The organism is Arthrobacter sp. C152 (assembly GCF_054890965.1).
Window position 1 is genome coordinate 109586 of sequence record NZ_JBTZSU010000002.1, and the last position, 113470, is coordinate 223055.

Genomic DNA, 113470 nt, shown 5'->3' on the forward strand with positions numbered 1-113470 from the left:
GGGGCGATGACGTTCACCAGCTGGGCCAGGCTGGCCGAGTGGACCCGGTCGGTGTTGCGCAGCAGGGTGATCAGCAGGTCCCCGACGACGACGGCGTCCGCCACCGTGTAGGTGTCCTCCAGCAGGACCGGGGCCACCGGCCAGTCTTTGCCGGTGGGCACCTTGGACTCGTCGCGGCCCATGTGCCAGACGTTCCATTCGTCGAAGGAGATGTTCACCTGCCTGGTGGATTTCCTGACAGACTTCACGTGGTCGATGTGGCTCACGATGTCCCGGATGAAGGCTTCCATCTTGTGTCCGGCGGCCAGGTGCTCCTGCAGGTCGCCGAAGTCCTCGAAGTACTGGTGGGCCGAGATCAGGTCCACCAGGTCATAGGTTTCGGACAGCACGACGCGTTCCCATTCACCGAAAGTTCCCATGGTGGGTCCGGAGCTGCCGCAGGCCACGAGCTCCAGGTCGGGGTCGATCATCCGCATGGCGCGGGCCGTGTCGGCGGCGAGGCGGCCGTATTCCAGTGCGTTCTTGTGGCCGATCTGCCAGGGCCCGTCCATCTCGTTTCCCAGGCACCACATCCTGATGCCGTAGCCGGTGTCCGCGCCGTTGGCGCGGCGCTCCTCGGAGAGGGCGGTGCCGCCGTCGATGTTGCAGTACTCCAGGAGGTCAATGGCCTCCTGGAGGCCGCGGGTGCCCAGGTTGACCGCCATCATCGGTTCGACGCCGGCCTTCGCGGACCACTTCGCAAACTCGTCAACGCCCACAAGGTTCGGGTCGGTGGAGTGCCAGGCCAGGTCCAGGCGCACCGGCCGGCGGTCCACGGGGCCCACGCCGTCCTCCCAGCGGTACCCGGACACGAAGTTGCCGCCCGGATACCTCACGGTTGACACGCCCAGTTCGCGGGTCAGCTCGAGCACGTCGGTGCGGAACCCGTCCCCGTCCGCCGCGGGGTGCTCCGGTTCGAAGATGCCGGTGTAGACGCACCGGCCCAGATGCTCCACGAATGCTCCGAAGGTGCGCCGGCGCACCGGTCCTACGGTGAAGGCGGGATCGATGGTGATGGATGCACTGGGGGCCGCTGCTTGTTCTGTGGGGGTCACGAAAACATCCTTGCCTAGTTTTTATAACGTTATAGAAAACATTGTTGGGGATGGTGTGGAGTGAGTCAAGGGTCCCGCCCAGGGCCTGCGGCGCGGCCCGCGCGCGCTGGCCGCGCGGCCGCTTGGCGGGCCCACCTGCGGCAACACTGGACGGGCCCGGCGGGCGCGGTTCCAAGTACCCCCTATTCAAAAAAACAGGTACCGCCTACGCATTCACCGGAGCCCCCGCTGCCAATAAGTTCTTCTCAGAGGCAAGACCAGTTTCGGCCCGCGGTACTTGGCTCACTAGGGGGTGTGAGACTGGCAATGCACGCATCACACGCAAATTCAGGCTTCCCGGTCCAGCGGACCCGGGTAGTGAGCGGGGCCGGCGACGAGGAGTCCTTTGAGACCAAGGACTCTCCCCCAGCCGTCGCCGGCCCTCTAACACCCACCAAGGCCAGCAGGGGCCGCGCGTCCTACGCGGCTGAGCCGGCTGCAGAGGACGGCCCGCAGCGCACACGCGCCGGCACGCCCCCTATCCTGATTGACCTGGTGACCGGTGCGGACACGCTTGACGCATCCCTGGACCTGCTCGCGGCCGCCGCTTTGGACCATGTGGTGCGGACCGCCGGGTCCGACGTCGGCTGCGGCGTGGTGCTGCGCCTGCACAAGCGGAGCCCCGCCGTCACCGGCACCAGTGCCGAGGTTGTGGCCCTGCTGCAGTGGGAGCAGGAAACGGCGGAAGGGCCCGTAGCGGACGTACTGGCCGGCGGACACCCCGTGGCAGTGCTCCAGCGGAACGGAGACTTCCGGTGGCAGCAGTACTCCCGCCAGCTGCAGGTGGCAGGTTTCGGCAGCGCGCTGGCAATGAGGCTCCGGATGGACGCCGGCCCGGCAGGAGTCGGACTGGGCAGCGAGGCCGGCCAGGCGAGCGCGGCCCTGGCGTTCTTTGCCCAGGATGAGAAAGCCTTTCCGCTCCAGGTCATCGCGGAGGCACGCTCCTTCGCTATCCTTGCTGCCAGGAGCCTCCAGATGGCGATCAGCATGCATGCCGCCCGCTCACTCGCCGTCGACCTCCGTTCAGCCCTGGACAGCCGCACCTCCATCAACGTGGCCTGCGGCGTCATCATGGCGCAGAACCGGTGCTCCTACCAGGAGGCATTCGCCATCCTGGCCAAAGCCTCAAGCCACCGCAACATCAAAGTGCGGCTGGTCGCCGAGGACATCCTGGCCGGACTGCCGGACGGGGCACCCAACCCGCACTTCAGCCGCTAGATTCCGGCGCCCCGCCGGGTTTGCCGGGCACGCTACCGCTGAGGATAAGGGTGCGGTAAGGGACTTCCGTGAGGGCAAGAAAACCGGCGCGCTCCATGCGCGCCGGTTCACGATGGGTGGGCCCTGTGGGGCTCGAACCCACGACCCACGGATTAAAAGTCCGATGCTCTACCAACTGAGCTAAAGGCCCCTGCCGGTGGTCAGACACGCTGTATCCGCCCGTCCCGGCCCAATCCATTTCTGGACGTTAATACTCTAACCCATGGTCCCGGCGTCTTTGCACCCGGCCGGGACCCCGCCGTCGGACGTTCCCCCAAGGCCAAATGGCCCTTCCTCCGCGGGCAATGCAGCCTGTACGGATGCTCGATAACGCCACAGCACAGGAGTAGCGTGGGGGCATGAGCGAGCAAGCAGGCACCAGCCACTATGGCGGCAGCAACCGGCACCACAAGCCCAAGCCCTTCGCGCCGCTGGACTTCGAGCCGTTCGCCGGCGGCGCTGATCCCGCCCGCGTCTCGGAGGCTGCCCACCTTGCCGCCCAGGCGTTGGTGCGGCACGGCCGCGACAGCGACGACCCCCTGGTCACCGAACGGCTGGTGAAGCTCGCGGATGAGCAGGGCCTGGAGGCGATTGCCGAGATGTGGGCCGAGAGCCCCGCGCGCTCCCTCCCCGGCGCTCTCTGGCGCCTCTACGCTTTGCGGGCCGCCACCGTGCAGGACCCGGAGCGCATCTCAGTCTACTTCCGCGCGGGCAAGGACACTGCACAGGTTTCCAACGTGGTGGCCGGCGCGGCCGAGCCGCCGGGCGCCGACGAGATGCGGAGCATGGCCGATGCCATCCTGTCCGGAGCGTTCGACGGCGAGTTCGACGTCGCGCTGGAACGCTCCGCCGCGTTCTGCCGTGTGGTGGCGCTCGGCCAGGCAACCCTCGCCGACGGCGCCGAGCACGCCAACGAGGCACACGCCAGCAAACTGACCCGCAATTCCCACCAACTGGTGAAGACCGCCGAAGACCTGGAGCACGCGGCAAACGCGTGGCGCCTCGGTGAACTGGACTGACCAAGCCCCTGCCTGCGGCCCGTTCCCGGACCCTGCAGGCCCCCGCTGTCAAGATTGACTTGCACGGGGCGAAGTAGAAGACTGAAACCGGTGCCGAGCCGCGAAACCCCCGGGCTTCAACAATTAGCCGCCTAGAGCGGCCTACCGCCGAGAGGCGTATCCGGTTCGGCACCATTTTTGTGCCCTCTTCCGGCGGGTGTTTTCGGTGGCGCAGTGACGGCCCGGTAGAGTAAGCGTCAGTTGCACGCCCAGGTCAAGTCACACGGCGGCAATCCCCGCCCTGTTATGTCCCCGGAGACCGGTAAACACGTGAAGCTGCGCCTTTTTCCCCAGGAGCCCGCAGGGCTGAACCTCCTCTCGCAGATGGCACAACAGATCGTGCTGGCCTGCGGCACCCTGGCCGAGATCCTTGGCGTTCCCGCGGACGAGCACGGCAAACTCGTCGAGGACATGCACAACCATGAGGCAAAGTCCGCCGAACTGCACTTCGCGCTGCTGACCCACATGCGCACCAGCTTCGTCAATCCACTTCCCCGCGAGGACATGTATGCCTTGTCCCGCTACCTCAACGAGGCCATGGAGAAGATGGACGCCGCGGCGGAACTGGTGGCCCTGTACCGGCTGGACCGCTTGCCGCGGCGCGCTGCCGACCAGTTGGAGGTCATCAGCAGGCAGGCCGAACTGACGGTGGACGCGATGCGCCGGCTGAATGACCTTGATGACCTTGAGGACTACTGGATCGAGATCCTGCGGCTTGCCAAGCGGGCCGAACGGACGCACCGGGTGTGGGTCGCCGACATGATCGCGGACATGAAATGGCCGCAGTATTCACGGAACCGGGACATCGCCAACCAGCTCGTAGAGGTCACCAAGGACATGCGCCGGGTGGCCACCCAAGTGGGCAGCATCATCGTCAAGGAATCCTGATTATGGCGGTGGTCATTTTCGGGGCCGTGGTCCTGCTGGCCGCGGCGTTCGCTTTCCTGAACGGCTTCCGCGACGCCTCCACCTCCGTCGCCCTGGCGGTCCGGAACAGGGCCCTCACCCCCAGCGTGGGCGTCCTGCTCGCCGCCTTCTTCAACTTTGTGGGCGCCCTGCTCAGCGCCCTGCTCGCCGTCGCGGTCAGCCAGACGTGGATCCACCTGCCGCCGGGGGGCGGCGGCCTGGTCATCCTGGCTGCCGGGCTGGCCAGCGCCTGCGGCTGGGGCCTCCTGATGTGGTGGCGCGGCATCCCGGCGTCCTCCACGCACGCGCTGGTGGGCGGCCTTGCCGGAGCCGGTCTGGCCAGCCTTGCCGTGGGCGGTTCCGGTGTGGCGGGGGTGGACCAGTCGCTGCTGTTCCAGGTGGTGCTGCCGCTGGTGCTTTCTCCGCTGGTGGCCTACAGCGGCTCGTTCCTCCTGGTCTATCCGGCTACCTGGGCCGCCCGCTACACCCAGCCCAACGTGGTCAACCAGCGTTTCCGCAGGGCACAGGCCATCGCCGCCGGTGCGGTGGCCTTCGGCCACGGCCTGCAGGACGGACAGCGCGTCAGCGCGGTGCTCCTGCTGGCACTTCTGGCCGCGGGCTATTACGACGGCGGGATCCCCGTCTGGGTTGCCTTGCTTTCGGCGGTGATGATGACGGCCGGGACGCTGTTCGGGGGCTGGCGGATCTCGCACACCATCGGCTACAAGATCACCAGGATTGATCCGCTGCGTGGCTCCGTGGCGCAGACTTTCAGTGCGCTGATGCTTTTCGTCGGCGCCATCGCCCTGCACTGGCCGATCTCCACCACGCACACCGTGACGGCCGGAGCGCTGGGAGCGGGCGAAAACCAGCACTTTTCGGTGACCAGCCGCCTGCTGGTGATCCGCATCCTCTGGATGTGGGCCCTCACGCCGGTGGCAACGTGCGCCCTGGCTTTCGTCCTGGCACTGGCCCTCTCCCCCGCCGCAGGATAGCTCCCCTTTTTGCCCGTCCCGGCACCCCTACGGGACCGAATTCCCTATACAGCCGAATGCCGGTGACGTAGATTCGAAAGTACATCCCCGGGCGCCGGCGCCCCGGGACGTGCGTCCGCCGCCGGGTGCAGGGCCGCGGACTGCGCCGCTGCAGAATCACGGCGGCCCGGCTGCACAACGCGGAAAAGAGCAGGCGCCATGTCTTTCTCGCCTTTCCGGCGCCCCCTGCCCCGGCCCCGTCAGCTGCAGTGCGGGACCTGCGGGACCGGGCACCATCTGACCATCCACGCCGTCACGGCCATCGGAAGGGCCGGCGGCGACCTGGTCAGCGTGTCCTACACGTGCAACGCCTGCCACCTCTTCCAGGAGCACGTGGCCTACGCGTCGGATGTGGCCGCGGCGCTCCACCAGATCCACTGGATGCCCAACGTCATGGTCTTCGGCGACGATTACATCCACTGCGGCTTCCCCATGGAAGACGCCGGGTTCGAAGTCGAAAAGCTCTGCTACCGCATCAGCAACGGCGGATCCAACGCCGTATTCCTGCCCACCCGGGTACTGCGCTGCCACTGCGGGTTCCAGCTCGAGGTGCCGCAGTGACGGGCGCGGACCCGGGGACCTGGAGTTGCTAGGACTCGATGGCGTAAAGACCGGCGGGTGTTTCCGCGAGCGCGGCCGCGAGCTCCTCACCGGTCAGGTTCGCCGCAGCGCAGAGTTCATCATGGGCCACTCCCGCGGCGGCGGCCTTGCGGACAGCCTGCAGCAAGGACTCCTGGGCCGAGTCCAGCTCCCACTGCACGGTCTCCAGGTAGGAACTGGTCCGCCACACGGCAGACAGGACGTCGCCCGCCCCCGATTCAGGGACGGTGACGGGAACTGCCGACACATCCTCGAGGCGGGCAGCCAGCCCTGCGCCCGCGAAGCCCGGCACGGGAAGGTCCGGGTGCGGGAACCTGATGGCCGGCCCGTGCCCCGCAACCGTAAGCTGGTGGCTCCTGGGGCTGCTGGCTGTCTGCGTCATTGGCAAAGCTCCTAAGCTGGCTTACTACTAGTTAATAAAGTATCTAGTTCAGCGTACTAAATGCCCGGAGCAAAGACCAGCAGGAAATCCTCCCTACCCGAACCGGCCCGAGACGTAGTCTTCGGTGGCCTTCTGTACCGGGTTGCTGAAGATGGTGTGGGTGTCGCCGTACTCGATCAGCTTGCCCGGCTTGCCCGTGCCGGCAATGTTGAAGAATGCCGTCTTGTCAGAGACGCGCGCGGCCTGCTGCATGTTGTGGGTCACGATCACCACGGTGTACTGGTCCTTGAGCTCATTGATGAGGTCCTCAATGGCCAGCGTGGAAATGGGGTCCAGGGCGGAGCACGGCTCGTCCATCAGGATGACCTGCGGCTCCACGGCAATGGCCCGCGCGATGCAGAGCCGCTGCTGCTGGCCGCCGGAGAGCCCGGAGCCGGGCTTCTCCAGCCGGTCCTTGACCTCGTTCCACAGGTTGGCGCCCTTCAGCGAGCGCTCCACCAGAACGTCCGCCTCGCCCTTGGAGATCTTCTTGTTGTTCAGCTTGACGCCGGCCAGCACGTTGTCCCGGATGGACATGGTGGGGAACGGGTTGGGGCGCTGGAACACCATGCCGATCTGCGAGCGGACGGTGACCGGGTCCACGCCGGGACCGTAGAGGTTGTCGCCATCGAGCAGGACCTCACCCTCGACGCGGGCGCCGGGGATCACCTCGTGCATCCGGTTCAGGGTGCGCAGGAAGGTGGACTTGCCGCAGCCGGAGGGGCCGATGAAAGCGGTGACGGACTTGGCCTCGATGTGGATGCTGACGTCTTCGACGGCGAGGAAATCGCCGTAGTAGACGTTCAGGTCCTTGACGTCGATGCGCTTAGACATGGTGTTCCTTCACTTACTGGATAGAGATTTTGGGTCGGGCCGGAGCGTGAACCGCTCAGCGGCCGGTCTTGGGGGCGAAGATCCGGGCGATCAGGCGCGCCACAAGGTTCAGGACCATCACCAGGATGATCAGCACCAGTGCCGCACCCCAGGCCCGCTGCGAGGACGGGTCCGGGTTGGATGGCGAGGTGGGGTTGAGGATCTGGGTGTAGATAAACGTGGGCAGCGAGGCCATCCAGCCGCCGAACACGTTGGAGTTGATGCTGGTGGCAAAGCCGGCGGTGACCAGGATGGGCGCCGTCTCGCCGATGACCCTGGCGATCGCCAGGGTGACGCCGGACGCGATGCCGGAGATCGCCGTCGGAATGACCACCTTGAGGATGGTCCGCCATTTGCGGACGCCCAGGGCGTACGCGGCCTCGCGGAGTTCGTTGGGGACGATCTTGAGCATTTCCTCGCTGGAGCGGACCACCACGGGGATCATCAGGACGGACAGCGCGACGGCGGCCACCGCGCCGGTCTTGGTGCCCGGGCCCACCACCACGAAGAAGAACGCGGCGGCGAAGAGGCCGGCCACGATGGAGGGGATGCCGGTCATGACGTCGACGAAGAACGTGATGGCCTTCGCCAGCCGGCCGTCGTGGCCGTACTCCACCAGGTAGATGGCGGTGAGCAGCCCCACGGGAACGGAGATCACGGTGGCCAGCAGCGTGATCTGCACCGTGCCCAGGAGCGCGTGGTAGATGCCGCCCATCACCGGCCCGCCGCTTTCCACGGCCTTGTTGTCGAAAGCGCCTGTGACGCCGTTCATTGAGGTAGTGAGGAACCCGGGGTCGATGAGCCCAGGGATGCCGTTCACCAGCACGGTCCAGATGACCGAGACGAGGGGCAGGAGCGCCACCAGGAAGGAACCAACCACCAGGCAGGTGGCCAGCTTGTCCTTGGCCTTGCGGGAGCCTTCCACGGCTGCGCTCCAGGACACCAGGCCGACGGCGAACAGCAACGCGGAGACCACGCCCCAGCCGAAGGGGTTGAAACCAGCCAGGGCCAGGATGGCCGCGCCGACGATCAGCGCTGCCGCGAGGACCGCGTAGGGGGCGTACTTGGGCAACTGGCCCTTGGTGAGCGCCGACCGCTTGCTGCGGACCGGGGTGAGCGTGGAGGTCATTTAGTTGGCTCCCGAGAATTCTTTGTGCCGGGTGATGACCCAGCGGGCGATCATGTTCACGGCCAGGGTGATGACGAACAGGACCAGGCCGGCGGCGATCAGGGTGCTGACCTTGATGCCGCTGGCTTCCGGGAAGTTCAGGGCGATCTCGGCGGCAATGGTCTGGTTTCCTGACTGGATCAGGCTGGCGGTCAAGGCGCCGGAGGAGAGCACCAGGGCCACGGCCATGGTCTCGCCCAGCGCGCGGCCGAGGCCCAGCATGACGGCGCTGATGATGCCTGGGCGGGCGAAGGGCAGCACGGCCATTTTGATCATCTCCCAGCGGGTGGCACCGAGGGCCAGCGCCGCCTCTTCATGCAGCTTGGGGGTCTGAAGGAAGATTTCGCGGGACAGGGAGGTGATGATGGGCAGGACCATGACGGACAGGACGATGCCCGCGGTGAGGATGGTCTTGCCGGTGGTGGAGGCCGGGCCCTGGAAGATGGGGAGCCAGCCCATGTTGACTGCGAGCCAGCCGTACGCCGGCGAGATCTCCCTGGCCAGGAACGCCGCACCCCAGGCGCCGTACACCACGGAGGGGATGGCGGCGAGCAGGTCCACGACGTAGCCGAGCCCGGAGGCCAGCCGGCGGGGGGCGAAGTGCGAGATGAACAGCGCCACGCCAATGGCGATGGGGGTGGCGATCACCAGAGCGATGACGGCCGCGATCAGCGTGCCGACCACGATCGGCCAGATGTAGGCGAAGAAGCCCTGGCCGCCCTGGATCTTGTCGGCGGGAACGGTCAGCGCAGGGATGGCCTGGACCACCAGGAAGAGTGCGACGCCGAACAGAACGGCGAGGATCAGGCAGCCTGCGGCCAGCGCGGCGCCGGAGAAGACTTTGTCACCGGCGCGCCCGGCGCCCTGGGTGCTGGTCAGGGGGGTGGCGGTCATTCGACGGCCCTTCGATCGATTACTGGTGTGACGGTTGCGGGGTGCAATGCCAAGTTCCCCGCACTGCCGTCCGGCAGGCGGGGAACCCGGTTTCGCAGCGTGGCTAGGACTTGACCTTGATCGAGTCGATGGCCTTGACAGCCTTGGCCGCGAGGTCGGAGGACAGCGGGGCAGACTTGGCGGAGTCTGCGGCAGCCTTCTGGCCCTCCTCGGAAACTACGTAGTGCTCGAAGGCCTTGACCAGGTCAACGGTCTCCTGCTTGTCGTAGGTGGTGCAGAGAACGTGGAAGGACACCAGGACGATCGGGTAGGCGCCTTCGATGGTGGTCTTGCGGTCCAGCTTGATGGACAGGTCGTTCGCGGAGCGGCCTTCCACCGGCTTGCCGGCGTCCACTGCCTTGGCGGCGGCTTCGGCGGAGATCTTGGTGAAGGACGAGCCCACCTTGATCTGGGCAACGCCGAGCTTGCCGCTGACGGCGGAGTCGTCGGCGTAGGTCACGGCGCCGGGGGTGTCGGTGACGGTCTTGACCACACCGGAAGTGCCCTTGGCGTTCTCACCCTGGAGGCTGGCGGGCCACACGCCGGCGGCCTTGTCGGTCCAGACGTCGGATGCCGCGGCGGACAGGTAGTCCGTGAAGTTCTGCGTGGTGCCCGAGTCGTCGGAGCGGTTCACCGGGGTGACCTTCAGGTCGGGCAGGGAAACGCCCTCGTTCAGCGCGGCGATCGCGGGGTCGTTCCACTTGGCGATCTGGCCGCGGAAGATCTTGGCCACGGTGGTGGCGTCCAGCTTCAGGTCGGTGACGCCGGGGACGTTGAAGGCGACGGCGATCGGGGAGATGTAGACCGGGACGTTGATGGCACCGTCGGGGCCGCAGACCGACTTGGAGGAGGCGTATTCGTCATCCTTCAGGTAGGCGTCGGAGCCGGCGAACTGGGCCGAGCCGTCGAGGATTGCCTTGCGGCCTGCACCGGAACCATCCGGGGAGTACTGCACGCTGGCGCCGGAGTTGGCGGAGGCGAAGTTGGTCTTCCAAGCGTCCATGGCCGCGCCCTGCGCGGAGGAGCCGATACCGGTCAGCGTGCCGGTGACCTTGGTGCCGCCAGCGGATTGGGTGCCGGCAGGGGCGGTGCCCGTGGCGTTGTCTGAACCGCAGGCGGTGAGCGCGAGTGCGCCGGCTGCGATAACAGCGATAGCCGCGTGGCGGCCGAAGCGGAGTGCCTTCACTAGATGTACCCCTTCCAGGGTTATTCAGGTGCGGGACAGGGACGGAGAACCCTGCTGCGCGATGCGTACGTTGTGTACCTTCAAGAAAGTTATGGGCCGCAGGTAACGGGATGGCCTGTCCAAAGTGAACGGAGGATTAACGGCCGCGGGATATTCGTTGACAAATACCGGGTCCCCATTGCGCGGATCACATCTCCGGCCGTAGTGGCGGCCCTGGCACTGCATGGCCACTGAATAGACTTGGACCCATGGCCATAGCAGCAGGATTCTCGGCAACCAGGCGGTTCCTGCGCAGCCGTGTACGCACCGGACTGATCCGGAGCCGCAACTCGTTCATCCCCGCCATCCAGATGACCGTCTGCGCGGTGGGGGCCTATGCGTTCGCCGAGTACGTCCTTGGCCATACGGGGCCCTTGTTCGCTGCCACGTCGTCGCTGATTGCCCTCGGCTTCTCCCGGGAACCACGGCTGCGCCGGGTGATGGAAGTGGGCCTGGGCTGCACCCTCGGCATCGTGGTGGGTGACCTGCTCCTGCACTGGCTGGGCGGCGACATCTGGGTGGCCGCCGTCGTGCTTCTCACCTCCATCCTGCTGGCCCGGTTCCTGGACAGCGGAAACATCTTCACCACCCAGCTGGCGCTGCAGTCGCTGCTGGTGGTGCTGCTGCCGGCGCCGTCCGGCGGTCCATTCACCCGCAGCATCGATGCGGTGGTGGGCGGGCTGTTCGCGCTGCTGGTGACCATCCTCATGCCCAAGGACCCGCGCCGGGAGCCGCGCCGGGACGTCCAGAAGCTGCTGCATGAACTGGCAGAGGTGCTGCGGGAATGCGCCGGCGCGCTCGTGTCCAGCGACTCCACCCAGGCCTGGCACGCGCTGATCCGCGGCAGGAACTGCCAGCCGCTGGTGGACGCCATGCGCCAGTCGCTGCGCGCGTCCGGCGAGGTGGCCACGCTGGCGCCTGCCTACCGCCGGCACCGTGACGAGCTGGACCGGCTGAAGCAGTCCCTGGACTTCATCGACCTGGCACTGCGCAACAGCCGCGTGTTCGCGCGGCGGCTGACCAGCGCCATCAACCACACAGCGCTCTCGGACGAGGCCACCGACAGCATCGCCGAGGTGCTGCAGGAGACCGCTGCCGCCATTGACGAATTGTCGCTGGGCCTTGGCGAAACGCACGACGGCGTCCGGCGCGCCCACCTGCGCACGGCCCGCCGCGACCTGAGCGAAATCGCCCTGCGGCTGCACCCCAAGCTGCTGGAGGTGCAGCGGCTGGAGGGCGAAACGGTGGTGATGCTGTTCCGGCCGCTGATGGTGGACCTGCTGGAGGCCACGGGCATGGACGCCCGCGAGGCCCGGGACGTGCTCCCCGCGCTGTAGTGTCGGTGCCCGCCGCTAGGGTTGGACGCATGGCAACAAAGACTTCCCGGGCCTCCAAGGCGCCCGGCTACAAATGCGCCGAATGCGGCTGGACCACCGTCAAGTGGGTGGGCCGCTGCGGCGAATGCCAGGCGTGGGGCACGGTCGAGGAGACAGGGGCCTCGGTGGCCCGGACGACGGCGGCCACAACAGTGGTGGAGCCTGCGCGCCGGATCGCGGAGGTGGACGCCACCACGGCGGCTTTCCTGCCCACCGGGGTGGACGAACTGGACCGGGTGCTGGGCGGCGGCCTGGTTCCCGGCGCAGTGATCCTGCTGGCCGGCGAACCGGGGGTGGGCAAATCCACCCTGCTGCTGGATGTGGCCGCCAAGTTCGCCCGGACAGCACAGGATGTCCTCTATGTCACCGGCGAGGAGTCGGCCGCCCAGGTGAAGCTTCGCGCCGAACGGATCGACGCCGTCGCCGAATCCCTCTACCTGTCCGCGGAGACGGACCTGGGCCAGGCGCTGGGGCAGGTGGAGAAGATCGAGCCGCGCCTGCTGATCGTGGACTCCGTCCAGACCCTCAGTAGCGCAGACGTGGACGGCAGCGCCGGCGGCGTGTCCCAGGTCCGCGAAGTGGCGGCCTCCATCATCGCCGCGGCCAAGCGGCGCAACATGACCACCCTGCTGGTGGGCCACGTGACCAAGGACGGGTCCATCGCAGGTCCGCGGCTGCTGGAGCACCTGGTGGATGTGGTGTGCCAGTTCGAGGGCGAGCGGCACTCGCGGCTGCGGCTCCTGCGTGCGGTGAAGAACCGGTACGGGCCCACGGACGACGTCGGCTGCTTCGACCTGAACGAGAACGGCATCGAAGGCCTCACCGATCCCAGCGGGCTGTTCGTCAGCCGCACCAAGGACCCGGTCTCGGGAACCTGCATCACCGTCACCATGGAGGGGCGCCGTCCCCTGCTGGCCGAAGTGCAGTCGCTGCTGGCCGAGAGCCCCAACTCGCAGCCGCGGCGCGCCACCAGCGGCCTGGACGGTTCACGGGTGTCCATGCTCCTGGCCGTCCTGCAGCAGCGGGCCGGTACGCTGCTCCACAAGGACGATTCCTATGTGGCCACGGTGGGCGGGGTGAAACTCAGCGAACCGGCCACCGACCTCGCCGTAGCCCTGGCGGTGGCCTCGGCCAAGGCCCGCAAGCCCCTGCCCATCCGGCTGATCGCCTTTGGTGAAGTCGGACTGGCTGGTGAAGTCCGGCCCGTGCCCGGCATCAACCAGCGCATCCAGGAGGCCCACCGGCTCGGATTTACCCATGCCGTGGTCCCGGCCAGCCACACCGGGCCGGGACCCATCCCCGCCGGCTTCTCGGTCCGCGAGGTGGAGCACCTGACCGAGGCGCTCAGCCTCCTGATTGGCTAAGGACTTTCGCGCTCCCCGCCCTTGGCCGAGGTGGCCAATCGACTTCCGCGTGAAAATTCGCTTGCCACGGGTACTGTGATGTCAACACCTTCTTGCAGTGGGAGGGTTATCCAAATCGGCGCTGGGGGCCAACTTGGTAATCCGGGAACATCAGGGCAACGCGGACGCGCCCGGCCGGGCGCGCGATTCGTCGGTGGGTTCCGTCATGTCCCACCGTCTTGACGGGCTGTACGGCAGGGCGGGGAACCGCACGTGGGTAGCGCTCAGCCAACTGCCCCTGACCGTCACCATGGGGCTGATGGTTGTTGCGGCCGCCATCTTCAGCCCGGAGGCGTTCGACGACACCCTGTTCAAGGCAGCATTGCTGGCCCACCTGGCCATCTTTGCCATCTGCCTGGCGGTGCCCTGGGGCAGGCTGCCGGAGCATGCATTTGCTGTTATCGCGGTGCTGGACTGCCTCGCCGTCGGTTTCACCCGGGAGGCGGGCGGCCCTTCCTTCAGTGTCCTGAGCCTCCTGATGGTGTTCCCGGTGATTTGGCTGTCGGCGCAGCGGGCCCTGTACCTGCCTGTCCTGGCCGTGCTGTCGGCGATTTTGGGCACGGTCGTTCCACCCATAACCATGGGCTCCCCACCCGCCGGCGGCTCGATGATCCGTACCATCATCCTGCCCCTGGTCATGTCGGCCATTGCAGTGACTGCCTATGCCGTGTCAGGGACCCTGCGCCGGCAGCGGACCAAGCTGGTGGAAAACGAGCATGACCTCGCCCGGACACTGAATGAAAGCATGCGGCGCCAGGGGCTCCTGGATGCCGTGCTAAAGGCGGTGGGAGTCGGTGTCTGGGTGGTGGATAGCCACGGCAACACTGTGCTGACCAACAGGGCGATGCAGACGGACCCGGCGCTGGCAGGGCTCCGTGAGCCAGGTTCAGGACGCAGGCACCTGCTGGCGGCAGACCAGTCAACCCCGGTTCCGGACACGATGTCCCCGCCGGTCCGGGCGGCCAGCGGGGAGGCGTTCACGGACGAGCTCTACTGGGCCGGCCCGGAAGACGGCCAGCGCGCCTACTCCGTCAGCGCCCACGGCTTTCCCGCCGCCGGCGGCCAGGAAGGCGGCGCGGTCATCACGTTCGTGGACGTGACCACGCTGATCGGGGCCCTGGCCGCGAAGGACAACTTCGTTGCCACTGTCTCGCACGAACTCAGGACTCCGCTCACGTCCATCATTGGCTACCTGGAGCTGGTGCTGGAAGAGCCCGGGCATGAGGACATCCGGGAAGAGCTCCTCGTGGTGCGGCGGAATGCCGAGCACCTTTTGAACCTGGTCAATGACCTCATCGCGGTGGCGTCCGAGCGGGTGGAGCTTTCCCTGGAGGACGCGGACCTGGCCCGGCTTGTCAGCGAGGCGGTGGACTCGGCATTACCCAGGGCGGCGGGCGCCGGCCTGGAGCTGAAGCTCAAGGTGGAGCGGCCCCTCCCGGCCCGGGTGGACCCGGCAAGGATCAGCCAGGTGATCCACAACCTGCTCTCGAACGCCATCAAATACTCGCCCCACGGCGGCAGCATCACCGCCACCGCGCGCAGGACCGAGGACGGTCTGGTGTGCTCCATCAGCGACACCGGGTTGGGCATGAGCGAGGAGGAGCAGGAGCAGGCCTTCACCAAGTTCTTCAGGTCGGCGCGGTCCCGTGAAACAGCGATACCGGGCGCGGGCCTGGGGCTGCCGGTCAGCAAGACCATCGTGGAAGGCCACGGCGGATCCATCAGCCTGAGCAGTGAGCCCGGCCGGGGCACCAGCGCGACATTCATCCTGCCTGCGTCCTGAGGAGGGCTCCGTTGTCAGGAGCCCGGCGCCGGGAACCCGGACGTCAGGAACCCGTACTGCCCAGCAGCCAGCCGGCGACGTCGCTGCGGAGCACCAGCAGCGGACCTCCGGTGGCGTTCACGTTGCCGTTTGGCACGTAGTAGCCGCGGCCCGATCCTGTTCCGCCGGCTGCACGGTCCAGGGCATCAACCAGGTGCCGCGGCAGGTGGCCCTGGGGGCCGAGGCCGCGGAGCTCATCACGTTCTTCCGGCGTAAGCCGTCCCAAGACATCAGCAATGTTGGCCATGACGGGTCCCGTCCCTTCCGAGCAGAGTGCCAAGCTAGGTGCCTGAAGGAATAACCTAAAGCAGTGCCGTGAACTCCACGTTAACGGCAGACTGCAATTGCGGATTTTCGAACGGGACCGGGAGGGCCAATGCCAGTTCTCAGCGCAGGCCTGCTGCTGTACCGGCAGGACCCGGTCAGCGGCCCCGCACCCGGGGACGGTTTGCGGGTCTGGATAGCCCACATGGGCGGCCCCTTCTGGGCGCGCAAGGACGCCCACGCCTGGTCCATCCCCAAAGGAGAGTACGCCGAGGGCGAGGATCCGTTGGCCGCCGCCCTGCGCGAATTCGCCGAGGAGATGGGCACCCCGGCACCGGAAGCCGGGTACCGGCTGCTGGGCCGGTTCCGCCAGCCGTCGGGAAAGCTCATCATGGTATTCGCCGCGGAAGCCGATTTCCAGCCGGACACCATCAGCAGCAATACCTTCCCGCTGGAATGGCCCAAGGGGTCCGGCCGGATCCAGGACTTCCCCGAGATCGACGACGCCCGCTGGTTCCCGGAGCAGGAAGCCCGCCTGAAACTCGTCAAAGGCCAACTGCCCATCCTTGACGCGCTGGCCGCCCACGTCCGGACAGCCCCGGCGCAAGATAGCCAGGCAGAGGGGCGGCAGGCAGAAGGCCGGTGACCCAGCGGCTCACCGGCCTTTGCATTAAGGCAGCGTCAGCCCAAGGAGCTGCTGCTGCCGGCTTTGACCGCCAGCACCGGCCGGTCCGCCTGCATGAGGATCTGCTGGGCGTGGCTGCCCAGGATGAACTTGCCCACCTGGGTGCGGTGCCGGAGGCCGATCACGATCAGGGATGCGTCCACTTCCCGGGCCACGTCCAGGAATTCGTCCGCGAGGTCGTTCTCGTAGGGCGGCTGGATGACGGTGGCGTCGACCCCTGCATCGGCGGCCTGCTTCGCGGCCTTCGCCAGGACGTCCTCCGGCGCCACGGACTTGTCCACCAGCGCTCCCTGCCGCGCCGAGTTCACGATGAAGAGGGGCTTCTGCCGGAGCTGCGCCTCGGCGATGCCGGCGGCAAGGGCCGCCTCGCCGGCCGGCGTGGGAACGAACCCGACAATGATGCTCATACCTTCTCCTTGATGTTCTGGTTGGTGCCGTTCCCGGCGGAGGCGGCTGCCGCCGTCGTGCCTTTACGGGCGGCGATCATGCTGCGGACGCCCGGCAGCACGGCCACCAGGACGAAGACCGCCAACAGGGTTGCCGAGATGGGGCGGGTGAAGAAGCCGGTGGGGTCGCCGCCGAAGACCAGCAGCGAACGCCGCAGCGAGCTTTCGAGCAGCTCACCGAGGACGAAGGCCAGGACCAGGGGCCCGGGTTCGAAGCCGAATTTCTTCATCAGGTAGCCCAGCACCCCGAAGAAGACCACGAGGGTCACGTCGAACATGCTGTTGTTGATGGTGTAGGCACCCAGCAGGGTGATCAGCGCCGTGATCGGGGCGAGGATCGCGGCGCGGACGCGCAGGATCCGGACGAAGATGCCCACCAGGGGAAGGCTCATGATCAGCAGCAGGATGTTGCCGATGTACATGGAGTTCACCACGCCCCAGAACAGGTCCGGGTTCTGTTCCACCAGCTGCGGACCCGGCGTCACGCCCTGGATCAGCAGCGCACCGAACATCAGTGCCATGGTTGCGTTCGCGGGAATGCCAAGGGTCAGCAGCGGGATGAACGACGACGTTGCTGCCGCGTTGTTCGCCGTCTCCGGCCCGGCCACGCCCTCGGGGGCGCCCTTGCCGAACCGCTCCGGCTGCTTGGCCCGCTTCTTTTCCATGGCGTAGGAGGCCATGGAGGCGATGGTGGCACCGCCGCCGGGCAGGATGCCGAGGAAGAAGCCGAGGACCGAACCGCGGCTGATGGCACCGGAGGCGTACTTAAGGTCCGACTTCGAGGGCCAGACGTTGGAGACTTTCGACGGCGCCTTGGCGGCCCGGTGCCGTTCCTCGAGGTTGTAGAGGATCTCGCCGAGGCCGAAGAGGCCCATGGCGATGGGCACGAAGTCGATGCCGTCCGCCAGCTGCAGGCTGCCGAAGGTGAAGCGGCTTTCGCCGGTGAAGACGTCGCGGCCCACGGTGGCGAGCAGGAGTCCGACGGCAGCCGCGATCAGGGCCTTGGCCTTGGAACCGCCGCTGATGGTCGCCACCAGCAGGATGCCCAGCATCGCCAGGGCTGAGTACTCCGCGGGCCCGAAGTCGAGGGCGAATCCCGCCACGACCGGGGCCAGGAAGGTCAGGCCGATGATGGCGGCGGTCCCGCCGATGAAGGAACCGATCGCGGCCAGTCCGAGGGCGGTTCCGGCCTTGCCTTGCCTGGCCATCTGATACCCGTCGAAGACCGTGACCACCGACGACGCCTCGCCGGGGAGCCGGAGCAGGACGGAGGTGATGGTGCCGCCGTACTGGGCGCCGTAGAAGATGCCGGCGAGCATGATGATCGCGGTGACGGGCTCCACGCTGTAGGTCAGCGGGAGGAGGATGGCGATGGTGGCTGCCGGCCCCAGCCCGGGCAGCACGCCGATCAGCATGCCGATCACCACGCCGATGAGGCAGTACAGCAGGTTCATCGGTTCCAGGACGACCGAGAAACCGTTGAGGACGGGATTAAGGAAATCCACGGTGGTCTCCTAGAAGAGGTGGGGAATGGAGGTGCCGAGCGCCAGGACGAAAATCCCGTAGAACGCTGCGACGACGATGGCGCTGACCAGCAGGGTGGAGCGCCAGGTTTCGCTGCCGAGGAACTTCATCCAGATGATGCACAGGATGAGGGACGGGATCTCGAAGCCGATGGCGGGCATCAGGGCCACCATCGCCGCGAGCGTGGCCAGGCCGGTGAGCGGGGCGAAGGACATCCGCGTGAATTTCTCCGCGTCCCGGTTATGCCGGCCCCACACCAGCTGGAAGATCGCCAGGGCCACCATCACGCAGCTGGTCAGGAAGGGCCAGAGCCCCGGTTCCGGCTTCTCCGGGGTGCCAAGTCCCATGGCGACGGACAGCGCCAAGGCCCCGATTCCGACGGCGAGTACCACCAGGGAGGAGGCCGCGTTGGCGAGCGGCCCGGCAGCAGGAGGCTTCTCTTCCTCCCACTGCGCGGCAAGTTCTTCCGGGGTCAGGGCTTCAGGGAGTTCGGCCACGGCTGGAGTCGTCTCCATGGGTTATTTGTTCCCGCCGAGGCTGATGCCGTACTTCTCCACCAGGGACTTGTACTTCGCGGCGTAGTCCTTCCACTGCGTAACAACTTCCTCGCCGGAGATCTCCTTGGGGGTCAGGAGGTTCTTCTTGTTGAACTCCTGGTAGGCATCGGTCTTGAAGGTGTCCTTGAAGGCGGCAGCGAGCTTGTCCTTGACGTCCTGGGGAGTTCCCTTGGGAGCCGCGACGGCGCGGTACTGTGCCACCGGCACGTCGTAGCCCGCTTCCTTGGCGGACGGAACATCAGGCAGGAAGCTGTTGCGATCTTCGGAGAAGACCAGCAGCGGCGCCACCTTCCCGGCCTGGATCTGGGCCATGGCCTCACCGAGCTGGATGGTGGCCAGCTCAACCTGGTTGCCCAGGACGGCGGTCAGGGCGGGCTTGCCGCTGTCGAAGGGCACGTCGGTTCCCTGCACGTTGGCCTGCTTGAACAGGACGGTCTGCGCGAGCTGGCTGCCCGTGCCCACGCCGGTGGTGCCGAACGTGACGTTCCGGCCGGCGGAGGTGACGTCCTTGAAGCTCTTGAACCCCGAACCCTGGCTGGCCACCAACACGTAGTCGTCCTGGGAGAGGCCGGTGATGATATCCAGGTCATCCAGGTTGACGGCCTCGTCCTTGCTCACGGCAAGGGGCGTGATGGTGATCAGGGACGCGGTCAGGAGGATCAGTTCCTGGCCGTCGGCGGGCTTGCCGGCAACTTCCTTCGTGGCGAGTGCACCGTTGGCACCGGGCTTGTTGACCACCGGCATGGGGGCGGACAGGGTCTTCGCAGCGCCGTCCGCGAGCGCCCGTGCGATCAGGTCCGTGCTGCCACCTGCCGCCTGGCCCACGGTGAGGGTCACCGGCCCCGACGGGTACTCCGACGAATTTCCGGCAGCGGCTCCGCCGGCAACATTGCCGCCGCAGGCCGTCAGTGCCAGCAAGGTGAAGACCGACGCCGTTCCGAGGACGGCGCGGCGTGACGGGAAGTGCAACATTGGAACTCCTAAGGGCAACTGGGGCCGGACCGGCCCGAAACTTCTGTGAAGGGGGTCACCCCCGCTTCGCTTTGTCGAGTGTAGGGAGCGGCTATGATGCCTGTCTAAGCCCTTATCTGCATCATTTGATACCCGGAAGGCATCATGTTTACTTTCGACCAGCTGGCCGGGTTCATCGCCGTGGCCGAGGAACTCCACTTCGGCAGGGCGGCGGAGCGCCTGAATATGACACAGCCCCCGTTGAGCCGGCAGATCCAGAAGCTGGAGAAGATCGTCGGCGCCGAGCTGCTGGAGCGGGACAACCGCAAGGTGGAGCTGACCTCGGCCGGGCACGCCTTCCTCGACGAGGCGCGCCGGCTCATGGCGCTTGCGGAGCGGGCACCGGCGGCGGCCCGGCGCATCGCCACGGGCCAGTCGGGGCTATTGCGCATCGGATTTACCGCGGCCAGCGGCTTCAGCATCCTGGGTCCGCTGCTGGAGGAACTGGCCAGGATTATTCCAGACGTCGACATCGAGCTGGAGGAGCTGGTCACCGGAGAGCAGCTGGCCGGGCTGCTGACCGGCGAACTGGACCTGGGGCTGGCCAGGCCCCCCTTCGACCGGGAGTCGTTCGACTCCCACCTCCTGTACCGGGAATCGATGGTCCTGGCGGTGCCGGAGGACCATCCCCTGGCGCGGCTGGGCCGCGACATCACCGCGGACGACTTCCGGGATGAACCCCTGATCATGCACTCCCCCACCCAGGCCCGGTACTTCTACGACCTGGTGGTCCGGATGCTCCCCATCCGGCACGCCAACGTGGTGCATACGGTCAGCCAGATCCTCACCATGGTCTCGCTGGTGGCCGCCAAGCGCGGAGTCGCCTTCGTGCCACACTCGGCCACGCTCCTGGGCATCCGCGGGGTGGAGTTCCTCCCGCTCGAGGGCGGCAGCAGTGAGCAGGTGGAGCTGCACGCCCTCTGGAACCGTCGGATCACCAACCCCGCATTGGCCCGCCTCCTGCGGGACCTGGAGTTCGCCATGGAGTAGCGGAGACGGCTAACCGCGATCATGCTGTGAAGGTATCAATACATATAAAAATGCACTTAGACAGGCATCAGAAGCGCTCCTACGCTGGGAAGGAATCATCAGCCCCTGCCGCCCGCCGGCGCCCAGACCGAAGGACCCACACCGTGGCCAAGTACACACCCCAGGAACTCGCGGACACACTCAAGGAAGGCCTGCTCTCCTTTCCCGTGACCTCTTTCGATGCGGACCTGCAGTTCGATGAAGAGAACTACCGCAAGCACCTGGCGTGGCAGGCGAGCTTCCCGGTGGCCGGCCTGTTCGCTGCGGGCGGCACCGGCGAAGGCTTCTCCCTCACCGCCGCCGAGTCGGAGCGAGTGGTGCGCACCGCCGTCGACGAAGTGGGAAGCCGGGTACCAGTCCTTGCCTCGGCCGGCGGTTCCACCGCCCAGGCCATCGGGAACGCACGGGCAGCCGAAGCCGCCGGCGCCGAAGGCATCCTCCTGCTACCGCCCTATCTGACGGAAGCGGACCAGGACGGCCTGGTGGAGCACGTCAGCGCCGTTTGCCGCGCCACGTCGCTGGGCGTCATCATCTACAACCGCGCCAACGCCATCTACAAGGACACCACGGTGGCCACCCTGGCCGACCGGCACCCCAACCTGATCGGTTTCAAGGACGGCGTGGGCGACCTGGAACACGACGCCCGCGTCTACGCCAAGCTCGGCGACCGGCTCTTCTACCTGGGTGGCCTGCCCACCGCCGAAACCTTCGCCCTGCCGCTGCTGCAGCTGGGCATGAGCACCTACTCCAGCGCCATGTACAACTTCGTCCCGCAGTTCGCCCTGGACTTCTACCAGGACGTCCGCAACCAGGACCGCGCAGCCGTGAACAAGAAGCTCAACGACTTCGTCATTCCGTACCTGGACATCCGTGACCGGGTGAAAGGCTACGCTGTGTCCATCGTCAAGGGCGGGCTGGACGCCATCGGCCGTTCCGCCGGCCCGGTCCGCACCCCGCTGCAGAACCTGGCTCCGCAGGACCTCGCGGACCTCAAAGCCCTGATCGCCACCGTTTCCTAGCCGTCGCCGCAGACAGCACCGCTCCCAGCACAGGAGGACCCCATGCCCCTCACCGGCCATTCACTCATTGCCGGCAGGACCGTCGCCGGCCAAGGCAAGACCACCAACGGTTTCAACCCGGCCACCAACCAGGCCCTCGAGCCCGCCTACACGCTGCTCACCGAAGGGCAGCTCGCGACGGCGACCGCGGCAGCCGCCGAGGCGTTCCCGTCCTTCAGCAGCCTGGACCCGGAAACCCACGCCTCGTTCCTCGAAGCGATCGCCGACAACATCGAGGCCATCGGCGAGGAACTCCTCACCCGCGCCGGCGAAGAAACGGGGCTTCCCCACGCCCGGCTGCAGGGCGAACGCGCCCGCACCACCGGCCAGCTGCGCCTCTTCGCCGGGGTCGTCCGGCAGGGCGACTTCCGCGGCGTCCGCATCGACCCCGCCCTCCCCGAACGGACTCCGCTGCCCCGCGCCGACATCCGCCAGCGCCAGATCCCCCTCGGCCCCGTGGCCGTGTTCGGCGCCAGCAACTTTCCGCTGGCCTTCTCGACAGCGGGCGGAGACACGGCGTCGGCCCTCGCAGCCGGCTGCCCCGTCGTCTTCAAAGCCCACAACGCCCACCCCGGCACCAGCGAACTGGTCGGCCAGGCGGTCACCAAAGCCGTCAAGGATGCAGGCCTGCACCCCGGCGTGTTCTCGCTGATCTACGGCCCCGGATCCAGCATCGGCCAGGCCCTCGTCGCCGACCCCGCCATCAAGGCCGTCGGCTTCACCGGCTCCCAGTCCGCCGGCATCGCCCTAATGCGCACCGCCGCCGCACGCCCGGAACCCATCCCGGTCTACGCCGAAATGTCCTCCCTGAACCCCGTCTTCGTCTTCGAAGGCGCCCTTACCGGCCCCGCCGAAGACATCGACGCCCTCGCCTCCGCTTACGTCACTGCGGTGACGGGCAGTTCCGGCCAGCTCTGCACCTCCCCGGGCCTGCTGTTCGCCCCCGCCGGCGAGGCAGGCGACAAACTCGCCGCCGCCGTCGGACGCGCCATCGCCGCCTCCCCCGGACAAACCATGCTCACCGAAGGCATCGCCAACTCCTGGAACACCGGAACCCTGGCACTCGGCAGCGCGGACGGCGTCGAACTGATCGGCCAGGGCACCCCCGGCACCACCCGGAACGCCCCCGCCCCGGCCATCTACGGCACCCAGGTCAGGGACTTCGTCACCAACCATGTCCTGCACGAGGAAATCTTCGGCGCCGCATCCCTGCTCATCCGCTACAACAGCGCCGGGGACCTCCTCGAGGCCGCCGCCCGGATCGAAGGCCAGCTCACCGCCACCCTGCAGCTCACCGAACAGGACTACCCCACGGCGGCTCCCCTGGTCCCCGTCCTCGAACAAAAGGTCGGGCGCATCATCGTCAACGGCTGGCCCACCGGCGTCGAGGTAGGCCACGCCATGGTCCACGGCGGCCCCTTCCCCGCCACCTCCGACTCCCGCACCACCTCCGTGGGCACGCTGGCCATCAACCGGTTCCTCCGGCCCGTCGCCTACCAGAACCTCCCCCAGGAACTGCTCCCGCAGCCCCTCCAGGACACCAACCCCTGGCACCTCAACCGCCGCATCGACGGCGACGTAGTCCCGGCAGCAGAGAAAGCAGAAGTCAGCGCATGAGCAACCAGCCCACCATTGCCGGCATTGAGGTAGTACCGGTCGCCGGGCACGACAGCATGCTGATGAACCTCAGCGGCGCCCACGGCCCCTTCTTCACCCGCAACGTGGTCATCCTGACGGACTCAGACGGGCGCACCGGGCTGGGCGAGGTACCCGGCGGCGAAAAGATCCGCACCACCATCGAGGAAGCCGGAGCCCTGCTCAAGGGCAAGCCGGTGGCCCGCTACCGCTCGCTGCTGCGTGACATCGCGGCGGAGTTCGCCGACCGGGACGCCGGCGGCCGCGGCCTGCAAACCTTCGACCTGCGCACCACCGTGCACGCCGTAACCGCTGTGGAGTCCGCACTGCTGGACCTGCACGGACAGTTCCTCGGCGTCCCCGTGGCCGAACTGCTCGGCGACGGGCAGCAGCGCACCTCGGTCCCAATGCTTGGCTACCTGTTCTTCGTCGGCGACCACGCACGGACGGACCTGCCGTACCTGGTGGAGGAATCGCCGTCGGACCGCTGGGAGCAGCTCCGCCGCCAGGAGGCCATGACCCCGGAGGCCGTCGTCGCCCTCGCCGAAGCCGCCCAGGAACGCTACGGGTTCAGCGACTTCAAGCTCAAGGGCGGCGTGCTGTCCGGCGACGCCGAAGTGGATGTGGTCACGGCGCTGGCACAGCGCTTCCCGGACGCACGCGTCACCCTTGACCCGAACGGCGGCTGGCTCCTTGAGGAAGCCATCCGGCTGGGCAAGCGCATGCAGGGCGTGGTGGCCTACGCCGAGGATCCCTGCGGCGCCGAGGGGCGCTTCTCCGGACGCGAGGTCATGGCCGAGTTCCGCCGGGCCACCGGACTGAAGACCGCCACCAACATGATCGCCACCGACTGGCGGGAAATGTCGCACGCGGTCCGGAGCAACGCGGTCGACATCCCGCTGGCCGACCCGCACTTCTGGACCATGCACGGCTCGGTCCGGGTGGCGCAGCTGTGCAAAGAATTCGGCCTGACCTGGGGCTCGCACTCGAACAACCACTTCGACATCTCGCTGGCCATGTTCACCCACACCGGCGCGGCGGCCCCGGGAGAGATCACCGCCCTGGACACGCACTGGATCTGGCAGGACGGCCAGGGCCTCACCAGGGACCCGCTGCAAATCAGAAACGGCGCCATTGAGGTCCCCAACAAGCCGGGCCTGGGCATCGAACTGGACCGCGCAGCACTGGACAAAGCCCACCAGCTCTACCTCAAGCACGGCCTCGACGCCCGCGATGACAGCATCGGCATGCAGTACTACATCGACGGCTGGTCCTTCGACCCCAAACGCCCCTGCCTGGTGAGGTAACAGCAGTCCGCCAACGGACCCCACGAAAGACAGCCCGCCAAGGCCCGTCCCTGGCGGGCTGTCCGGTACATTCTTCCAAGGCCCCCGCCTTGCCCTCCCCCAAAAGGAAACAATCAATGAAGTCTCCGGACAACGCTGTCCTGGACCTGGCATCCGCCACCAGGAAATTCTTCAAGCGCGTCCTCCCCGTCATGCTGGTCATGCTTGTCTGCAACCAGCTCAACCGGTCCAACATCGGCTACGCCCAGGACCATCTCCAGGCCGACGTCGGCATCGGAGCCGCTGCATACGGCTTCGGCGCCGGCCTGTTCTTCATCGCCTACGCGATTTTTGAACTGCCCAGCAACGTGATGATGGAAAAGTATGGCGCCAAAGTCTGGCTGACGCGGATCATGGTCAGCTGGGGCGCCGTCTCGTTCCTCATGGCGTTCGTCCAGAACGAGGCCATGTTCTACGTCCTGCGGTTCCTGCTCGGCGCCGCGGAGGCCGGGTTCTTCCCCGCGGTGATCTTCTACTTCGCCCGCTGGGTACCGGCCGGCCAGCGCGGCAAGGCCACCGCGGTCTTCATTGCCGGTTCCTCGGTGGCAGCCGCGCTCTCCGGGCCCATTGCCGGCACGCTGCTGACCCTGGACGGCGCGATGGGGATGCACGGCTGGCAGTGGCTTTTCGGCTTTGAAGGCATCATCTCCGTTTTGGTGGGCATTGTGGTCTTCTTCCTCCTGGACGCAAGGATCCAGGACGCCCGCTGGCTCTCGCCCGCGGAAAAGGACGCGCTGTCCCGGGCCATCAGAGCCGAGGATGAACAGCACACCGCGGCGGACTCCGGGAAGGCCAACCGGTGGAAGATGCTGCTGAACCCGCAGATCCTGCTGCTGTGCGGCATCTATTTCGCCATCCAGCTGTCCATCTACGCCAACACGTTCTGGCTGCCCAGCATCGTCAAGCGGATTCCCGGTACCACCGATCTCTCAGCCGGGTTCCTGTCCGCCATCCCGTGGATCTGCGCCGTGTTCGCGATGTACTTCGCCGCCAAGTGGCAGGACAAGGCTGCATCCAGGAAACCCCTGCTGGTCGCCGCCCTGTTGGTCGCCGCCGTCGGCACGTACGCGGCCGCGGTGGCCTCGCCGGTGCTTGCGCTGGTCTTCCTGGCTGTCGCCGCCATGGGCTTCAAGAGCGCGTCCCCGCTGTTCTGGACCATCCCGCAGTCCGGCCTGCACCCGCTGGTCCTGGCGCCGGCGATCGCCATCATCAACTCGCTGGGAAACCTGGGCGGATTCGTGGCGCCGTTCGGCTTCGGCATCATCAAGGAGCAGACCGGCAGCGTGATCCCCGGGCTCTTCGCCCTGGCCGCGGCCTCCGCTGTGGCAGCCGGCCTGGTCTACTTCCTCAAGGAACGCCGCACGGACGCCGGCGGATCCCGTACCCATGCCGCGGACCTGGACGGAGAGGCAGCGGTCCCCGCACCGTTCCGGCGTTTTCGGCGCTTCCGCTACGCCCCGGTGATCACCAGGGCCACGCTGTGCCCGCCGAAACCGAAGGCATTCACCAGGCCGGCCGGGGCGGAGCCGGCGGGAAGGGCGAACGCGGTTTCGGTGACGACGTTCAGGTCCACTTCCGGGTCCAGCCCGTCCACGTTCAGGGTCCCGGGCAGCTGTCCGGTGCGCAGGGCTTCGAGGACCACGACGGCGGCCAGCGCACCGGCGCCGCCCAGCAGGTGTCCGGTGTGCCCCTTGGTGGACGTCACCGGCACGGAGGACCCGAAGACGGCGCCGATGGCCTGGCCCTCCAGCCGGTCGCCCACCGGGGTGGAGGTGGCATGGGCGTGGACGAACCCGATGTCCGCGGGCTGCATCCCTGCCGAATCCAGTGCTTTCTGCATGACCCGGCGCTGCATGGCGGGGTCGGCGGCCACGATGTCGTGGGCGTCGGAGGTCACCGCTCCCCCGGCCACGGCACCCAGGACGGCGGCGCCGCGGGCACGGGCGTGCTCTTCGCTCTCCAGCACCACCACGCCGGCCCCCTCGGCCAGCACGAAGCCGTCGCGGCCGCCGTCGAACGGCCGCGATGCCTGCCGCGGATCTCCGGGGCGGGTGGACAGTGCACGGATCTGGGCGAAGCCGCTGATCACCAGGTCGTTCACGGAGGCGTCCACGCCCCCGGCAATCACGACGTCGGCGGCACCGGAGCGGATCAGCTCAGCGGCCTGGACAATCGCCTCAGCCCCGGAGGCGCAGGCGCTGACCGGAGTCCGCGCGCCGCCGCGCGCTCCGAGGTCGATGGACACCCACGCGGCCGGCCCGTTGGCCATCAGCCGGGTCAGGGTGTGCGGCGAGACTTTGCGCGGGCCGGACGCAGCCAGCGTGCGGTCCTGCTCGATGGTGGAACCGAGGCCGCCGTATGCGGAGCCGATGACCACGGCGAACCTTTCCGGGTCCACCTCCGGCGCGCAGGCCTGGGCCCATGCCTCCCGGGCGGCGATCAGCGCGAGCTGGCCGCAGCGGTCCATCCGCTTCATCTCGCGGGTGCTGAGGTGCTGCGAAAGATCCGCTGACACCTGGCCGGCGATCTTCACGGGCAAAGGCGCCGCCCAGTCCTCTGCCAGCTCTGCGATGCCGGACTCCCCGGCGAGCAAGGCTTCCCAGGTTTCCTTGACGGTGGCCCCGAGTGGGTTGATGGTGCCGGCGCCGGTGACGACGGCCCGGGGTTGGGTTGCTGACACTGTGGCCTACTTTGCCGGGTTGTGCGTGCCGATGGGCACGAGGGTGAGGTCCGGGTGGTTCTTTTCGATCCGCCGCAGGGCCCAGACGTCGTTGAACAGGGCGAGGTATTCGCCGTCGGAGCGAAGAAGCACCTCCGCGCCGGGCACGTTGGCCAGCGCGGGCATGGCGTCCGCCGTCGAAATCCTTGCGAGCGAGTACGGCAGGCGTTCCAGGCGCATGGGGGCGCTGAAGTCGTGCGCCATGCGGTCCTCCACCACCTCGAACTGCATGGGCCCGACGGCGGCAAGCACCGGCGCCTGGTCACCGCGGAGGTCGGAGCGGAGCAGCTGGATGACGCCCTCATGCTCGAGCTGCTCGATGCCGCGCCGGAACTGCTTGAACTTGCTGGGGTCCTTGGACCGGGCCACCTGGAAGTGCTCGGGGGCGAACAGCGGAATGGCGGGGTATTCCACGGATTCCTCAAGGAACAGGCTGTCGCCCACGCGCAGGGAGGAGGCGTTGACCAAGCCCACGACGTCCCCGGGGTAGGCCTCGTCGATGACTTCGCGTTCGCGGCCGAATACCTGCTGGGCGTACTTGGTGGCGAAGGATTTGCCGGTGCGGGTCTGGGTGACCACCATGCCGCGCTCAAAGACGCCGGAGCACACGCGGATGAAGGCCACATGGTCGCGGTGCGCCTTGTTCATGCCGGCCTGGACCTTGAAGACGAACCCGGAGAACGGGGCCTCGACCGGGCGGGGGGTGCCTTCGATGTCCGGCCGCGGTGCCGCCGCGGGGGCAAAGTCCACCAGCGCGTCCAGCAGTTCCTTGACGCCGAAGTTGAGGGCAGCGGAGCTGAACAGGATGGGGGTGGCCTTCCCGGCGTGGAAGGCGTCGACGTCGAACTCAAGGTTGGACTCGATCACCAGCCCGGCCTCGTCCACGGCGTCGGACCAGTTGTTGCCTTGGTCTTCGGCGGCTTCCTCGGGGGTGAAGTATTCGGTGATGGCGATCTGGGCGCCGGCGTTGTTGCGCTGGAAGCGGGCGAAGCGGTCGTTGCGGAGGTCCCAGACGCCGCGGAAGTCGCCGGAGATGCCCACCGCCCAGGTCAGCGGCATGGGCTGCAGGCCGGTGCGTTCGGTGATTTCGTCCATCAGCGCCAGGGCGTCCAGGCCGGGGCGGTCCCACTTGTTGATGACGGTGATGATGGGCAGGTTCCGCTGCTTGCAGACCTCGAACAGCTTCATGGTCTGGGTTTCCAGGCCCTTGGCGGCGTCCACGAGCATCACGGCGCAGTCGACGGCGGCGAGCACCCGGTAGGTGTCCTCCGAGAAGTCGGCGTGGCCGGGGGTGTCCAGGAGGTTGATGACGGTGTCCCGGTAGGAGAACTGCAGCGCCGCGGAGCTGATGGAGATGCCGCGGTCCTTTTCCATCTGCATCCAGTCCGAGACCGTTTCCTTGCGGTTGGCCTTGCCGCTGGAGGCACCGGCCGTCCCGATGACCTTCGCGTGCAGGGCAAGCGCCTCGGTGAGGGTGGACTTGCCGGCGTCAGGGTGCGAGATGACGGCGAAGGTCCTGCGGCGGCCCGCCTCTTTGTGAATCGCATTGATCCGGGCGGGGGTCAGGACGTCTTGGGACACGGTGCTACTTTCGCTGCGGTTGTGGCTGCCCTGGCCTTTTGAGTATCGGGCTGCGGCGCGTGGGCCGGGACTGTGGCAATCAGCCAAAATCCAAGTTTATCGCAGACGCTTTAATCCGGTGTGGCGCGCCGGGCGGGGCGGCGCTTAACGCCGGCGAAACCGGGCGTTCAAGGCCGCGAAATGCCGGGCGGCTAGCTTGGGCGCATGATGCACGGTCTCACTTTCTCCGGCAATCTCTTCTTTGATCCGCTGGCCACCAACCTCGCCCCCAAACTTGCCGCCGCCCCCGCCGCCGCGGGGGCGCAGGACCCGGACGCCGTCCCTGCCGCTGCCGCGTCCCCCGCGCCGGCCCGGAAACGCGGGGTCCAGACAGCCGCGGAACACAAAGCCCTGCGCGCCGCGTCCCTGTCGAAGGTCAGCAACGAGCTGGAGAGGATGCTCAGGGAGCGCAGGCGCTGAGATTCCGCCACCGGCTCCGCGCGGACGGCATGATGGGTCCATGCGCAGCATCGAGCTGGTCTTTGACGACTCCACCGATTCGGCCATCAGGGCCGACTGGTCCAGGCTGGCGGAGGCCGGCCTGCCCAGCCTGGCCGGACATTCCTCGCCCAGCAACAGCCCGCACATTACGTTGGCCGCCGGCCCGCAACTCGAGTGCGGTTCCCCGGATGGGCTCTGGACGGCGCTGCCGATTGCCGTCGGGTTCCCGGGGGCTGTCATCTTTCCGGCGGGCAAGGGCAGCTACGTCCTGGCCCGGTTGGTTGTCCTGGGCACTCCCCTGCTGGAGCTGCACCAGCGCCTTCACCAGCACGTATCGGGCGCGTTGCCGCTCACGCTGCCGGGCGCATGGACCCCGCACGTGACTCTCGCCCGCCGCATTTCCGGGCAGCAACTGGCCAGCGCCATGGACCTGCTGGACCTGCGTTTTGAAGGGCAGTGCACCGGTGCCAGGCTGTGGGACGGCAGCACCAAGACGGTCACGCCGCTGTAAGCGGGGCTTTGGCCGGGGCACCGGATCCCGACCAGACGGAAGCCAAAATGCGCGCCGCGCCACCCGCCGTCGAACGCATTCCGAAGGGGCTTACGGGCACCCCCTAATGGGGCACTTTGGGGCTTGCCCGTGCGGAAGTTGGGATTCTTGCCCCTATCATTGAGCTTGCGGGAATCAGAGCACTTTTTGATCCTGCCGGCCAGCTGCGCGGGCCGGCATTTCCTGCGGGCGGCGGTCCGCACCTTTGAAGGGATACACCTATGGCGCGGAGCCCCGAGGAATCGCTGAGGGCCACTCTGGGCCGGGTGGCACCCGGAACGCCCCTGCGTGACGGGCTGGAGCGGATCCTCCGCGGCCGCACCGGCGCGCTGATCGTGCTGGGCTCGGACCGCACCATCGACTCGATCTGCTCGGGCGGGTTCGATATCGGCATCGAGTTCTCGCCCACCCGCCTGCGCGAGCTGGCCAAGATGGACGGCGCCATCATCTGCGACAAGGACGCGGGGAACATCCTCCGCGCCGCCGTGCAGCTGGTTCCCGATTCGAGCATCGAAACCCAGGAGTCCGGAACCCGGCACCGCACCGCCGAGCGCGTCGCCAAGCAGACCGGCGTCCCGGTGATCTCGGTGAGCCAGTCCATGCAGATCATCGCCCTCTACGTGAACGGGCTGCGGCACGTGCTGGAGGGTTCAGAAAATGTCCTGGCGCGCGCCAACCAGGCCCTGGCAACACTGGAGCGCTACGTGGCACGGCTGGACCAGGTCACCAGCTCCCTTTCCGCCCTGGAGATCGAAGCGATGGTGACCGTCCGGGACGTGGCCGTGACGCTGCAGCGCCAGGAAATGGTCCGCCGCATTTCCGAAGAGATCTCCCAGTACGTCCTTGAACTGGGAGAAGACGGCCGGCTCCTGTCGCTCCAGCTCGATGAGCTCACCGTGGGCAGGGGCCCGGGCAGCGACGTCATCATCCGCGACTACGCCAGCCCCAACACCCCGGCGGAGGACATCGACAAGGCCGTCAGCGAGCTGGTGAACCTGGGACCCACCGAGCTCATCGACCTTGGCAAGATTTCCCAGATCGTGGGGTTTGCCGGCGGCGAAGCCAACCTCGACGCGGTGGTGCAGCCCCGCGGCTACCGCCTCCTGTCCGGCCTGAAGGCGGTACCGAAGGCCGTGGCGGACCGCCTGGTGGACCACTTCGGCGGCCTGCAGTTCCTCATGGCGGCCACCATTGACGACCTCATGACCGTCGACGGCATCGGCGACCAGCGCGCCCGGACCGTCCGCGAGGGCCTGAGCCGGATGGCAGAGGCCAGCCTCCTGGACCGCTTCCTCTAGCCTCTTTTGAACCACCCCATCGCAGGTCAGTTCAGCTGGAAGACCGCTTTCGGGCTGGCCCGTGAACCCAGCTTGGCCGTGAAGATGTAGTAGGCCCCGCCGCCGCCCGGTGCTGCAGCAACCGCCTTGCAACCCTCTGCGCTGCGGGTCCGGGACCACGGGAAGTTCGCCGTCTCGCTCGCCCCGGGAGCGATGACCTTGACCAGATCCTCACTGGATGCCTGGCAGTCCTTCGAAGAGAAGATCCGGTCGGAGCCGCTGGTCACCAGGAACTCCATCTGCGACGTCCCGATGTTGACTTCACAGGGGACGGTGCCGCCGTTGGTCACCTTCAGCGTCAGCAGGGGGTTCTCGCCCGGTCCGTAGGACTGCTTGTCCGTGGCCGCCGTGACGGTCACGAGGTTCTGGTTGCACGCCGGTGTTGCCGAAGTGGTGGGCGAGGGAGTGGCCGACGGCGTGGCGGACGGAGCAGCGGAAGCGGACGCCGCCGGGGTGGCCGTGGCGTCCGGAGTGGGGTCGGCGGACGCAGTCTGGGTGGCTGACGCCTGTTCGGAGCCGGCCTTGAACGCCCCTGCCAGCGCGAAGCCGCTGACCACCAGCGCGACCACCAGCAGTAGTGCCCCGCCAACGACCAGCCTGCGCCGGCGGTACACGGCGGCGCTCGGCTTCCGGACGCTGCTGGAACCGGATGCCTTGCGTGATGGTGAATCGCCCTGCCTGCCCATCCTCCTAGGCTAGGGAACCCCTCCGGTTCTGCCGCGCCACCACGCCGCCGCGCGGACAACGCGTGGGTCACATCCGCTTTTCGGCGCCCCCGAAGGCATCCACTACAGTGTTGGGATCGACACTCAAACCTCCCCCAGGACCAGGACCAGGACCAGGACCGCAAGCGCGGCCACGCCGGTGAACCCGGACGGGCTGCGGCTGCTCCATGCCCAAATCACCACCTGGTTCGCCGAAACGGCCCGCGACCTGCCCTGGCGCGAGCCCTCCTGCTCCGCCTGGGGCGTCCTGGTCAGCGAAATCATGCTGCAGCAGACTCCCGTTGTCCGCGTGCTGCCGGTCTGGCACGAATGGCTCAGGCGCTGGCCCACGCCGGCAGGGCTCGCCGGTGAGCCGGCCGGCGAGGCAGTGCGTTCGTGGGGCCGGCTGGGATATCCCCGGCGTGCCCTTCGGCTGCACGCCGCCGCCGCAGCCATCGTCCAGGACCACGGCGGAAAGGTCCCGGACACCTACGCCGAACTGCTCGCCCTTCCCGGAGTGGGCAGCTACACGGCCGCGGCGGTGGCCGCTTTCGCCTACGGCCGCCGGGAGACGGTGGTGGACACCAACATCCGCCGCGTCCACGCGCGGCTGGTTTCCGGCACCGCCCTCCCCGCTGCGGCGCTGACGGCTGCGGAGATGCGCCTGGCCGCGTCCCTCCTGCCGGACGACGACGGCACCTCCGTCCGCTGGAACGCTGCGGTCATGGAACTGGGGGCACTCGTGTGCACGGCCCGGGCACCCAAGTGCGGGGACTGCCCGGTGAAAGACTCCTGTGCCTGGCTCGCCGCCGGTGAGCCGCCGCCGTCGTACGTTCCCAAGGGGCAGGCCTGGCACGGCACCGACCGGCAGGTCCGGGGCGCCGTGATGGCCGTGCTGCGGCTGGCCGGGTCGCCCGTGCCGGCGGAGATGTTCCAGCGCGAACCTGCGGACCTCGGCTTCGCGCCCGCGGGAATCGGTGTGCCGCTCGCTGCCCTGCACCGGCTCAACTCCGCTCCCGAGCAGCTGGAACGTGCACTGGCGGGGCTGCTGGCGGACGGCCTGGCGGAGCTGCAGGACGGCGGTTACCAGCTCCCCGCCTGAGCCCGGATGCCGGAAATGGCATACTTCTTGGTGACCGGAACCGGGGGAAGCCATGAGAATCATTCTGTATATCGTGTGGGCGCTGTTTGTCGCGGCTGCAGTGTTCGCACTCATCCATGCGGTACGAAAGACCAGGCGCCAGGAGCAGCTGATGGCGCAGTGGCCCAAGGTGCAGGCCACGGTCACGGGCAGCGCATCAGGGTGGACCAGCGGCGCCGGCGGCTCAAGCCGGAACCTCCGCTTCTACCCCACCTACCAGTTCACGGATCCGCACGGCACCCTCTTCATGGGCAAGTCCGAGGTATCCCTCGCCGAACAGCCGGTGCCGGGGTCGCTGCTCGAGGTGGCGTACAACCCGGCCAACCCCAACGAGTCCCTCCAGGTGTCCAAACCCTCCCGCACCGCCCTGGGCTGCCTGGTTCCGTTCTTCGCCGTCTTTGCAATCGTGCTGTTCTGGTTTATCGGCATCTTCCCGCTCGGATAACCGGCGCCTGGGTAACAATCCGGGCAGGTAACAATGCCGGCGTCATTCGCCCGTTTTCACCGCCGCCCCGTGGTGCCGGCCGTACGCTGGGGATATGCGCAGGCAGGGGCTGCTTCTGGCATGGATTGCGACGACGGTGCTCGTCTCCGGCTGCGGGCCCGGCGCCAGCGCCTGCCCGGCAATAGCGCAGGCCACCGCGGTTTCCGTCACGATCACGGCCGACTACGCGCCGCGGGTCCATACCCTGCACCTGCGGGCCTGCCAGGACGGAAACTGCAAGGAAGGCGACGTGGAACTGCGCGCCGGCAGCGCCGCGGTGGACCAGGGCTGCACCCCGGAAGGGGCATGTTCTGCCACCGCCTCCCCTGACGGCACGCTTGTGGGAACGTTGATGCTGGACGCCCTGACCGAATCACCCATGGCCATCACGGCAACCGGCGCCGGGCCTGATGGTTCCCCGCTGCCGGTCAGTACCCTGCAGTTCCAGCCACGGGCTGTCTACCCGTTCGGCGAGCAGTGCGGAAAGTTCCTCACCGCCTCGGTCACCCTGGACAGCACCGGCCTGCGGGAAAGCGCCTAACCCTGGAACAGTGGGGGCCCTGGAACAGCGTGGGCGCTAGAACAGCGCGGGCTGGTTGAACAGGTCGTCGGCGGGGTCTGCGCCGGGGCCGCCCGCGGCCGGATCCGGGTGCCATTCGAAGCCAAGGTCGGCCAGGAGCTCCTCCACGGTCGTTTGCCCCTCCAGCACTTCAATCTCCTGGGGGTTGTCTTCGGGGCGGGGCCGTTCCATGGCATCGAGCTTATTAGCAGAAGCCCGCAGAGGTGCCCGGAACACACCGCCGGGCCCTGAATCCGGCTCCGGCCAGCCGGCGGCAGCCGCTCAGGGCTCGCCGAATCCTGCCTGCACCAGGCCGCCCACGTAATTCACCGCGCGCTCTGCATCCACGCCCCACGCTTCAACGTGCAGCACGGAGCCCTTGCCGGCCGCGAGGGTCATCAGGGCCGTCATGGACGCACCGTCGACGCCGTTGACGGTCACCTCGGCATCGAGCGAAGCAAGGCCTCCGGCGATCCTGGCCGCGGGCCGGGCGTGCATCCCGGCCTGGTTCACCAGCTCAAAGTCCCCCGTGAACTCCGGCCCGGCCCCGGTGACGGATCCTTCGGACACCATGTCCGACGCGGATGGCTGCGGCTGGCGGCCCGGGCCGCGGACGGCCTCCGCGGCGCGCCGGACGGCCTGGACGTCCGCGCCTCCCTGGGCGGCGACCGCCGCCGCCACCAGGCCTTCCACCAGCGGCGCGTCCGCCAGGAGGATGTTGGGCGGCCCGCCCGCGAACTCGAGCGCAGACTCGGCGGTCATGACGGCGGAGCCGAGGTCGGTCATGACCACGGCGCCGTCCCCGCCGGCCTGCCCAAGGGCGGCAAGGACCTTTTCCAGGCTGGTACCGATCCTGCCGTCGTCGGTGCCGCCGGCCGGCAGGATGACGACGTCGGGCGCCATCTGCGCGGCCAGTTCCACGGCACCCTCGGCTATCTTTTCGCTGTGTGAGACCACCACGATGCTGACGGTCACGCAGCCGCCCCGACAGCCGCGCGCAGGATCAGCGCGGTGGAAACCGCTCCGGGGTCCCGGTGGCCGGCGCTGCGTTCGCCCAGGTAGCTGGCCCGGCCTTTTCGCGCAATCAGCGGATCGGTGGCCACTGCCCCGGCCTCGGCTGCCTCGGCCGCCGCCACCAGGACGCCCAGGACGTCCGGGCTTCCGCCGTCGGCAACTGCGCGGGCCGCGTCAACCGCCGGAGTCCAGGCATCCACCATGGTCTTGTCCCCCGACTCCGCCTTGCCCCGCGCCACGATGCCGTCCCGGGCAGCCGCCAAGGCTCCGGCCCACGCGGCAGGCTCCACTTCGACGGCGTCCCCCACCGCCGTGGCCGCACGAAGGAAGGCCGTGCCGTAGAGCGGACCGGCGGCACCGCCGACCTTGGACATCAGGGTCATCGCCGCCATTTTCAGGGCTGCGCCAGGGGTTTCGGGCGCAGCCTCGTCGAGCCTGGCCAGAACGGCCTGGAACCCGCGGTCCATGTTCTCGCCGTGGTCGGAGTCCCCGATGGCCCGGTCCAGTTCGATCAGTTCCAGGCGGTGTTCGGCCATGGCCTGCGCACAGAGCGTCAGCCACTTCACGGCCCAGTTGATGTCCAGGACCACGGCTACATGCCCCAACGCAGGGCGGCGGTGTGCACTGGGGCGTCCCAGAGCGCGGTGAGCTCATCATCAAGCCGAAGCACCGAGATCGAGCAGCCCTGCATCTCCAGCGAGGTGATGTAGTTGCCCACCAGGGAGCGTTCCACCGCGGCCCCGGCGCCGGCGAGCACCTGCACGGCGTGGCGGTACACAATGTACAGCTCGCTGAGGGGTGTTCCCCCCATGCCGTTGACGAAGAGCAGGACCTTGTCCCCCGCCGAAATTTTCAGGTCCGCCAAAACCGGTTCCAGGAGTCGGTCGGTGATGCCGTCGGCGTTTTCCATCGGGATCCGGTGCCTTCCGGGTTCGCCGTGGATGCCGATGCCGATTTCGATCTCGTCCTCGGCGAGATCGAAACTGGGCGCGCCGGCGTGGGGCACCGTGCACGCCGAAAGCGCGACGCCCATGGTCCGGACGTTGGCGTTGACCCGCCCGCCGATGGCGGCGACCGCCTCAAGGTCGTCGCCGCGCTCGGCAGCCGCACCCGCAATCTTCTCCACGAGGACGGTGCCGCCAACTCCGCGCCGGCCGGCGGTGTACAGCGAATCCTCCACGGCAACGTCGTCGTTGACCAGGACCGTTCGGATGGTGACGCCTTCCGCCTCCGCCAGTTCGGCCGCCACCTCGAAGTTCAGCACGTCGCCGGTGTAGTTCTTTACGATATGCACGACGCCGGCGCCGGAGTCCGCAGCGAGCGTCGCGGGGAGGATCTGGTCCGGCGTGGGCGACGTGAACACCGCCCCCGGCACCGCGGCGTCGAGCATTCCGAACCCCACGTAGCCGGCGTGAAGCGGCTCATGGCCGCTGCCGCCGCCGGAGACGAGCCCCACCTTCCCGGCAACCGGAGCGTCCCTGCGGGTGATGTACAGCGGGTCCGCGCTGACGTCGACCAGTCCGGAGTGGGCAAGGCCAAAGCCCTGGACGGATTCGTCCACCACGGACCGGGGATCGTTGATGAGTTTCTTCACGCGGGGCTCCTGGCTCTGCTCCTGAAGGATCTGCCTCTGACCCTACTACCGGGCGTGACGACGGCGGTAGCGCGGGGTCGGGCCGGGAAGGGACCTACAGGCCGCAGGCGCAGGAAAGGGACAGCCCCCAATGACTGTCCCTTTCCTGAGGCCCCCCACATTTGGCCGGTCTACAGTTTATCCATCAAATCGAATTAAGTAAACGCGGCTGTTCCCCCGCCGCGGGAAGCCGCCGGCCTTCTACAGGGCGCGGATCATCCGGGTGTTGCCCAGGGTGTTGGGTTTGACCCTTGCCAGGTCCAGGAATTCGGCAACGCCTTCATCGTGGGAGCGGAGCAGCTCCGAGTACACCTCAGGATCAACGGCCGACTGGTCCGCCATCACCTCGAAGCCGTGGCGCTTGAAGAAGTCCACTTCGAACGTCAGGCAGAAGACGCGTCCCACGCCCAGCGCCCGGGCCTGCTCCAACAGGGTCTCCACCAGAATGTGGCCCACGCCCTTGCCGCGCCACTCCTGGGACGCGGCAAGGGTGCGGATTTCGGCCAGGTCCTCCCACATGACGTGCAGGGCTCCGCAGCCGATCACCTCGCCGTCGTCGGATTCCGCGATGAGGAATTCCTGGAGGCTCTCGTAGTAGGCCACTGTCTCCTTGGCCATGAGGATTCGTTCCTCGGCCAGCGGTGCCACCAGCTTCTTGATCAGGGGGACGTCGCTGGTGCGGGCGGGCCGGATACGGAACGAAGCAGTCACAAGCCCAATCCTACGGCGTGGCTACAGCCCCAGTTCCGCCGGAAGCTCCAGATCCTGGTCCAGCACGTTTTTGGCAAGGAACCACTGCACCACCTGGTACCAGATCTTCGCGTGCTGCGGCTGGAGGACCCAGTGGTTCTCGTCGGGGAAGTACAGGAAGCGGTGCGGCGTTTGCCCGTCCTGGTCGGCCGCCAGCCGGGACTTGGCGAGCAGTTCGTACCAGAGCCGCAGGCCCTCCCCGATAGGCACCCGGTAGTCCTTGTCCCCGTGGATCACCAGCATGGGCGTGCCGATTTTCTCCGCGTGCAGGTGCGGGGAGTTCTCCAGCGCCATCTCTTCGGTCATTTCCTTCAGCCAGTACTGGGAGGCGTCGGTGGTGGGCCCAAACTGATCCAGCGCCCACAGGCTCGCATGGGTGACCACGGCCCTGAACCGGTCCGTGTTGCCCGCCACCCAGTTGGCCATGTACCCGCCAAAGGAGCCGCCCATGGCCGCGGTGCGCGCGGCGTCGATGTCGGCGCGGTCCACCGCCGCGTCCGTCGCGGCCATCAGGTCCGTGAACGGCGCCTTGCCCCACGATCCCCAGCCGCGCTGGATGTACGCCTGGCCGTAGCCGGTGGACAATGCCGGGTCCGGGAGCAGCACCGCGTAGCCCTTGGCCGCCAGGAGCCAGGGGTTCCATCGCCAGGTCCAGGCGTTCCAGGAGCCCAGCGGGCCGCCGTGGATCCACAGCAGCATCGGTGCCGGGTTGTCCGCCGTTGCACCCTCCGGAAGCGCGAGGTAGGCAGGAACCCGGGACCCGTCGGCCGCCGTGGCTGCGATCCGTTCCAACCGGCCGGGGCAGGCAGGCCGCTCCGCCGGCGCAGGCAGCCGCATCGTTTCACCCGTGGCCAGGTCGATCCGCACGGCTTCGGCCGGGAATTCGTAGGAACTCCGCAGGGCATAGGCGTACCGGCCGTCAGGGGAAACAACGACGTCGGAGTAGGCTGCGGCGTCCTGGGTCACCCGGGTGACGCCCACTTCAGCCGGGGCAACGGGGACGCTGATCCGGAAAACCGGCGACGCGCCGTCGTCGTCCGCCGTGACAAGGAGGGCGGACCCATCCGGCAGCCACGCAGCGGGCCGGGGCCAGCGGTCCCAGTCGTGGGCGACGGGCTGCAGGTCCCCGGCGCCCCCGGCGTCCCCGGCGGATACGTCCAGCAGGTGCAGCCCGATCTCCGGAGCCCGGTGCGGGGTCGAATCGCTCTCGCTGACCACCGCGAGCATCCCGCCGTCCGGGCTCACGGGCCCCGGAAAGAAGCTCATGCCTTCCCGGTCCAGCAACACCCTCAGGCCGCCGGTGGCCACGTCCACTGCCACCAGCACGGACCTGCTGTCCGCTTTCGCCAGGGGCTTGGTGTAGCTCGTGTAGATGGTCCGCCCGTCGGGACTGACCACGGATTCCGCTTCCCTGAGCCGCGGCCCGGCGCCGGGCGTGAGGTTGCGGAGGACCAGGGGCGCGGAGGCGTCCACTGTTGCCGGCTTGCCGGGCGATTTGTCCTCCCCCGGTTCCACGGCAAAGAGCCGCGGCTGGCCCGGGCCCAGGTCCGCGTCCCAGTAGCGCACGGGGTATTCGCTGTGGAGGATGGCCGAAACCTTCTTGTCCTTGCGGGATTTGCGCCTTTCCCCATCGTCCTCCTCATCTGCGGACCCCGCGAGGACTTCCGCGGCCACGAACGCCACGTCCGCATCCTTGGCGGTCATCACGCGGCTGATTCCGCCCGGCCTGCTGAGCACCACGCGCGCTTCGCCGCCGTCCGCCGGAAGCAGCCACAGCGCGTTGACGGGCTCTTCGTCGGGGCTGTCCGGGTCGGGGCGGGCAGATGTGAAGTAGACGTCGCCGTTGGCGGCGAAAGCGGCGCCGGCTTCGCCCTTGGCGCTTCGGGTGATGCGCCGGGCGTGCTTCTGCCCGGCTGGGTCTAGCTCCCACAGTGCCGTGGCGTACTCGGTGCCCCTGCCGTTCAGGGTGCTGACGGTGGTGACCAGCCGGGAGCCGTCCGGGCTCAGCGCCAGGCCGCTGACCCGCGGGATGGACAGGTAGTGGTCGAGGTCGTGGAAAGGGGTGGGTGGTTGCTCGTCCGGGATCGCCGGATTCTGGTTCGCCATGACCCTGATTTAACACCGTCCAGGGCCTCAACCGGCCCTGAACCGCATGAGCGGTGTTGCCCGGCAACGGTTGTGCGGGTCCGGGCCGCCCGCGCCCCAGGACGCCGGCAAAGCGAAAGCCCCGCCGCTCATGTGGAGTGGCGGGGCTTTGGCTGTGGCGCCTAGACGCTCGGGGCGATCTCCGGGATGCGCGGCTTCGCGTTGCCGGCGAAGGTGAACTTCGCGTCGTCGCCTTCGCCTTCGACATCCACCACGACGATGTCGCCGGTGTGGATCTCGCCGAACAGGATCTTCTCGGAGAGCTGGTCCTCGATCTCGCGCTGGATGGTGCGGCGCAACGGCCGGGCACCCATGGCGGGGTCGTAGCCGCGGGTTGCCAGGAGCACCTTGGCGGCCTTGGTGAGCTCGATGCCCATGTCCTTGTCCTTGAGGCGCTTCTCCAAGCGGGTCACGAACAGGTCCACGATCTCGATGATCTCGTCCTGGGTGAGCTGCGGGAACACCACGACGTCATCCACACGGTTCAGGAACTCGGGGCGGAAGTGCTGCTTGAGTTCCTCGGTGACGCGGGCACGCATGCGGTTGTAGCCGGTCTGCGTGTCGGTGCCGGACTGGAAGCCGGTGGCGACGCTCTTGGAGATGTCCCGGGTACCCAGGTTGGTGGTCATGATGATCACGGTGTTCTTGAAGTCCACCACACGGCCCTGGGAGTCGGTCAGGCGGCCGTCTTCCAGGATCTGCAGCAGCGAGTTGAAGAGGTCCGCGTGGGCCTTTTCCACTTCGTCGAACAGCACCACGGAGAACGGACGGCGGCGGACCTTCTCGGTCAGCTGGCCACCCTCTTCGTAGCCGACGTAGCCCGGAGGGGCACCGAAGAGCCGCGAGACCGTGTGCTTCTCGGAGTATTCGGACATGTCCAGGGTGATGAGGGCGTCCTCTTCACCGAACAGGAACTCGGCGAGTGCCTTGGCGAGCTCGGTCTTGCCGACGCCGGTGGGGCCGGCGAAGATGAACGAGCCACCGGGGCGCTTGGGGTCCTTGAGCCCTGCACGGGTACGGCGGATGGCCTGCGAGAGTGCCTTGATGGCCTCGTCCTGGCCCACCACGCGCTTGTGCAGTTCCTCCTCCATCTTCAGCAGGCGCGAGGACTCTTCCTCGGTCAGCTTGAAGACGGGGATGCCGGTGGAGTTGGCCAGCACCTCGGCGATGAGGTCCTCATCCACCTCGGAGATGTCGTCCATGCCGCCGGACTTCCAGTGCCGCTCCTTCTCCGAACGCTCGGAGATCAGCTTCTGCTCCTTGTCGCGGAGCGCGGCAGCGCCCTCGAAGTCCTGGGCGTCGATGGCGGATTCCTTCTCCATCTTCAGCTTGGCGATGCGCTCATCCATGGCCTTGAGCTCCGGCGGAGCGGTCATCCGGCGGATGCGCAGCCGGGCGCCGGCTTCATCGATCAGGTCGATCGCCTTGTCCGGGAGGAAGCGGTCAGAGATGTAGCGCTCGGCGAGGCTGGCCGCGGAGGCCAGAGCGCCGTCGGTGATGGTGACGCGGTGGTGTGCCTCGTACCGGTCGCGCAGGCCCTTGAGGATCTCGATGGCGTGTGCCACGGAGGGTTCCTTGACCTGGATCGGCTGGAAGCGGCGCTCCAGGGCGGCGTCCTTCTCGATGTGCTTGCGGTATTCGTCGAGCGTGGTGGCACCGATGGTCTGCAGTTCGCCGCGGGCCAGCATGGGCTTCAGGATCGACGCAGCATCGATGGCGCCTTCGGCTGCGCCGGCACCGACCAGGGTGTGGATCTCATCGATGAACAGGATGATGTCGCCGCGGGTGCGGATCTCCTTGAGGACCTTCTTCAGGCGCTCTTCGAAGTCGCCGCGGTAGCGGGAGCCTGCCACCAGGGATCCGAGGTCCAGGGTGTAGAGCTGCTTGTCGCGGATGGTCTCCGGGACGTCGCCGCGCACGATCGCCTGGGCCAGGCCCTCGACGACGGCGGTCTTGCCGACGCCGGGCTCGCCGATCAGGACCGGGTTGTTCTTGGTGCGGCGGGAAAGGACCTGCATGACGCGTTCCATTTCCTGCTCGCGCCCGATGACCGGGTCCAGCTTGTTTTCGCGGGCGGCCTGGGTCAAGTTGCGGCCGAACTGGTCCAGCACCACGGATCCGGCAGGAGCGCCCTCGGGCTGGCCGCCGCCGACGCCTGCGCCGGTGGTTTCCTTGCCCTGGTAGCCGGAGAGGAGCTGGATGACCTGCTGGCGGACGCGGTTGAGGTCGGCGCCGAGCTTGACCAGGACCTGCGCGGCGACGCCTTCACCTTCACGGATGAGGCCGAGCAGGATGTGCTCGGTGCCGATGTAGTTGTGGCCCAGCTGCAGGGCTTCGCGAAGCGAGAGCTCCAGCACCTTCTTGGCACGGGGGGTGAAGGGGATGTGGCCGGACGGGGCCTGCTGGCCCTGGCCGATGATCTCCTGCACCTGCTCGCGAACGCCGTCGAGCGAAATGCTCAAGGACTCAAGAGCTTTGGCGGCAACGCCCTCACCCTCGTGGATCAGACCCAAGAGGATGTGTTCGGTACCGATGTAATTGTGGTTCAGCATGCGTGCCTCTTCTTGGGCAAGCACAACTACGCGACGGGCACGGTCCGTAAATCGCTCAAACATTTCGCCACACTCCTAGCTACGACGTACTTTGATGCTACGTGGCCGGTCCGACGTTGTGGAGCGTGTTCGCCACAGGGGAAACCGCGGCGCTTGCGGGAATATCCCCGCGGCGGCTGCCGGCCAAAGCCGGGCACTGTGGTCGGGGCAGGTTTGGCGTTTCCCCGGGAGTCCTGGCAATGCGGCGACAAACACCGCAGGGGGGGCTCCATAAAAAGCCCAATTGGGCGCCTGTACCCCAAAGTACCGGCGGAGTACCCACAAGTTTTTGGGAATTGAAAAACCCCGCCCCCGCCGGGTGGCGGTAAGCGGGGTTTCGGACCGGCTAAAGACAGCCCCTAGGAATTAGCCTTTTGGTAGGCTTCCTGGATTTCGGCCTGAATTCGGCCGCGGCTGTTAACCGTGTAGCCGTTATCCCGTGCCCATTGCCGGATTTGCGCCGAGTCGTGGCTGCGGCCGCCGGTTGGTGCCTTGCCCCGCTGGACACGGCCACCGGATGCCTTGCGTGCAGCGCCAATGAACCGCTCCAGTGAAGACCGGAGTTCTGCGGCGTTGGCTGCCGAGAGGTCAATCTCGTAGTTGACCCCGTCGAGGCCAAACTTAACGTTCTCGTCTGCGGATCCCCCATCCAGATCATCCACGAGGATGATGTTTACTTTCTGTGCCATTAAAGTCTTCCTCTTGCTGGAAAGTCGGTTTTCAGAAAAGCAGGATGTTTCCCATAAAAAGTATGACTCTTACGCTGGCAACGCGTCAAAGCGCGTAAAGGTTCCGTGGGGATAAATGTGGAAAAACGGGGGTTTTATCTATTTGGATTCGGTTCCGGGACCTTCCGTGGGCCGGGCCGCGAGCGCGTCAGCTTCGGCCTGGGCGCGTGCCTCGGCCTGCCGCTCGGCTTTATCCGCATTGAATATGGCTTTCATGGCGAACCAGAACAGCAGGCCCACCACAAGCGAGGGCAGAAGTACGGCTACATACTCCATAGTCAGTGTCCTTCAGGCTTCAGGAGCGGGAACAGGATGGTTTCGCGGATGCCCGCACCGGTGAAGAGCATCACCAGCCGGTCGATACCCAGGCCGATTCCGCCCATGGGGGGAGCGCCGTATTCGAGTGCGCGCAGGAAGTCCTCGTCCAGCTGCATGGCCTCGACGTCGCCGGCGGCCGCGTGCATGGACTGTTCGGTGAGCCGTTCACGCTGGATGACGGGGTCGATCAGCTCGGAGAACGCGGTGCCGCGCTCCATGCCGCCGATGATGAGGTCCCAGGCCTCGATCAGCCGGCCGTCCTCGCGGTGCGGGCGGGCCAACGGCTGGGCGGAGGGCGGGTAGTCGTAGACGAAGGTGGGGTTCAGCAGCGTGGGTTCGACAATCTCGCCGAAGAGTTCGACCGCCAGCTTCTCGGCGTCCCACTTGGGATCCACCTTGACTTCGTGCTTGGCCGCGATTTCCCGAAGCACCTCGACGGGTGTGTCCGGCGTGACCTCCTGGCCCACGGCGTCGGATAGGCCCGGGTAGACGGCCAGCCAGGTCCACTCGCCGTCGAGGTTGATCTCCCCGGCCTCGGTCTGCAGGACGCGCCCGGCACCCACGGCGTCGGCGGCGTCGAGGATGATCTCCTTGATCCGCTCCGCCATGACGAACTGGTCCGCCCACGCCTCGTAGCACTCAAGGGTGGTGAATTCCGGGCTGTGGGTGGAGTCGACGCCCTCGTTGCGGAACACGCGGCCCATGTCGTACACGCGGTCGATGCCGCCAACCACTGCACGCTTCAGGTACAGCTCGGTGGCGATGCGCAGGGTCATCTTCTGGTCGAAGGCGTTCATGTGCGTCTCGAACGGACGCGCCAGGGCGCCGCCGTGGACCAGCTGCAGGATGGGTGTTTCCACCTCGACGTAGCGGTGGCGGAACAGGGTTTCGCGGATGGAGCGGGTGATCGCGGCGCGGGTGTAGACCATTTCGCGGGCTTCGTCGCGGACCATCAGGTCCACGTAGCGCTGGCGGACGCGGGTTTCCTCGTTCAGGTCCGCGTGCAGCACGGGCAGGGGGCGCAGGGCCTTGGAGGCCATGGACCAGGAGTCCGCCATGATGGACAGCTCGCCGCGGCGGGAGGAGATGACCTCGCCCTTGATGAACACGTGGTCGCCCAGGTCAACCAGGGCCTTCCAGTCCGCGAGCGCTTCCTCGCCGATGTTGGCCAGGCTCAGCATGGCCTGGAGGCGCGTTCCCTTGCCGTCGGTGCCGCCCTCCTGGAGCGTGGCGAAGCAGAGCTTGCCCGTGTTGCGGACAAAGACCACGCGGCCGGTGACGCCGACGATGTCACCGGTGGTGTCGTCCGCCTCGAGGTGGGCGTACTTCTCCCGGATCTCCGCGAGGGAGTGGGTGCGCTCCACCCCCACGGGGTACGCCTCCGTGCCGCGCTCGAGGAGTTTGGCGCGCTTTTCCATGCGGATCCGCATCTGCTCGCTGGCGTCGACGGGCTCTGGGGCATTTTTGGGCGCGGGGGTGTTTTGGGAAGTCACAAGCATCAAGTTTACCGGCCAGAGGCGGGAAGCCGTGCCTGCCTAGGATGGGGAGGGTGAAAGAACGGGTACTTCCAACGCACGACGGCGGCAGGCTGGCTTTGTACAGCTACGGCACGGAGGATGCGCCGGGAGGCAAGCGTGTGCTGCTGATCGGGGGCGCGTTCCTCACGGCCCTGATCTACCGCCCGTTCTCCCTTGCGCTGGCGAAGGTCCTGGGCGACGGCTGGGCAGTTGACGTCTACGACCGCAGGGGGCGCGGCAGTTCCTCGGGGCAACCCGCCGACTACTCCATGGCCACGGAGATCGAGGACGTCCGGACAGTCCTCACCGCCACCGGTGCCCGGAACATCCTGGGCCACAGCCTGGGCGGATCGGTGGCATTGAACGCGGTGCAGGAGTTCACCGGGACACCGTTCGTTCCGGACAAGCTGGCCGTGTACGACGCGGCCGTGAACATCGACGGCAGCATCGACACCAGGTGGCTGGACGGGTTCGAGGAAGCGGTCAACAACGGCAGGGTGGGCCATGCCCTGGCGCACATGAAGAAGGCCACCAGCCCGGGGTCGGCCATGGCCAGGATCCCCGAACCGGTCCTGGCGGGCCTGATGGCGGTCATGTCCCGGACGAAGGTGAACAGGGTTTTCCGGCAGGTGATGCCCAGCGGCGTGGGCGAACTTCGAGCCGCCTACGACGAAAAGGACCACGCCAGGGACTTCAGTGTGTTGCCTTCCGGGACCCTCTTCATGGCCGGCGGCAAGAGTCCGAGCTACTACCGGGTGACGGCCGAGCGGCTGCACGCGGCGGTCCCGGGCAGCACCTTCCAGCTCTCCCCCAAGTGCTTCCACGGGTCCATCCCGGCAGCGGTGAAGGAACTGGTGGAGGCTATTGCTGCCTACTTCAAGGACGGACGTCCGGACGGGGACTCCCGCCCGGACGGGGATTCCCGACCGGAGCAGGCTGACGCTATCCCCGGTCCCCGCGGCTGAATCCTGCCAGCGCCGCCTCTCCGAGGTCCTGCCACACCGTGCGCGGTTTCGGTTGCACGCTTCGGTCCGCCAGCCAGTCGCCCCAGGCGGTGATGTCCTCCGCGGCTGCCGCCGCGACGGCATCGCAGGCGAATCCCACGGCGGTTGACCCGTCGGAGAGCTGAGTGGATCCGAGCAGCATGGGCTCGGGCAGGCCTGCCAGGAACGTCCCGAGTGCCGCCGGGGACAGCAGCCACCGCTCCCCCGCCAGCTCCGCGCCGTCGTCGGACCGGTACACGCCGGGCTTGGGCGGCACGGTGCCCAGCGCCACCATCCGGTAGCGCGGGGCGGTGCGGACGGGGCCGTCCCAGAACGCCCCAAGTTCCTCCAACTGGGGGGCCAGCGGCTGGCCCTTGCGGTGCGCGCCCACCACCACCAGCGGTACGGCTGCCGCCCCTGCGGCCACAGGCCACGGAACGGACGACGGCGGCGTGCCGGTTTCCGCCTTCGCCTCCGGTGCCGCACCGGCCGCGAAGAGCGCGGGCGGCTCCGGAGTGGTTTCGATCCGGCGGGCGATGTCCGCGGCGACGGCGTCGTCGAAGGTCCGGCCCACCACGGTCAGTCCGAACTGGGCGCCGTCCACCTGCCCGGCGGGAACCGCCACCGCGCAGAGGTCGAACAGGTTGCAGAAGTTTGTGTAGGTGCCCATCCGGGAGTTAACGCCGACGGGGTCCCCGGCGACTTCGGGCAGGGTGGGGCGGAAGGGCGCGGTGGGGACCAGGAGTGCGTCGAAGCCGTTGAGCCGGGCCATGGCCCTGGCCTTCAGCTCCTCCAACCGGGCGGTGTCGGCGACGTACCGGTGTGCCGGGACCGTGCCGGCCGCGCGGATGATGCCCGCAACCGTCGGATCGAACCCGGCCGCGCTGGCCGCCCCGCCGTCGGCCTCCTCCCGGAAGGCGCCGTCGAGGAAGGCGCCGACGGCGGCGTAGCGCTCGGCCACCAGCCCGCCGTCGTAAAGCAGCCGTGCCGCCGAAAGGAAGTCGTCGAATTCAATGGGCGCGGCGTCCACCCCCGATTCACGCAACCGGTCCACCTGCCGGCCGAATTCCGCCGCCCACTCCGGCGGCAGCGCCGGCAGGGTCGCCGGGTACGCGACGCGCGGCCTTTCCGGCGCCGCCAGCCGGACGTCCGCGGGCCACGCCCGCGAGCCACCGGCCATGACGCCCATGGCGAGCTCGGCCGTCGACAGGTGCCGGGCGAAAATGGTGACGGCGTCCCACGACCTGCACGCGGGAACGACCCCGGCGGTGGAGACCACGTCCAGCGTGGCTTTGATGCCCACGATGCCCTGCAGGCCGGCGGGGACCCGGCCCGAGCCGGCGGTGTCCGTGCCGATGGCGATGTCCGCCAGCCCCAGGGCCACAGCCACCGCCGAGCCGGAACTGGAACCGCCGGAGATGAACTCCGGGCGGCGGGAGTCGCGGACGGCGCCGTACGGGCTCCGGGTGCCGACCAGTCCGGTGGCGAACTGGTCCAGGTTGGTGGCGCCCAGGACCAGGGCCCCGGCGGCCCGGAGCCGGGCCACCGCTTCGGCGTCCCTGTCCGGCAGGTACGAATACCCGGGGCAGGCCGCGGTGGTGGGGATACCGGCGACGTCGACGTTGTTCTTGACGGCGAGCAGGAGCCCGGCCAGCGGGAGGTCCGCGCCGCCGGCCACGGCCGCATCGATGGCGGCAGCTTCGGCCAGGAGGTCGCCGCCGCCGCGGAGGGTGATCCAGATTTCCGGCCGGTCCACGGCGTCGATGGCGGTGAGCGCCGCCTGGGCGCGGCGGGTGGCTGCCCCAACGGTTGTGCTGCTCATACTGCTGCCTCTTCCAGTTCCTGCGCCCCGAGTTCCAGGTCTTCCAGTTCCGCAGTTTCATGGCCTGCAGTTTCAAGGTTTGCGCCGCCCAGGACCACTACCGCCTCACCGGCCACCACCTGCGAGCCGGCGGCGGGCAGGACCCGGAGCACCACGCCGTCACACGGCGCCTCCAGGACGGTCTCCATCTTCATGGCCTCGAGGGAAACCAGCGGCTGGCCCTTGGCCACCCGGTCGCCTTCGGCCACGTCCACCTTCCAGACGCTCGCCGCGAAAGGTGCCGAAACCAGTGAACCGCCCTCCGGGACCTCCACCTCATCCGCCACCGGGGACACCACCGCGGCGAGCGCTTCCGCCCGGTCGAACTCGCCGGCGTCGGCCCACGCCTGGCGTTCCACGGCAAAGGCCGCCCCCTGCTTTTCCCGGAACGCATCGATTGATGCGCGGTTCTCCGCCAGGAACAGTTCGTGCTCCGCCAGCGAGAACGTGCCCTCCTCGACCTCAACCCCGCGGCCACGGCCGGCGGCCATATCCGCCCGCAGGTCCAGGAGCTCCTCGGGACTGACCGGGTACCAGGAGATGCGGTCGAAGAAGCGCAGCAGCCATGGCGACCCGGGCTCGAAGGGTGCAGAGTCGGCGTATCGCGACCACACCTGGGTGGTGCGGCCGACGAACTGGTACCCGCCGGGCCCTTCCATGCCGTAGATGCACATGTAGGCGCCGCCGATGCCGACGGCGTTCTCCGGCGTCCAGGTGCGGGCCGGGTTGTACTTGGTGGTGACCAGGCGGTGGCGCGGATCCAGGGGGGTGGCCACGGGTGCGCCGAGGTAGACGTCCCCCAGGCCCAGCACCAGGTACTCGGCGTTGAAGACGGTATCGAAGACGTCGTTCACGGAATCCAGGCCGTTGATCCGGCGGATGAACTCGACGTTCCACGGGCACCAGGGGGCATCGTCCCGGACACCTGCCATGTAGCGTTCGATCGCCTCGCGCGTGGCGGGGTCGTCCCAGGACAGCGGCAGCCGGACGGTGCGGCTGGGCACCACGAGTTCGGAGCTGGCGGGCAGCCCGGCCTCGACTTCCTGGACCAGGTCCAGCAGCCGCGTGGTGGGAAGGACGGACGGGTCCACCTTGATCTGCAGCGACCGGATTCCCGGCGTGAGGTCCACGATGCCCGGGACGCGGAGCGCCTCGATCCGCTGGTGCAGGGCGTGGACGCGGGCGCGCAGGCCGAGGTCCAGCACCATCTCGCCGTACTCGACCAGCAGGTTGTCGTCGCCGGAACGGCGGTAGGTGACCGCGGGCCGGCCGGAACCTTCCGGCACCCGGCCCAGCACGCCGTCGTCGCCATCTCCATGGAAGGGGCGGCTGGACGCCTGCGCCGTGCCTGCCCGCGAAAGACCTGCGGGCCAGCCCGCGCCGCCGGGCAACACCAGCTGCCGCCCGGGTCCCAGGTCCTTTGCCGACGGCGCCTGGCTGGCTTTGACGGGCACGAACCGGACCTTGTCCCCGGGCCGGAGCTGGCCCAGCTTCCAGCGTTCGGCCGTCACCACGGTGACGGGGCAAACGAAACCGCCCAGGCTGGGCCCGTCGGGGCCGAGCAGGATGGGGGTGTCGCCGGTGAAGTCGAGGGCGCCCACCGAGTAGGCGGTGTCGTGGATGTTGGAGGGGTGCAGGCCTGCCTCGCCGCCGTCCGTCCGTGCCCACCGCGGCTTGGGGCCGATGAGCCGGACGCCGGTGCGGGCGGAGTTGAAGTGGACCTCATACTCCGTGCCGTACAGCTCCTCGATGTCCTCGCGCTGGAAGAACTCCGGGGCGCCGTGCGGCCCCTCGGCCACTGCCAGTTCCCACGTGGAGGTCAGGGCGGGCCGGCTGTCCAGCGGCACTGCCCGCTTGCTGGCGGTACCGGAGCCGGGGGCCGCGGCCCGGAGCACATCGCCGGCACGCAGGACGCGCCCGGCGTGGCCGCCGAACTGGCCCAGGGTGAAGGTCGAGGCGCTGCCCAGGTACGCCGGGATGTCCAGTCCGCCTTCGAACAGGATGTAGCCGCGCAGGCCCTTGCCGGCGGCCGTGCCGGCGTCGAGCGTTCCGCCGGCCGGAACGGTGACGGGGGTCCAGGGGGCAACCTCGTCCCCGTCGACCGTCACCGTGACCTCCGCCCCGGTGACGCAGACGGTGGTGGCGTGCGTGAAGGTCAGGCTGGGGCCGGTCATGGTGAATTCGAGCCCGGGGGCGCCTTCCGGGTTGCCGAGGGCGGTGTTGCCGAGCCGGAAGGAGAGATCGTCCATGGGTCCGCTTGGCGGGACGCCGATCTGCCACAGGCCTGTGCGGCCGGGCCAGTCCTGCACGCTGGTCTGCAGGCCGGGGCGGCCAACGGTGATCCGCGGTTCCGGATCCCCTACCGAGTCCAGGGTGCTGGTGGAATGCTGCACGCCGCGGACGGCTTCCAGTCCGGTGGCGGCGCGGAGCATGCCAAGGTTGGTCTCGATGCCGTCGATCCGGGTGTCCTGCAGGGCGAGGGCCAAGCGCTCAAAGGCCTCGGTGCGGTTGGTTCCGGACGTGATGATCTTGCCCAGGAGGGGGTCGTAGCTGGTGGAGACCTCGGTGCCGGTTTCGGCCCAGGCATCCACCCTGGCGTCCTCCGCGGCCGGGTAGGCGGCGTGGGTGATCGTGCCGGCGCTGGGCTGGAAGCCGCGGGCCGGGTCCTCGGCATAGACCCGGGCTTCGACGGCGTGGCCGGTCACCGGCAGCGCGTCCGGCACCCCTTTCAGGACGCTTTCCGCATCGTGGCCGCCCTGCGCCAGGCGGAGCATCCACTCCACCAGGTCCACTCCGGTGACGGCCTCGGTGACAGGGTGCTCCACCTGGAGACGGGCGTTGACTTCCAGGAAGGAGGCCTCCTGGCGCGCGGAGTCGTAGACGAATTCGACAGTGCCGGCGGAGCGGTAGTTAAGGGAGACGCAGAGGGCGCGGGAGGTGCGGTGCAGTTCCTCCCGCAGCCCTGCGGGCAGGTCCGGCGCCGGCGCTTCCTCGAGGACCTTCTGGTGCCGCCGCTGCAGGGAGCAGTCGCGGTCGCCCAGGCTCACCACCCGGCCTTCGCCGTCGCCGAAGACCTGGACCTCGATGTGCCGGGCGTTCTCAACGTACCGCTCGGCGAACACCCCGGCGGTTCCGAAGCTGGCGCCTGCCAGCCGGGCCACGCGCGGGAAGCTTTCGGCGAGTTCGGCTTCGGAGCGGCAGACCGTCATGCCGATGCCGCCGCCACCGCCGGTGGCCTTGAGCATCAGCGGGAAGCCAATTGTTGCGGAGACCGCAGCGGCGGCGTCCACGTCCTCCAGCAGCCCGGAACCGGCGATCATGGGCACCCCGGCCGCCCGGGCGGCGTCGCGCGCGGTGTGCTTGGTGCCGAAGATGCGCAGCTGCTCGGGGGTGGGACCGACGAAGACCAGGCCGGCGGCTTCCACGGCTTCGGCGAAGGCGGCGTCCTCCGAGAGGAAGCCGTAGCCCGGGTGGATCGCGCCGGCCCCGGTTGCCCTGGCGGCATCCAGAATGGCTTTGACGTTGAGGTAGGACTCCTTGGCCGGGGCGGGACCCAGCAGCACGGCTTCGTCGGCCAGCCGGACGTGCCTGGCGCCGCGGTCCGCCTCGGAAAAGACGGCGACCGTGCGCAGCCCCAGCTTCCTGGCGGATTCGATGATGCGGCAGGCGATTTCACCGCGGTTGGCGACCAGGATGGTATCGAACGTGCTCATCGTGCTGCCTCCGGGCGGGTGACGATCATGCGGACGGGGGTGGGGTTGAAGCCGTTGCAGGGGTTGTTGACCTGCGGGCAGTTGGACACAAGGACCAGGGTGTCCACCTCGGCGCGCAGGGCCACCCGCTTGCCGGGAGCGGACAGCCCGTCCACGATGCCCAGGGCACCGTCCGGGTCCACCGGGACGTTCATGAACCAGTTGATGTTGGAGACAAGGTCCCGCTTGCCGAGGCCCCAGCGTGAGCCCTCGATCAGGAAGTTCTCCACGCAGGCGTGCTGTTCGCGGGTGTGCTGTCCGTAGCGCAGGGTGTTCGATTCCTGCGAGCAGGCTCCGCCGATGGTGTCGTGCACGCCCACCTCGTCCGCCACCACGGTCATCAGCGGCGCCCCGGTGTCCGCCCGCAGGACCGAACCCGTGGTCAGGACAATCGAGCGCTGCGCGGCAATGGTTGCGGGTGCCGAGTAACGCACCGTGGTGTCCGCCGCGGCGTAGAGCAGGCAGTCCACGGCCTGGTTGCCTTCCAGGTCCACGATGGTCAGCACGTCCCCGGCGGCAACCACTGCGGACCACGGCCCGCGGGCTTCAACGAATTCGTCGAGGACGACGGCGCCGGGCACCAGGGCGGTGTCGCCGGCAGCCGGGATGGTGGCGGGAGCGGTGGCGTTCATCGGGCGTTCCTTGCGGTGAGGTCGTGGTCGGTGTTGCGGAGGGCCTGCAGGTGTTCCGGGGCCAGGGGTCCGGTGAGGCGCCCGGCTTCGAGTTCGGCGAGGTCGTGCGGCGCATGCCAGGCAACGATGTCGACGGCGGTCCCGGCGAAGTCCGGGCGCGGGTCCAGCGGGTGGGCGGTATTGGCCAGGACCAGCACGGCGTCCAGCTGGAGGAGGAGTTCGACGGCGGCGCCCGGCCCGGCGCTGCCGGTGAAGGTGATGTTTCCGGCCGGGTCCACGGTGCTGCCTTTGAAGAAGGACAGCGACGGCGCGACGTCCCGCGGGCCGAGGCCGTTCTTGAGGGCGCCCAGGGTGAGCAGTTCGCGGGCGGCCGGGGAGGCGCTGTGCGCTGTTCCGGCACCGTACTTCGCGGTGTTGCCTGCAAGGGTGGTGGCACAGGTCAGGGCATCATGCCGGCCGGAGGTGTCGGCAACGATCGTGGCCATCAGCCGGCCGGCGTCCGATAGCAGCGGGTGCCCGGTGCCCGGGTAGGCCTGCCAGGGGACCTTCACGGTGTCCGCGGCGTTGAAGCGCTCGTGCAGCGCGTCCGCACGGTACAGGAGGGTGTGCACGCAGGCGTCGCCGGCGGTGTCCGTGATCCGGATCCGGGTTCCGCGGGCCAATGCCATGGTGGTGTAGCGGCCAAAGGCGAGGGACTCCGCCCACGTGGGGGACGCGCCGTCGGGCATTCCTGCCAGCAGGCGGGCCGGGGCGGACGCTGCGGGCACGAACCGCATGGTGTCCGCTGTCCTGCCGTGCTGTTCCCGGGCGTGGGCGCGGGCTCCGGCCGTGGTGGCGGTGCCGGCAACTGGTGTTTCGAGGGTCTGTGTCATCTCAGTCCTGTGCGTGGTGTGGGTTCGTGGGGTTCCGGGGATCAGCGGTGGGCGGCCAGGTTCCGTTGCCGGACCCAGACGCCCAGGAGCAGGACGGCGGCGACCATCAGCGGCGCGGACCAGAGGAGGAGCCCGTTTTCGCCGGCGGGGTCGTACACCTCGGGCCGGGGCCAGGCGAGGTTGACCACCATGGCTCCCCCGTAGAGGACGGCGAGGATGTTGACCGGAAGGCCCCAGCGGCCCAGCGAGAAGAGGCCCGCGGGCATGGCCTCCCCCACCCGGTCCCAGTCGCCGCGCAGGCGGTTGGCCAGCTGCGGGACGGTGACCAGGAGGTAGGCGAGGTAGACCATCACGATGCAGACGCTGCAGAGGGTGGTGAACAGGGCGGCATTGCCAACGTTGATGGCCAGCACGGCAACTGCCAGGGCGCCGATGGCGATGGAGGGCCACATGGGCGTGCCGCGGGTGGGGTGGACCGAGGAGAGCAGGGCCGACGCCGGGAGCTTGCCATCGCGGGCCATGGAGAACACCAGCCGGGAACCGGCGGTCTGGATCGCCAGGGTGCAGACGAAGATGGCGATGGCGACGTCCACCAGCAGGACCTTGCCCCAGAAGGTGCCCAGGACCGCGGTGAGAACGTAGGGCAGGCCCTCGGTGGCCAGCCGGCCGTCGTCGAGGCTGGGTGCGGCCATCAGGGCGGTGATGATCATCAGCGCTCCCCCGACGCCGGAGATCAGCAGGGCGGAGAGGATGGTACGGGGTGCGGTGCGGCGCGGGTCCTTGGTTTCCTCGGACAGCTCGCCGGCGGAGTTGAAGCCCACCATGACGTAGGCGGCCATCAGGCCTGAGACCAGGAAGGCACCCACGGCGCCGAGGTCGGAACCCTGGAGGACGGTGGTGTCCGCCACGACGTCCGGTCCGCGCTGGGCGGCGCTGATCAGGGCGAGAATCACGGCAGCAACACCGACGATTTCGCAGGTGACGCCGACAGAGTTGACATGGGCCATGAGCTTGACGCCCAGGGAGTTGATGATGGTGGTGGCCACCAGGAGGACTGCCCCGAGGATCACGGCGTTCGAAGCGCCGGTGACGGTGTTGAGGGCGGGGTCCCCACCCACCACCTGGAAGCCGTCCCACAGCTGCGGCAGGACAACCTGCAGGGCGATGGCCGCGGCGGCGGCGGTGACCACCTGGGCGATCGCCATGAACCAGCCGGCGAACCAGCCAACTCCTTCTCCTCCAACCCGGCGTGCCCACTGGTAGACCGCGCCGGACAGGGGGTAGCGGGCGGCGAGTTCGGCGAAGTTCAGGGCGACCAGCAGCTGGCCCACCAGCACAACCGGCCAGGTCCAGAAGAATGCCGGTCCGGCGAAGGAGTAGCCAAAGGCGAAGAGCTGGAAGATGGTGGTGAGGATGGAAACAAAGGAGAAGCCGGCGGCAAACGAAGCGTAGCGGCCAAGCTTCCGGTGCAGGGTGGGCTGGTAGCCAAGGGACGTCAGGTCTGCATCGTCCGCATGCGCGGTGGGAAGGACGGTTGATGTCATGGGACTCTCCGGGGCTGGAACGGGATCGTGGGGGCGAAGCCTCCCGGTACGGCAGCGCCCGGCCGACGGCTGCTGATTACCGGTCAATTGATAGTTTTCCAGTGGGATGTCCCCAAACAGTTTCGCCTCTGTAAAAGGCGGATAGACATCATGTTTCGGCCGGATTTCCGTTCCCTCACCATCACGCATGCGGCGCCGCATCCGGTGCCCGACCGCCCGCAGCGGTGCAAGAATGATGCGGTGACTTCAGCCGGACCGGGACGCCCCCGCCATCAGCAGCCCTCCAGGCCCGGGGCCACGGCCCGCGACGAAATCCTGGACGCCGCGGCCGAGCTGTTCACCACCCAGGGCTTCGCCAGCACCTCCACCCGCTCCATCGCGGACGCGGTGGGGATCCGGCAGTCGTCGCTGTACCACCACTTCAAGACCAAGGACGAGATCCTCGAGGACCTGCTGGAGGGGACAGTGTCCGGCGGGCTGCGGTTTGCGCGTGCCGTGGCCGGTCTGCCCGGTGATGCCGGCGCACCGGAAGGCCCGGCGGGAAGCCGGCTGCACGCCGTCGCGCTGTATGACGGCACCCAGTTGTGCACCGCACGCTGGAACCTCGGCGTCCTGTACCACCTGCCGGAAGTCAGGAGCACCCGCTTTGCCCGCTTCCTGGCCGACCGCCGGGAACTTCGCCGCCTGTACGGGCAGCTGGGCGCCGGCCTCTCCGCCTCCGGCGGCCCGGACGGCGGTGACTTCACGTTCCGCCTGGTCGAGTCCCTCATCTACCTTCGCGCGGACGGGGTGGCCAGCGGCGACTCAGCAGCGCAGGCGGCGGACGCGGGGCTCATCCTGTGCGGGCTCGGCGGCCAACTGCCGGCCATCCGGGCGGCGAGCCAGGCCCTGATCGACCGGCTGGGCTGAACCGGCGGTGTCCGGGATGCCCGCAGTCACTTGCTCGGCTAGGCTCGGACCATGACGCGAGAGAACATCAGGACCCCCGACGGCGGCACTGTGGAGCTCTTCTCCACCGGCACGGAACTGGCTTCGGCGGGTTCGGGCGTGGTGGTGGTGCCGCCTTCCATGGTGACGGCCGCCGACTACGCGAAATTTGCCCAAAAACTCAGCGCTTCCCTGGGCCGGCCGGTGCACACCTTCAATCGCCGCGGCCGGGGATCGTCGTCGCCCCAGCCCGAGGATTACACCCTCGATGTGGACATCCGGGACCTGGACACCGTCATGAAACACACGTCCAGCACGGATGTCTTCGGCCACAGCTTTGGCGGGGCGGTGGCCCTGCACGCGGCCCGGACGCTGCCGGTGGAGCGGCTCGCCGTCTACGATCCCGCGGTCTCCGTGAACGGCAGCGTCACCGCCGACTGGATCGGCGAGTACGAGAAGGCCATCGCCGCCAAGGATGATGACCGCGCGCTGGCCGTGATCCAGCGGGGCCTCGAGGCGGGCGGGGCGTTCTCCTCACGCATGCCGCTGTCCATGCTGACCCTGGCCAACAAACTGACGGCGGGCACCAGCGAGGGCAAGCAGCAGCGCGAGCTGATGCGAACCGGCGTCCGCGAGATCAAGGCGATCATTGCCGCGGACATGCCGGCCGAGCCGTTCCTGGACCTGCCGCTGGAAACGCTGATCGTGGTGGGCGAAAAGAGCCCGGCCTACTTCGGCATTGCCTGCGGCCAGATCCACGACGTCCTCTCGGGGTCCAGCTACACCATCCTGCCCGGCTACGGCCACGACGGCGTCATCAAGGCCCCGGACAAGCTGATCAAGGAACTGAGCGACTTCTTCGCCGGCTGACCCATGTAACTGGCAGTAGTTGTCGTTTTGACGGTTCAGAACGACAACTACTGCGAGCCAGTTGGGTCAGTGCGCAGGTCCGTGCCCGCCGGCGCCTTCGGTCTTGCGCATCATCGCGGACAGCACGACGGCGGCAACGGCTATGACGGTTGCCGTCAGGAAAGCGGCGCCCATCCCGGCGACGAGCCCCGACGTCGCGCTCACCACGGCGAAGATGGAGACCAGCAGCGCCGTGCCCGCGGCGCCGGCCACCTGCTGGGTGGTGCTCATGATCGCAGAGCCATGGGAGTAGAGGTGCGGCGGCAGCGGGTTCAGGCCAGTGGTGAAGGCGGGGGTGAACAACAGTGCCAGGCCGAAGCTCAGCCCCACGTGCAGAGTGATGATCCACCAAACGGCCGTGCCGGCGTCGAGCATGGAAAACTGCCAGAGCGTCAGCACCATGAGCACGGAACCGCTGACGGTGAGCGGCAGCGGGCCCACCTTGTCGAACGCGCGGCCGATGACGGGGCCCAGCAGGCCCATGGCGAGGCCGCCGGGAAGCAGGGCCAGGCCGGTTTCCAACGAGCCGAGGCCGCGGATTTCCTGCAGGTAGAGCGGCAGCAGGATAACCCCGCCGAACAGGGCCATCATGGCAACGACCATCAGCAGGACCGAGACGGTGAACATCCGGAAATTGAAGGCACGCAGGTCCAGCAGCGGCGCGGCGGCCTTCTGCAGCCGGACCTGGCGCAGCACGAAGACCGCCAGGGCGGCGACGCCGATGACCAGGGCTGCGATGGCGGCTGCGCCGGGGCCGGCCTGGCCGCCGTGGCCGCCGCCGATCTGGCTGAGCCCGTACACCAAGCCGCCGAACGCCGGGACGGTGAGGACCACCGACAGTGCGTCCAGCTTTGCTTTCTCCGTCTCGCCGATGTTGGTGAGGTACTTCGCCCCGATGGCCAGCGCGGCAAGGGCCACCGGCAGCACGAACACGAACATGAACCGCCAGGTGAAGTGCTCCAGGATCAGGCCTGAGACGGTGGGGCCCATGGCGGGGGCCACCGAGATGGCGATGCTGACATTGCCCATCACCGCCCCGCGCCTGGCCAGCGGGACCAGGGTGAGGATGGTGGTCATCAGCAGCGGAAGCATGATGGCGGTACCGCTGGCCTGGATGATGCGGGCCAGCAGCAGGACTTCGAATCCGGGGGCCGCCGCGGCCAGCGCCGTGCCGCCGGCGAACAGCCCCATGGCGAGCATGAACACGGCGCGCGTGGACAGGCTCTGGAGGATGAAGCCGGTGGTCGGGATGACCACCGCCATGGTGAGCATGAAGCCGGTGGAGAGCCATTGGACCGTGGGCGGGTCCACCCGCAGGTCCACCATGAGCCGCTGCAGGGCCACGTTCATGATGGTCTCGTTGAGGATCACCACGAACGTCGCCACCAGGAGCGTGCTGATGATGGTGACTGCCTCCCGGGACATCTTCTCGGGCGCGGCGGGCCCGGCTGCCGGGCTCTGTGCTGCCTGGCTCTGGACGGCCTGGCCCTTGGCGTTCGGGGAGGCTTCGGTAGACATGGGTGTTCCCTCAGGGTTTTGATGAGTGATGCGCGGTCAGCGCCGCTGCAGATGCCAACACTCTACCCGCTGGACTAATTCCAGGGCACGGGTATTTTTTTCAAACCCTGAGGGAACAGTGGGGTTTTAGGCCGTCTGGCCGGCGTGCTGGCCCTCGGAGATTTCCTCCACCAGCTTGCTGTTGAACGCGGGGAGATCGTCCGGCTTCCGGCTGGTCACCAGGCCCTGGTCGACCACCACTTCCTGGTCCGTCCAGTTGGCGCCGGCGTTCTTCAGGTCGGTTTCCAGGGTGAAGTAGGACGTGACGTTCCGGCCCCGGACGACCCCGGCGTCGATCAGCAGCCACGGTCCGTGGCAGATCGATGCCACCGGCTTGTGCTGTTCAAAGAAGCTCCGGGTGAAGCTCCGGGCGTCCTTGTCCACCCGCAGGTGGTCGGCGTTGACGACCCCGCCGGGAAGGACCAGCGCATCGAAGTCGGAGGCATTGGCCTCCGCGACGGTGAGGTCGACGTCGAAGGTGTCACCCTTCTCGGTACCGTTGAACCCCTGCAGCTTCCCGCTCTTGGGCGCCACCAGCGTCGGCTCGCCGCCGGCGTCCTTCACTGCCTGCCACGGGCTGGTGAGTTCCACCTGCTCCACGCCGTCAGTCAAAAGGAATGCGACCTTCTTGCCTGCGATGCTGTGCTCTGACATTCTTCCTCCTCGCCTGAGGCGGGCCGCGGCCATTTTCGGCGCGCGGGCTACCGCTTCGAGAGTTGTTTGCCTGACAGTTTCCAGCCTAGGAAGAATGAAAGTAATAAGCAAGCTGACTATTTATTCGAAGCGCACGGACATCAGACTGCGGGGCGTCGCGTCGCATTCGACGCGAACATTCCTTTTCGCACCGCTTATTTGGGGCGGAAAAGGAATATGCGCAGCGAAAACGCGTACGACGGCGGCCTCCGGCTCAGGCTGTGTGGTGCTCGATCAGCCAGCGAGCCATCTGCTGCGCCCGCTTGGCGGCCTGCAGGTCGCCGCCCGTGGCCGAGATAATGGAGCCCTTCATCAGGATTTGCCAGGAACGGGCGAACTCGTCCGGGCCTGCCAGTCCCGCTTCCTCCGCCAACGCCTGGATATGGCCCCGCAGCTTTGCCAGATAATCGATGCTCGCCTGTCCCAGCGGATGGGACGGGCCCATCTCCAGCAGGACATGGATGAAGGTGCTTCCTTCGAAGTCTTCGCGCTGGAACCACTCGCCCAGGACGTCGAATACCGCCAGCAGACGCTCCACGGGAGTGCTCCCGCGCCGGCGCGCCTGGGTCACGATCGCTTCCACCGTCCAGAGCTTGTCCCGCTGCTCCAGGAATGCCAGGACAAGCGAGTCCTTTGAGGGAAAGTGTCTGTAGAAGGTGGCCTTGGCCACCCCCGAACGCTCAATGAGCTCGTTGACGCCCACATCCCGGACTCCCCGGCGTGAAAACAGCTCGTACGCCACCGCAAGGATCCGCTCTTCCGAATTGGCGTGGCCTTCCGACGCCCCTGGGGTCGAAGACGTGGCGGACGACGGGACCTTCGCCTCTGTACTCATGGAACTTCATTCTCCTTCGGGGGAAGACAGACCGGTCTTTCCCGCTGTACTGTTGAGTCTACGCGCAGTGCTCTCAAACGCCGCGGAGGCCAAACCACCGGCCACTTCGGATTGGTGCAAGGAGGCCCCAATGACAGCAGAGCGGATGTTCCAGGCCGTGCCCTCGGATCCTGACCCCTGGATGTCCAGCGAGACTCCGGCCGAAATCCGGCAGTTCGCCATCGAGTCGCTCCGATGGCAGGCGCAGGAAATCATCGACGAACTGCTGTGCAGCAGTGACCCTGAGGACGAAATCGTTCGAGACCGCCTGCGCCTCTGCGTCGCACGGAATCCCGGCCGCCCCGAACGCGCGCTCCTCGAACAGCTCATGACCAGCCGCGACAGGCCCGGGATCTAGTTCAACAGCGATCCCCGCAGTTCAACAGCAACGGCCGGGCCGCCGCTAGGAGCTCAGCGGCATGTTGTCGATCAGCCGGACCGGGCCCACCTTCGCAGCAATAAGGGCCAGCGCTTCTCCCCGGAAGGGGGTTTCCCGGCAGTTCTCGGCCAGTGGCTCCAGGGTGTCCGGATCCACCACGTCGAAATAGTCCAGTGCCACCAGGGGCTGGGACTCGATCATGGCCTGCGCGGAATCGAGGTCCAGCGGCTCGTGGGCGTTGGCCCGCTCCTCCAGCAGCCGCAATGCCCGGGACAGCACCAGCGCCGCTTCGCGTTCCTCCCCGGACAGAAACCGGTTCCGGCTGGACAGCGCCAGTCCGTCAGCCGAGCGGACGGTGGGCACGCCCACGATCTCCACCGGGAAATTGAGGTCCGCCGCCATCCTGCGCACCAGCGCCAGCTGCTGCGCGTCCTTCTGCCCGAAGTACGCCCGGTACGCCGGCAGGGCGGCCCCGGACTGAACCCCGCTCCCGGAACCCTCCGGCAGGCCGGCTGCGGGAATGCCGTAATGCAGCAGTTTAGCTACGACGGTCAGTGCGCCGTCGAAGTGGCCGGGCCGGGAGGCCCCCTCCCACTTGTCCCCGAGCCGGCCCGACGTGATCCGCACCAACGGCTCCCCGCCCGGGTACACCTCGTCCACCGACGGCGCGAACGCAAGATCAACGCCCTGTTCCTCCAGCAGCGCCAGGTCCGCGTCCAGCGTCCGTGGGTAGCGGTCCAGGTCTACGGCGTCGCCGAACTGGAGGGGGTTGACGAAAATACTGGCCACCACCACGTCGTTCTGTTCGACGGCGGTGCGCGCCAGGGCAGCGTGGCCTTCGTGGAGTGCGCCCATCGTGGGAACCAGTCCCTGCGAAACGCCCTTGCGCGAATGCAGGAGCCGTGCGCTCTCCGCCTGAAGGCCGGCGACCGTGGTGACAAGTTGAATGGACATCAGTCCTCCTTCGGATCGAGGGCGTCACGGAGCCCCTTCAGCTGGTCGGGTTTCAGCAGCCCGCGCCCCTCGGCCCGGCGGGCCGTGGCGCGCGCCATCGCAAGGTAGGCCTCAAGCACGTCACCTTGCCCGCCGCCGTCGTACTCCCGCAGAGCCTCGGCGTGCGCACGCACCGTCCCAACGTCGCCGCGGGCCACCGGCCCGGTCAGGGCTGACTCCCCCGAGGCCAGCGCGTTCTCCAGCGTGGCCCGCAGCAGCGGGCCCAGCATGCGTTCGGGCAGCTCCACGCCAACTTCGCGCAGCAACTGCGAGGCCTGGGCCACCAGGGTGACCAAATGGTTGGATCCGTGCGCCAGGGCTGCGTGGTATAGCGTCCGGTCGGCCTCGGCGATCACCACCGGCTCAGCACCCATCTCCACCACCAGGGCCTGGGCGATGGGCAGCATGGCGGCGTCGGCCGTCACACCGAACGTGCAGTCCAGCAGCCTGGTCAGGTCAAGGCTCATTCCGGTGAACGTCATGGCAGGGTGCAGCGCCAAAGGAACGGCGCCGGCGGCCCGGACCGGACGCAGAACGCCCACCCCGAAGCGGCCGGACGTGTGTGCCACCAGCTGCCCGGGCTGCCAGGCCCCCAGCTTCGCCAGGCCCTCCACCAGGTCCGGCAGGGCGTCGTCGGGAACTGCCAGCAACACCAGTTCAGCCCGCTCCACGATGTCCTGCACTTCCAGGACGGGGACGCCGGGCAGCAACGCCTCAGCACGTTCACGGCTGGCATCGGACACCGCCGAAACCCCGACGACGGCGTGCTCGGCCGCGCGCAGGGCGGCACCGAGGACCGCACCCACCTTTCCCGCGCCGATGATTCCGACGCCGAGGCGCCCGGGCTTAGCCATGCTGGTGGCCTTCCTGTTGATGGTTGGACGGGGCGGCGGTCGGGAGGCCGGCCAGGGGGACGGTGCCGACTGCGGGCGGGACCACCTGCCGGAGCCATTGTTCCGTCGTCTGCCGCTTCCGGGCCAGCCTGGCCCGGGCGGTCTGCTCGTCGAACAGCCGCTGCGCCTCATCCAGCCCGGCCTGCGTCAACCGCGGCGAGACCGGCCCGGAGGTCGTGTGCAGGACGAGGTCGGCCACACGGAAGCGGCGCGCCAGCGGCCCCTGGTGCAGGGCCATGGACTGCGTCCGCTGGTGCGGAACCACCACCAGCTCGCGCCACCAGCGCCCCGAACGGATCAGCAGGGCGGTATCGGTCGCGGTGAAACCGTTCCGGCGCCATGCCAGCGGCGCGAGGAACCGGGCCCGGCGCGGCGTGGTGACGAATCCGCCGTCGGAATTCCACCCCGTGAGTCCGGCTCCAAAGACTGCGGCCGGGTGGGCAGTTCCGGGGTCCGGCAGCACCAGCGCGAGCATGTCGAGGGCATCGGCGAGCGTGCCGACGGGCAGCAGGGTGGTCCTGGTATTTCCCGCCGCCGCGTTCCCGGCGACGCCGTACCCGGCCACGTTGACCTGCATCCGGTACCAGCCGAACGGGCGCCACAGCGGCGGCTGGGCGATCTTCACCGCCTGGATCCGGCCGGGCGGCAGCGTCTGCGCCTGGGTGTCCAGCAGCCCGTACCGCAGCCGGATCCCGTCAGGCGAAATGGCTGCCGTGAAGTTGTAGCCCTTGTTGAACAGGTTCCAGTAGCTGGCCGCGAGGCCCAGGACGGCGGGAATCAGGTAGAAGTAGAAGGCTCGGTTTTCCGTGAGTGCGGACAGCACCGTGGACGCGATTCCGCCCACCACCACAAAGAAGCTTTGCTCGCTCAGCAGCAGCGAACCGACAAGGCGCGACGGCGGCACCGTAAGTACCGGGTGCTCCGGCGCCTCGGGTGCGGGGCCGGCCGCGTACCCCGCTGCGGGTACGGCACCGGAGGCCCGGGCGAGGATGGTGGCGCGGAGCTGGCTGGCGTCGCCGATCTTCAGGTAGGCCAGGCGGACTGCCGATTCGCCGGCGTCGGCCACCTCGAACTTGAGCTCCGCCAGGCCGAAGATGCGCGCCAGCAGTGGCTGCTCGATGTCGATCGCCTGCACCCGGTCCAGCCGTGCCTGGCGGTGCTGGCGGAACAGCAGGCCGCTGTCCACGCGGACGTAGCCTCCGGACACCTGGTACTTGGTGAAGTACCAGCTGAGGATGAACCCGAGCACCGCGATGGCCAGCACGGTCCCGCCGCCGGCAAGGAGCCACGGCGCGCGCCGGGCAAGCCCCTCTTCGAAGACGGGCTGGCCCTGCAGGACCCGTTCGAAGATGTCCCTGCCGAAGAAGAACACGATGGCGGCCAGCGCAACCCAGCCCCGCACGAACGGCGAGGCGGGATGCACGCGCCGCCAGTCGTCGTCGGACGCTGCCGGGGTCTGCTGGCTGCCCGCTGGCTGCGGGACCACGGGCAGCGGGCCGTCAGCGGTCACAGCCCTGCCAGCCTGGCTTCGCCCCGTGCCGCCAGCTGCTCGCGGAGCCGCACCCCCTCTGCCGCCGGCAGGCCGGGGATGCTCGCGTTCGTGCCGGAAGACGCGGTGTGGAGCTTCACCGTGCACAGGCCCAGCCCGCGTTCCACCGGCCCCACGGCAATGTCGACGTACTGCATGCGGCCGTAGGGAACGGCCATGGCGCGCTGGAAGAAGATGCCGCTCCGGATCAAAAGGTCGTCGTCGCGTTCCGCGTAGCCGATGGCGCGCACCTGCCGCGGGATGAGCACCAGGCGCCACAGGGCCACGAGCAGCACCGCGGCGGGCACGGCGATGGCCAGGCCCAGCGGCGGCCAGGACCACCAGCCCAGAAGTACGAAAACCAGGGGAAGGGACAGGACCAGCACGGTGGCGAGGTTGGCAAGGGCCCACTCAACCAGCCGCACGGTGACGTATTTGGGCGAAACCCGCTGCCAGGCGATACCCGGCGGGTCAATCGCCTCGGTATGCATACTCGCCTTCCCCTGCCGCCTCTCCGCGCGCAGTCCGGCCCTTCTTCCCCTCGACGCCGTTCGCGTCCCCGTCCTCCGGCGGGATCCGGCAGAACCGCTCCACCACCAGGCCCACGACGATCATCACCAGGCCGCCGCCGGCCATGACCAGCGCCAGCCAGGTGATGCCCTGGTCGCTGCGCAGGCTCCAAATCCTCAGCTGGTCCAGGAAGATGCCGGCGTGCCAGCCCAGCAGCACAGTTCCGGCGTACGCGCAGGCCTGGGCCAGGACCAGTGTCCGGGCGGCCAGCAGCGGGTCCAACTGGGTCTTCTTCGCCTTGCTGTCCGGCTTGTGGCTGTTGCGCCACCGCAGGACCCGGATCCCCAGGATGAGCGTGATGATGACGATCACGGCCATGGTGGCCAGCGCCGTGGGAGGCAGCACCGGCGTGGACATCCCGTACCGGCTGGTGACGACAGTTGCCGACCAGCCCGCCACCGCAAGGATGACGCCGATCAGCATCAGGCGCAGCGGATTGACGGGCTTCATCGGTCGTCCACCGCTCCCGCGGTGGGCATCCCGTCGAAGTCGCCAAACCCATCAAACGGGGCAAGGTCCCCGAAATCCTCCGCCCGGGCTGCCAGGGCGCTGATGCGTTCGCCGCCGAGCGTGGCCCCCGGTTCGATGAGGGACCACGGGTAGAGCACGAACGCCCGCGAAGCCGCGCGCGGGTGCGGGATGGTGAGGTCGGGATCGTCGCTGCGGACATCGCCGTAGGTAATGATGTCGACGTCGAGCGTCCGTGGCCCCCAATGGACCTCCCGGACGCGGTGGTGCTTGTTTTCCACGGCCTGGCAGTGCGCCAGCAGTTCCTGCGGTGACAGGCAGGTTTCCACGGTGATGACCATGTTCAGGAAGTCCGGCTGTCCCGCGGGCCCGCCCACGGCCTTCGTCTGCACAATCGGCGAGACGGCCAGGAGGCGGACCTCCGGCGGGTCCACGAGATCCGCCACTGCCTCGGTCAGGGTTTCATTGCGTTCCCCGAGGTTGCTGCCCAGGGCCAGGACCGCTTTGGTGTAGGCGCCGTTCATGCGCGCACGCCCGGGGCTGAGCGGTGGACAGTCACTGCGACGTCACCGAATGGAACTTCGATGGGCGCCTGCGGTTTGTGCACGGTGACTTCCACGGCCAGGAGCGGGAATTCGCTGAGCAGGCTCTCGGCGATGCGCACCGCGAGTGCCTCGATCAGGTTGAGGGGTTCCCCGGAAATCCAGTCAGTAATACGCTTCGCCACCTCACCGTAGTGGGCGGTATCCGTGACATCGTCGGACTCCGCCGCCTTGGTGAAGTCGAGGTGCAGCACCGCGTCCACCACAAAGGGCTGGCCCTCGCGGCGTTCGAAGTCAAACACGCCGTGATGGCCGACGGCGGTCACACCGGTCAGCGTAATCCTGTCCATGGGGTCCCCCGGCCCTAGGTTGCTTTGGGTACAGCGGGTGCTGCGGCCATCCGGGCGGCGACCTTGACGGCGTCGAGGCTGGATCCGACGTCGTGCACCCGGACAGCCCAGGCGCCGCGGTAGGCGCTGATGGCGGTGATGGCCGCGGTGGCGCCGTCCCGCTCCTCCGGAGCCGCCGACTTGCCGGCCACGGTCAGCAGGGTGCCCAGGAAACGCTTGCGGGAGGCACCCACCAGGACCTTGTGGCCCAGGGTGTCCAGCTGGTCCAGGTTCTGCAGCAGTTCCCAGTTCTGGGCGTCGTTCTTGGCGAAGCCCAGGCCCGGATCGATGATGATCTGTTCGCGGGCCACGCCGGCCGCGTAGAGCTTGTCCCGCACTCCTGCCAGTTCCGCCACCACTTCGCCTGCGACGTCGGTGTACTCGGCCAGCGAATTCATGGTCCGGGCGTCGCCGCGGCGGTGGGTGAGGACGTAGGGCACCTTGCTGGCGGCCACGAGTTCAGCCATTTCCGGTTCGATGGTGAGGCCGGAGATGTCATTGATGATGGCTGCACCGGCCGCCACGGCAGCGGCCGCCGTCGACGCGTGGGTGGTGTCGATGCTGACCAGCGCTCCGGCCTTGACCAGGGCCTCGATCACGGGCAGCACCCGCCGCTGTTCCTCGTCCGGGGCCACATCCTCGGCACCCGGGCGGGTGGATTCACCGCCGACGTCGATGATGTCGGCGCCGGCGTAGAACATCCGGAGGCCGGCCGCAATGGCGGTGTCCGCCGTCGCATGCTTGCCGCCGTCGCTGAAGGAATCGGGGGTGACGTTGAGGATTCCCATGACCAGGGTGCGGTCGGTGGGGAGGTCTTCGAAACGCGCTGCCGGGCGCGGTTTGCGCAGGATGGGCAGCGGCGAGGTTGCGGGCCCCGTTCCGGGGGCTGCAGCGAGTGAGTCCATGGTCTGTTGTTACCTTCCGAGGATGAGGCTCATGGCTTCGGCACGGGTGGCCGGGTCATGAAGCTGCCCGCGGACCGCGCTGGTGACGGTCTTCGCTCCGGGCTTGCGGATACCGCGCATTGACATGCACATGTGTTCGCATTCGACAACCACGATGGCGCCACGGGGCTTGAGGTGGCGGACCATCGCTTCGACAATCTCAGTGGTCAGGCGCTCCTGCACCTGGGGACGGCGGGCGTAGATGTCCACCAGCCGGGCCAGTTTGCTCAGCCCGGTCACCCGGCCGTCATGTGACGGAATGTAACCCACGTGGGCCACGCCGTGGAACGGCACCAGGTGGTGCTCGCAGGTGGAGTAGAACGGGATGTCCTTGACCAGGACCAGCTCTTCGTGGTCGAGGTCGAAGGTGGTGGACAGGACGTCTGCGGGGTCGTGGTGCAGCCCGGCAAACACCTCGGCGTAGGCCTTGGCCACCCGCTTGGGGGTGTCGATCAGGCCACCGCGGTCCGGGTCCTCCCCAATGGCCAGCAGGATTTCACGGACGGCCGCTTCGATCCGCGGCCGGTCCACTTTGCCGCTTTTTGGATGGGGGGAACCGGCCTCCGCCAGGTACTCGGCGGAGGCGGGAACGTCGTCGTCGTCGAAGGAATTCACAGGGAAAGCTTAGCCGCGAAGGGTGTCAGGACCCGAGTCGGGGGTCCCTCCCTGGAACGGAGCGTCCTCCGGAACGCCCTGCGGATGCGGCGGCTGGGCGTCCAGCGGCTCGTCCAGCCGGGCCTTCTTGGCCTCCTCCTGGGCTTCGCGTTCGGCCCGCTCCTGGCGGGTCTCCACAGGGCCGGCAAGGACCGGACGGGTTTCCTTGGACAGCCACACCTCGCGGAAGTCGCGCTTGCGGACGTCGCGGAAGATGTCGGCAATTTCGGCCTGGTTGAGGGTCTCGCGCTCCAGCAGTTCCAGGGCAAGGATGTCCAGGATGTCGCGGTTCTCGGTCAGGATGGCGTACGCCTCGTCGTGGGCCTGGTCGATCAGCCGGCGCACTTCCTCGTCCACCACGTAGGCGATCTGGTCCGAGTAGTTGCGCTCGTGCCCGGCGTCGCGGCCCAGGAACGGTTCGCCGCCGCCCTGGCCCAGGCGCACGGCGCCGACGCGTTCGCTCATGCCGTACTCGGTGACCATCTTGCGCGCGGTGCCGGTGGCCTTTTCGATGTCGTTGGAGGCGCCGGTGGACGGGTCGTGGAAGACGATTTCCTCGGCGACGCGGCCGCCCATGGCGTACGCCATCTGGTCCAGCAGCTCGTTGCGGGTGACGGAGTACTTGTCGTTCTCCGGGACCACCATGGTGTAGCCCAGCGCACGGCCGCGGGGAAGGATGGTGATCTTGGTGACGGGTGCAGAGTTCCGCAGGGCCGCGGCAACCAGTGCATGGCCGCCCTCGTGGTAGGCGGTGATCTTGCGTTCGTGTTCCTTCATCACGCGGCTGCGCTTCTGCGGGCCGGCCATGACGCGGTCGATCGCCTCGTCCAGGGCGCGGTCATCGATCAGGTTGGCGTTGGAGCGGGCGGTCAGCAGCGCCGCCTCGTTCAGGACGTTGGCCAGGTCCGCACCGGTGTAACCGGGGGTCTTCTTCGCCACTGCCTTCAGGTCCACGCCCGGCGCCATCGGCTTGCCCTTGGCGTGCACCTGCAGGATCTGGTCGCGGCCCACCAGGTCCGGGGCCTCCACGGAGACCTGGCGGTCGAAGCGGCCCGGACGCAGCAGGGCCGGGTCCAGGACGTCGGGCCGGTTGGTGGCGGCGATCAGGATGACGTTGGTCTTGACGTCGAAGCCGTCCATCTCCACCAGCAGCTGGTTTAGGGTCTGCTCGCGTTCGTCGTTGCCGCCGCCGATGCCGGCGCCACGGTGGCGGCCCACGGCGTCGATCTCATCCACGAAGATGATGGCCGGGGAGTTTGCCTTGGCCTGTTCGAAGAGGTCGCGGACGCGGGACGCGCCGACGCCGACGAACATTTCCACGAAGTCCGAACCCGAGATGGAGAAGAACGGGACGCCGGCCTCGCCGGCCACGGCGCGGGCCAGCAGGGTCTTGCCGGTACCCGGAGGGCCGTACAGCAGCACGCCCTTGGGGATCTTGGCGCCCACGGCCTGGAACTTGGCCGGTTCCTGCAGGAACTCCTTGATCTCCTGGAGTTCCTCCACGGCCTCGTCGGCGCCTGCGACGTCGACGAAGGTCACCTGCGGCATGTCCTTGCTGACCATCTTGGCCTTGGACTTGCCGAACTGCATGATCTTGGAGCCGCCGCCCTGCATGCGGGTCATCAGGAACCAGAAGAGGGCGCCCAGCAGGATGACCGGGATCAGCAGGGACAGCAGGCCGGAGAACCAGTTGCTCTCAATCGGCTGGTCGGTGAAGCCCTGGGCGGGCTTGGCGTCGGTGACGGCCTTCACCACGTCCGCCGCGCGGGCATCCACGAAGAAGAACTGGACGCTCTTGCCTTTGTCCTGTCCGTCCACCTGCAGGTTGTCCTTCAGCGTCAGGTCAACGCGGTTCTCGCCGTCGAAGATCTTGGCCTGCTCCACCTTGTTGCCGGAGAGCAGTTCCAGGCCCTTGTCGGTATCGATCCGTGAAGCGCCGCCGGGGGCGAGCGTTGCAAAAGCCACCAGGAGCAGACCGACCACGACGACGATCCAGATGCCCGGGCCTTTGAAGAAGTTCTTAGCTTTCATCTGTTCGGGGGCTGGCCCCGTCCCTTCCGGTAGTGCTGCACGGCGAGTAGTCTGCGCGCGTGATGGTGCTGCGTCAGCTTCTAGCTATACACCGTTCGGAGTACATCACGCATAGTGAAAAGCAAAAGTTCCCTTTGGGCGTAGCGCTTTAGGCCGCCTCAGTCCTGTGCCGTCCCCCGGTCCGCCGGTGCGGCGACCGACGCCCGGCTGACCAGCGGACACTCAAGGAGGACGGGCCCAGGGGCGGGGCCGGCTTCACCGGCTTCGATCGCGTCGATCAGCTTCTCCGCCGCCCAGGCTCCCATGGCGTAGTGCGGCAGGGCCACGGTGGTGAGCCCCGGATACAGGTTCGCGGCGATCAGCTCCTGGTCGTCGAAACCGACGATGGACAGGTCAGCCGGAATGGACAGTCCGCGCTCGGCCGCCGCGCGGTAGGCCCCCATGGCCATCCGGTCGTTGTAGCAGAAAAGGCCCGACGGCGGGTTGTCGCCGGCGAGGATCCGGCTGGCCGCCGCGTAGCCGCCGTCGGCATCGGAGGACCCCGTGACCACCGGCGCGCCGGCGCCGTCCAGTCCAGCGCGGTCCAGGGTTTCGCGGAAGCCCTGCAGCCGCTGGTGGGTGGAGGGCACGTCTTCGGTGTTGTTCAGGAACCCGATGCGGGTGTGGCCGGCGGCGAGCAGCGCTCCCACGGCGGCCGCTGCGCCGCCGTATTCATCCGGCACCACGGCGGGGAATCCGCCCTCCTCGGTGACTGCGTCCACGAGGACCGCGGGGACTTTGCCCAGGTTGGGTGGTGGCTGCAGCCGGCGGTGGTACATGGTGGCGTAGAGGATCCCGTCCACCTGGCGTTCCAGCAGCGACTCCACGTCCGCTTCCCGCAGGTCCGGACCGGCCGAGCCTGCGGTGTTGATCAGCATGAGGGTGTACCCGCGGGCGCGGGCTGCCTGGTCGGCGCCCAGGATCATGCGGCCGGCGTGCGGGGTGGTGGCGACGTCTTCGCTGACCAGGCCCAGGACCCCCGACTTGCGGCTGCGCAGGGCCTGCGCCAGGCGGTTGGGCCCGTAGCCCAGCTCAGCCGCCGCTGCCTTGACCTTGTCCCGGGTTTCCGGGCTGACCCGGGCATAGGACACGTCGTTGAGGACGTGGGACACCGTGGTGGCGGACACCCCGGCGGCCCGCGCCACGTCTTTGATGCCGATGTTCGTGGGCAAGGTGCTTGCGGCGCAGCCTACTCGTAGACGTGCGGGGCGAGGGTGCCCACGAAGTCCAGGTTGCGGTACTTCTCGGCGTAGTCCAGGCCGTAGCCGACCACGAACTCGTTGGGGATGTCGTAGCCGACGTACTTGACGTCGATCTCCACCTTGGCGGCGGTAGGCTTGCGGAACGCGGTGCAGATCTCCACCGATGCGGTGCCGCGGGATTCCAGGTTGGTCTTCAGCCAGGACAGGGTGAGGCCGGAGTCGATGATGTCCTCGACGATCAGCACGTCCTTGCCCATCAGGTCGGTATCCAGGTCCTTCAGGATGCGGACCACGCCGGACGACTGGGTGCCGGAGCCGTAGGAGGACACGGCCATCCAGTCCATGGAGATATGGCTGTGCAGTGCCCGGGCGAGGTCCGCCATGACCATCACGGCACCCTTGAGGACGCCCACAATGAGGATCTCGCGGCCTTCGTAGTCCTTGTCGATCTCCGCAGCGAGCTCGGTGATGCGCTGCTGGATCTGTTCCTTGGTGTAGAGAACGTGCTTGAGGTCTGCCTGGACGTCGTTTGAATCCACCAATGGCTCCTGTTTAGATGCGGGGGTGCGACTATTTTGCGGGTGGCTTTTGGGGCCGGAATACTAGCTTCCCACAGCGCGCCCGTTCACGGGGAACGGAACCCGGGCCCTCCGGCCTCCCCGGCCCTGCGCCGAGCTTCGAGCCCTCCAGGTGCGCGAGGGACAACCTGTACACGCTGACGCCGCCGGGAAGCTCCACCGGCCCCGCCGATCCCTGCCGCCGCAGCAGCGCCTCCGCCGCCAAAAGGCGCCGGTAGCTGGGCTGCTGGCCGCCGACGTCGGCCGCCGCCTTGGCGATGACGCGGAACCTGATGGCCGGGGCCAAGGCGCGCAGCGCCTCCTCCGGAAGCCCGAGCCCGTCGCCGTCCCGCTCCACGAGGGAGGCGTAGGTGCTTTCCGCCACATCCTCCAGGTAGTCAGCGTCCAGCTGGAGGATGGCAGCGGTCCGGGCCAGGGATTCGGCGACGCCCGGACCCAGCTTGTCTTCCAGGTGCGGGAGGACTTCCACCCGGGTGCGCGAACGGGCGTACGCGGGATCCGCGTTGGTGGGATCGTGCCAGGGTTCCAGGTCCTCGACCGCGCAGATTTCCTCGGTATCCGCACGGCGCAGGCCCAGGAACGGACGGAGCAGGAGGGTCTCGCCCGGAGTGGCCCGGGCGGGGCGCATCCCGGCAAGCGAACGGGTTCCGGAGCCCCGGGCCAGGCCCAGAAGCACCTGCTCCGCCTGGTCGTCGAGGGTGTGGCCCAGCAGGACAGCGCCGGCACCCTGCTCCGCCGCTGCTTCGTCAAGTGCCGCATGGCGGGCTTCGCGGGCGGCGGCTTCCGGACCCATCCCGGCACCGGCCACCGTCACGGTCCGGATGTGCACCGGTTCGAGGCCGAGCTCCTGCAGGGCCCCGGCCGTGCGGGCCGCGACCTGGGCGGAGCCGTCCTGCAGCTGGTGGTCCACCACCACAGCGCCGACGGTCAGGGGGTGGCCATCGACGTGGCCGCGGCGGGCGAAGTAGGCCGCGACGGCCGCAAGCGCCAGCGAGTCCGGGCCGCCACTGCAGGCCACCACGACGTGCTGCGGATACCCGGCCCCGGCCAGGGCCTCCTGCACCATTTTGCGTGCGGTGCCAACAACCGGCGCCAGCCTGCCGGGCCGCCGCCGGCCGCTGCGGGCAGCCCAAGACGCGGGGGAAGCCTCAGGCAATTACAGCCCCATCCGGTCAAGCCACAGTTTGGCGTCGTGGATTTCGGGTTCCGTGGGCAGGTGGCCGGCCGACTCCCACACCTTGTTGAAGCCCTCCATGCCTGCCACGTCCACCACCGCGCGGACAAAGCGCGCGCCGTCGGAGTACTGGCGCATCTTGGCGTCCAGGCCGAGGAGGCTGCGGATGAACTTTTCAATGACGCCGCGGTCCTTGCCGCGGTCGTTGAACCGCTGGCGGATGGTCTTCACGGACGGAATGATGCTGGCGTCCACGGCATCCATCACCACGTTGGCGTGTCCTTCGAGGAGGCTCATCACCGCCGTGAGGTGGGAGATGGCAGCCTTTTCCTCGGGGTCCTGCAGGAGGTCCAGGATGGCGCCGCGGCCCGGCGTGTTTCCGTTGGCGGAGCGGTCCTTCAGGGAACGGGCGGCCGCCGAGGCGCGCTCCATCAGGGAATCGACGTTGCCCAGCAGGTGGCCGCTGAGTTCATCGATCTGTTCCAGCATGTGGTGCCGCAGCCACGGGGCGGCGGCGAACTGCACCCGGTGCGTCTGCTCGTGCAGGCAGACCCACAGCCGGAAGTCCTCGGGCGTAACGTTGAGTTCCCGCTCCACGGAGATGATGTTGGGGGCCACGAGCAGGAGCCTGCCGGCGGCCGGCGCGGTGGAGTTTTCGGCCAGCGCCGCGAAGGGATCGTACTGGCCCAGGACCTTGCTGGACAGGAAGGCCAGGACGGCGCCGAGCTGGCTGCCGGTGATGGCGCCGCTGACGTTGGCGGCCGCAGGGCTCAGGGTGCCGCGCCGGTTGTCCAGCATCTTCTGCATGGCAGGCTTCAGCATTACGGCGAAGCTCTGGGTGTTCGCCTTGGCCCAGGACGCGCGGTCCACCACCAGCACCGAGGAGTCCCGCAGGTCCCGTGCCGCTTCCAGTCCGGTGATCTCGTGGACGTGCGGAACCGAGGCGTCCGCGAGCCGGCGCAGGCTGTCCACGGCTTCCCCGATCGCTGCCTGGCCAAGGACCGGCCCGGCGGGAGCCAGCCGCGCTGCCGCCGACGCCGCGAGGTCCCAGTTGATCAGGGATGCGGCGGTGGTGGTTCCGGCGGCGGATGAAGCTGTTGGGGGTTGGTCCGCCCGGGACTGGGCCGTTGCGGACTGCGCTGCCGAAGACAGCGTCGATGCGGACTCGCGTGAAGTGGACTCCATAGGTCCCATCAGAACACAGGAGGCTGTGGATCGGCCTTAAGTTCGCCCACCGGGGAACTCCACAGGCATGGGCGGCCCGTAAGGGCTGGCTTTCGGCGCCTGCCGCCGTCGTCATGGCTGCGTTCCTGGGAGTCCAGCCGCGGTAGTGCGGGGCACAGCTACCGGCAGCCGCAGCCCGCGAGCGCCGTGGCGGCCCGGTCGAGTGCCTCCTTGTTGCCGGCGGCCCCCGGGGTCAGCCCGTTCCCGATGAACGAGAACACCAGGAGCCGCCCGTCGGCGTCAACCACGTAGCCGCTGAGCGCCAGCACCGTGTTCAGCGTCCCCGTCTTGGCGCGGACCAGCCCCGCGCCGCCGGATGTGGTGGCATTCCCGTACCGCGCATCCAGCGTCCCCGTCAGGCCGGCCACCGGAAAGCCGTTGAGGGCCCCGCGGAGCCTGCTGTCAGCACCGGTAGTGATGGCGCGGACCACCTCCGTGAGTTGCCGGGCGGAAACCCTGTTGTCCATGGCCAGCCCGCACACGTCCACGAGCTTCAGGGTGCCGACCGGGATTCCGGCCGCGGCCAGTTGGTCGCCGACCGTGGCGGTTGCGGCTTCGCCGCTTCCGGGCCGGCCCGAGGCCACCGCGGCCATCCGGCCCATGGTTTCGGCCAGGTAGTTGTCGGAAACCTGCAGCATCAGGTCAACCTGCTCGGCCACGGTGGCCGACTCAACCTGGGCCAGGACGGCGCTGGGGAGTGCGCGGGCGGACGGGCCGGCCGCGGAACGGGCAGGAGCGGCGCCGGCTGATGCAGGCAAGCGTTCGACGCCGGCCGCCACGGTCAGTCCCGCCCCGGCGCCTGCCGCGCGGAGCTGCGCGGCGAACTCCTCCGCCGCGGCCATGGCGGCGTCCTGCGGCCGGGGACCGGTGGTGATGGCGGGATCGAAGCGGGCCGAGTTGAGGGCCAGCGGATACAGCGGCGCCACCTCCCCCGCCTCCACGTCCCCGGCCTGCCAGGCGGGGTTGAGTGCGGGGCCGCTGAAAAGGGAGTCGTCCAGCAGCACGGTGACGCTGCCGGTGGTCCCGGCGGCCTGGAGGGCTTCCACCGTGCGCGCGGCAAGGGTGGCCAGGCCTGCATGGCCCATGGTCTGCTGCGGCCGGGATTCCCCCGCCGCCAGCAGGACATCGCCGCCGCCCACCAGCACCACCTGTCCCGCGTCAGACCCGGGCACCACCTGGGTTGTGAAACGGTGGTCCGGGCCCAGGGTGCGCAGCGCGGCGACGGCGGTCAGCAGTTTCAGGTTCGACGCCGGCACGCGGTTCTCCGCGCCGCCGCGGTCGAAGAGGACCTGGCCGGTGAGGGCATCCTGGACCGTACCCGTGAACGTCCCGCCGCCGTCGGTTTTCAGCACCGGATCCACCTGGGCCGCGAGGGCTGCCGCAACGGGCACCGGGGCCGATGGTTCCAGCGCCGCCAGTCCCTGCGGGGCCGACAAGGTGGCGGGAACCTGCTGCCAGGCCGGTGGTGCGGGGGCCGGGGCTGGGGGCTCGGGGCCGAGGAAACCGGGGGCCACCAGCAGCGCCGCGGGGATGGCGAGCGCGACGAGGAGCAGGGCGGCCAGCACCGGGGGCCACCAGTTCGAGAGGACGGCGGGAAGGCCTGCCGGCCGCTGCCGGGGCTGCGCGCGGCGCCGTTCCGGGCCGGTTGTTTTGGTCATGCTGGTGCTGGTCCTCAAGTCCTGAAATTTCCCCACAAGTTCCTGATTCCAGGGCCTCTCGCTATATCCTCAATAGTAGTCGGCGGCACCGACGCTCTTTTTTGTGGGCCCGTCCCGTGTGCCGCGAACCCCTGCAATCGCCGAGGAGCAATCCATGAAGCACGACGTGACCATCGAGATCCCCAAGGGATCGCGCGTCAAGTACGAAGTTGACCACGAGACCGGCCGCGTCCGCCTGGACCGCGTCCTCTTCACCTCCATGCAGTACCCCACCCACTACGGGTACTTCGAGAACACCCTCGGCGAAGACGGCGACCCGCTGGACGCGCTGGTGCTGCTGCAGGACTTCGACCTGCACCCCGGCGTCATTGTCGAGGCCCGCCCCATCGGCGTCTTCAACATGACCGACGACGGCGGCGGGGACGCCAAGGTCCTCTGCGTTCCTGCCGACCCGCGGTTCGACCACATCCAGGAAGTCAGCGATGTCAACGAGTTCCTGATCAAGGAAATCGAGCACTTCTTCACCCGCTACAAGGACCTGGAGCCGGGCAAGTGGGTCAAGGCCGAAGGCTGGGCCGACCGCGCCGCCGCCGAGGCCGAACTGGAAGCCTCCATCAAGCGCTACGTCCCCACCGGACACTGATCTTCCCGGTGGTTGAGCCTGTCGAAACCGGCCCGTCAGGTTTCGGCAGGCTCAACCACCATCCGACGGCGGGTGCCCGGCTTCTCGAAGCCGGACACCCGCCGTCGTTGTTCCAGGAAGTTGTGGCAGGGTGGGGCTGTGCCTACCGAGCCGACCGTAAGTTCCACGCTTCTGTTCCATCCGCCGTGCGGTCCTGTCCGGGGCTGGCGGGACGGCGACGTCCTCCGCGCCACCGGGATCCCGTACGCCACGGCCCAGCGCTTCCAGCCACCGGTACCAGCGCCGGGCTGGACCTCCGAATACGCGGCCACGTCCCTTGCCCCGGCCTGCCCGCAGGCGCCGGTACCGTTCCTCGACGACGTCCTGGGCACCCGGTACGGCGAGCTGCCCGGCAGCGAGGACTGCCAGAACCTGTCCATCACTATGCCCGGGGACCTCAAACCGGGCGAAGGGTTGCCCGTCATGGTGTGGATCCACGGCGGCTCCTACACCACCGGCTCCGGCGACCTGGCGATCTTCGACCCGGCCCGGCTGGTAGCCGGGAACCGCGTCATCGTGGTCTCGGTGACCTACCGGCTGGGGTTGTTCGGCTTCCTGGCCACCCCCGCCGGCAGGCCCGGCAACCTGGGGCTCCTGGACCAGCTCGAAGCATTCCGCTGGGTGCAGCGGAACATCGCCGCGTTCGGTGGTGACCCCGGCCGCGTCACGGCCTTCGGCCAATCCGCCGGCGGCGACGCGATCGCCCACCTCATGGCCACTCCTGAGGCACCCCTCCTCTTCCAGCGGGCCATCATCCAGAGCGCCCCGCTCGGAATTGCACGCGGCCGGGCCAGGATGAACCACGCCATGGGGATCGCAGCCGACACCGTGACCGAGCAGACCCCCGCCATGGATGTGGTGGCCCGTGAACAGCAGGTGGCACAGGTGGCCAGGAAGTTCGGACTGGCGGCCGCCATGCCGTTCGGCACCCAGTACGGCCACGATCCGCTGCCCTCAGAAAAGGACATCGAGGCGGCCTGGAACCGGTCGGCTCCGGGCATCGACGTCCTGATCGGCCACACCTCTGAGGAAGCCCGGCTGTTCCTTCCCCGCAACCCGCGGCTCCTGCGACTGGCGAAGGTTCCGGTGGTGGGTGCTTCCCTCGTGCGGGCCATCGACTGGCTGGTCACCGAGGCCGTCTACGGCCGGGCGGCGCGGAGGTTCGCCCGCCGTCACGCCCGGGCGGGCGGCCGGGCCCACCGCTATCTCCTGCACTGGCATGCCCCGGGAAACATCTTCGGTGCCGCGCACACCGTGGACCTGCCCCTGCTGCTCGGCACCCGGAAAACCTGGGCGGGTGCCGGACTGATCGCCGGCGCACGGTGGGAGGACGTGGACGACGCCGGGCGGCAGGTGCGGAGCCTGTGGGCGGCTTTCGCGCGGGGAGACAGCCTCGGCGAACGGGGCGGAATTCCCGGCGTACTGCGGTACAGGGCCGCGTGAGGGTCCCGTGAGGACGCTCGGAGTTGACTTGGCGGCGGCCGCCAGGAAGACCGCGGTTGCGGTCATCGAATGGAGCCACGGCTCGGCGCGGCTGGCGCACCTGGCCCTCGACGTGAACGACCAGGCGATCGTGGACCTGTTCGGCACCAGTGACATGGCCGGCGTCGACTGTCCCGTGGGGTGGCCGGACGCGTTGGTTCCGTTCCTCACCGGGCACCTGAACCTCGACGCGGCCCCCGTCCTCGCGTACGACGGCATCGAGGGGCGCCGCCTCCTGGCGTACCGCGACACGGACCGGTTCACCACCGCCCACACGGGCCTGATCCCGCTCAGCGTCTCGGCGGACCGGCTGGCGCATCCGGCCATGAGGTGCGCCGTCATCCAGGCGAAAATCGCGGCGGCCCACGGCCCCCAGCCCCGGGATGGTTCCGGCCGCCTGGCCGAGGTGTACCCGGCCGCCTCGCTGAAGATCTGGGGCCTCAACGGGCGCGGCTACAAAGGCCGGGGCGTGTCCGAAGCCGGACGCCTCGGCCTCCTGCTGGGCGCCCTCGAAGAGCAGGCACCGTGGCTGGACCTTGCCGGCAACCGGGACAGGCTTGCCGGCTCGGACGACCTGTTCGACGCCGTCGTTGCCTCACTCACCGCCCGGGCTGTGGCCCGCCGTCGTACGCTGCTCCCCGACGAGGCGCACGCCGGTGCCGCCCGGAGCGAAGGCTGGATCCATCTGCCCGGCTGCACCCTGGACGAGCTCCCGCTGTAGGAAGTCAGCCGCCCAGCTTCCAGTTCCGGATCTCCTCCGGGTCCTCGCCATGGGTGCGGGTGTGCTCGCGCGCCCGGTTCCGCCGGTCCTGCAGGTCCTGGCGCAGGAGCGAATATTCTTCGGACAGGCCCGGCACCCGGTCGATGGCGTCGATCGCCAGCGTGAACCGGTCGATCCGGTTGATCATCGCCATGTCGAACGGGGTGGTGGTGGTCCCTTCCTCCTGGTAGCCGTGCACGTGCAGGCCCTGCTGGTTGGTGCGCCGGTAGGCCAGCCGGTGGATCAGCGACGGGTAGCCGTGGTACGCGAAAATGATGGGCTTGTCCGGCGTGAAAATGCCGTCGAAGTCGCGGGCCGGGAGGCCGTGGGGGTGCTCGCTGTCGTCCTGCAGCCGCATCAGGTCCACCACGTTGACCACCCGGACCTTCAATCCCGGGGCGCCGTTGCGGAGCAGTTCCGCGGCAGCGACGGTTTCCACGGTGGGAACGTCACCGGCGCAGGCGAGGACGACGTCGGGCTCCTCGCCGGGAACCTCGGACCCCGCGAACTCCCAGATTCCGAGCCCGCGGCTGCAGTGGTTGGCGGCGTCGGCGGGGCCCAGCCAGGTGGGTGAGGGCTGCTTGCCGCTGACCACGATGTTCACGTAGTCGGTGGAGGCCAGGCAGTGCTCCATGACGGACAGCAGGGTGTTGGCGTCCGGCGGCAGGTAGACCCGGATGATCTCCGCCTTCTTGTTCACGGCGTGGTCGATGAAGCCCGGGTCCTGGTGTGAAAAGCCGTTGTGGTCCTGCTGCCAGACATGCGAGGAGAGCAGGTAGTTCAGGGAGGCCACGGGCTGGCGCCACGGCAGCGTGCGGTGCACCTTGAGCCACTTGGCGTGCTGGTTGAACATGGAATCGACGATGTGGATGAAGGCCTCGTAGCAGTTGAACACCCCGTGCCGGCCGGTCAGCAGGTAGCCCTCCAGCCAGCCCTGGCACAGGTGCTCGCTCAGCACCTCCACGACCCGGCCCGAGCGCGCCAGGTGCTCGTCGACGTCGTCAATCCGGTACTGCCACACCTTGTCGGTGACCTCGTAGACGTCCTGCAGCCGGTTCGACGCCGTCTCGTCCGGCCCGAACAGCCGGAAGTTCTCCATGTTCTGCGCAATGACGTCCCGCATCCAGGAGCCCAGCGTGATCATCGGGCTGACCCGTTCGGTGCCGGGGTTCGGAACCTCGACGGCGTGGTCCCGGTAGGCCGGCAGTTTCAGGGCCCGGCGGAGCAGGCCGCCGTTGGCGTGCGGCGTGGCACTCATCCGGAAGTCGCCGGTCGGCGCGGCTTTGGCGACGTCGGGACGGAGCCGGCCGTCGCCGTCGAACAGTTCGTCGGGGCGGTAGGACTGCAGCCACTCCCCGAGTTGCCTGAGGTGCTCTTCGCTGGTGCGGACTTCCGACAACGGCACCTGGTGCGCCCGCCACGTGCCTTCCACCTGGAGCCCGTCCACGGTGCGCGGCCCCGTCCAGCCCTTGGGTGAGCGCAGCACGATCATGGGCCAGCGGTGTCCGCCCTCCCCCGTTTCCGGGGCGTCTACACGACGGTGGGCGTCCTGGATGGCCCGGATCTGCGCGAGGCACCGGTCCAGGACGGCGGCGAAGTCCCGGTGCGCCTGTTCGGTGTTGTCTGGATCGGCCACCGTGACGAAGTGCGGCTCGTGGCCGTAGCCGCGCAGCAGCTGCTCCAGCTGGTCCTGCGGCATCCGGGCCAGGACCGTGGGGTTGGCGATCTTGTAGCCGTTCAGGTGAAGGATGGGCAGCACGGCGCCGTCCGCGGCGGGATCCAGGAAGTTGTGCGAGTGCCAACTCGCCGCCAGCGGGCCGGTCTCCGCTTCGCCGTCCCCAATGACGACGGCGGTCACCAGCCGGGGGTTGTCCAGCACCGACCCGTACGCGTGCGCCAGGGAGTACCCGAGTTCGCCGCCCTCGCTGATGGAGCCGGGGCTTTCGGGCGCGGCGTGGCTCGGGATGCCGCCCGGGTAGGAGAACTGGCGGAACAGTTCGGCCAGACCTGCCTCGTCGTTGCCCACGTGGGCATAGATCTCCGAATACGTTCCCTCCAGCCAGGCGTTGGCGACGACGGCGGGGCCGCCGTGGCCGGGGCCGGCAACAAAGAGCATCTCGGCGGAGTCGCGGCGGATGACGCGGTTCAGGTGCGCGTAGACGAAGTTGAGTCCGGGCGTGGTGCCCCAGTGGCCGAGCAGGCGGGACTTGGTGTGTTCGGCTTTGAGCGGCTCGCGCAGCAGCGGGTTGGACCGCAGGTAGATCTGTCCCACGGACAGGTAGTTCGCGGCCCGCCACCACCGGTCGACGAGGTCCAGGTCTTCCTGCTGCATCTCGTCCTGCCCAGTGCTGCCGGCCATAACCATCCTCACCTCGGGTGCGTGCCGCTGCAGGCGGCCGTTCCCCCATCGCAACAGATGATGGGGCAGGCAGGCAAGCCCCGCCGTCGCGCAGGCGTCACCGGGAGGCCGGAGAACAAGCCGCTGACCAGCCGTAATACTGGCGGTTCCACATTTACTACTTCCGGGTAGTGTGTACCCAGAATGTTCACTCTGACCATCAACCAGACGGACAGCCGGCGCGACGGCGACCAGGTTCCGCAGCTGCTCAAGGCGTTGCGGCACATCCCCGCGCGCCTTGACTTTGACCGCTCGGTGGAGGACGAGGTCCAGGGCATCGTCGATTGCCCGGACCAGGCGGTGGACGCGGCACTCATCGCGCTGCGCAGCGGCTCCTGGTACGTGGGCATCGGTGCGGGCCCGGTGGATGAGCCGCTGCCCAACCAGATCAAGGACGCGTCCGGCCACGGCCTGGTGTACGCGCGCCGGGCAGTCGACCGGCTCCGCAGCAGCAAGGAGCGGGTCCCTGTTGCGGTGGAGGGGCCGCTGGCCGACGTCGCCCGTGACGCCGAAGCCGTGCTCCGGCTGCTGGGCAACATCGTGCGTGAACGCTCCGGCGCGGAATGGCGGGTGCTGGACCTGCTCACCCCGGGGGTCCGCGGCCAGCAGAAAGCCGTGGCGCAGGAACTGGGCATCACCACCCAGGCGGTCAGCAAGGCCGTGGCCCGGGCCCAGTGGAACGAAGAACACGCCGCCCGCCCGGCTGCGGCCAGGCTGCTGGCGCTGATCCTCGACGCGGGGTAACCGCCTCAGCCGTGTGCCGCCGTCGTGCCTTTTGGGCCCGCCCGGACCCTAGCTGCCGGTTGCCGCCAGCACCGGTTCGCCGTTGAAGTACTCCAGCTTCCACCCGTCGGTGGCGTGGTGGTGTGCCAGGTTGAGCACGGCGTTGTCCACGCTGGCGAGGGTCTGGCCGATGGCGCGGCTGAGGCTGACGCGAATCAGCGTCCCGTGCGTGACCACCAGCAGCCGCTGGCCGCGGAACTCCTCGGCCAGGGCCTCCAAGGCGGCCAGGCCGCGGTCCGCGGCGTCGTCATCGCTCTCGGCGCCCTTGAAACCGCCGGGTACGCGCAGGGCATCAAGTTCGGGGCCGGCCTGCATCCCCTCGGCGGGGCCGAAGCTGCGCTCGGTCAGTTCCGGGACGCGGCGCGACACTGCCAGGCCCAGCCCTTCGGCGATCAGGTCCGCGGTTTCCGCGGCGCGGCTCAGCGGCGAGGAGACGATGGCGTCCCACTGGTACGGCGCGAGCACGGCGACGGCGTCACGCGCCTGGCCGCGGCCGACGTCGTTCAGGGGGATGTCTGTTGATCCCTGCAGCCGGCGCTCGGCGTTCCAGTCGGTCTGGCCATGGCGGACGAGGGCGAACGTCGTAAGGGTCATGGCTTCTATTCTGCCTTGGCCGCGGACCGGCACCGGAATCGCGGCAGTGGACGGTGTCTTGCGGCGCCTTACAGCAGGCTGCGCAGCACGTGGGCGGCGCCGTCGTCGAACACCGAATGCGTGACCTCGTCGGCGGCGGCGATGACCTCCGCCGGAGCCTGGCCCATGGCAACGCCGCGGCCTGCCCAGGTGAGCATCTCGATGTCGTTCCGGCCGTCGCCGATGGCCACCGTCAGGTGCTGCCCGATGCCTAGCCGGAGCCGGAGGTTTTCCAGGGCGCTGGCCTTGGTCACGCCGGCGGCGGCGATATCCAGCCAAGCGGTCCAGCCCACGGAGTACGTCACTCCGGCGAGCCCCACGTGGTCGATGGCCTCGTTGAACTCCTCGGGCGTGTTTTCGGTACTGAACACCACCACTCGCACGGCGGTGGCTTCCAGCATCGTGTGGAAGTCGACGCCGATGGCTTCCACCCCGAAACTCGCGTCCTGGAAGCGCTCTGTGGACAGGAAGTTGCCGTCGGCGTCCTCAAGGGCGTACTTGGCGGACGGCAGGCGTTCACGCAGTGCGCGCAGCGCCGGGGCGGGGTCGAACGTGGCCTTGTGGATCACCTCGTAGCCATTTTCCAGGCCCGGGTGGAGCCGGAGGGTCACGCCGCCGTTGCAGCAGACGGCGTATCCGTGCTCGATGCCGATCTTCTCGATGATGGGGAGCGTGGCATTGAGGGAGCGGCCGGTGGCGATCATTACTTCATGCCCCGCGGCGACCACGGCCTGCGCCGCGTCCCGGACGCCCGGGGTCATGTGGCCGTCGTGGTCCACGAGGGTGCCGTCCACGTCCAGGGCGACCATCAGCTTCTGGTCGACGCTTGCGAAGGCGTTGGTGTTGTTCCGGTTGTTGTCTCGCCGGTCATCGTTGCCGGCGACTGAGGTTTCAGTCAGCGTTGTCATTGAAACAGTGAAGCAGACGTAACTGACAGGCGCTAGGACGCAGGACACAGGTTTACGGAACTGTTGAGAAACGGCCGGTGAACTGCGGGTTATGGGATTCCTGGTTGTCCACATGTCCCGGCCGGCCCCTTCAACAGCCGCCCGTTGGCCGGAGACCATAAGCGGCATGCACCTGATCTCCGCGCAGGACCTCCGCCGCACCACGGGAGACACCCGTTCACTCCGCAGGCGCTATGCGCAGGGTGAACTCGTCCGGGTCCGCAAAGGTGTTTACGCCGGGAAGGAAGAGTGGGTATCGCTGGCCCCCTGGGAAAGGTACCTCCAGACAGTCCGCGCCGTGAACCTGGAACTCCCGGGTTCCACATTCTGCCTGAACTCAGCGATTGCTGTTTGGAACCTGGACCTGCTTGCAGTTCCTGGATACGTCCATCTGTCAGGGGCATCGAGGGGCCACACCGGCCGGAAGCAACCCACCACTGCCGCGGCATGCAACAGCCTGGGAGTAACGGGCATCGAACACATCAGCGCTTATGGGGTTCATAGGCATCCCGGTCGACCTGCCGCAGTGGAGCACGACGGGCTTCAGGTAACTCCCCTGCCCGAGACCGTCGTGGAAGTCATCGCAAGGGAGAGCTTCGCGGCAGGTGTAGTGCTGGCGGACCACGCCATCAGCAGCCGCCGCACTTCGGGACCTGCGCTTAGCAAGGATGAACTCCTGGGCAGTGCTTCCCGGCTCCCCTCAGCAGCCCGCCGAAATTGGGTGGCACAGGTGCTCGACTTCGCTTCGTCCGAGTCGGAGTCGGCAGGTGAATCGCTCAGCCGCGCTCAAATGCATCTCCTCGGCTTCCCGGCCCCTATGCTCCAGGCAAAGTTCCGGCAGGGAGGTTCGCTGCTCGCCCGGACTGACTTCTTCTGGCCTAAGTACCGGCTTATTGGGGAGTTCGACGGCGACGCCAAGTATCTCAGTGACGACTACCTGGGTACGCGGACGGCGCGGCAGGCCGTACTGGCGGAGAAGAAACGCGAGGACAGGCTGCGGGCAGCGGGTTTCCGCGTGGTTCGATGGGACTGGGCGACGGCCTCTGACTCTGCCCGGTTTGCGGCACGCCTCCGGCACGCGGGCCTGCCGAGTACGCGGAGCAGACCATCCAGCACCCGCTGACGGACGGTGCACCCCTGCGCTCGGGGGTGCACCGTCCGTGCAAGGTTGAACTGTCCAGGTGCGGGTGCACCCGCCAGCGGAAAACCTAGAGGACCGGCAGGACCTCGAGGCCGCCCAGATACTTCTGCAGCGCCTTGGGCACGTTGACCGAACCGTCCGGGTTCTGGTGGTGCTCCAGGAGCGCCACGAGCCATCGGGTAGTGGCCAGCGTGCCGTTCAGGGTGGCGACGGCGCGGGTGCCCTTGGAGACCCCTTCAGCGTTGACCACACGTTCCCGGATGTTCAGGCGGCGGGCCTGGAACGTGGTGCAGTTGGAGGTGGAGGTCAGCTCACGGTAGGCGCCCTGGGTGGGGACCCACGCCTCACAGTCGTACTTCCGGGCGGCGGAGGTCCCGAGGTCGCCGGCGGCGGTGTCGATCACCCGGTACGGCAGCTCGCACTTGGCCAGCATCTCCTCTTCCCATGCCAGCAGGCGCTCGTGCTCGGCGGCGGCCTCTTCAACGGTGGTGTAGATAAACATCTCCACCTTGTTGAACTGGTGAACGCGGATGATGCCCCGTGTGTCCTTGCCGTGCGAGCCGGCCTCGCGGCGGTAGCAGGAGCTCTGGCCGGCGTACCGGATGGGGCCTGCGGAGAAGTCGAGGATCTCGTCGGCGTGGTACCCGGCCAGTGCCACCTCCGAGGTTCCCACCAGGTACAGGTCGTCCTCGGCGAGACGGTAGATCTCGGCGTCGTGCTTCACGTCGAAGCCCGTGCCCTGCATCGTTTCGGGGCGCACCAGCGTGGGGGTGATCATGGGGACGAAGCCGGCTTGGATGGCCTGGTCCATGGCCATCTGCAGCAGCGCCATCTCCAGCCGGGCGCCGACGCCCTTAAGGAAGTAGAAGCGGGCACCGGAGACCTTGGCGCCGCGTTCCATGTCTATGGCGCCGATCAGTTCACCGATTTCCAGGTGGTCCCTGGGTTCGAAATCCGGGAAGTCGCGCGGGGTGCCGACGGTCTTGACCACCACGTAGTCATCCTCGCCGCCCTCGGGGACGCCGTCCTCGATGAGGTTGGGGATGGTCCGCAGCAGCTCTTCCTGCTTGGTCTGCGCGGCATCCGCCTCGGCCGATGCAGCCTTGACCGAGTTGGCCAACTCCTTGACCTCGGCCAGCAGCGCCTGCTTCTCCTCACCCTTGGCCTGCGCCACCTTCTTGCCGAAGGCGTTCTGCTCGGCGCGGAGGTTTTCGAAGCGGATCAGGGCTGCACGGCGTGCTGCGTCCGCGGAGATGATCGCGTCCACCACTGATTCGTCCGCGCCGCGGGCGCGCTGGCTGGCGCGGAACTTGTCCGGGTTTTCGCTGAGGTCTTTTACGTCGATCACCAGACAAGGGTATCCAATCCCGCGCACGACGGCGGGCGGCCGGGGCGGTGGGGCCGGCGCACCCTCCGCCGGGCTACTGTGGAAGCACCATGAGCGACTGGATTCTCTACCTGCTGATCGGGGTGGCACTGGCCTTTGCCATCTCCAGCTGGTGGGGCGTGCGCAGGCTCAAGGCGCTGCACATGCGAAGCACCGTGGCCGGGGAGGCCTATGATTCAGGGCTGGCCCAGCAGCGGGTGGCCGTGCTGCTCAACCCGATCAAGGCGCGGGCCGGCGAGGCGAAAGCTGCCATCCAGCGGGCCTGCCTCACCGCAGGGTGGGATGAACCGGTCTTTTACGAGACAACAGCGGAGGATCCGGGCTTCGGGCAGATGCGGGCGGCCCTGGCGGGAAAGCCCGACGTCGTACTGGTGGGCGGCGGGGACGGTACCGTCCGGGTGGTGGCTGAGGCCCTCGCGCACACCAACGTGGCCATGGGCCTGGTCCCGCTGGGCACCGGGAACCTGCTTGCCAGGAACGTGGACCTGGATGTCGGCGACCTGCACGGCAACATCCAGACCGCCCTGTTCGGCCGCCAGCGCTACATCGATACCGCCCGGATGGCGATCGAGAATTCCCGCACCGGGACCTACTCGGAGCACGTGTTCACGGTGATTGCCGGGATCGGGATGGACGCCGAGGTCCTCGCCGATACCAACGACGGCCTGAAGAAGGCGGTGGGCTGGCTCGCCTACACGGAGGCGGGCATGCGCCACCTGCCGGGCCGGCGCAAGAAAGTGTCCATCTCCCTGGATGGCAGCCCTGAGCAGGTGCGGAACATCCGCAGCGTGCTTTTCGCCAATTGCGGCCTGGTGCCTGGCGGCATCGATTTCATCCCCCAGGCCATGATCGACGACGGCATGCTCGACGTAGTGGTGATGAGCCCGCGCAGCGCGCTGGGCTGGCTGCTGATGTACCTCAAGATCATGTTCAAGCACAGCGGCAAGCTGCCCGTCATGACCGTCTACCGGTCGGGCAAGGTGCTGATCAGGTGTCCGGAACCGATGCCCACCCAGCTCGACGGCGACACGTCGGGCGAGGCAACCCGGCTCACGGTCCAGGTGGAGCCGCGGTCACTGCTGGTGAGGGTACGCGGAGAGGTGGCGGCCAGCCCCGGCGGCGCAGCGGCATCCTGACTGGCGTCCTGGCGCGTGCGCGGGGTGAAGGCGTGGCGTGGACAAGCGCCGGTCAGGCGCCGGCTTCCTTCGCGGCTTCGGCAGCAGTCTTGGCGGCGGCGTGGGCCTCGGACTGTTCGCGGATCATGGCCTGCTCCTCTTCGAAGCGCAGGCGGTCAGCGCGGTCCGCGTCGTCCCCGTCCCAGTCCTGGTTCTCCTTGGCCGGCTTGGGGTTGACGATCATCCCCTGGCCGTCGTTGTCAGTGCTGCTGGTCATGACCCGCTCCCTTCGTTGGGGCCCTCCCCCATGTGGATCAAGCAAGCATACGCATTGTCCACAGCCCACGGAAGTATCCCGGAGGGCATTCGCCTACGCTGTCGGCGAAGCCGCGGAACCGTTTTCACCTGCGAAGGATTCAGCCCGGAGGATGGCGCCGACCCAGGTCTTCGCCGCGGCAAAGGCGGCGTCGGACGTGTGCGCCGCCACCACGGTGGGCTGCCTGTCGGCGCGGGGGTAGGAGCCGAGGAAGCGTGTTGCCGGGCTGATGCGGTGCAGGCCGGCGAGGGCGTCGGCTACGCGCGCTTCACTGGCGTGGCCCTCGGCGTCAATACTGAAGAAGTAGTGCCCCAGGTACTGCCCGGTGGGCCGTGATTCGATGCGGCTGAGGTTGACTCCGCGGCTGGCGAACTGGTCCAGGATCTCCATGAGGGCACCGGGGCGGTCTTCGGGAAGCGGGACCACCAGCGTGGTCTTGTCCGCGCCGGTCGGGGCCGGCAGCGTTCCGGGCCGGCCGACCAGGACGAAGCGGGTCACGGCGCCCGGGTTGTCACCGATGTTCTCGGCCAGTACGGCCAGTCCGGCGTTCTCCTCGGCCACCAGTGGCGCGCAGATTGCTGCGTCGTAGTGGCACCCGTCCGCCAGCAGGCCGACGGCGGCGGCCGCGGTGGAGGACCCGGGAACATATTCCGCAGCGGGTATGTTTTGGTCCATCCAGAGCCGGCACTGCGCCCACGCGTGGCCGTGGGTGGAGACGCGCCGCACGTCCTGCAGCCGGACGCCGTGCCGGGCCACCAGGACGAAGCTGATGGGAACCAGGACTTCCCGGAGGATCCGGAGTTCCTGGCCGGTGGCAATGGCGTCGAGCGTTGCGGTGACGCCGCCCTCCACCGAATTTTCGATCGGGACCATCGCCGCATCGGCCGACCCGGAGCGCACCTGGTCCAACGCGGCATTGACGTTCGACGCCGGCACCCGGGTGGCCTCCGCGGCGCCGGGAACCTGCATGAGGGCAGCCTCGGTGAACGTCCCCTCCGGTCCCAGGAAGGCGTAGGTGGGAGCAGCCGCCACTAAAGCACCATCGGCTTGAGTCCGTTGTCGGAGACCAGCGGCTTGCCGTCCTCCAGCCACTGGTCCATGCCGCCCGAAACGTTGATGGCGGTGTAGCCCTGCCCGGTAAGCCACTGGGCCGCGCGGAAGGAACGTCCGCCGGTACGGCAGATGACGTAAAGGTCCTCATCCGGGTCGAGCTCATCGAGCCGCGCCGGAATCTGGTCCATGGGAATATGGAGGGCGCCTTCGGCGTGCCCGGCAACCCATTCGTAGTCCTCGCGCACATCCAGGATCACGGCGTCGGCCGGGATGTCGTGGACGGGGACGGTCTGGAAATCGCTCATCGGAGTCCTGTCTTGGCGGATCAGAGTCAGCATTAAGCCTAGTCCTTCGCAAGGGAGTCAGGGGCAGGAAGAGAGCCCGGGCAGCAGGTTAGGCTGGATGCGCCGAGGAGGTTGCCTTGCCCGCACATCCGAACGTCCGCCCGGCTGCACCGTCCCCGGCGGACTCCCATCCCCGGGTGGAAGCACGCCCGGAACGGGGAACCAGTGACTGAGCTGCACGAACTTTCCGCGGTGGCCCTGCGGGACCAGTTGCGGCACGGGGACGTTTCGGCGGTTGAAGCCGCATCACACTTCCTCGCCAGGATTGAGCACCGCAATCCGCTTCTTGGCGCCTTCATTACCGTCACGGCCGACCTCGCCCTGGAGCAGGCCCGGGCGGCCGACGCGCTGCGCAGTACCGCCGTCGTCGAGGATCTTCCGCTGCTGCACGGCATGCCGCTGGCCTTCAAGGACCTTACCGATGTGGCCGGCGTGGTGACCACGCACGGGAGCGCGGCCCTTGACCACAAACCGGCGCCGGCGGATTCGCCCCTTGTGGCCCTCTTCAGGGAAACCGGGGCGCTCACCCTGGGCAAGACGCAGGTTCCCGAATTCGGGCTCACGGCCTACAGCGAAAACCGCATCGCACCGCCGTCGCGCAATCCCCACGCGCTGAGCCGGGGCTCGGGGGGCTCGTCGGGCGGCAGCGCCGCCGCTGTGGCGGACGGGCTGCTGCCGTTCGCCCCGGGGAGCGACGGCGGCGGGTCGGTCCGCATTCCCGCGGCGGCGTGCGGCCTGGTGGGGTTGAAGCCGGGCCGCGGCGTGGTGGTTGCCGGGGAAAGCCCGGGTGATCCGGCGCGGCTGGTGGTTCCGGGACCGCTGGCGGGAAGTGCAGCGGATGCCGCCCTGATGATGGACGCCCTGGTGCCCGGCGGCCAATTTCTTGCCACCATCGGGGAACCGCCGCCCCGGCTGCGGATCGGCGTCACGCTTGACAGTCCATGGGCCAATACCTTCCCCTTCACGCCGGAGCACGAGGCCCTGGCCGCGCTCCGCGCCGGCGAAACGCTGCTGGAGCATGCCGGACACACGCTCAGCGCGGCTGCCATCCGCTATGACAACCGCTACCCGGATGCCTTCACCACCGCCTGGACCGCAGGTGTGGGCGCAGCCCGGATCAGCCCTTCCCGGGAGGCGTTGCTGGCGCCGCTGACCCGGACATTCCGGCGGCGCGCACAGCAGCGCAGCCCGGCCAAGCTCGCCGAAGCGCTTGCCTTCCTCCGCCAGTTCCAGCACGACACCGTGGCCCAGTACGGGCAGTGGGACCTGCTGCTGATGCCCGCGCTTGCACAGACACCGCGCCCCGTGGGCTGGTTCACGGGGACGGAGCACGGCGGGGACCGGTGGCCGTCGGCGCAGTGGCCCGGGGACGCCGACGGCGACTACCGGAGGCAGTGCGAATTCGCGCCCTGGTCCTCCATGGTCAACGTTTGCGGACTGCCGGCCATCACCCTGCCCGTGTACTGGACCGGGGGCGCCCTCGGGCAGGGCCTGCCGATGGGAATCCAGCTGGTGGGGCCGGCGGGTTCCGAGGCCCTCCTTCTGCGGGTGGCGCACCAGCTGGGGTACTAGCCGGCATAACCGGCGCTGCTGCGCGCGTCCGTGTTGACCTGAACCTAACCGGGGATTAACCCGCACGTAACCCCGCCGGAGCAAACTGGAAGATGCCCCTCCACTCGACACCAGCCCGACGAGGAGTTGCCCGAGATGACCCCTGAACACCCCGCACCCGGACCCGGGGACGCGCCGTCGGAAGCCGAAGGCCGGCCGGACCTCAGCAACACAAATGTCAGGGAGGACCTGGCCATGGCAGGGCGCTGCGCGCTGGTCCATCTGCCGACCGGCCGGACCTGCCTGCTCCCGCTGCGCCACCACGGCCCGTGCGAATTCCGCCAGCCGCAGGAGGCACAGGAAGTGGTGGCTGGGAACCTCGACTCCCAGGCCGATCAGGAGGACGATTAAAGGGCAGTCACCATAAGGAGGTCTGTGATGTGCTACGGATACAGCAAGGACTTCGGCCGGGGTTACAAGAAGGAAGCCGACCGCCGGCCTGAAGCCGAGCAGGAAACCCGGGTTGGGACGCCGGTGGAGACACCTGTCGAAACACCCGAGCCGCGGGTCAAGGCTCAGGACTACACGTTCTGGGCGTTCCCGACCTGGCGCAGGACCACTTCGCCCCGCACCCCCTCCGGCGAGCGGAGCAAGGAGCGGGTCTGAGCCTGCAGCTACGGAAGGGCCTCCGCTGGGGCCCTTCCGCCATGTCTGGCGGAACGTTGTGCTGCCGCAATCTTCACGGCTAAGGTTGCACAATAAGCATGCTTAGCATTCTGGGAAAGGGGACGAGCATGACCGCAGGACAGTATGCGCCAGGACCCGACGGGCGGCGCGAACCAGGCACCACGGCCGCCCCGGACACCACGCCGGCATCGCCAGCGGGATCCGCCGGCAGCTACGGCAACGCGCCTTCCTACTCCACCGGCTCCGCGGGTGCGCCGGTGGACCGCACAGGTCCGGCGCCCGCCGCCGAACGCAAGGTCACCCGCACCGGCGTCATCTGGGCCGCCGTCGTCGCCGCCCTGGTGCTGCTGATCCTGCTGATCATCTTCATCCTGCAGAACCAGGAACTGGTGCTGGTGAAGTTCCTGGGCCTCGAGGGCGCCGTGCCGCTGGGAATGGCCCTCTTCATCGCCGCCGTGACGGGCGGCGTGCTGGTGGCCGCGGCAGGCGGCGCCCGCATCCTGCAGCTGCGCGCCAATGCCCACCGGGCACGCGTGCGGCAGCGGGGCTAGCCCCAGCCGCGCAGCCTAACCGCCAAGCCGGCTGCCCAGGTTTCCGAACTTCCGTGCCCGGGCCGCCACCAGCCCAGGCACGGGAACCCGGGCCACCGCCGCCAACTCGTATTCGATGGCCCCGGCCATGCGGGTGCAGAAGTCGCGGGGCTCCAGGGACGCGTCGCCGCGTTCATCAACGATGTGGTCCACCAGCCCGTTCGCGTACAGGGAGGCCACGTTGACGCCCTGGGCCTGGGCCATGGCGGGCGCGAAGGCCGTGGTCCGGTGCACGATGGCGCTTGCGCCTTCGGGGGGCAGCGGCGAGAGCCAGCTGTGCTGTGCCGCAATGGTCCGGTCGGCCGGCAGCAGCGCCAGCGCCCCTCCCCCGGCGCCCTGGCCCAGCAGCACCGACACCGAGGGCGATTCCAGGCCGATCAGTTCGTGCAGGGAGCGCGCAATTTCGCCTGCCAGCCCGCCCTCCTCCGCCTCCTGGGACAATGCCGCCCCGGCGGTGTCGATGACGGTGAGCAGCGGCAGCCGCAGCTCCTCGGCGAGCTTCATGCCGCGGCGCGCTTCGCGCAGTGAGCCGGGGCCCATGCCGGCGGCGTCCTTCCGGAGCGGCCGGGCGTGGCCCAGGACAATGCAGGACTGGCTGCCAAACCGTGCCAGGGCAAGCAGCAGCCCGGGATCCTTCTCCCCCTGCCCGGTCCCGTTGAGGGGCAGCGCATCGCTGGCGCCAAACTTCAGCAGCTGGCGCAGGTCGGGCCGGCGCGGCCTGCGGGAAACTTCAATCGACGTCCACGCGTCGACCTCCGCCGGCCGCACGGCAAGGGTGGGCGGCGCGGAAGGAACCGCAACCGGCTCCCGGCCAGGCATCAGGATGTCCAGCCCCCGGCCCACCAGGTCAGCCAGGTCCGCCGGTTCCACCACGCCGTCGATCAGTCCCTTGTTGAAGAGGTTCTCCGCCACCTGCACGTTGTCCGGAAAGGCGTCCCCGTACAGCGCCTCGTAGACCCGGGGGCCGAGGAAGCCCAGCAAGGCCCCGGGTTCGGCGATGTTGATATGCCCGAGTGAACCCCAGGACGCCATCACCCCACCGGTGGTGGGATGCCGCAGGTAGACCAGGTACGGCAGGCCGGCCTGACGGTGGGCCCGGACGGCGCCGGTGATTTTCACCATGGACAGGAACGCGAGGGTGCCTTCCTGCATGCGCGTCCCGCCTGAGGCGGGGCCGGCCAGCAGGGGCAGCCCCTCCGCCGTGGCGCGTTCGACGGCGTCGACGATCCTTTGCGCCGCGGCGTGGCCAATGGAGCCGGCCAGGAAGGAGAATTCACTGACGATCAGCGCCACCCTGCGGCCCCGGATCAGGCCGGCACCGGTGACCACGGACTCGTCGGTGCCGCTGCGTTCCCGCGCCTTGGCGAGGTCGCGGGCGTAGTCCCCGGACAGTTCCGGCTGCTGCGGCGGGGTGTCCCAGGAGACGAAGGAGCCTTCGTCGACCACGGCTTCCAGGAGTTCGGCGGCGTTCAGGTGCCGCACCTTTTCCGTCGTCGGCATGCTAGTTCGCCCCGGCAGCGGCAGCAGAGGCGCCGGTTGGGGCGCCGGCCGTGGCCAGGCCCAGCCACTCCCGGATCGCCGGCCCGTCCTCGTCCAGCAGCGGCGGCGCGTCGTGGTCGGTCAGCGTAGTTTCCGCCGCGTCCCCCGGGGCGAAGAACCGCAGCGGCGGCCCGGGCAGGCTCACGGTGCCCAGCAACGGGTGCTCAACGTCCACCACGAGGCCCTGGGAGGCCACCTGCTCCCAGGCGTACACCTCGTCCAGTGAGCGGACCTTCCCTGCCGGGATCCCGGCGTCGTTCAGTTTTTCCAGCAGTTCGGCAGCGCCGTAGGCGGCAAAGGCGCGTTCGACGGCGGCAATCACCGCTGCGCGGTTGCGCACCCTTTCTGCGTTGCTGGCAAAGCCCGGGGCGGCCGGGTCCAGGCCGAACGCCGCGGCGAACGAGGTCCACAGCTTCTCGCTGCCCACGCTGATCTGGACGCTGCCGTCCTTGCAGGAGAACAGGCCGTAGGGCGCGATGGAGGGGTGGTGGTTGCCCTGCGCCCGGGGAACTTCCCCTGCCACGGTGGCCCGGGTGCCCTGGAAGGCGTGGACGCCGATCAGCGAGGCCAGCAGCGAGGTGCGCACCACCTTTCCCTGCCCGGTCCGGTTCCGCTCCACCAGGGCGGCCAGGACGCCGAACGCACCGTTCATGCCGGAGAGCAGGTCCGCGATGGGCACCCCGACGCGCTGGGGGTCGTCCGGCCCGGATCCGGTGAGCGACATCAGGCCGGCTTCGCCCTGGAGGATCTGGTCGTAGCCGCTGCGCCGGGACTCGGGCCCGTCGTGGCCAAAGCCTGTGATGGACAGGACCACCAGCCGCGGGTTGAGCTCGTGTATGGCGGCGGTGGAGAAGCCCAGCCGGTCCATGACCCCGGGGCGGAAATTCTCGATCACCACGTCGGCCCGTTCCAGCAGCCCGCGCAGCACCACCTGCCCGTCGCCGCTCTTCAGGTCCAGGCTGATGGACTCCTTGTTGCGGTTGCAGGACATGAAGTAGGTGGACTGCAGGTCGTCCTCCGGCCCTACGAAGGGCGGTCCCCAGCCGCGGGTGTCATCCCCCGTTCCGGGGCTCTCCACCTTGATGACCCTGGCGCCGAGGTCCGCCAGCATCATGCCGGCGTGCGGACCCGCCAGGGCGCGGCTGAGGTCGACGACGGTGTGCCCGGCCAGGGGGCCTGTTCGGGAAGTTTCGGCTGTGCTCATGGGCTGGGTTTCCTTTCTCAAAGACGGGCGGCGCTCAACGCCGGGTGCGGGGACCTGGGCGGCCTAGAGCCAGCCGGGAACCACCAGGGCCAGCCAGGCCAGGACGGGTCCGGCCACGATGACGATGCCGCTGTAGCCCAGGATCTGTTTGTAGAACCTGTCCTTGTCCACGCCCTCGGGAGCGTTCGCCAGCACCAGGGCGCCGTTGGTGGAGAAGGGTGAAACGTCCACGATCGTGGCCGACACGGCGAGGGCGCAGATGACGCCGACGGCGCCGATCTCCCCCGTGGAGAGGAACGGCACGGCCAGCGGGATGAGCGCGGCCAGGATGGCGGTGGAGGAGGCGAAGGCGGACACCACGGCGCCGATGAAGCAGATGATCAGGGCGGCCAGGAGGGGCATGCCCATGCCGGCCACGCCACTGGAGACAAACTTGATGGTGCCGGCTTCCTCGAGCACTCCGACGAACGTCAGCATGCCGCAGATGAGCAGCACGGTGGACCAGCTGATCTTGTTGATGGCGCCCTTCTGCGCCGCGGGCGAGACGAGGGCCAGCACGATGGCGATGGTGATGGAGACGAAGCCGACGTCCATCTTGAATCCAAGGGCGACGACGGCGAGCACCACCAGGCCGGCGATGGTGACCAGCTGCGGGATCCGTTCCTTGCGCTCCTTGGTGGCGGCAACGCCGTCGCCTGCCGGGTCGCGGGGACCGTACATGCCGGAGCCGAAGCCCTTGAAGGCGACGTCCCCGCCGGCCTTGGCCCCGACGCTGACGGCCATCCGCGCCTCGGCCGCCTGCTCCACGAACTGGCCCACCTTGGAGGAGAGGAGGTTTTTGCCGCCCAGGACCACGAAGAGCACCACCGCGATGACGAGGTTGAAGATGAGGCTCGAGAGGAACAGCGCGGTGGGGCTGAAGGCGAGGTCGGTCTTGGCGAGGATGCCGTTGACGGTGACGCCGTATACGGCGATCGGTGAGAAGCCGCCGGCCTGGGCACCGTGGATCACCATCATGCCCATGAGCAGCGGGCTGATCTTGTACTTGCCGGCGAAGCTCAGCGCGATCGGGGCAATGATGGCGACGGCGGCGGGAGACAGTGCGCCCACGGCGGTGATCACCGCCGTGATGGCGAACATGACCCAGGGGATGAGGGCCACGCGGCTGCCCACCAGCCTGACCGCGCCGCGGACCAGCAGGTCGATGGTGCCGTTGTTCTGGGCGATCGCGAAGAGGTAGGTGACGCCGACGATCGTGAGGAAAAGCCCGCCCGGGAAGTTGGCCAGGATTTCGTTGGTGGACATGCCCAGCACCACGGCGCCGAGCAGGAACGCACCCACGAAGGCGAGCGCGCCCATATTGAGGGGCAGGACGGTGGCGAGCAGGAACATCGCCGCGAGGATGATGATCGATAAGACAGGAGCGGACATCGTTGGTCCTCCATTGGAGAAAGAAAGAATGTGACGTGAGTTACTGGCTCACTGGACTAGCCTCTTAGACAGTGAGTCTATCTGTCAATAGTGGGCCGGGGTATTCTTGTCATGGTCAACCTCAGGAGGAACTGTGGAGAAGGCAGCACGGGCAGGCTTGGAACGGGTTACGCGGCCGCGGCTCTACGAACAGCTGGTGGAGCAGATCCTTGCCTACATCGAGTCGGCGCAGCTCCGGCCCGGAGACCTGCTGCCGGCCGAGCGCGACCTCGCCGAGCGGCTGGGCGTTTCCCGCGCCACCCTGGCCCAGGCCCTGGTCGCCCTGGAGGTGCTGGGCGTCATCGATGTGCAGCACGGCACGGGCGCGGTCCTGGCCCGGCGTCCCAGCGTCGCCTCTGTGATCAAGGGGCTGCGCGAGCACCGGAGCAGGCTGCCGGAAATCGTTGAAGCCCGCAGCACCCTCGAGGGAAAACTCGCCGCCCTGGCAGCTGAACGCCGCACCGACGAAGACCTCGCCGCGATAGAGAACGCCCTGGACGTCATGGCCCGGGAAATCAACGACGGCGACCGCGGCACCCACGGCGATGAGCTCTTCCACCAGGCCATCACCGCCGCCGCCCATTCCTCCGTGCTGGCGCAGCTGATGGCCTTCATCGCCGAAATGATCCTGGAAACCCGGATGGAGTCCCTCGGCCAGCCCGGCAGGCCGGAACAATCGCTGGCCTCCCACAAGAGGATCGCCGACGCCATCCGTTCACAGGACCCGGACGCCGCCGCCAAGGCCATGCTGGCGCATATAGAACTCGTCTCGGATGTGGAACTGCTCCGCTAGCACGAGCCGGCCCACGGGGACACGCCGGGGTGTCTGGTTTCCCGGACACTGCGGCCCGCCGGGCGGTGTTGCCGGGACGCTTATTCGGATGTGATGGACCCTACGTTTTCATCACCGAGGAGTGTGGCCATGGCCGGAGGCAGTACCGCCGTAGAGGCACGATCGATCGACATGATTCCCCCGGGCGAACGCCACGGACATCCGCGAGGGCAGTTCACCCTGTGGTTTGGCGCCAACGCGCAGATCACCGCCATCGTGGACGGGGCCCTGGCCGTGGTGTTCGGCGCCGACGCCTTCTGGGCCATCGTCGGCCTGCTCGTGGGCAACGTCCTGGGCGGGGCCGTGATGGCGCTCCACTCCGCCCAGGGCCCCAGGCTGGGGCTGCCACAGATGATTTCCAGCCGGGCGCAGTTCGGCGTTTACGGGGCGGTGGTTCCGCTGGCGCTGGTCATCCTCATGTACGTCGGGTTCGCCTCCACGGGCACCGTGCTGTCGGGGCAGGCCATCAACCTCATGCTCGGGGTGGACGCGCCCGCCGTCGGGATCCTGGTCTTCGGTGCCGCCACAGCCCTGCTGGCCATCCTGGGCTACCGGTACATCCACGCCCTGGGGCGCATCGCCACCGTGCTGGGCCTGGCCGGTTTCCTGTACCTGACGGTCGCAGTGGCCACCAGGTTCGACGTCTCCCAGATCATGATGGTCAAGGGCTTCGAGTGGCCCACGTTCCTGACCGCCGTCGCGCTTGGCGCCGGGTGGCAGCTGACCTTCGGCCCGTACGTGGCTGATTACTCCCGCTACCTCCCGGCCGACACCTCGGAACGGAAGACCTTCTGGTACACCTTCGCCGGTTCGGTGGGCGGGGCGCAGTGGGCCATGACCCTGGGCGCGTTGGCGGGCGGCCTGTCCGCGGCGAAGCTGGGCGGCGACTTCCTGAAGAACCAGGTGGGCTACATGGGCGACCTCGCCGGCGGCGGGCTGATAGCCATCTTCATCTACCTGATGATCGTCACGGGCAAGCTGACGGTGAACTGCCTGAACGCCTATGGCGCCTTCATGTGCGGCGTGACCATCGGCACGGCGGTCAACCGTCGGGACTCCGTGTCCAGGGCCGCGCGCATCGCCTTCATCATCGCGGTCATTGCAGCCAGCGTGCTGATCGCCCTCTTCGCCAGCAAGGACTTCCTGAACCTGTTCAAGAACTTCGTCCTCCTGCTGCTCATGGTGTTCACGCCCTGGTCGGTGATCAACCTCGTGGACTACTACAAGATTTCACGGGACAGGCTGGACATCCCCGCGCTCTACAACCCGGACGGCCGCTACGGCCGCTGGAACGTGGCCGCCCTGGTCTCCTACGGGATCGGCGTCGTCATCCAGGTTCCGTTCCTGGCGCAGGCGCTGTACACCGGCCCCGTCACGAAGCTGTTGGGGGGCGCGGACATCTCCTGGCTGGTGGGGATCGTGGTGACCCTGGCCGTCTACTATCCGTGGGCGAAGGCCACCAACCGCGCCCCCGCGGAATCCATCTACCCGCAGTCCCAGCCCGGCGCCGCGGCACCGGCGCAGGTACGGGCGGGATAACGGACGACGGCGGCCCCCGGCCAGGTGCCCGGGTGGCCGCCCAGGAGGCGAAAGGATGGCTAGAAGGTGCCGCTGGTACCGCCGGACGTGGCCAGCGCCAGCCCGATGATGGCCAGCAGCCACAGGGCACCCCAGCCCAGCAGGCACAGGTACCCCAGCACCAGGCCGGCGATGGACATGCCTTTTCCGGAGGGCTCGCGGCGGAGGGCCAGGTGCCCGGTGACGATCGCGGCGGCCTGCGGAAGCATCAGCCACCCCATGATGACGGAGGCGATGCCGCACACCATGCTGGCGATGCTCAGGGTCTTGGGACCGGCCGGCCGCCCGTCATAGGACGGCTGGCCGTAGGGGGAACCCTGGCCGGAGGGCGAACCCTGCCCGTACGCGGCCGGCGGCTGGTAGGCGGGCCACGGCGAACCCTGCTGCCCGTAGCCGGGCCCCTGGTGTCCGGCGTACTGGTGTCCGGGGTACTGGTGGTCGGGATACTGGGACGGCTGGTTGCTCATGGCTTTCTCCCCTGCGGCTCAGGTTCCAGCGTACGTCAGTGCAGGAGCAGCCGGACCGCCAGGACGATCATAAGCACGCCGATGCCCGCGTCGATCCAGCGCCAGGTGCGCGGGCTCCGGAGGACTCCGGCGAGCGCGCGCGCCCCGTACCCAAGGACGGAAAACCAGAGGACACTGCCGGTGACCGCCCCGCCGGCGAAAATCCAGCGCAGGCCCGGTCCCTGCTGGTTGGCAAGACTGCCCAGCAGCACCACGGTGTCCAGGTAGACGTGTGGGTTGAGGAGCGTCAGGGCCGCCGTGGTGGCCACCACCGAGTGCTTTGACCGGGGTGCCTGTTCGGCGAGCACGGAAGGTTTTAGCGCCGCCCGGAACGAGCGCACCGCGAACCACACCAGGTAGGCCGCCCCGGCCCAGCGCAGCACTTCGAGGGCTTCCGGAAAGCGCGTGACCAGCGCCCCGATCCCGGCCGTGCCGCCAATGATCAGCAGGGCATCGCCGGCCATGCAGACAGCCACCACCGAACCGACGTGCTCCCGCCGGATTCCCTGGCGGAGTACGAATGCGTTCTGGGCGCCGATGGCAACGATCAGCGCCAGTCCGGTCAGCAGCCCGGTAATCCATGCAGTCACCATGCCTTCGACGGTAGGTAGCCACCGCATCCTGAGGCAAATAACGGATTCTGCTGCATCATTAGAATTGCTTCATGAACCTGGAGCATTTGAAGGCCCTCACCGCTGTGGTCGATGAAGGCACGTTCGAGGCCGCTGCGGACCTGCTGAGGATCACGCCTTCCGCGGTGAGCCAGCGGATCAAGGCGCTGGAAGCCTCCGTGGGGCAGGTGCTGGTCCGCCGCCGCCTGCCGTGCACGGCCACCGACGCCGGCTCCCTGCTGCTGCGGATGGCCCGGCAGGTGCAGGTGCTCGAGGCTGAAACAGCGGCGGCGCTGGGAGCGGCCTCCCCGGCACGCACCCACCTGCCGCTGGCCATCAACGCCGATTCCCTGGCCACCTGGTTCGTCCCCGTCCTGCACGAGGCAGCGGGCTGGGCGGACGCCGCCCTTGACCTCCACGTGGAAGACCAGGGCTACAGCAGCCAGCTGCTGCGCGAGGGGGCCGTGATGGGGGCTGTGACGTCCGATCCGGTCCCGGTCAGCGGATGCCGCATCGAGCTGCTGGGCTTCATGAGGTACCTGCCGGTGGCCCCCGCGGAACTCCTCCGGCGCTACTCGGGCTCCGGCGCCATCGACTGGGCGGGCATGCCTGTCCTGAAGTTCAACGCCAAGGACAACCTGCAGCGGCAGTTGCTCGATGCCAAGGGCGTGGGCCAGCCTCCCCCCACGCACACGGTGCCTTCCTCGGAGGGGTTCCTCGCCGCGGTCACGGCGGGGCTGGGCTGGGGTATGCTCCCCGAGCTCCAGCTGGCGGGAAAGCTGGCGGACCCCGCAGATGGCCCCGGCGCAGGTGACGGCCTGGTGGTGCTTGAAGAGGGTGCCCATGAGGACGTCCCCCTGTACTGGCAGGCGTGGGCGCTGGATTCGGAACGGCTCAACCGGGTTTCCTCGGCGGTCCGCAGCGCTGCCAGGGAGCAGCTCCGGCAGTCCGCAGGCCGCGCCGGTGGCCCTGCCGCGGCAGGACGTGGGCGCGGACCTGCCGGGCCGGCAGCTACCGGCCGAGGTAGGGCAGGATATACACGGCAAAAATGACGAACGCGGCCAGCAGCGCAAGCCGGCCCCCGCTGGTGCCGCCGTGCTGGTGCGCCTTCAGGCCCCGCGCCCGTCCTGAGCCTGCCGGGGTTGCGGCTCCTGCCGCTGACGTTTTCGGCAACGCCCGTCCGGCCGGGTGCCGGGCCACGCTGCCGCTGCGGCTTCTGTCCCGCTCCGCGGCATTGGGGGCATGCGGCCGTGACGCCTTCGGGCGGGATGCGTCCGGCCCCGGAGCCTGTGGGCGGGAGACGTCCGGGCCCGGCACGTCGGGGCCGGAGTCCGTGCGGGGCCCGCGGGGCGGCAGGGCACCGGCCGGCCGGACGACGGTTCCCGGGCGCATGTTCCGCAGGGCCGTAATGCCGGGTTCCTGTTCATGGGTGAGCTGCTGGCCCAAGTGCTCGTAAAGCCCCACCACAGCCTGCTGGTCCAGCACGGAAGGCAAGGCTTCGATGGCTCCCACAAGGCGCTGGGAACCGGCCACGGCAACGTCGGAACTGGTGATGCCGAAGAGATCGGGCTGTGCGGCCATGCAGATCAGCGGCCGCACCAGGCGCCGGTGCGGCGGGTTCAGCACCGAGGCCACGGCCGCGCACTGGGCCAGCGCACCTTCAACCGCCTGGGTCCGCGCATAGCGGCCCTGCCACAACACGCCGGACGCCACCCGGACCTCGCCGGTCCAGTTCTTCGCTGCCACCACGACGACGCCGCCCGGGCCCACCAGGACGTGGTCCAGGCTGGCTTTGGGGCGGCCCGGCCAATGGACGTCGTGCAGGACGTACCAGCCGCGCGGGACCAGCTCGCTGAGTTTGTCGGCCACCACGCGCCCGTCCACGGCTCCTGCATCCCACGCCTTCGTGGACCGCTCGGCCTGGTCCAGCTGCCGCTTGAGCCTGGCAACCCTCTCGGCCGCCAGCCTGGACTGCTCCGCTGCCCCGTCTCCTGCCCCCATCGGACGTCCCCGCTTCCCTGCCGGACAGGACGGCGGCGGCAGGCCGCCGTCGTCCGTTGCTTTCGTGGTCTTCCCGGATTTTCTTGAAAGTATGCAGTGCGCCAGGCGGCGGGTATATAAGTACTTTCCGGGCCCTGTACTCAGGTGGACTACTTGGTTGGCGATCGTCATGGCGTGTCACAGGGTCCGGATTCTGGGCGCGCCGTTTTGACTCCTGCCAGGTTCTGGCATGCTGTAGCCATGGCTAGCCGCGCGGGTACAGTTGCCCAACCCCAGGACCTTGTTGACATCACTGCGCTCCTTGACGCGTACTACGACATCTCACCGGACCTGGCCGACCCAGGCCAGCGCGTGGTGTTCGGCACCTCCGGACACCGGGGCTCCAGCCTCAAGGCGTCCTTCAACGAAAAGCACATCGTCGCCATCACCCAGGCGATCGTGGAGTACCGGGCGGCGCAGGGCGTCACCGGCCCGCTGTTCCTGGCCAAGGACACCCATGCCCTGAGCGAGCCGGCGCAGAACTCGGCCCTGGAAGTGCTGGCCGCCAACGGCGTCCAGGTCCTCGTCGACGCCCGCCACGGCTACACTCCCACCCCGGCCCTGAGCCACGCCATCCTCACCTACAACCGCAAGGCCGCGCCGGGCGCCCCGCAGGCGGACGGCATCGTGGTCACGCCCAGCCACAACCCGCCGGCCGACGGCGGCTTCAAGTACAACCCCCCGCACGGCGGCCCCGCTGACTCCGACGCCACGGGCTGGATCGCCAACCGCGCCAACGAACTGCTGGAGAACGGGCTTCGCGGCGTCAAGCGGATCCCGCTGGCGGACGCCCAGGCCGCTGACACCACCGGCAAGTTCGACTTCCTGAGCAGCTACGTGGACGACCTTCCCGCCGTCCTGGACCTGGACGCCATCCGCAACGCCGGGGTAAGGATCGGCGCCGACCCCATGGGCGGGGCCTCCGTGGACTACTGGGGCGAGATCGCAGAGCGGCACCACCTCAACCTCACCGTGGTGAACCCCGTGGTGGACCCGCAGTGGGCGTTCATGACCCTGGACTGGGACGAGAAGATCCGGATGGACTGCTCGTCGCCGTCCGCCATGGCGTCGCTGATCCAGCGGATGTCCGACGGCGGGTCATCCTTTGACGTGGCCACCGGCAACGACGCGGACGCGGACCGCCACGGCATCGTCACCCCCGACGGCGGCCTGATGAACCCGAACCACTACCTCGCCGTCGCCATCGACTACCTGTACCGGAACCGCAGCGGCTGGAACCCCAACTCCGTGGTGGGCAAGACCCTGGTGTCCTCCTCGATCATCGACCGCGTGGCCGAAAGCCTGGGGCGCAAGCTCGTGGAAGTTCCCGTGGGCTTCAAATGGTTTGTTCCCGGCCTGCTCTCCGGCGAGGGCGCGTTCGGCGGCGAGGAATCCGCGGGCGCCTCCTTCAACAAGCGGGACGGCAGCGTCTGGACCACGGACAAGGACGGCATCCTGCTGGCCCTGCTGGCCTCCGAGATCACCGCGGTCACGGGCAAGTCCCCCTCGCAGCTGTACAAGGGCCTGACGGACCAGTTCGGCGCCCCCGTCTACGCCCGGATCGACGCCGCCGCCACGCGTGAGCAGAAGGCGAAGCTGGGCAAGCTCTCCGCCGCCGACGTCACCGCCACCGAACTGGCAGGCGAGGCGATCACCGCCAAGCTCACCGAGGCGCCCGGCAACGGCGCGGCCATCGGCGGTCTGAAGGTGGTCACGGAGAACGCCTGGTTCGCCGCCCGCCCCTCCGGCACCGAGGACGTGTACAAGATCTACGCCGAGTCCTTCAAGGGCGAGGAGCACCTGAAGCAGGTCCAGGCCGAGGCCAAGGCGCTCGTGGACAGCGTCATCGCCTAGCCTCAGCCTTCGAGGCTCCACAGCCGCAGGACGCGGCGGATGGTGTGGTCGCCGTCGGGAGCCATGTCCACCAGGGCGATGCGGTCAAGCACGACGGCGTCGCCCTGGTGGAGGCGCTTCACGCCGGCTTCGGGGGCCACATGGTGGGAGACGTGGGGCCGGTAGCCCGAGAGCGTGTGGCGCGGGGTCAGGATCCTGCCGCCGGCGTCCAGGGCCGCCTGCACCAGCTGTTCGTGGAGTGTCTGCAGGGCCGGGTGCGGGTCGACGAGGCTGACGGGCACGGAACCGTTCCGGCCGAAGCCTGCATCCTCCCCCACCCTCAGGCCGGCGCCGAGCGCCGCTTTGGCGGGCGCCTCCGCCAGCCCCGCGAGTGTTCCGGCGGGGTCCGCACCTGCCGGGGCGCCGGCGTCGAACCTCACCAGGGTGATGTGCAGCGGCCAGTCCGTGCGCGGGAACACCTGGCCCTCAGCCACCGGCTCGACGAACGCCACGAAAATCAGGTTCCGCATCGGCATAGCCACAGTCTCCCACCGCGCGCGCCGGACGCCCCATCACTCCCTGCCCTAAAAGCCCAAACGCGCGCTCACCTTTGGCAGAGAAACAGCAAACGCCCGCTCACCTTTGGTAGAGAAACAGCAAACGCCCGCTCACTGGAGTGAGCGGGCGTTTGCTGGAAGGACGTCAAAAGTGAGCGGGCGTCCGGTTTTTGAAGGAACTGCTAGACGGTGCGGACGGCGTCGTCGTAGGAGAACTTGGGCTTGGCCTCGCCCCAGGCGTCCTCACCGGGCTGGCCGATGTTGACCACCAGGAAGCTCTTCTGGTCGCCGGCCGGGAAGAACGCGGCGTCGATGGCACCGAAGTCCGCGCCGGTCATGGGGCCGGCGGCGAAACCGAGCGAGCGGACGGCCAGGATGAAGTAGCCGGCCTGCAGGTGCGCGTTGTTGTTGCCGGTGGCCGTGGCGAGCGCGGGATCGGCGTCGTACATGGCCTTGGGGGCGTTGTAGCCGGGGAGGAAGCTGTCCCACTTGCCGGCCCAGTCGGTGTCGTAGCTGAGGATTGCCACCAGCGGGGCGGAAGCCGTCTTGGCCCGGTTGCCCTTGGACAGGGCATCCACCAGGGTGGCGCGGGCCTCGTCCGAACGGACGTAGGTGACGCGCAGCGGCTGGGAGTTGAAGGCGGTGGGGCCGAACTTGGTGAGTTCGTAGATGGCCTGGGCCTGCTCCTCGGTCACCTCGCCGGTGAAGGAGTTGGCGGTGCGGGCCTGGGCGAAGATGGCGTCAACGGCTGCCGAATCGATAACCGCTTCTTCGTGGGCAATGGTCATTCGCGTACCTTTCGCTGCGGCTCCCCGCTGCCGGGTGGCCTGTCGTTGCTTTCCATAGTTGCAACTTCAACCGCCCGGCGCCTCTTCCCGTGACGGCAGGTGACGTTCGCCACAGCGGACCGTGGCGGAAGGCTGGGGAGTATTCTTGGAGCCAGTTGATCTTCGCCCCCTCGCGGCACCCCCTGAAAGGCATTCCTTCCCATGAGCATGCTCGGAATCAAATGGAAGCTGCACGGCACCGGCAAAACCATCAGGCCCGGCCACGTCGTGGCGCCGGACGAGCGGCTGGCCTGGCCGCTGACCATCGGCGTGGGCATGCAGCACGTGGTGGCGATGTTCGGCGCCACGTTCCTGGTTCCCATCATCACCGGCATGCCACCGGCCACCACGCTGTTCTTCTCGGGCATCGGCACCCTGCTGTTCCTGGTGATCACCAAGGGCCGGATCCCCAGCTACCTGGGCTCCAGCTTCGCGTTCATCGCCCCCATCATGGCCTCCCAGCAGCAGTTCGGGATCCCGGGAGCGCTCGGCGGGGTGGTGCTCGCCGGCGCCGTCCTGGCGCTGGTGGGCGCGGTGGTGCAGAAGTTCGGCGCCGAGTGGATCAACCGGCTCATGCCGCCGATCGTCACCGGCGCCATCGTGGCGCTGATCGGCTTGAACCTTGCCCCCGCGGCCAGGCAGAACTTCGACGCCGCGCCCGTCACCGCCGTCATCACCCTGGCCACCATCATCCTGGTCAGTGTCCTGTTCCGCGGGATCCTGGGCCGGCTCAGCATCCTGGCGGGCGTGGTGGTGGGGTACCTCGTGGCCATGCTCCGCGGCGAGGTGAAGTACGACAAGATGGACGCCGCCGCCTGGGTGGGCCTGCCGCACTTCCAGACCCCCGAATTCCATATCGGCGTGCTGGGCCTCTTCGTGCCCGTGGTCCTGGTGCTGGTGGCCGAGAACATCGGCCACGTGAAATCGGTGGCGGCCATGACGGGCCAGAACCTCGACGGCGTCTCCGGGCGCGCGCTGATGGCAGACGGCGCGGCCACGGTGCTGGCCGGGTTCGGCGGCGGCTCCGGCACCACCACGTACGCCGAGAACATCGGCGTCATGGCAGCTACCAAGGTCTATTCGACGGCGGCCTACTGGGTGGCCGGCATCTTCGCCATCCTGCTGAGCTTCTCGCCCAAATTCGGTGAGCTGATCGCCACCGTCCCGCCGGGCGTGCTGGGCGGCGCGGCGACCATGCTGTACGGGATGATCGGCGTCCTGGGCGTGAAGATCTGGGTGCAGAACAAGGTGAACTTCTCCAACCCGGTGAACCTGACCACCGCCGCCGTTGCCCTGGTGATCGGCATTGCCGACTACACCTGGACCGCCGGCGACCTCAAGTTCAACGGCATCGCCCTGGGGTCCGCCGCGGCCCTGGTGATCTACCACGGCATGCGGGCCATCGCGAAGGCGCGCGGAAGCGTGGCCGAGCCGGAGACCGAGCAGTCGGGGCTGCCACCGGCTGTTAAGGCCGCGATGAACGCCGCCGCCAAGCGGGCTCCGAAGAAGCGCTGACCCCGCTCAGGCCACCTCGCCCATCACCACGCCCTGCGCGGCCCCCTGCACTACTCCCTGAGCCGTGCCGGGCGCGGGTGCGCCGGGTTCCAGTGTGCCGGCCCTTCCGGGCGCCTGGCCCACGGCCGGGTGCCCGGCCGGGAAGGGGCCCGGCAGGCCCAACCCAAACACGGGACCGGGCTGTGGCCGCTTGGCCGCCAGCGACGCCGCCGCGGGATGCGGACGCAGCTGCTTCAGCACCCACGGCACGAAGTATTGCCGCACCCACACCAGGTCTTCGGCGCGGGCCTGCTTCCAGCCGTGCGCAGGAAGCGGCCGGGGCTGCAGCGGTTCGAGCGTGTGCGGCACGCCAAGGGCATTGAGCGTGGCCACCGCCACGGCGTGGTGGCCCAGCGGGGACAGGTGCAGCCGGTCCGGGTCCCACATCAGCGCGTGCTGCAGTTCCGGCAGGCACCACAGGTCCACCATGATGGCGTGGTGGCGTGCCCCGATCGTATGCAGGTGCTCGTTGTAGATCGCCACGCGTCCGCGGACGGTGCTGAAGACCGGCGTGTTGCCCCAGTCCGGGCCCGCGAAAAGGAGCACGGTGGCCCCCGTGGCTGCCAGGGTGCCGATGGCCTGGTCGAGCTTTCCGGCGAGCCTGTCGGGGTCGCCGTGCTTGAAGATGATGTCGTTGCCGCCCGCCGCGATGGCAACCAGGTCCGGCTTCAGGGCCAGCGCGGCGGCCAGCTGCCCGTCCAGGATCTGCCGCAGCAGCAGTCCGCGGATGGCCAGGTTGGCGTACGCGAAATCCGCCTGCCCGGCGGTCAGTTCCTCCGCCACCCGGTCGGCCCAGCCACGAAGGCCGCCAAGGCTCCGTGGCTCGGGGTCGCCCACCCCCTCGGTGTACGAGTCGCCCAAGGCAACGAAACGGTGCCAGGGGTGCCTGTCCGCGGGGCCGGCACCGGCCTGCACGTCCTGCTCTTCGATGGTCATGCCGTCCTCCCTTCCGCGGCGCGCGGGGGTTCTGCCTCCGCCGCACCGCCCTTGCGGGGCGACGTTCCTGTTGGAAGGTCCCGCCCCGCCGCCGACGGCCGCGGAAGTTCCGTGACGCCGTCGTACGTTTCCTGCCCCGGCCCCGAAGCCTGCGCGCCGCCAGGGCCCAACCCGCCCGGGGCGACGACGTTCAATGCTGCGTCCCGGAGGTCAATCTCGTGATGCACAGCCTGGGTCTGGAGGAAGCGCAGCGCGCCCTCCCGGGTCAGGCCGTATTCATTCATGAGGCTGCGCACGGCCAGATCCACCAGGACCAGCGAACTTTGCACGACGGCGAGTCCCGCCGTGGTTTCCGCGCGTTCGGCCACTCGGACCACGACGCGCAGGGCCCGGGCCATCTGCCGGGCATAGTTCTGGATGGACACCAGGTCATCGCTGGTAAAGGCGTGCGGCTCCGGCGCGTAGAACGTGATGGCGGCGCTGGTGGCGCCTTCGGTGAGAACGGGCACCGACAGCAGGGACTGCACGCCATGGCCGGCGGCCACACTGGCGTACCCCGGCCAGCGGCGGTCGCGGCTGAGGTCCGAGACCACCACGAACTCCCCGGTGCGCATCGCTTCCATCAGCGGGCCGTCCGCGAACGAGCACTGCTCCCGGTCGGCGTCCCGCGCCTGTTCCGTGCTGGCCGCGAGCGTGCGCGCCTTTCCAAGCCGGAAGAGGGTGGCGGCCCAGCCGATGCCCCGGCGGTCACCCTTGATGTCCCTCATGAAGTCATGCGCGACTTCCCAGAGGTAGGTTTCGACATCCTTGCTGTCGTAAACCGGCTCCGGTGGAACTGGAAGCGGTCCCCAGCCAACCTGCCCCGAAGGTTCAGCGGCCATGTTCCAGCCTTGGTGAAAAGCGCTTCGGCCCACTGCAAAACCTCCTTATAAGAATACGTCCGGACAGCGGGCGAAGATGGATAAATCCAGCATTTAGGGGGATGGGGGGATTCGCCGAACCGGCCTGGCCTGTATAGGCTTCAGGCGCAGCGCAACCGCGTTCTTCCACGTGCTGCCCCCGTGGCACGACGGGGCAGGCCGGAGCAGGAGCACCGTTTGGACACCCGGAAACTGAAATACTTCCTGGCCGTCGTTGACCACGGCGGATTCAACCGTGCGGCAGAGCATCTGCTGATCGCCCAGCCGTCACTGTCGCAGACGATTGCCGGGCTGGAAAAGGAACTGGGCGTGCCGCTGTTCCACCGCATCGGCCGCCGGGCTGTCCTCAGCGACGCCGGCAAGGAGCTGGTGGGTCCGGCCCGGCTGGTGATGCGCGACCTGGACGCGGCGCAATCCGCGGTGCAGGCGCTGCGCGGAATCCGCAGCGGCCGGCTGGACATCATCACCATGCCGTCCCCCGGCATTGAGCCCCTGACGTCGATGATCGCCGCTTTCACCCGGTCCTACCCGTCCGTCAGGCTGAACGTCGAGGCAGCCTTCACACCGGAGGAGGTTATCGAATCCGTGCGCAGCGGAAGCACCGAGATCGGGCTGGCCGGTTCCCCAACCCCAATCCGCGTGCCCGGAGTGGAAGTGCTGCAGCTGGAGCGCCAGCCGCTGATCCTGATCGTCAACCCGCAGGCGGACACGTTCGGACCCGGGGACGCCATCGGGCGCGGGGACCTGGCCGGGCACCGGCTCATCGCGAGCCAGCGTGGCTCCTTGATGCGATCGCTGGTGGACGACGCCCTCGCCCACGGAGTCAAGGCCGAGATCGTGGTGGAGGCAGCACACCGCACCTCGATCCTTCCGCTCGTGCTCGCCGGTGTGGGGCACGCCGTCATGCCGTCCTCGTGGGCCCCGCTGGCCCATGAATCCGGGCTGCGGACCCTGCTGCTCGAACCGGTATCCCACCTGGAAGTGGCCATCCTGAGCCGCAAGGACGATCTCACCCCTGCCGCCCGCGCGTTCCTCCAGGTCGCCAGAGACCACGCGGATGTGCCAACCGACTGATAGGCGCAGCCTATTTGCCGGATCGAATCTTGGTCTTGGACGCGCAGGCAGCCCCGCCCGTCTACTTGAAGAGGAAGAAAACAGTGTGACCCGGGCGACATCCCCGCACGCTGCCCATACTCAACGAGGAGGTAGGCACTTGAGCGCCACCCAGACATTCAGCATCGCTTCGATCCCCGCCGACGGCGTCGGGAAGGAAGTCGTTGCAGCAGGCCGCCGCGTCCTGGACGCCCTGGCCCAAAACTCGGACGGCAGATTCGCCTTCGACTGGACCGAGTTCCCCTGGGGCTGCGAGTACTACGCCCGGACCGGCCAGATGATGGACCCCAAGGGCCTGGACGCCCTGAAGGACTTCGATGCCATCTACTTCGGCGCCGTCGGCTGGGAAAACGTCCCGGACCACATCAGCCTGTGGGGCCTGCGCCTGAACATCACCCAGAACTTCGACCAGTGGGCCAACATCCGCCCCGTGAAGTTCCTCCCCGGCGTCCAGTCCCCGCTGCGCAAGGCCGACCACACCGAGCTGGACTGGGTGGTGGTCCGCGAAAACAGCGAAGGTGAGTACGCGGGCCTGGGCGGACGCAACCTCAGCGGCCGCGGCCCCGGCAACGAGGTAGCCCTGCAGACGGCGCTGTTCACCGAGAAGGGCTGCGAACGCATCATCCGCTTCGCGTTCGACCTGGCCCGGACCCGCACCGTCAAGAAGGTCTCCTCCGTCACCAAGTCCAACGCCCAGCAGTACGGCATGGTCCTGTGGGACGAAGTCTTCAACCGCGTGGCCCTGGACTACCCGGACGTGCAGACCGAAAGCGTCCTGGTGGACGCCATGAGTGCCAAGTTCATCCTCAAGCCCGAGGACCTGTCCGTGGTGGTGGCCTCCAACCTGAACGCCGACATCCTCTCCGACCTCGGCTCCGCCCTGGCCGGCAGCCTCGGCCTCGCCGCCAGCGCCAACCTGAACCCGGAGCGCCGCTTCCCGTCCATGTTCGAACCGGTCCACGGCTCCGCGCCGGACATCGCCGGCCAGGGCATCAGCAACCCGATCGGCGCGATCGCCAGCGCGGCCCTGATGCTGGACCACTTCGGCCTGCACGGGGAAGCCCGCCGCGTCGAAGCAGCCATCGAAGCGGCCACCGGTTCCGGGCACCTGACCCGTGACGTCGGCGGCGACGCCGCCACCGAGGACGTCACCGACGCCATCATCAACGCCCTGACGCTCGCTCCGGCATCCGTCTAAAACAAGCACTACCCGAAGGCGCTGCCAACCGGTGCCGAAGCAAAGCACGGGGCGGGCGGTGAAGCAGTACCGCCGTCCGCCCCGCACCATTCTTTCTTCAGAACATCCCCCACATTCCACAATGAGGTAGGAATCATGGATCACCACAGCACCGCCGCAGCTGCAACAGCGGCGCCGAAAACCCGCTGGTACCGCCAGCTTTACTTCTGGGTCCTCACGGCCATCGTCATCGGCATCCTGGTCGGCTGGCTCGCCCCCGCCACCGGCATCGCCATGGAACCCATCGGGACCACCTTCGTCAACGCGATGAAGATGCTCATCGGCCCCATCGTCTTCCTCACCATCGTGGGCGGCATCGCCAGCGTCGCCGACCTGAAGAAAGTCGGGATGACCGGGCTGAAGGCGCTCACCTATTTCCAGATCGGCACCATCTGCGCCTTGGCCTTCGGGCTGGTGGCCATCAACATCTTCCGCCTCGGCGACGGCGTCAACGCCGACCCCGGCAACATCAAGACCTCCGACTCCGCTGCCAAGCTGATCGACGCCGGCCAGCACCAGGAGTGGTGGCAGTTCATCACCCACATCATCCCCAACAGCATCGCCGGGCCCTTCGTCGACGGTGACATCCTCCAGATCATCTTCATCGCGGTGGTCTTCGGCATCGCGCTGAACGCCATCGGCACGGTGGGCGCTCCGGTCCTTGACGGTGTTCAACGGCTCACCGGGGTCATGTTCAAGATCCTCAGCTTCATCATGAAAGCCGCACCCCTGGGCGCGTTCGGCGCCATGGCCTACGCCGTGGGCAAGTACGGCGTCTCGTCCCTGACCAGCATGGGCGGGCTCATCGCCCTGTTCTACGTCACGTCCATCCTGTTCGTCGTAGTGGTCCTCGGCTCGGTCATGGCGTTCCTGAAGCTGAACATCTTCACCATGATCCGGCACCTCAAGGAGGAATACATGCTCATCCTGGGCACCTCCACCGCCGAACCGGCGCTGCCCGGCCTGATGCGCAAGCTCGAGCACGCCGGCGTCAAGAAGGAAACCGTCGGCCTCGTGGTCCCCACCGGGTACAGCTTCAACCTCGACGGCGCCGCCATCTACCTGTCCCTGGCAGCCCTCTACATCGCCCAGGCCACCAACACCAACCTGACCATCGGCCAGCAGCTGGGCCTGCTCGCGGTCATGCTGCTCACCTCCAAGGGCGCGGCCGGCGTGGCGGGCGGCGGCTTCATCGCCCTCACCGCCACCCTGGCCACCATCGGCACCATCCCCGCGGCAGGCATCATGCTCATCTTCGGCATCGACAAGTTCATGTCCGAGTGCCGCGCCCTGGTCAACTTCACCGGCAACGCCGTCGCCACCTTGTTCATCGCCTGGTGGGACCGCACCCTCGACGCAGACCGCGTCCGCCGCGTCTTCGCCGGCGAAACCGTGGAGCCGCTGCCCGCCCCGGCAACAGGGGCGTCCGGGCACGCCGGGGATTCCGACGACGATCTCCACCAGGTGCCCGGCCGCGCCAACGGCGGGCACGGCGTCGACCATTCCCTCCCTGCCGACCGCCGCCCCGCCTACTCCGAGACCGTCTGACATGCCAGCCACCACCGCCCCGAAAACCGTACGGGCCCTCATCGCCCCCGATAAGTTCAAAGGCAGCCTCACCGCCCGCGAAGTTGCCGACGCACTGGCCGCCGGGCTCCGCTCAGCCACCGGCCCTGCTACCGTGCACTGCGACCTCCTTCCGCTGGCGGACGGAGGCGACGGCAGCGTGGACGCCGCCGTCGCCTCCGGCTTCGGCCGCCGCAGCTGCACCGTCAGCGGCCCCACCGGGCAGCCCGTCCAGGCCGACATTGCCTTCGACGGCACCACAGCCGTGGTCGAGGTGGCGAACACGTGCGGCCTGGCCCTCCTGCCGTCCGGAGGGCTCCAGCCGCTCGAGTCCTCCAGCCGCGGCTTCGGCGAAGCCATCCTGTTCGCCCTCAGCCTCAACCCCGCCCGCATTGTGCTGGCGCTCGGTGGGAGTGCCTGCACGGACGGCGGCATGGGGATGCTCACCGCCCTCGGCTTCAGCTTCCACAACGCCGAAGGCGGCTGGCTGCGCGGCAGCGGGCGGGCCCTGACGCACATCCGTTCCGTCCACCGCACAACCGTCCCGGGGCTGGAGGACACGGAACTCATCGTCGCCAGCGATGTCCGCAATCCGCTGCACGGCCCCACCGGCGCACCGGCCGTCTTCGGCCCCCAGAAGGGCGCCTCCCGGGACGACGTCGCACTTCTGGACGAGGGCCTGCGGCACTTCGCCGCCACCCTGGCAGAGGCAGGCACCGCCCCCGTTGGGCTGGCCCACCGCGAGGGCGCGGGAAGCGCCGGGGGCATCGGTTACGCGTGCCTCCTGCTCGGGGCAACACAGGTGTCAGGGGCCGACTACTTCCTGGACCTGCTGGACTTCGACTCCCGTACGGACACCTGCGACCTCGTCGTCACCGGGGAAGGCAGCATCGACGAACAAACCCTGTCCGGCAAACTCCCCGCCGCGGTGGCCCGCCGCTCCGGCACCCGGCCGGTCATCGCCGTCGCGGGCCGCTCGCTCCTGCCGCGCGGGCGGTGGTCCGAAATGGCACTGTCCGGGGTTTACACCCTGGCTGATTACACCGACCGGGACTCCTCCCGGGACCCCGCGCTCTCGGCGGCGCTCCTGCGGCAGATCGGCAGGGAGATCGGCGAAAGCTTCTTGTAGCCGCGCCCCGCATGCTTGCTTCCGCCACGGGCCCGGGCAGTAGCATCGGGAGAGGGAACGCCGAATAGTCCCTGTCCACATGGGTACGTTTTGCCTGGACAGGGGTTTGGAAGCATCCACGCCAGCACGGAAACGAGCAAGGGAAAGAGGAGCTTATGCGGGAACCTGATACCAGCGAGCGCATTTCTGAATCGGATGCCGCCGCGGGTAATGCGGAAGTGGAGCAGAACGCGGCCGAGCCGGCAGCGGAGCTGGATGCCACCTTCGATGAGCAGTTCTTCGCAGCCCGCCCGAAGGCCCTGAGGCCCATCGCGCGCCGGCGGCAGTTCGTCGGCGACCGGCCGTCCTTCGAATTCGACGGACGGAACGCGGCGTACGTGGAATGGCTGCGCAACCAGGCCATGCTGGGGGACGCCAATACGCTGGCGCGGCAGCTGTCCGGGCAGGCCAGCATGTGGCAAAACTCCTATGCCCACCCGAACCCGCGGGCCGCCGTCGAACGAGCCTCCGTATGGTTCACCGCCTACCCGCTGTCCTTCATCACCCGCACCGGCCAGTCGTTCCTCTCGGCCCTGGGCGACCCCGCGATGTGGAAGGCCTTCCGCGAAATCGGCATCCGCGGAATCCACACCGGCCCCGTGAAGCTTGCCGGCGGCATCAGCGGCTGGTCCCACACCCCCAGCGTGGACGGCCACTTCGACCGCATCAGCATGGCCATCGACCCCGTGTTCGGCACCGAGGACGAGTTCCGCCGGATGTGCGAGGTGGCCGCGGAACACGATGGCACGGTGATCGACGACATCGTCCCCGGTCACACCGGCAAGGGCGCAGACTTTCGCCTGGCCGAAATGAATTTCCGGGACTACCCCGGCATCTACCACATGGTGGACATCCCGGAAGAGGACTGGAACCTGCTTCCGGACGTCCCGGAGGGCGCCGACTCGGTCAACCTCAGCCCCGACTCAGAGCAGGCGCTGCAGAAGGCCGGCTACATCATCGGCCGGCTGCAGCGGGTCATCTTCTATGAACCCGGAGTGAAGGAAACCAACTGGAGCGCCACCCGGCCCATCGTGGATACCACGGGCAAGACCCGGCGCTGGGTCTACCTCCACTACTTCAAGGCCGGCCAGCCCTCCATCAACTGGCTGGATCCCACCTTCGCCGGGATGCGCCTGGTGGTGGGCGACGCCCTGCACTCCCTGGTGGACCTGGGCACCGGTGCGCTCCGGCTGGACGCGAACGGGTTCCTGGGGGTGGAAAAGAG

At 68.4% G+C, this 113470-nt stretch carries 107 protein-coding genes, 1 tRNA gene and 1 pseudogene (2 of these 109 cut by a window edge); 44 read left to right on the top strand and 65 right to left on the bottom strand.

Annotated features, from left to right (window positions below):
* A protein-coding gene (gene arfA, locus ACYSM9_RS01950; RefSeq protein WP_461855311.1) for an arabinosylfuranosidase ArfA crosses the window boundary here: on the bottom strand, positions 1–1094 show its 5' portion. Its footprint begins 442 nt before the window's first position; 1094 of the gene's 1536 nt are visible here — the first part of the coding sequence; it begins with the start codon at positions 1092–1094; the stop codon falls past the left edge of the window.
* A gap of 306 nt (positions 1095–1400) precedes the next feature.
* On the opposite strand from arfA, the gene ACYSM9_RS01955 reads away from it, so the two are divergent.
* Positions 1401–2351, top strand: a complete 951-nt coding sequence (locus tag ACYSM9_RS01955) for an ANTAR domain-containing protein (RefSeq protein WP_461855312.1) — start codon at positions 1401–1403, stop codon at positions 2349–2351.
* 117 nt (positions 2352–2468) lie between these two features.
* Here ACYSM9_RS01955 and ACYSM9_RS01960 read toward each other — a convergent pair.
* A tRNA-Lys gene (locus ACYSM9_RS01960) sits at positions 2469–2541 on the bottom strand.
* Positions 2542–2749: 208 nt separating this feature from the next.
* Between ACYSM9_RS01960 and ACYSM9_RS01965 the strand changes: the two genes are divergently transcribed.
* From ACYSM9_RS01965 to ACYSM9_RS01980, 4 genes are all read left to right on the top strand, one after another.
* Complete coding sequence (locus ACYSM9_RS01965; protein WP_461855313.1) at positions 2750–3409, top strand: hypothetical protein; 660 nt, start codon at positions 2750–2752, stop codon at positions 3407–3409.
* A 309-nt stretch (positions 3410–3718) separates the two neighbouring features.
* Positions 3719–4336 (top strand): DUF47 domain-containing protein, encoded by a 618-nt coding sequence (locus tag ACYSM9_RS01970; RefSeq protein ID WP_461855314.1) that lies wholly within the window; start codon positions 3719–3721, stop codon positions 4334–4336.
* 2 nt (positions 4337–4338) lie between these two features.
* Positions 4339–5349 (top strand): inorganic phosphate transporter, encoded by a 1011-nt coding sequence (locus tag ACYSM9_RS01975; protein ID WP_461855315.1) that lies wholly within the window; start codon positions 4339–4341, stop codon positions 5347–5349.
* Between the two features lie 198 nt (positions 5350–5547).
* Complete coding sequence (locus ACYSM9_RS01980) at positions 5548–5949, top strand: hypothetical protein (RefSeq protein WP_461855316.1); 402 nt, start codon at positions 5548–5550, stop codon at positions 5947–5949.
* A gap of 28 nt (positions 5950–5977) precedes the next feature.
* On the opposite strand, the gene ACYSM9_RS01985 is transcribed toward ACYSM9_RS01980, so the two are convergent.
* The 5 genes from ACYSM9_RS01985 to pstS form a co-directional block, all read right to left on the bottom strand.
* A complete protein-coding gene (locus ACYSM9_RS01985; protein ID WP_461855317.1) occupies positions 5978–6370 on the bottom strand; it encodes a hypothetical protein in 393 nt (130 codons plus the stop codon).
* A gap of 93 nt (positions 6371–6463) precedes the next feature.
* Positions 6464–7243 carry a phosphate ABC transporter ATP-binding protein PstB gene (gene pstB, locus ACYSM9_RS01990; RefSeq protein WP_461855318.1) on the bottom strand — a complete coding sequence of 260 codons (780 nt, stop codon included), beginning with the start codon at positions 7241–7243 and terminating at the stop codon, positions 6464–6466.
* 55 nt (positions 7244–7298) lie between these two features.
* The gene (gene pstA / locus ACYSM9_RS01995; protein WP_461855319.1) at positions 7299–8411 is read right to left on the bottom strand and encodes a phosphate ABC transporter permease PstA; all 1113 of its coding nucleotides are present in this window, start codon (positions 8409–8411) and stop codon (positions 7299–7301) included.
* Positions 8412–9344: a phosphate ABC transporter permease subunit PstC gene (gene pstC, locus ACYSM9_RS02000; protein ID WP_461855320.1), complete on the bottom strand. Its 933-nt coding sequence runs from the start codon at positions 9342–9344 to the stop codon at positions 8412–8414.
* 103 nt (positions 9345–9447) lie between these two features.
* Complete coding sequence (gene pstS, locus ACYSM9_RS02005) at positions 9448–10569, bottom strand: phosphate ABC transporter substrate-binding protein PstS (RefSeq protein WP_461855321.1); 1122 nt, start codon at positions 10567–10569, stop codon at positions 9448–9450.
* A 248-nt stretch (positions 10570–10817) separates the two neighbouring features.
* Here pstS and ACYSM9_RS02010 point away from each other — a divergent pair, with 248 nt between their 5' ends.
* From ACYSM9_RS02010 to ACYSM9_RS02020, 3 genes are all read left to right on the top strand, one after another.
* The gene (locus tag ACYSM9_RS02010; RefSeq protein ID WP_461855322.1) at positions 10818–11945 is read left to right on the top strand and encodes an FUSC family protein; all 1128 of its coding nucleotides are present in this window, start codon (positions 10818–10820) and stop codon (positions 11943–11945) included.
* Positions 11946–11974: 29 nt separating this feature from the next.
* Positions 11975–13348 (top strand): DNA repair protein RadA, encoded by a 1374-nt coding sequence (gene radA / locus ACYSM9_RS02015; protein WP_461855323.1) that lies wholly within the window; start codon positions 11975–11977, stop codon positions 13346–13348.
* 205 nt (positions 13349–13553) lie between these two features.
* The gene (locus ACYSM9_RS02020; protein WP_461855324.1) at positions 13554–15170 is read left to right on the top strand and encodes a sensor histidine kinase; all 1617 of its coding nucleotides are present in this window, start codon (positions 13554–13556) and stop codon (positions 15168–15170) included.
* Between the two features lie 43 nt (positions 15171–15213).
* Here ACYSM9_RS02020 and ACYSM9_RS02025 read toward each other — a convergent pair whose 3' ends face one another.
* Positions 15214–15456: a hypothetical protein gene (locus ACYSM9_RS02025; RefSeq protein ID WP_461855325.1), complete on the bottom strand. Its 243-nt coding sequence runs from the start codon at positions 15454–15456 to the stop codon at positions 15214–15216.
* A 129-nt stretch (positions 15457–15585) separates the two neighbouring features.
* Here ACYSM9_RS02025 and ACYSM9_RS02030 point away from each other — a divergent pair, with 129 nt between their 5' ends.
* On the top strand, positions 15586–16119 hold the full coding sequence (locus ACYSM9_RS02030) for an NUDIX domain-containing protein (RefSeq protein ID WP_461855326.1): 534 nt from the start codon (positions 15586–15588) through the stop codon (positions 16117–16119).
* Between the two features lie 35 nt (positions 16120–16154).
* On the opposite strand, the gene ACYSM9_RS02035 is transcribed toward ACYSM9_RS02030, so the two are convergent.
* From ACYSM9_RS02035 to ACYSM9_RS02050, 4 genes are read right to left on the bottom strand one after another with little or no spacing between them, the layout of a single operon-like run.
* Entirely contained in the window at positions 16155–16565 is a 411-nt protein-coding gene (locus ACYSM9_RS02035; RefSeq protein WP_461855327.1) for a universal stress protein, read from the bottom strand.
* Complete coding sequence (locus tag ACYSM9_RS02040) at positions 16562–18109, bottom strand: tripartite tricarboxylate transporter permease (protein WP_461855328.1); 1548 nt, start codon at positions 18107–18109, stop codon at positions 16562–16564. Before ACYSM9_RS02040 ends, ACYSM9_RS02035 begins: the two co-directional genes overlap by 4 nt.
* A 9-nt stretch (positions 18110–18118) precedes the next feature.
* Positions 18119–18643 (bottom strand): tripartite tricarboxylate transporter TctB family protein, encoded by a 525-nt coding sequence (locus tag ACYSM9_RS02045; RefSeq protein WP_461855329.1) that lies wholly within the window; start codon positions 18641–18643, stop codon positions 18119–18121.
* Positions 18644–18646: 3 nt separating this feature from the next.
* Complete coding sequence (locus ACYSM9_RS02050) at positions 18647–19657, bottom strand: Bug family tripartite tricarboxylate transporter substrate binding protein (protein ID WP_461855330.1); 1011 nt, start codon at positions 19655–19657, stop codon at positions 18647–18649.
* Between the two features lie 144 nt (positions 19658–19801).
* Between ACYSM9_RS02050 and ACYSM9_RS02055 the strand changes: the two genes are divergently transcribed.
* The 5 genes and pseudogenes from ACYSM9_RS02055 to ACYSM9_RS02075 form a co-directional block, all read left to right on the top strand.
* On the top strand, positions 19802–20686 hold the full coding sequence (locus ACYSM9_RS02055; protein WP_461855331.1) for a LysR family transcriptional regulator: 885 nt from the start codon (positions 19802–19804) through the stop codon (positions 20684–20686).
* 143 nt (positions 20687–20829) lie between these two features.
* Positions 20830–21744, top strand: a complete 915-nt coding sequence (gene kdgD / locus ACYSM9_RS02060; protein ID WP_461855332.1) for a 5-dehydro-4-deoxyglucarate dehydratase — start codon at positions 20830–20832, stop codon at positions 21742–21744.
* 42 nt (positions 21745–21786) lie between these two features.
* Positions 21787–23400, top strand: a complete 1614-nt coding sequence (locus ACYSM9_RS02065) for an aldehyde dehydrogenase (NADP(+)) (RefSeq protein WP_461855333.1) — start codon at positions 21787–21789, stop codon at positions 23398–23400.
* A complete protein-coding gene (locus ACYSM9_RS02070; protein ID WP_461855334.1) occupies positions 23397–24725 on the top strand; it encodes an enolase C-terminal domain-like protein in 1329 nt (442 codons plus the stop codon). The genes ACYSM9_RS02065 and ACYSM9_RS02070 overlap by 4 nt, the downstream gene beginning before the upstream one ends.
* Before the next feature lie 200 nt (positions 24726–24925).
* Positions 24926–25951 (top strand): annotated as a pseudogene (locus ACYSM9_RS02075) (MFS transporter); the annotation flags it as partial.
* Between the two features lie 263 nt (positions 25952–26214).
* Here ACYSM9_RS02075 and ACYSM9_RS02080 read toward each other — a convergent pair.
* Together ACYSM9_RS02080 and ACYSM9_RS02085 are read right to left on the bottom strand one after the other, a co-directional pair.
* The gene (locus ACYSM9_RS02080) at positions 26215–27444 is read right to left on the bottom strand and encodes a beta-ketoacyl-[acyl-carrier-protein] synthase family protein (protein WP_461855335.1); all 1230 of its coding nucleotides are present in this window, start codon (positions 27442–27444) and stop codon (positions 26215–26217) included.
* A 6-nt stretch (positions 27445–27450) separates the two neighbouring features.
* Entirely contained in the window at positions 27451–29064 is a 1614-nt protein-coding gene (locus tag ACYSM9_RS02085) for a peptide chain release factor 3 (protein WP_461855336.1), read from the bottom strand.
* Positions 29065–29268: 204 nt separating this feature from the next.
* Between ACYSM9_RS02085 and ACYSM9_RS02090 the strand changes: the two genes are divergently transcribed.
* From ACYSM9_RS02090 to disA, 3 genes are all read left to right on the top strand, one after another.
* Positions 29269–29523 carry a hypothetical protein gene (locus ACYSM9_RS02090; protein ID WP_461855337.1) on the top strand — a complete coding sequence of 85 codons (255 nt, stop codon included), beginning with the start codon at positions 29269–29271 and terminating at the stop codon, positions 29521–29523.
* Between the two features lie 40 nt (positions 29524–29563).
* Positions 29564–30055, top strand: coding sequence for a 2'-5' RNA ligase family protein (locus tag ACYSM9_RS02095; protein WP_461855338.1), 492 nt, complete (start codon positions 29564–29566; stop codon positions 30053–30055).
* Positions 30056–30315: 260 nt separating this feature from the next.
* Positions 30316–31392 carry a DNA integrity scanning diadenylate cyclase DisA gene (disA, locus tag ACYSM9_RS02100; RefSeq protein WP_461855339.1) on the top strand — a complete coding sequence of 359 codons (1077 nt, stop codon included), beginning with the start codon at positions 30316–30318 and terminating at the stop codon, positions 31390–31392.
* 26 nt (positions 31393–31418) lie between these two features.
* On the opposite strand, the gene ACYSM9_RS02105 is transcribed toward disA, so the two are convergent.
* Positions 31419–32117: a hypothetical protein gene (locus ACYSM9_RS02105; protein WP_461855340.1), complete on the bottom strand. Its 699-nt coding sequence runs from the start codon at positions 32115–32117 to the stop codon at positions 31419–31421.
* Between the two features lie 178 nt (positions 32118–32295).
* Between ACYSM9_RS02105 and ACYSM9_RS02110 the strand changes: the two genes are divergently transcribed.
* The 3 genes from ACYSM9_RS02110 (at position 32296) to ACYSM9_RS02120 (ending at position 34301) form a co-directional block, all read left to right on the top strand.
* Positions 32296–33237: an HhH-GPD family protein gene (locus ACYSM9_RS02110; RefSeq protein ID WP_461855341.1), complete on the top strand. Its 942-nt coding sequence runs from the start codon at positions 32296–32298 to the stop codon at positions 33235–33237.
* 52 nt (positions 33238–33289) lie between these two features.
* Positions 33290–33721 (top strand): DUF3592 domain-containing protein, encoded by a 432-nt coding sequence (locus ACYSM9_RS02115; RefSeq protein WP_461855342.1) that lies wholly within the window; start codon positions 33290–33292, stop codon positions 33719–33721.
* 94 nt (positions 33722–33815) lie between these two features.
* The gene (locus ACYSM9_RS02120; RefSeq protein ID WP_461855343.1) at positions 33816–34301 is read left to right on the top strand and encodes a hypothetical protein; all 486 of its coding nucleotides are present in this window, start codon (positions 33816–33818) and stop codon (positions 34299–34301) included.
* A 36-nt stretch (positions 34302–34337) separates the two neighbouring features.
* Here the strand turns inward: ACYSM9_RS02120 and ACYSM9_RS02125 are convergent, their stop codons facing one another.
* From ACYSM9_RS02125 to lysS, 10 genes are all read right to left on the bottom strand, one after another.
* Positions 34338–34511, bottom strand: a complete 174-nt coding sequence (locus tag ACYSM9_RS02125; protein ID WP_461855344.1) for a hypothetical protein — start codon at positions 34509–34511, stop codon at positions 34338–34340.
* 90 nt (positions 34512–34601) lie between these two features.
* Positions 34602–35294: a dihydroxyacetone kinase phosphoryl donor subunit DhaM gene (gene dhaM / locus ACYSM9_RS02130; RefSeq protein WP_461855345.1), complete on the bottom strand. Its 693-nt coding sequence runs from the start codon at positions 35292–35294 to the stop codon at positions 34602–34604.
* Positions 35291–35923, bottom strand: coding sequence for a dihydroxyacetone kinase subunit DhaL (dhaL, locus tag ACYSM9_RS02135; protein WP_461855346.1), 633 nt, complete (start codon positions 35921–35923; stop codon positions 35291–35293). The genes dhaM and dhaL overlap by 4 nt, the downstream gene beginning before the upstream one ends.
* A gap of 2 nt (positions 35924–35925) precedes the next feature.
* Positions 35926–36927, bottom strand: coding sequence for a dihydroxyacetone kinase subunit DhaK (gene dhaK, locus ACYSM9_RS02140; RefSeq protein WP_461855347.1), 1002 nt, complete (start codon positions 36925–36927; stop codon positions 35926–35928).
* Between the two features lie 240 nt (positions 36928–37167).
* Positions 37168–37677 carry an amino-acid N-acetyltransferase gene (locus ACYSM9_RS02145; RefSeq protein WP_461855348.1) on the bottom strand — a complete coding sequence of 170 codons (510 nt, stop codon included), beginning with the start codon at positions 37675–37677 and terminating at the stop codon, positions 37168–37170.
* Positions 37678–37698: 21 nt separating this feature from the next.
* Entirely contained in the window at positions 37699–39822 is a 2124-nt protein-coding gene (locus ACYSM9_RS02150; RefSeq protein ID WP_461855349.1) for a S9 family peptidase, read from the bottom strand.
* A 161-nt stretch (positions 39823–39983) separates the two neighbouring features.
* Positions 39984–42476, bottom strand: coding sequence for an ATP-dependent Clp protease ATP-binding subunit (locus ACYSM9_RS02155; RefSeq protein WP_461855350.1), 2493 nt, complete (start codon positions 42474–42476; stop codon positions 39984–39986).
* Between the two features lie 335 nt (positions 42477–42811).
* The gene (locus tag ACYSM9_RS02160) at positions 42812–43141 is read right to left on the bottom strand and encodes a histone-like nucleoid-structuring protein Lsr2 (RefSeq protein ID WP_461855351.1); all 330 of its coding nucleotides are present in this window, start codon (positions 43139–43141) and stop codon (positions 42812–42814) included.
* 138 nt (positions 43142–43279) lie between these two features.
* Positions 43280–43456: a hypothetical protein gene (locus tag ACYSM9_RS02165; RefSeq protein ID WP_461855352.1), complete on the bottom strand. Its 177-nt coding sequence runs from the start codon at positions 43454–43456 to the stop codon at positions 43280–43282.
* Positions 43457–43458: 2 nt separating this feature from the next.
* Positions 43459–44997, bottom strand: coding sequence for a lysine--tRNA ligase (gene lysS / locus ACYSM9_RS02170; RefSeq protein ID WP_461855455.1), 1539 nt, complete (start codon positions 44995–44997; stop codon positions 43459–43461).
* Between the two features lie 50 nt (positions 44998–45047).
* Here lysS and ACYSM9_RS02175 point away from each other — a divergent pair, with 50 nt between their 5' ends.
* A complete protein-coding gene (locus ACYSM9_RS02175; RefSeq protein ID WP_461855353.1) occupies positions 45048–45980 on the top strand; it encodes an alpha/beta fold hydrolase in 933 nt (310 codons plus the stop codon).
* Here the strand turns inward: ACYSM9_RS02175 and atzF are convergent.
* Genes atzF through ACYSM9_RS02200 form a run of 5 tightly spaced genes read right to left on the bottom strand, consistent with a single transcriptional unit; the run spans position 45958 to position 54659 of the window.
* Entirely contained in the window at positions 45958–47820 is a 1863-nt protein-coding gene (gene atzF, locus ACYSM9_RS02180; protein ID WP_461855354.1) for an allophanate hydrolase, read from the bottom strand. The two genes, ACYSM9_RS02175 and atzF, sit on opposite strands and share 23 nt — an antisense overlap.
* Complete coding sequence (uca, locus tag ACYSM9_RS02185) at positions 47817–51572, bottom strand: urea carboxylase (protein ID WP_461855355.1); 3756 nt, start codon at positions 51570–51572, stop codon at positions 47817–47819. The genes atzF and uca overlap by 4 nt, the downstream gene beginning before the upstream one ends.
* Complete coding sequence (locus ACYSM9_RS02190; RefSeq protein ID WP_461855356.1) at positions 51569–52243, bottom strand: urea amidolyase associated protein UAAP2; 675 nt, start codon at positions 52241–52243, stop codon at positions 51569–51571. The genes uca and ACYSM9_RS02190 overlap by 4 nt, the downstream gene beginning before the upstream one ends.
* The gene (locus tag ACYSM9_RS02195) at positions 52240–53115 is read right to left on the bottom strand and encodes an urea amidolyase associated protein UAAP1 (protein ID WP_461855357.1); all 876 of its coding nucleotides are present in this window, start codon (positions 53113–53115) and stop codon (positions 52240–52242) included. The genes ACYSM9_RS02190 and ACYSM9_RS02195 overlap by 4 nt, the downstream gene beginning before the upstream one ends.
* Positions 53116–53156: 41 nt before the next feature.
* Positions 53157–54659, bottom strand: coding sequence for an amino acid permease (locus ACYSM9_RS02200; RefSeq protein ID WP_461855358.1), 1503 nt, complete (start codon positions 54657–54659; stop codon positions 53157–53159).
* 240 nt (positions 54660–54899) lie between these two features.
* Between ACYSM9_RS02200 and ACYSM9_RS02205 the strand changes: the two genes are divergently transcribed.
* Positions 54900–55568 (top strand): TetR/AcrR family transcriptional regulator, encoded by a 669-nt coding sequence (locus ACYSM9_RS02205; RefSeq protein WP_461855359.1) that lies wholly within the window; start codon positions 54900–54902, stop codon positions 55566–55568.
* A 51-nt stretch (positions 55569–55619) separates the two neighbouring features.
* Positions 55620–56456, top strand: a complete 837-nt coding sequence (locus ACYSM9_RS02210) for an alpha/beta fold hydrolase (RefSeq protein ID WP_461855360.1) — start codon at positions 55620–55622, stop codon at positions 56454–56456.
* 66 nt (positions 56457–56522) lie between these two features.
* Here the strand turns inward: ACYSM9_RS02210 and ACYSM9_RS02215 are convergent, their stop codons facing one another.
* The 3 genes from ACYSM9_RS02215 to ACYSM9_RS02225 all read right to left on the bottom strand — a co-directional run bounded on the left by ACYSM9_RS02215 (position 56523) and on the right by ACYSM9_RS02225 (position 59580).
* On the bottom strand, positions 56523–58013 hold the full coding sequence (locus ACYSM9_RS02215) for a DHA2 family efflux MFS transporter permease subunit (RefSeq protein WP_461855361.1): 1491 nt from the start codon (positions 58011–58013) through the stop codon (positions 56523–56525).
* Positions 58014–58139: 126 nt separating this feature from the next.
* Positions 58140–58706, bottom strand: coding sequence for a type 1 glutamine amidotransferase domain-containing protein (locus ACYSM9_RS02220; RefSeq protein WP_461855362.1), 567 nt, complete (start codon positions 58704–58706; stop codon positions 58140–58142).
* Between the two features lie 253 nt (positions 58707–58959).
* A complete protein-coding gene (locus tag ACYSM9_RS02225; RefSeq protein ID WP_461855363.1) occupies positions 58960–59580 on the bottom strand; it encodes a TetR/AcrR family transcriptional regulator in 621 nt (206 codons plus the stop codon).
* 130 nt (positions 59581–59710) lie between these two features.
* Here ACYSM9_RS02225 and ACYSM9_RS02230 point away from each other — a divergent pair, with 130 nt between their 5' ends.
* The gene (locus tag ACYSM9_RS02230; protein WP_461855364.1) at positions 59711–59977 is read left to right on the top strand and encodes a hypothetical protein; all 267 of its coding nucleotides are present in this window, start codon (positions 59711–59713) and stop codon (positions 59975–59977) included.
* Positions 59978–60022: 45 nt separating this feature from the next.
* Here ACYSM9_RS02230 and ACYSM9_RS02235 read toward each other — a convergent pair whose 3' ends face one another.
* The 15 genes from ACYSM9_RS02235 to dacB all read right to left on the bottom strand — a co-directional run bounded on the left by ACYSM9_RS02235 (position 60023) and on the right by dacB (position 74885).
* On the bottom strand, positions 60023–60952 hold the full coding sequence (locus ACYSM9_RS02235; protein ID WP_461855365.1) for a 4-phosphopantoate--beta-alanine ligase: 930 nt from the start codon (positions 60950–60952) through the stop codon (positions 60023–60025).
* On the bottom strand, positions 60952–61845 hold the full coding sequence (locus tag ACYSM9_RS02240; RefSeq protein ID WP_461855366.1) for a Rossmann-like and DUF2520 domain-containing protein: 894 nt from the start codon (positions 61843–61845) through the stop codon (positions 60952–60954). The genes ACYSM9_RS02235 and ACYSM9_RS02240 overlap by 1 nt, the downstream gene beginning before the upstream one ends.
* The gene (locus ACYSM9_RS02245) at positions 61838–63394 is read right to left on the bottom strand and encodes a PH domain-containing protein (protein ID WP_461855367.1); all 1557 of its coding nucleotides are present in this window, start codon (positions 63392–63394) and stop codon (positions 61838–61840) included. Before ACYSM9_RS02245 ends, ACYSM9_RS02240 begins: the two co-directional genes overlap by 8 nt.
* Positions 63391–63903 (bottom strand): PH domain-containing protein, encoded by a 513-nt coding sequence (locus tag ACYSM9_RS02250; protein ID WP_461855368.1) that lies wholly within the window; start codon positions 63901–63903, stop codon positions 63391–63393. The genes ACYSM9_RS02245 and ACYSM9_RS02250 overlap by 4 nt, the downstream gene beginning before the upstream one ends.
* Positions 63884–64432: a DUF3180 domain-containing protein gene (locus tag ACYSM9_RS02255; RefSeq protein WP_461855369.1), complete on the bottom strand. Its 549-nt coding sequence runs from the start codon at positions 64430–64432 to the stop codon at positions 63884–63886. Before ACYSM9_RS02255 ends, ACYSM9_RS02250 begins: the two co-directional genes overlap by 20 nt.
* Positions 64429–64974, bottom strand: coding sequence for a 2-amino-4-hydroxy-6-hydroxymethyldihydropteridine diphosphokinase (gene folK, locus ACYSM9_RS02260; protein ID WP_461855370.1), 546 nt, complete (start codon positions 64972–64974; stop codon positions 64429–64431). Before folK ends, ACYSM9_RS02255 begins: the two co-directional genes overlap by 4 nt.
* The gene (gene folB, locus ACYSM9_RS02265; RefSeq protein ID WP_461855371.1) at positions 64971–65342 is read right to left on the bottom strand and encodes a dihydroneopterin aldolase; all 372 of its coding nucleotides are present in this window, start codon (positions 65340–65342) and stop codon (positions 64971–64973) included. The genes folK and folB overlap by 4 nt, the downstream gene beginning before the upstream one ends.
* Before the next feature lie 14 nt (positions 65343–65356).
* Positions 65357–66286, bottom strand: coding sequence for a dihydropteroate synthase (folP, locus tag ACYSM9_RS02270; RefSeq protein WP_461855372.1), 930 nt, complete (start codon positions 66284–66286; stop codon positions 65357–65359).
* Between the two features lie 9 nt (positions 66287–66295).
* The gene (gene folE, locus ACYSM9_RS02275) at positions 66296–66940 is read right to left on the bottom strand and encodes a GTP cyclohydrolase I FolE (RefSeq protein ID WP_461855374.1); all 645 of its coding nucleotides are present in this window, start codon (positions 66938–66940) and stop codon (positions 66296–66298) included.
* Between the two features lie 9 nt (positions 66941–66949).
* Positions 66950–69010, bottom strand: coding sequence for an ATP-dependent zinc metalloprotease FtsH (ftsH, locus tag ACYSM9_RS02280; RefSeq protein WP_461855375.1), 2061 nt, complete (start codon positions 69008–69010; stop codon positions 66950–66952).
* Positions 69011–69168: 158 nt separating this feature from the next.
* The gene (locus tag ACYSM9_RS02285; protein WP_461855376.1) at positions 69169–70221 is read right to left on the bottom strand and encodes a LacI family DNA-binding transcriptional regulator; all 1053 of its coding nucleotides are present in this window, start codon (positions 70219–70221) and stop codon (positions 69169–69171) included.
* A 17-nt stretch (positions 70222–70238) separates the two neighbouring features.
* Complete coding sequence (gene hpt / locus ACYSM9_RS02290) at positions 70239–70790, bottom strand: hypoxanthine phosphoribosyltransferase (protein ID WP_461855377.1); 552 nt, start codon at positions 70788–70790, stop codon at positions 70239–70241.
* Positions 70791–70821: 31 nt separating this feature from the next.
* Positions 70822–71895 (bottom strand): tRNA lysidine(34) synthetase TilS, encoded by a 1074-nt coding sequence (gene tilS / locus ACYSM9_RS02295; protein WP_461855456.1) that lies wholly within the window; start codon positions 71893–71895, stop codon positions 70822–70824.
* 90 nt (positions 71896–71985) lie between these two features.
* On the bottom strand, positions 71986–73188 hold the full coding sequence (locus ACYSM9_RS02300) for a zinc-dependent metalloprotease (protein ID WP_461855378.1): 1203 nt from the start codon (positions 73186–73188) through the stop codon (positions 71986–71988).
* Between the two features lie 158 nt (positions 73189–73346).
* A complete protein-coding gene (gene dacB, locus ACYSM9_RS02305) occupies positions 73347–74885 on the bottom strand; it encodes a D-alanyl-D-alanine carboxypeptidase/D-alanyl-D-alanine endopeptidase (protein WP_461855379.1) in 1539 nt (512 codons plus the stop codon).
* A gap of 154 nt (positions 74886–75039) precedes the next feature.
* Between dacB and ACYSM9_RS02310 the strand changes: the two genes are divergently transcribed.
* The 3 genes from ACYSM9_RS02310 to ACYSM9_RS02320 all read left to right on the top strand — a co-directional run bounded on the left by ACYSM9_RS02310 (position 75040) and on the right by ACYSM9_RS02320 (position 77770).
* Entirely contained in the window at positions 75040–75528 is a 489-nt protein-coding gene (locus ACYSM9_RS02310; protein WP_461855380.1) for an inorganic diphosphatase, read from the top strand.
* Between the two features lie 138 nt (positions 75529–75666).
* Positions 75667–77010: a carboxylesterase family protein gene (locus ACYSM9_RS02315; protein ID WP_461855381.1), complete on the top strand. Its 1344-nt coding sequence runs from the start codon at positions 75667–75669 to the stop codon at positions 77008–77010.
* Between the two features lie 7 nt (positions 77011–77017).
* Positions 77018–77770, top strand: a complete 753-nt coding sequence (locus ACYSM9_RS02320) for a DUF429 domain-containing protein (RefSeq protein ID WP_461855382.1) — start codon at positions 77018–77020, stop codon at positions 77768–77770.
* Positions 77771–77774: 4 nt separating this feature from the next.
* On the opposite strand, the gene ACYSM9_RS02325 is transcribed toward ACYSM9_RS02320, so the two are convergent.
* Positions 77775–80168: a phosphoketolase family protein gene (locus ACYSM9_RS02325; RefSeq protein WP_461855383.1), complete on the bottom strand. Its 2394-nt coding sequence runs from the start codon at positions 80166–80168 to the stop codon at positions 77775–77777.
* A gap of 183 nt (positions 80169–80351) precedes the next feature.
* Here ACYSM9_RS02325 and ACYSM9_RS02330 point away from each other — a divergent pair, with 183 nt between their 5' ends.
* Positions 80352–80951: a hypothetical protein gene (locus ACYSM9_RS02330; RefSeq protein WP_461855384.1), complete on the top strand. Its 600-nt coding sequence runs from the start codon at positions 80352–80354 to the stop codon at positions 80949–80951.
* Between the two features lie 48 nt (positions 80952–80999).
* Here the strand turns inward: ACYSM9_RS02330 and ACYSM9_RS02335 are convergent, their stop codons facing one another.
* A complete protein-coding gene (locus ACYSM9_RS02335; protein ID WP_461855385.1) occupies positions 81000–81584 on the bottom strand; it encodes a histidine phosphatase family protein in 585 nt (194 codons plus the stop codon).
* 68 nt (positions 81585–81652) lie between these two features.
* Entirely contained in the window at positions 81653–82531 is an 879-nt protein-coding gene (locus tag ACYSM9_RS02340; protein ID WP_461855386.1) for an HAD family hydrolase, read from the bottom strand.
* Positions 82532–82697: 166 nt separating this feature from the next.
* Here ACYSM9_RS02340 and ACYSM9_RS02345 point away from each other — a divergent pair, with 166 nt between their 5' ends.
* The gene (locus ACYSM9_RS02345) at positions 82698–83693 is read left to right on the top strand and encodes a hypothetical protein (RefSeq protein WP_461855387.1); all 996 of its coding nucleotides are present in this window, start codon (positions 82698–82700) and stop codon (positions 83691–83693) included.
* An 85-nt stretch (positions 83694–83778) separates the two neighbouring features.
* Here the strand turns inward: ACYSM9_RS02345 and serS are convergent, their stop codons facing one another.
* Complete coding sequence (serS, locus tag ACYSM9_RS02350; RefSeq protein WP_461855388.1) at positions 83779–85059, bottom strand: serine--tRNA ligase; 1281 nt, start codon at positions 85057–85059, stop codon at positions 83779–83781.
* 89 nt (positions 85060–85148) lie between these two features.
* On the opposite strand from serS, the gene ACYSM9_RS02355 reads away from it, so the two are divergent.
* Positions 85149–86234: a diacylglycerol/lipid kinase family protein gene (locus ACYSM9_RS02355; protein WP_461855389.1), complete on the top strand. Its 1086-nt coding sequence runs from the start codon at positions 85149–85151 to the stop codon at positions 86232–86234.
* A 52-nt stretch (positions 86235–86286) separates the two neighbouring features.
* On the opposite strand, the gene ACYSM9_RS02360 is transcribed toward ACYSM9_RS02355, so the two are convergent.
* The 3 genes from ACYSM9_RS02360 to ACYSM9_RS02370 form a co-directional block, all read right to left on the bottom strand.
* Positions 86287–86490 (bottom strand): hypothetical protein, encoded by a 204-nt coding sequence (locus ACYSM9_RS02360; protein WP_454483377.1) that lies wholly within the window; start codon positions 86488–86490, stop codon positions 86287–86289.
* Between the two features lie 93 nt (positions 86491–86583).
* The gene (gene pheA / locus ACYSM9_RS02365) at positions 86584–87498 is read right to left on the bottom strand and encodes a prephenate dehydratase (protein WP_461855457.1); all 915 of its coding nucleotides are present in this window, start codon (positions 87496–87498) and stop codon (positions 86584–86586) included.
* Positions 87499–87560: 62 nt separating this feature from the next.
* The gene (locus ACYSM9_RS02370; protein ID WP_461855390.1) at positions 87561–87887 is read right to left on the bottom strand and encodes a rhodanese-like domain-containing protein; all 327 of its coding nucleotides are present in this window, start codon (positions 87885–87887) and stop codon (positions 87561–87563) included.
* A gap of 204 nt (positions 87888–88091) precedes the next feature.
* Here ACYSM9_RS02370 and ACYSM9_RS02375 point away from each other — a divergent pair, with 204 nt between their 5' ends.
* The 4 genes from ACYSM9_RS02375 (at position 88092) to ACYSM9_RS02390 (ending at position 90715) form a co-directional block, all read left to right on the top strand.
* On the top strand, positions 88092–89498 hold the full coding sequence (locus ACYSM9_RS02375) for an amidase (protein WP_461855391.1): 1407 nt from the start codon (positions 88092–88094) through the stop codon (positions 89496–89498).
* A 135-nt stretch (positions 89499–89633) separates the two neighbouring features.
* Positions 89634–89888 carry a hypothetical protein gene (locus ACYSM9_RS02380; RefSeq protein WP_461855392.1) on the top strand — a complete coding sequence of 85 codons (255 nt, stop codon included), beginning with the start codon at positions 89634–89636 and terminating at the stop codon, positions 89886–89888.
* Positions 89889–89915: 27 nt separating this feature from the next.
* Positions 89916–90143 (top strand): hypothetical protein, encoded by a 228-nt coding sequence (locus ACYSM9_RS02385; protein WP_461855393.1) that lies wholly within the window; start codon positions 89916–89918, stop codon positions 90141–90143.
* 128 nt (positions 90144–90271) lie between these two features.
* Positions 90272–90715, top strand: a complete 444-nt coding sequence (locus ACYSM9_RS02390; RefSeq protein ID WP_461855394.1) for a LapA family protein — start codon at positions 90272–90274, stop codon at positions 90713–90715.
* Positions 90716–90730: 15 nt separating this feature from the next.
* On the opposite strand, the gene ACYSM9_RS02395 is transcribed toward ACYSM9_RS02390, so the two are convergent.
* From ACYSM9_RS02395 to ACYSM9_RS02405, 3 genes are all read right to left on the bottom strand, one after another.
* Entirely contained in the window at positions 90731–92254 is a 1524-nt protein-coding gene (locus ACYSM9_RS02395; RefSeq protein WP_461855395.1) for a carboxyl transferase domain-containing protein, read from the bottom strand.
* Between the two features lies 1 nt (position 92255).
* On the bottom strand, positions 92256–93497 hold the full coding sequence (locus tag ACYSM9_RS02400; RefSeq protein ID WP_461855396.1) for a CaiB/BaiF CoA transferase family protein: 1242 nt from the start codon (positions 93495–93497) through the stop codon (positions 92256–92258).
* A 63-nt stretch (positions 93498–93560) separates the two neighbouring features.
* On the bottom strand, positions 93561–94928 hold the full coding sequence (locus tag ACYSM9_RS02405; protein WP_461855397.1) for an SLC13 family permease: 1368 nt from the start codon (positions 94926–94928) through the stop codon (positions 93561–93563).
* 133 nt (positions 94929–95061) lie between these two features.
* Between ACYSM9_RS02405 and ACYSM9_RS02410 the strand changes: the two genes are divergently transcribed.
* Both ACYSM9_RS02410 and ACYSM9_RS02415 read left to right on the top strand, forming a co-directional pair.
* Positions 95062–95760, top strand: coding sequence for a FadR/GntR family transcriptional regulator (locus ACYSM9_RS02410; RefSeq protein ID WP_461855398.1), 699 nt, complete (start codon positions 95062–95064; stop codon positions 95758–95760).
* A gap of 129 nt (positions 95761–95889) precedes the next feature.
* A complete protein-coding gene (locus ACYSM9_RS02415; protein WP_461855399.1) occupies positions 95890–97338 on the top strand; it encodes a purine-cytosine permease family protein in 1449 nt (482 codons plus the stop codon).
* Positions 97339–97397: 59 nt separating this feature from the next.
* Here the strand turns inward: ACYSM9_RS02415 and ACYSM9_RS02420 are convergent, their stop codons facing one another.
* Both ACYSM9_RS02420 and ACYSM9_RS02425 read right to left on the bottom strand, forming a co-directional pair.
* Entirely contained in the window at positions 97398–97844 is a 447-nt protein-coding gene (locus ACYSM9_RS02420) for a DUF4190 domain-containing protein (RefSeq protein ID WP_461855400.1), read from the bottom strand.
* Positions 97845–97879: 35 nt separating this feature from the next.
* The gene (locus ACYSM9_RS02425; RefSeq protein WP_461855401.1) at positions 97880–98476 is read right to left on the bottom strand and encodes a LysE/ArgO family amino acid transporter; all 597 of its coding nucleotides are present in this window, start codon (positions 98474–98476) and stop codon (positions 97880–97882) included.
* Between the two features lie 71 nt (positions 98477–98547).
* Between ACYSM9_RS02425 and ACYSM9_RS02430 the strand changes: the two genes are divergently transcribed.
* The gene (locus ACYSM9_RS02430; protein ID WP_461855402.1) at positions 98548–99546 is read left to right on the top strand and encodes a LysR family transcriptional regulator ArgP; all 999 of its coding nucleotides are present in this window, start codon (positions 98548–98550) and stop codon (positions 99544–99546) included.
* Here ACYSM9_RS02430 and ACYSM9_RS02435 read toward each other — a convergent pair.
* Positions 99506–100495, bottom strand: a complete 990-nt coding sequence (locus ACYSM9_RS02435; protein ID WP_461855403.1) for an NERD domain-containing protein — start codon at positions 100493–100495, stop codon at positions 99506–99508. The genes ACYSM9_RS02430 and ACYSM9_RS02435 overlap by 41 nt on opposite strands.
* Before the next feature lie 240 nt (positions 100496–100735).
* On the opposite strand from ACYSM9_RS02435, the gene pgm reads away from it, so the two are divergent.
* On the top strand, positions 100736–102388 hold the full coding sequence (gene pgm, locus ACYSM9_RS02440) for a phosphoglucomutase (alpha-D-glucose-1,6-bisphosphate-dependent) (RefSeq protein WP_461855404.1): 1653 nt from the start codon (positions 100736–100738) through the stop codon (positions 102386–102388).
* 2 nt (positions 102389–102390) lie between these two features.
* Here pgm and ACYSM9_RS02445 read toward each other — a convergent pair whose 3' ends face one another.
* Both ACYSM9_RS02445 and ACYSM9_RS02450 read right to left on the bottom strand, forming a co-directional pair.
* On the bottom strand, positions 102391–102897 hold the full coding sequence (locus ACYSM9_RS02445; protein WP_461855405.1) for a 2'-5' RNA ligase family protein: 507 nt from the start codon (positions 102895–102897) through the stop codon (positions 102391–102393).
* A gap of 209 nt (positions 102898–103106) precedes the next feature.
* The gene (locus ACYSM9_RS02450) at positions 103107–103712 is read right to left on the bottom strand and encodes a malonic semialdehyde reductase (protein ID WP_461855406.1); all 606 of its coding nucleotides are present in this window, start codon (positions 103710–103712) and stop codon (positions 103107–103109) included.
* 201 nt (positions 103713–103913) lie between these two features.
* Here ACYSM9_RS02450 and ACYSM9_RS02455 point away from each other — a divergent pair, with 201 nt between their 5' ends.
* On the top strand, positions 103914–105266 hold the full coding sequence (locus ACYSM9_RS02455) for a uracil-xanthine permease family protein (RefSeq protein WP_461855407.1): 1353 nt from the start codon (positions 103914–103916) through the stop codon (positions 105264–105266).
* 6 nt (positions 105267–105272) lie between these two features.
* On the opposite strand, the gene ACYSM9_RS02460 is transcribed toward ACYSM9_RS02455, so the two are convergent.
* Together ACYSM9_RS02460 and ACYSM9_RS02465 are read right to left on the bottom strand one after the other, a co-directional pair.
* On the bottom strand, positions 105273–106241 hold the full coding sequence (locus tag ACYSM9_RS02460) for an SGNH/GDSL hydrolase family protein (RefSeq protein WP_461855408.1): 969 nt from the start codon (positions 106239–106241) through the stop codon (positions 105273–105275).
* A complete protein-coding gene (locus ACYSM9_RS02465; RefSeq protein ID WP_461855409.1) occupies positions 106238–107122 on the bottom strand; it encodes a GAF domain-containing protein in 885 nt (294 codons plus the stop codon). Before ACYSM9_RS02465 ends, ACYSM9_RS02460 begins: the two co-directional genes overlap by 4 nt.
* 216 nt (positions 107123–107338) lie before the next feature.
* Between ACYSM9_RS02465 and ACYSM9_RS02470 the strand changes: the two genes are divergently transcribed.
* From ACYSM9_RS02470 to treS, 5 genes are all read left to right on the top strand, one after another.
* On the top strand, positions 107339–108235 hold the full coding sequence (locus ACYSM9_RS02470) for a LysR family transcriptional regulator (protein ID WP_461855410.1): 897 nt from the start codon (positions 107339–107341) through the stop codon (positions 108233–108235).
* 139 nt (positions 108236–108374) lie between these two features.
* Positions 108375–109472: a tartrate dehydrogenase gene (locus ACYSM9_RS02475; protein WP_461855411.1), complete on the top strand. Its 1098-nt coding sequence runs from the start codon at positions 108375–108377 to the stop codon at positions 109470–109472.
* Between the two features lie 135 nt (positions 109473–109607).
* Positions 109608–111059, top strand: a complete 1452-nt coding sequence (gene dctA, locus ACYSM9_RS02480) for a C4-dicarboxylate transporter DctA (protein WP_461855412.1) — start codon at positions 109608–109610, stop codon at positions 111057–111059.
* Position 111060: 1 nt separating this feature from the next.
* Entirely contained in the window at positions 111061–112206 is a 1146-nt protein-coding gene (locus tag ACYSM9_RS02485; protein ID WP_461855413.1) for a glycerate kinase, read from the top strand.
* Between the two features lie 155 nt (positions 112207–112361).
* Positions 112362–113470 carry the 5' end (the start) of a maltose alpha-D-glucosyltransferase gene (treS, locus tag ACYSM9_RS02490; protein ID WP_461855414.1) on the top strand. The gene runs 1204 nt beyond the window's last position, so the window shows 1109 of its 2313 coding nt (coding positions 1–1109); it begins with the start codon at positions 112362–112364; its stop codon lies beyond the right edge, outside the window.

Coding starts and splice junctions, on each gene's coding strand:
- ACYSM9_RS01955 (WP_461855312.1), top strand. CDS start 1,401: ATGCACGCATCACACGCAAATTCAGGCTTCCCGGTCCAGCGGACCCGG.
- ACYSM9_RS01965 (WP_461855313.1), top strand. CDS start 2,750: ATGAGCGAGCAAGCAGGCACCAGCCACTATGGCGGCAGCAACCGGCAC.
- ACYSM9_RS01975 (WP_461855315.1), top strand. CDS start 4,339: ATGGCGGTGGTCATTTTCGGGGCCGTGGTCCTGCTGGCCGCGGCGTTC.
- ACYSM9_RS01980 (WP_461855316.1), top strand. CDS start 5,548: ATGTCTTTCTCGCCTTTCCGGCGCCCCCTGCCCCGGCCCCGTCAGCTG.
- ACYSM9_RS01985 (WP_461855317.1), bottom strand. CDS start 6,370: ATGACGCAGACAGCCAGCAGCCCCAGGAGCCACCAGCTTACGGTTGCG.
- pstB (WP_461855318.1), bottom strand. CDS start 7,243: ATGTCTAAGCGCATCGACGTCAAGGACCTGAACGTCTACTACGGCGAT.
- pstA (WP_461855319.1), bottom strand. CDS start 8,411: ATGACCTCCACGCTCACCCCGGTCCGCAGCAAGCGGTCGGCGCTCACC.
- pstC (WP_461855320.1), bottom strand. CDS start 9,344: ATGACCGCCACCCCCCTGACCAGCACCCAGGGCGCCGGGCGCGCCGGT.
- ACYSM9_RS02010 (WP_461855322.1), top strand. CDS start 10,818: ATGGCCATAGCAGCAGGATTCTCGGCAACCAGGCGGTTCCTGCGCAGC.
- radA (WP_461855323.1), top strand. CDS start 11,975: ATGGCAACAAAGACTTCCCGGGCCTCCAAGGCGCCCGGCTACAAATGC.
- ACYSM9_RS02020 (WP_461855324.1), top strand. CDS start 13,554: ATGTCCCACCGTCTTGACGGGCTGTACGGCAGGGCGGGGAACCGCACG.
- ACYSM9_RS02025 (WP_461855325.1), bottom strand. CDS start 15,456: ATGGCCAACATTGCTGATGTCTTGGGACGGCTTACGCCGGAAGAACGT.
- ACYSM9_RS02030 (WP_461855326.1), top strand. CDS start 15,586: ATGCCAGTTCTCAGCGCAGGCCTGCTGCTGTACCGGCAGGACCCGGTC.
- ACYSM9_RS02035 (WP_461855327.1), bottom strand. CDS start 16,565: ATGAGCATCATTGTCGGGTTCGTTCCCACGCCGGCCGGCGAGGCGGCC.
- ACYSM9_RS02045 (WP_461855329.1), bottom strand. CDS start 18,643: ATGGAGACGACTCCAGCCGTGGCCGAACTCCCTGAAGCCCTGACCCCG.
- ACYSM9_RS02050 (WP_461855330.1), bottom strand. CDS start 19,657: ATGTTGCACTTCCCGTCACGCCGCGCCGTCCTCGGAACGGCGTCGGTC.
- ACYSM9_RS02055 (WP_461855331.1), top strand. CDS start 19,802: ATGTTTACTTTCGACCAGCTGGCCGGGTTCATCGCCGTGGCCGAGGAA.
- ACYSM9_RS02065 (WP_461855333.1), top strand. CDS start 21,787: ATGCCCCTCACCGGCCATTCACTCATTGCCGGCAGGACCGTCGCCGGC.
- ACYSM9_RS02070 (WP_461855334.1), top strand. CDS start 23,397: ATGAGCAACCAGCCCACCATTGCCGGCATTGAGGTAGTACCGGTCGCC.
- ACYSM9_RS02090 (WP_461855337.1), top strand. CDS start 29,269: ATGATGCACGGTCTCACTTTCTCCGGCAATCTCTTCTTTGATCCGCTG.
- ACYSM9_RS02095 (WP_461855338.1), top strand. CDS start 29,564: ATGCGCAGCATCGAGCTGGTCTTTGACGACTCCACCGATTCGGCCATC.
- disA (WP_461855339.1), top strand. CDS start 30,316: ATGGCGCGGAGCCCCGAGGAATCGCTGAGGGCCACTCTGGGCCGGGTG.
- ACYSM9_RS02105 (WP_461855340.1), bottom strand. CDS start 32,117: ATGGGCAGGCAGGGCGATTCACCATCACGCAAGGCATCCGGTTCCAGC.
- ACYSM9_RS02115 (WP_461855342.1), top strand. CDS start 33,290: ATGAGAATCATTCTGTATATCGTGTGGGCGCTGTTTGTCGCGGCTGCA.
- ACYSM9_RS02120 (WP_461855343.1), top strand. CDS start 33,816: ATGCGCAGGCAGGGGCTGCTTCTGGCATGGATTGCGACGACGGTGCTC.
- ACYSM9_RS02125 (WP_461855344.1), bottom strand. CDS start 34,511: ATGGAACGGCCCCGCCCCGAAGACAACCCCCAGGAGATTGAAGTGCTG.
- ACYSM9_RS02150 (WP_461855349.1), bottom strand. CDS start 39,822: ATGGCGAACCAGAATCCGGCGATCCCGGACGAGCAACCACCCACCCCT.
- ACYSM9_RS02155 (WP_461855350.1), bottom strand. CDS start 42,476: ATGTTTGAGCGATTTACGGACCGTGCCCGTCGCGTAGTTGTGCTTGCC.
- ACYSM9_RS02160 (WP_461855351.1), bottom strand. CDS start 43,141: ATGGCACAGAAAGTAAACATCATCCTCGTGGATGATCTGGATGGGGGA.
- ACYSM9_RS02165 (WP_461855352.1), bottom strand. CDS start 43,456: ATGGAGTATGTAGCCGTACTTCTGCCCTCGCTTGTGGTGGGCCTGCTG.
- lysS (WP_461855455.1), bottom strand. CDS start 44,997: ATGCTTGTGACTTCCCAAAACACCCCCGCGCCCAAAAATGCCCCAGAG.
- atzF (WP_461855354.1), bottom strand. CDS start 47,820: ATGAGCAGCACAACCGTTGGGGCAGCCACCCGCCGCGCCCAGGCGGCG.
- uca (WP_461855355.1), bottom strand. CDS start 51,572: ATGAGCACGTTCGATACCATCCTGGTCGCCAACCGCGGTGAAATCGCC.
- ACYSM9_RS02190 (WP_461855356.1), bottom strand. CDS start 52,243: ATGAACGCCACCGCTCCCGCCACCATCCCGGCTGCCGGCGACACCGCC.
- ACYSM9_RS02195 (WP_461855357.1), bottom strand. CDS start 53,115: ATGACACAGACCCTCGAAACACCAGTTGCCGGCACCGCCACCACGGCC.
- ACYSM9_RS02200 (WP_461855358.1), bottom strand. CDS start 54,659: ATGACATCAACCGTCCTTCCCACCGCGCATGCGGACGATGCAGACCTG.
- ACYSM9_RS02210 (WP_461855360.1), top strand. CDS start 55,620: ATGACGCGAGAGAACATCAGGACCCCCGACGGCGGCACTGTGGAGCTC.
- ACYSM9_RS02215 (WP_461855361.1), bottom strand. CDS start 58,013: ATGTCTACCGAAGCCTCCCCGAACGCCAAGGGCCAGGCCGTCCAGAGC.
- ACYSM9_RS02220 (WP_461855362.1), bottom strand. CDS start 58,706: ATGTCAGAGCACAGCATCGCAGGCAAGAAGGTCGCATTCCTTTTGACT.
- ACYSM9_RS02225 (WP_461855363.1), bottom strand. CDS start 59,580: ATGAGTACAGAGGCGAAGGTCCCGTCGTCCGCCACGTCTTCGACCCCA.
- ACYSM9_RS02230 (WP_461855364.1), top strand. CDS start 59,711: ATGACAGCAGAGCGGATGTTCCAGGCCGTGCCCTCGGATCCTGACCCC.
- ACYSM9_RS02235 (WP_461855365.1), bottom strand. CDS start 60,952: ATGTCCATTCAACTTGTCACCACGGTCGCCGGCCTTCAGGCGGAGAGC.
- ACYSM9_RS02240 (WP_461855366.1), bottom strand. CDS start 61,845: ATGGCTAAGCCCGGGCGCCTCGGCGTCGGAATCATCGGCGCGGGAAAG.
- ACYSM9_RS02250 (WP_461855368.1), bottom strand. CDS start 63,903: ATGCATACCGAGGCGATTGACCCGCCGGGTATCGCCTGGCAGCGGGTT.
- ACYSM9_RS02255 (WP_461855369.1), bottom strand. CDS start 64,432: ATGAAGCCCGTCAATCCGCTGCGCCTGATGCTGATCGGCGTCATCCTT.
- folK (WP_461855370.1), bottom strand. CDS start 64,974: ATGAACGGCGCCTACACCAAAGCGGTCCTGGCCCTGGGCAGCAACCTC.
- folB (WP_461855371.1), bottom strand. CDS start 65,342: ATGGACAGGATTACGCTGACCGGTGTGACCGCCGTCGGCCATCACGGC.
- folP (WP_461855372.1), bottom strand. CDS start 66,286: ATGGACTCACTCGCTGCAGCCCCCGGAACGGGGCCCGCAACCTCGCCG.
- ftsH (WP_461855375.1), bottom strand. CDS start 69,010: ATGAAAGCTAAGAACTTCTTCAAAGGCCCGGGCATCTGGATCGTCGTC.
- tilS (WP_461855456.1), bottom strand. CDS start 71,895: ATGGTGCAGGAGGCCCTGGCCGGGGCCGGGTATCCGCAGCACGTCGTG.
- ACYSM9_RS02300 (WP_461855378.1), bottom strand. CDS start 73,188: ATGGAGTCCACTTCACGCGAGTCCGCATCGACGCTGTCTTCGGCAGCG.
- dacB (WP_461855379.1), bottom strand. CDS start 74,885: ATGACCAAAACAACCGGCCCGGAACGGCGCCGCGCGCAGCCCCGGCAG.
- ACYSM9_RS02310 (WP_461855380.1), top strand. CDS start 75,040: ATGAAGCACGACGTGACCATCGAGATCCCCAAGGGATCGCGCGTCAAG.
- ACYSM9_RS02325 (WP_461855383.1), bottom strand. CDS start 80,168: ATGGCCGGCAGCACTGGGCAGGACGAGATGCAGCAGGAAGACCTGGAC.
- ACYSM9_RS02330 (WP_461855384.1), top strand. CDS start 80,352: ATGTTCACTCTGACCATCAACCAGACGGACAGCCGGCGCGACGGCGAC.
- ACYSM9_RS02335 (WP_461855385.1), bottom strand. CDS start 81,584: ATGACCCTTACGACGTTCGCCCTCGTCCGCCATGGCCAGACCGACTGG.
- ACYSM9_RS02340 (WP_461855386.1), bottom strand. CDS start 82,531: ATGACAACGCTGACTGAAACCTCAGTCGCCGGCAACGATGACCGGCGA.
- ACYSM9_RS02345 (WP_461855387.1), top strand. CDS start 82,698: ATGCACCTGATCTCCGCGCAGGACCTCCGCCGCACCACGGGAGACACC.
- ACYSM9_RS02355 (WP_461855389.1), top strand. CDS start 85,149: ATGAGCGACTGGATTCTCTACCTGCTGATCGGGGTGGCACTGGCCTTT.
- ACYSM9_RS02360 (WP_454483377.1), bottom strand. CDS start 86,490: ATGACCAGCAGCACTGACAACGACGGCCAGGGGATGATCGTCAACCCC.
- pheA (WP_461855457.1), bottom strand. CDS start 87,498: ATGCAGGTTCCCGGCGCCGCGGAGGCCACCCGGGTGCCGGCGTCGAAC.
- ACYSM9_RS02370 (WP_461855390.1), bottom strand. CDS start 87,887: ATGAGCGATTTCCAGACCGTCCCCGTCCACGACATCCCGGCCGACGCC.
- ACYSM9_RS02380 (WP_461855392.1), top strand. CDS start 89,634: ATGACCCCTGAACACCCCGCACCCGGACCCGGGGACGCGCCGTCGGAA.
- ACYSM9_RS02385 (WP_461855393.1), top strand. CDS start 89,916: ATGTGCTACGGATACAGCAAGGACTTCGGCCGGGGTTACAAGAAGGAA.
- ACYSM9_RS02390 (WP_461855394.1), top strand. CDS start 90,272: ATGACCGCAGGACAGTATGCGCCAGGACCCGACGGGCGGCGCGAACCA.
- ACYSM9_RS02395 (WP_461855395.1), bottom strand. CDS start 92,254: ATGCCGACGACGGAAAAGGTGCGGCACCTGAACGCCGCCGAACTCCTG.
- ACYSM9_RS02400 (WP_461855396.1), bottom strand. CDS start 93,497: ATGAGCACAGCCGAAACTTCCCGAACAGGCCCCCTGGCCGGGCACACC.
- ACYSM9_RS02405 (WP_461855397.1), bottom strand. CDS start 94,928: ATGTCCGCTCCTGTCTTATCGATCATCATCCTCGCGGCGATGTTCCTG.
- ACYSM9_RS02415 (WP_461855399.1), top strand. CDS start 95,890: ATGGCCGGAGGCAGTACCGCCGTAGAGGCACGATCGATCGACATGATT.
- ACYSM9_RS02420 (WP_461855400.1), bottom strand. CDS start 97,844: ATGAGCAACCAGCCGTCCCAGTATCCCGACCACCAGTACCCCGGACAC.
- ACYSM9_RS02425 (WP_461855401.1), bottom strand. CDS start 98,476: ATGGTGACTGCATGGATTACCGGGCTGCTGACCGGACTGGCGCTGATC.
- ACYSM9_RS02430 (WP_461855402.1), top strand. CDS start 98,548: ATGAACCTGGAGCATTTGAAGGCCCTCACCGCTGTGGTCGATGAAGGC.
- ACYSM9_RS02435 (WP_461855403.1), bottom strand. CDS start 100,495: ATGGGGGCAGGAGACGGGGCAGCGGAGCAGTCCAGGCTGGCGGCCGAG.
- pgm (WP_461855404.1), top strand. CDS start 100,736: ATGGCTAGCCGCGCGGGTACAGTTGCCCAACCCCAGGACCTTGTTGAC.
- ACYSM9_RS02445 (WP_461855405.1), bottom strand. CDS start 102,897: ATGCGGAACCTGATTTTCGTGGCGTTCGTCGAGCCGGTGGCTGAGGGC.
- ACYSM9_RS02450 (WP_461855406.1), bottom strand. CDS start 103,712: ATGACCATTGCCCACGAAGAAGCGGTTATCGATTCGGCAGCCGTTGAC.
- ACYSM9_RS02455 (WP_461855407.1), top strand. CDS start 103,914: ATGAGCATGCTCGGAATCAAATGGAAGCTGCACGGCACCGGCAAAACC.
- ACYSM9_RS02460 (WP_461855408.1), bottom strand. CDS start 106,241: ATGACCATCGAAGAGCAGGACGTGCAGGCCGGTGCCGGCCCCGCGGAC.
- ACYSM9_RS02465 (WP_461855409.1), bottom strand. CDS start 107,122: ATGGCCGCTGAACCTTCGGGGCAGGTTGGCTGGGGACCGCTTCCAGTT.
- dctA (WP_461855412.1), top strand. CDS start 109,608: ATGGATCACCACAGCACCGCCGCAGCTGCAACAGCGGCGCCGAAAACC.
- ACYSM9_RS02485 (WP_461855413.1), top strand. CDS start 111,061: ATGCCAGCCACCACCGCCCCGAAAACCGTACGGGCCCTCATCGCCCCC.